Source organism: Chitinophaga skermanii (assembly GCF_003259335.1).
GTDB lineage: Bacteria > Bacteroidota > Bacteroidia > Chitinophagales > Chitinophagaceae > Chitinophaga > Chitinophaga skermanii.
The window spans coordinates 57,672-173,014 of sequence record NZ_QLLL01000001.1 but is presented as its reverse complement, the minus strand read 5'-3'; the positions used below and the strand labels follow the sequence as shown (position 1 = coordinate 173,014).

98 protein-coding genes, 1 tRNA gene, 2 pseudogenes and 1 riboswitch (2 of these 102 cut by a window edge) are annotated in these 115,343 nt (G+C 40.4%); of the genes and pseudogenes, 37 read left to right on the top strand and 64 right to left on the bottom strand.

Annotation, left to right across the window (positions count from 1 at the left end; genetic code table 11):
* Window positions 1-130, bottom strand: the 5' portion of a protein-coding gene (locus tag LX64_RS00765; protein WP_111595698.1) for a DUF4241 domain-containing protein. 518 nt of this gene lie to the left of the window's left edge; only the first 130 of its 648 coding nucleotides appear in the window; the start codon lies at window positions 128-130; the stop codon falls past the left edge of the window.
* A 184-nt stretch (window positions 131-314) separates the two neighbouring features.
* Here LX64_RS00765 and LX64_RS00760 point away from each other — a divergent pair, with 184 nt between their 5' ends.
* Both LX64_RS00760 and LX64_RS00755 read left to right on the top strand, forming a co-directional pair.
* On the top strand, window positions 315-1,001 hold the full coding sequence (locus LX64_RS00760) for a FadR/GntR family transcriptional regulator (RefSeq protein WP_111595697.1): 687 nt from the start codon (window positions 315-317) through the stop codon (window positions 999-1,001).
* A 46-nt stretch (window positions 1,002-1,047) separates the two neighbouring features.
* Window positions 1,048-2,277 carry an MFS transporter gene (locus tag LX64_RS00755; protein ID WP_111595696.1) on the top strand — a complete coding sequence of 410 codons (1,230 nt, stop codon included), beginning with the start codon at window positions 1,048-1,050 and terminating at the stop codon, window positions 2,275-2,277.
* 345 nt (window positions 2,278-2,622) lie between these two features.
* On the opposite strand, the gene LX64_RS00750 is transcribed toward LX64_RS00755, so the two are convergent.
* A complete protein-coding gene (locus LX64_RS00750) occupies window positions 2,623-3,255 on the bottom strand; it encodes a hypothetical protein (RefSeq protein ID WP_148707148.1) in 633 nt (210 codons plus the stop codon).
* Between the two features lie 201 nt (window positions 3,256-3,456).
* Here LX64_RS00750 and LX64_RS00745 point away from each other — a divergent pair, with 201 nt between their 5' ends.
* Both LX64_RS00745 and LX64_RS00740 read left to right on the top strand, forming a co-directional pair.
* Window positions 3,457-3,954: a lipocalin family protein gene (locus LX64_RS00745; protein ID WP_111595694.1), complete on the top strand. Its 498-nt coding sequence runs from the start codon at window positions 3,457-3,459 to the stop codon at window positions 3,952-3,954.
* 137 nt (window positions 3,955-4,091) lie between these two features.
* A complete protein-coding gene (locus tag LX64_RS00740) occupies window positions 4,092-4,742 on the top strand; it encodes a tetratricopeptide repeat protein (protein WP_111595693.1) in 651 nt (216 codons plus the stop codon).
* 60 nt (window positions 4,743-4,802) lie between these two features.
* On the opposite strand, the gene LX64_RS00735 is transcribed toward LX64_RS00740, so the two are convergent.
* Complete coding sequence (locus LX64_RS00735; protein ID WP_111595692.1) at window positions 4,803-5,966, bottom strand: trans-sulfuration enzyme family protein; 1,164 nt, start codon at window positions 5,964-5,966, stop codon at window positions 4,803-4,805.
* Window positions 5,967-6,102: 136 nt separating this feature from the next.
* Complete coding sequence (locus LX64_RS00730; RefSeq protein ID WP_111595691.1) at window positions 6,103-7,437, bottom strand: APC family permease; 1,335 nt, start codon at window positions 7,435-7,437, stop codon at window positions 6,103-6,105.
* Between the two features lie 166 nt (window positions 7,438-7,603).
* A riboswitch (cobalamin riboswitch) is annotated at window positions 7,604-7,817 on the top strand.
* Between the two features lie 76 nt (window positions 7,818-7,893).
* Here LX64_RS00730 and LX64_RS00725 point away from each other — a divergent pair.
* From LX64_RS00725 to cobC, 7 genes and pseudogenes are all read left to right on the top strand, one after another.
* On the top strand, window positions 7,894-9,825 hold the full coding sequence (locus LX64_RS00725; RefSeq protein WP_111595690.1) for a TonB-dependent receptor plug domain-containing protein: 1,932 nt from the start codon (window positions 7,894-7,896) through the stop codon (window positions 9,823-9,825).
* Between the two features lie 48 nt (window positions 9,826-9,873).
* Complete coding sequence (locus LX64_RS00720) at window positions 9,874-10,461, top strand: DUF6580 family putative transport protein (RefSeq protein ID WP_111595689.1); 588 nt, start codon at window positions 9,874-9,876, stop codon at window positions 10,459-10,461.
* A gap of 89 nt (window positions 10,462-10,550) precedes the next feature.
* Window positions 10,551-11,483 (top strand): ABC transporter substrate-binding protein, encoded by a 933-nt coding sequence (locus tag LX64_RS00715; RefSeq protein ID WP_111596311.1) that lies wholly within the window; start codon window positions 10,551-10,553, stop codon window positions 11,481-11,483.
* A gap of 2 nt (window positions 11,484-11,485) precedes the next feature.
* Window positions 11,486-11,992, top strand: coding sequence for a bifunctional adenosylcobinamide kinase/adenosylcobinamide-phosphate guanylyltransferase (cobU, locus tag LX64_RS00710; RefSeq protein WP_111595688.1), 507 nt, complete (start codon window positions 11,486-11,488; stop codon window positions 11,990-11,992).
* A gap of 13 nt (window positions 11,993-12,005) precedes the next feature.
* Window positions 12,006-13,049, top strand: coding sequence for a nicotinate-nucleotide--dimethylbenzimidazole phosphoribosyltransferase (gene cobT / locus LX64_RS00705; protein ID WP_111595687.1), 1,044 nt, complete (start codon window positions 12,006-12,008; stop codon window positions 13,047-13,049).
* Window positions 13,046-13,822 (top strand): adenosylcobinamide-GDP ribazoletransferase, encoded by a 777-nt coding sequence (locus LX64_RS00700; RefSeq protein WP_111595686.1) that lies wholly within the window; start codon window positions 13,046-13,048, stop codon window positions 13,820-13,822. Before cobT ends, LX64_RS00700 begins: the two co-directional genes overlap by 4 nt.
* Window positions 13,807-14,286, top strand: a pseudogene (cobC, locus tag LX64_RS00695) (alpha-ribazole phosphatase); the annotation flags it as partial. The gene LX64_RS00700 and the pseudogene cobC, both read left to right, overlap by 16 nt.
* A 20-nt stretch (window positions 14,287-14,306) precedes the next feature.
* Here the strand turns inward: cobC and LX64_RS26395 are convergent.
* Window positions 14,307-14,393: pseudogene (locus LX64_RS26395) on the bottom strand (hypothetical protein); the annotation flags it as partial.
* 475 nt (window positions 14,394-14,868) lie between these two features.
* On the opposite strand from LX64_RS26395, the gene LX64_RS00690 reads away from it, so the two are divergent.
* The 5 genes from LX64_RS00690 (at window position 14,869) to LX64_RS00660 (ending at window position 23,320) form a co-directional block, all read left to right on the top strand.
* Window positions 14,869-16,725, top strand: coding sequence for a transglutaminase-like domain-containing protein (locus LX64_RS00690; RefSeq protein WP_158538487.1), 1,857 nt, complete (start codon window positions 14,869-14,871; stop codon window positions 16,723-16,725).
* Between the two features lie 11 nt (window positions 16,726-16,736).
* Window positions 16,737-18,926, top strand: coding sequence for a DUF3857 domain-containing protein (locus LX64_RS00685; protein ID WP_111595683.1), 2,190 nt, complete (start codon window positions 16,737-16,739; stop codon window positions 18,924-18,926).
* Window positions 18,927-19,477: 551 nt separating this feature from the next.
* On the top strand, window positions 19,478-20,044 hold the full coding sequence (locus tag LX64_RS00670; RefSeq protein WP_111595680.1) for a DinB family protein: 567 nt from the start codon (window positions 19,478-19,480) through the stop codon (window positions 20,042-20,044).
* A gap of 786 nt (window positions 20,045-20,830) precedes the next feature.
* Window positions 20,831-21,904, top strand: a complete 1,074-nt coding sequence (locus LX64_RS00665; protein ID WP_111595679.1) for an AAA family ATPase — start codon at window positions 20,831-20,833, stop codon at window positions 21,902-21,904.
* Between the two features lie 6 nt (window positions 21,905-21,910).
* The gene (locus tag LX64_RS00660; protein ID WP_111595678.1) at window positions 21,911-23,320 is read left to right on the top strand and encodes an RtcB family protein; all 1,410 of its coding nucleotides are present in this window, start codon (window positions 21,911-21,913) and stop codon (window positions 23,318-23,320) included.
* 82 nt (window positions 23,321-23,402) lie between these two features.
* Here LX64_RS00660 and LX64_RS00655 read toward each other — a convergent pair whose 3' ends face one another.
* The 6 genes from LX64_RS00655 to LX64_RS00630 all read right to left on the bottom strand — a co-directional run bounded on the left by LX64_RS00655 (window position 23,403) and on the right by LX64_RS00630 (window position 31,902).
* Window positions 23,403-24,545, bottom strand: coding sequence for an acyltransferase family protein (locus LX64_RS00655; protein WP_111595677.1), 1,143 nt, complete (start codon window positions 24,543-24,545; stop codon window positions 23,403-23,405).
* Between the two features lie 101 nt (window positions 24,546-24,646).
* Window positions 24,647-26,545: an ABC-F family ATP-binding cassette domain-containing protein gene (locus LX64_RS00650; protein WP_111595676.1), complete on the bottom strand. Its 1,899-nt coding sequence runs from the start codon at window positions 26,543-26,545 to the stop codon at window positions 24,647-24,649.
* A gap of 495 nt (window positions 26,546-27,040) precedes the next feature.
* Complete coding sequence (locus tag LX64_RS00645; RefSeq protein WP_211324705.1) at window positions 27,041-28,129, bottom strand: mannose-1-phosphate guanylyltransferase; 1,089 nt, start codon at window positions 28,127-28,129, stop codon at window positions 27,041-27,043.
* Entirely contained in the window at window positions 28,129-29,061 is a 933-nt protein-coding gene (fcl, locus tag LX64_RS00640; RefSeq protein WP_111595675.1) for a GDP-L-fucose synthase, read from the bottom strand. The genes LX64_RS00645 and fcl overlap by 1 nt, the downstream gene beginning before the upstream one ends.
* On the bottom strand, window positions 29,061-30,176 hold the full coding sequence (gmd, locus tag LX64_RS00635; protein ID WP_111595674.1) for a GDP-mannose 4,6-dehydratase: 1,116 nt from the start codon (window positions 30,174-30,176) through the stop codon (window positions 29,061-29,063). The genes fcl and gmd overlap by 1 nt, the downstream gene beginning before the upstream one ends.
* 166 nt (window positions 30,177-30,342) lie before the next feature.
* Window positions 30,343-31,902, bottom strand: coding sequence for a hypothetical protein (locus LX64_RS00630; RefSeq protein WP_111595673.1), 1,560 nt, complete (start codon window positions 31,900-31,902; stop codon window positions 30,343-30,345).
* A 170-nt stretch (window positions 31,903-32,072) separates the two neighbouring features.
* Here LX64_RS00630 and LX64_RS00625 point away from each other — a divergent pair, with 170 nt between their 5' ends.
* Window positions 32,073-33,479 (top strand): glycosyl hydrolase family 28-related protein, encoded by a 1,407-nt coding sequence (locus LX64_RS00625; RefSeq protein ID WP_111595672.1) that lies wholly within the window; start codon window positions 32,073-32,075, stop codon window positions 33,477-33,479.
* Between the two features lie 301 nt (window positions 33,480-33,780).
* Here LX64_RS00625 and wecB read toward each other — a convergent pair whose 3' ends face one another.
* From wecB to LX64_RS00565, 12 genes are all read right to left on the bottom strand, one after another.
* Complete coding sequence (wecB, locus tag LX64_RS00620) at window positions 33,781-34,863, bottom strand: non-hydrolyzing UDP-N-acetylglucosamine 2-epimerase (protein WP_211324704.1); 1,083 nt, start codon at window positions 34,861-34,863, stop codon at window positions 33,781-33,783.
* Window positions 34,863-35,603 (bottom strand): WecB/TagA/CpsF family glycosyltransferase, encoded by a 741-nt coding sequence (locus LX64_RS00615; RefSeq protein WP_111595670.1) that lies wholly within the window; start codon window positions 35,601-35,603, stop codon window positions 34,863-34,865. The genes wecB and LX64_RS00615 overlap by 1 nt, the downstream gene beginning before the upstream one ends.
* A gap of 49 nt (window positions 35,604-35,652) precedes the next feature.
* Window positions 35,653-36,738: a glycosyltransferase family 4 protein gene (locus LX64_RS00610; RefSeq protein WP_111595669.1), complete on the bottom strand. Its 1,086-nt coding sequence runs from the start codon at window positions 36,736-36,738 to the stop codon at window positions 35,653-35,655.
* Between the two features lie 9 nt (window positions 36,739-36,747).
* Window positions 36,748-38,088, bottom strand: a complete 1,341-nt coding sequence (locus LX64_RS00605) for a glycosyltransferase (protein WP_148707147.1) — start codon at window positions 38,086-38,088, stop codon at window positions 36,748-36,750.
* Between the two features lie 49 nt (window positions 38,089-38,137).
* Window positions 38,138-39,388: an O-antigen ligase family protein gene (locus LX64_RS00600; RefSeq protein ID WP_245952506.1), complete on the bottom strand. Its 1,251-nt coding sequence runs from the start codon at window positions 39,386-39,388 to the stop codon at window positions 38,138-38,140.
* An 81-nt stretch (window positions 39,389-39,469) separates the two neighbouring features.
* Window positions 39,470-40,981 carry a lipopolysaccharide biosynthesis protein gene (locus LX64_RS00595; RefSeq protein WP_111595666.1) on the bottom strand — a complete coding sequence of 504 codons (1,512 nt, stop codon included), beginning with the start codon at window positions 40,979-40,981 and terminating at the stop codon, window positions 39,470-39,472.
* Window position 40,982: 1 nt separating this feature from the next.
* Complete coding sequence (locus LX64_RS00590) at window positions 40,983-42,011, bottom strand: Gfo/Idh/MocA family protein (protein ID WP_111595665.1); 1,029 nt, start codon at window positions 42,009-42,011, stop codon at window positions 40,983-40,985.
* Between the two features lie 3 nt (window positions 42,012-42,014).
* Window positions 42,015-42,590, bottom strand: a complete 576-nt coding sequence (locus LX64_RS00585) for an acyltransferase (protein ID WP_111595664.1) — start codon at window positions 42,588-42,590, stop codon at window positions 42,015-42,017.
* A gap of 9 nt (window positions 42,591-42,599) precedes the next feature.
* The gene (locus tag LX64_RS00580; RefSeq protein WP_211324702.1) at window positions 42,600-43,712 is read right to left on the bottom strand and encodes a DegT/DnrJ/EryC1/StrS family aminotransferase; all 1,113 of its coding nucleotides are present in this window, start codon (window positions 43,710-43,712) and stop codon (window positions 42,600-42,602) included.
* 20 nt (window positions 43,713-43,732) lie between these two features.
* Window positions 43,733-45,016: a nucleotide sugar dehydrogenase gene (locus tag LX64_RS00575; RefSeq protein WP_111595662.1), complete on the bottom strand. Its 1,284-nt coding sequence runs from the start codon at window positions 45,014-45,016 to the stop codon at window positions 43,733-43,735.
* A gap of 19 nt (window positions 45,017-45,035) precedes the next feature.
* Window positions 45,036-46,109, bottom strand: coding sequence for a lipopolysaccharide biosynthesis protein (locus LX64_RS00570; protein ID WP_111595661.1), 1,074 nt, complete (start codon window positions 46,107-46,109; stop codon window positions 45,036-45,038).
* A gap of 19 nt (window positions 46,110-46,128) precedes the next feature.
* Window positions 46,129-48,585, bottom strand: coding sequence for an SLBB domain-containing protein (locus LX64_RS00565; RefSeq protein ID WP_158538486.1), 2,457 nt, complete (start codon window positions 48,583-48,585; stop codon window positions 46,129-46,131).
* 478 nt (window positions 48,586-49,063) lie between these two features.
* Here LX64_RS00565 and LX64_RS00560 point away from each other — a divergent pair, with 478 nt between their 5' ends.
* Both LX64_RS00560 and idi read left to right on the top strand, forming a co-directional pair.
* Window positions 49,064-49,564 carry an RNA polymerase sigma factor gene (locus LX64_RS00560; protein WP_111595659.1) on the top strand — a complete coding sequence of 167 codons (501 nt, stop codon included), beginning with the start codon at window positions 49,064-49,066 and terminating at the stop codon, window positions 49,562-49,564.
* A gap of 436 nt (window positions 49,565-50,000) precedes the next feature.
* Window positions 50,001-50,528, top strand: coding sequence for an isopentenyl-diphosphate Delta-isomerase (gene idi, locus LX64_RS00555; RefSeq protein WP_111595658.1), 528 nt, complete (start codon window positions 50,001-50,003; stop codon window positions 50,526-50,528).
* A 166-nt stretch (window positions 50,529-50,694) separates the two neighbouring features.
* On the opposite strand, the gene LX64_RS00550 is transcribed toward idi, so the two are convergent.
* Both LX64_RS00550 and LX64_RS00545 read right to left on the bottom strand, forming a co-directional pair.
* Complete coding sequence (locus LX64_RS00550) at window positions 50,695-51,102, bottom strand: DUF4397 domain-containing protein (RefSeq protein WP_148707146.1); 408 nt, start codon at window positions 51,100-51,102, stop codon at window positions 50,695-50,697.
* A 23-nt stretch (window positions 51,103-51,125) separates the two neighbouring features.
* A complete protein-coding gene (locus tag LX64_RS00545; protein ID WP_148707145.1) occupies window positions 51,126-51,383 on the bottom strand; it encodes a DUF4397 domain-containing protein in 258 nt (85 codons plus the stop codon).
* A gap of 615 nt (window positions 51,384-51,998) precedes the next feature.
* Between LX64_RS00545 and LX64_RS25715 the strand changes: the two genes are divergently transcribed.
* From LX64_RS25715 to LX64_RS00520, 6 genes are all read left to right on the top strand, one after another.
* Window positions 51,999-52,355 (top strand): hypothetical protein, encoded by a 357-nt coding sequence (locus LX64_RS25715; protein WP_148707144.1) that lies wholly within the window; start codon window positions 51,999-52,001, stop codon window positions 52,353-52,355.
* A gap of 178 nt (window positions 52,356-52,533) precedes the next feature.
* Window positions 52,534-53,613 carry an efflux RND transporter periplasmic adaptor subunit gene (locus tag LX64_RS00540; RefSeq protein WP_111596309.1) on the top strand — a complete coding sequence of 360 codons (1,080 nt, stop codon included), beginning with the start codon at window positions 52,534-52,536 and terminating at the stop codon, window positions 53,611-53,613.
* Window positions 53,614-53,640: 27 nt separating this feature from the next.
* Entirely contained in the window at window positions 53,641-56,808 is a 3,168-nt protein-coding gene (locus tag LX64_RS00535) for an efflux RND transporter permease subunit (RefSeq protein ID WP_111595655.1), read from the top strand.
* Window positions 56,801-58,258, top strand: coding sequence for a TolC family protein (locus LX64_RS00530; protein ID WP_111595654.1), 1,458 nt, complete (start codon window positions 56,801-56,803; stop codon window positions 58,256-58,258). The genes LX64_RS00535 and LX64_RS00530 overlap by 8 nt, the downstream gene beginning before the upstream one ends.
* Window positions 58,259-58,493: 235 nt before the next feature.
* Complete coding sequence (locus LX64_RS00525; protein ID WP_111595653.1) at window positions 58,494-58,973, top strand: hypothetical protein; 480 nt, start codon at window positions 58,494-58,496, stop codon at window positions 58,971-58,973.
* Between the two features lie 7 nt (window positions 58,974-58,980).
* The gene (locus tag LX64_RS00520) at window positions 58,981-59,505 is read left to right on the top strand and encodes a hypothetical protein (RefSeq protein ID WP_111595652.1); all 525 of its coding nucleotides are present in this window, start codon (window positions 58,981-58,983) and stop codon (window positions 59,503-59,505) included.
* A gap of 71 nt (window positions 59,506-59,576) precedes the next feature.
* Here the strand turns inward: LX64_RS00520 and LX64_RS00515 are convergent.
* Window positions 59,577-59,648 (bottom strand) — tRNA-Arg (locus LX64_RS00515).
* A gap of 45 nt (window positions 59,649-59,693) precedes the next feature.
* The gene (locus tag LX64_RS00510) at window positions 59,694-60,266 is read right to left on the bottom strand and encodes a MarC family protein (RefSeq protein WP_170132803.1); all 573 of its coding nucleotides are present in this window, start codon (window positions 60,264-60,266) and stop codon (window positions 59,694-59,696) included.
* Between the two features lie 139 nt (window positions 60,267-60,405).
* Here LX64_RS00510 and LX64_RS00505 point away from each other — a divergent pair, with 139 nt between their 5' ends.
* Window positions 60,406-60,987: a helix-turn-helix domain-containing protein gene (locus tag LX64_RS00505; RefSeq protein ID WP_111595651.1), complete on the top strand. Its 582-nt coding sequence runs from the start codon at window positions 60,406-60,408 to the stop codon at window positions 60,985-60,987.
* Between the two features lie 82 nt (window positions 60,988-61,069).
* Here LX64_RS00505 and LX64_RS00500 read toward each other — a convergent pair whose 3' ends face one another.
* The 6 genes from LX64_RS00500 to LX64_RS00475 form a co-directional block, all read right to left on the bottom strand.
* The gene (locus LX64_RS00500; RefSeq protein WP_111595650.1) at window positions 61,070-61,786 is read right to left on the bottom strand and encodes a DUF2490 domain-containing protein; all 717 of its coding nucleotides are present in this window, start codon (window positions 61,784-61,786) and stop codon (window positions 61,070-61,072) included.
* Between the two features lie 130 nt (window positions 61,787-61,916).
* Complete coding sequence (locus LX64_RS00495) at window positions 61,917-62,999, bottom strand: PA0069 family radical SAM protein (protein ID WP_111595649.1); 1,083 nt, start codon at window positions 62,997-62,999, stop codon at window positions 61,917-61,919.
* Between the two features lie 69 nt (window positions 63,000-63,068).
* Complete coding sequence (locus tag LX64_RS00490) at window positions 63,069-64,865, bottom strand: MutS-related protein (protein WP_148707143.1); 1,797 nt, start codon at window positions 64,863-64,865, stop codon at window positions 63,069-63,071.
* 228 nt (window positions 64,866-65,093) lie between these two features.
* A complete protein-coding gene (locus tag LX64_RS00485; RefSeq protein ID WP_111595647.1) occupies window positions 65,094-68,432 on the bottom strand; it encodes a methylmalonyl-CoA mutase family protein in 3,339 nt (1,112 codons plus the stop codon).
* Between the two features lie 1,034 nt (window positions 68,433-69,466).
* Entirely contained in the window at window positions 69,467-70,183 is a 717-nt protein-coding gene (locus LX64_RS00480) for an NUDIX hydrolase (RefSeq protein WP_111595646.1), read from the bottom strand.
* A 266-nt stretch (window positions 70,184-70,449) separates the two neighbouring features.
* A complete protein-coding gene (locus LX64_RS00475; protein ID WP_111595645.1) occupies window positions 70,450-72,084 on the bottom strand; it encodes an amidohydrolase in 1,635 nt (544 codons plus the stop codon).
* 66 nt (window positions 72,085-72,150) lie between these two features.
* On the opposite strand from LX64_RS00475, the gene ligA reads away from it, so the two are divergent.
* The gene (ligA, locus tag LX64_RS00470) at window positions 72,151-74,262 is read left to right on the top strand and encodes an NAD-dependent DNA ligase LigA (RefSeq protein ID WP_111595644.1); all 2,112 of its coding nucleotides are present in this window, start codon (window positions 72,151-72,153) and stop codon (window positions 74,260-74,262) included.
* Between the two features lie 3 nt (window positions 74,263-74,265).
* Window positions 74,266-74,703 carry a nucleoside deaminase gene (locus LX64_RS00465; protein WP_111595643.1) on the top strand — a complete coding sequence of 146 codons (438 nt, stop codon included), beginning with the start codon at window positions 74,266-74,268 and terminating at the stop codon, window positions 74,701-74,703.
* A 234-nt stretch (window positions 74,704-74,937) separates the two neighbouring features.
* Here LX64_RS00465 and LX64_RS00460 read toward each other — a convergent pair whose 3' ends face one another.
* From LX64_RS00460 to LX64_RS00450, 3 genes are all read right to left on the bottom strand, one after another.
* Complete coding sequence (locus LX64_RS00460) at window positions 74,938-75,879, bottom strand: SPFH domain-containing protein (RefSeq protein ID WP_111595642.1); 942 nt, start codon at window positions 75,877-75,879, stop codon at window positions 74,938-74,940.
* Between the two features lie 215 nt (window positions 75,880-76,094).
* Window positions 76,095-76,304, bottom strand: coding sequence for a hypothetical protein (locus LX64_RS00455; RefSeq protein ID WP_111595641.1), 210 nt, complete (start codon window positions 76,302-76,304; stop codon window positions 76,095-76,097).
* A gap of 337 nt (window positions 76,305-76,641) precedes the next feature.
* Window positions 76,642-77,334 (bottom strand): LuxR C-terminal-related transcriptional regulator, encoded by a 693-nt coding sequence (locus tag LX64_RS00450; RefSeq protein ID WP_158538485.1) that lies wholly within the window; start codon window positions 77,332-77,334, stop codon window positions 76,642-76,644.
* Window positions 77,335-77,662: 328 nt separating this feature from the next.
* Between LX64_RS00450 and LX64_RS00445 the strand changes: the two genes are divergently transcribed.
* Window positions 77,663-78,268: a superoxide dismutase gene (locus LX64_RS00445; RefSeq protein ID WP_111595639.1), complete on the top strand. Its 606-nt coding sequence runs from the start codon at window positions 77,663-77,665 to the stop codon at window positions 78,266-78,268.
* A 127-nt stretch (window positions 78,269-78,395) separates the two neighbouring features.
* Here the strand turns inward: LX64_RS00445 and LX64_RS00440 are convergent, their stop codons facing one another.
* Both LX64_RS00440 and LX64_RS00435 read right to left on the bottom strand, forming a co-directional pair.
* Window positions 78,396-79,166 carry a 3-keto-disaccharide hydrolase gene (locus tag LX64_RS00440; RefSeq protein WP_111595638.1) on the bottom strand — a complete coding sequence of 257 codons (771 nt, stop codon included), beginning with the start codon at window positions 79,164-79,166 and terminating at the stop codon, window positions 78,396-78,398.
* 23 nt (window positions 79,167-79,189) lie between these two features.
* A complete protein-coding gene (locus tag LX64_RS00435) occupies window positions 79,190-80,584 on the bottom strand; it encodes a Gfo/Idh/MocA family protein (protein WP_111595637.1) in 1,395 nt (464 codons plus the stop codon).
* A 298-nt stretch (window positions 80,585-80,882) separates the two neighbouring features.
* On the opposite strand from LX64_RS00435, the gene LX64_RS00430 reads away from it, so the two are divergent.
* On the top strand, window positions 80,883-81,368 hold the full coding sequence (locus LX64_RS00430; RefSeq protein ID WP_111595636.1) for an HAD domain-containing protein: 486 nt from the start codon (window positions 80,883-80,885) through the stop codon (window positions 81,366-81,368).
* Here the strand turns inward: LX64_RS00430 and LX64_RS00425 are convergent, their stop codons facing one another.
* The 19 genes from LX64_RS00425 to LX64_RS00335 all read right to left on the bottom strand — a co-directional run bounded on the left by LX64_RS00425 (window position 81,369) and on the right by LX64_RS00335 (window position 98,667).
* The gene (locus LX64_RS00425) at window positions 81,369-83,024 is read right to left on the bottom strand and encodes a S41 family peptidase (protein ID WP_111595635.1); all 1,656 of its coding nucleotides are present in this window, start codon (window positions 83,022-83,024) and stop codon (window positions 81,369-81,371) included.
* A gap of 70 nt (window positions 83,025-83,094) precedes the next feature.
* Entirely contained in the window at window positions 83,095-83,328 is a 234-nt protein-coding gene (yidD, locus tag LX64_RS00420; RefSeq protein WP_111595634.1) for a membrane protein insertion efficiency factor YidD, read from the bottom strand.
* Between the two features lie 30 nt (window positions 83,329-83,358).
* Entirely contained in the window at window positions 83,359-83,751 is a 393-nt protein-coding gene (locus tag LX64_RS00415) for a ribonuclease P protein component (RefSeq protein WP_111595633.1), read from the bottom strand.
* Window positions 83,752-83,777: 26 nt separating this feature from the next.
* Complete coding sequence (gene rpmH, locus LX64_RS00410) at window positions 83,778-83,933, bottom strand: 50S ribosomal protein L34 (protein WP_012788729.1); 156 nt, start codon at window positions 83,931-83,933, stop codon at window positions 83,778-83,780.
* Window positions 83,934-84,216: 283 nt separating this feature from the next.
* Entirely contained in the window at window positions 84,217-84,729 is a 513-nt protein-coding gene (locus LX64_RS00405; protein WP_111595632.1) for an OmpH family outer membrane protein, read from the bottom strand.
* Window positions 84,730-84,783: 54 nt separating this feature from the next.
* Window positions 84,784-85,296: an OmpH family outer membrane protein gene (locus LX64_RS00400; RefSeq protein WP_111595631.1), complete on the bottom strand. Its 513-nt coding sequence runs from the start codon at window positions 85,294-85,296 to the stop codon at window positions 84,784-84,786.
* Between the two features lie 149 nt (window positions 85,297-85,445).
* Window positions 85,446-88,184 carry a BamA/OMP85 family outer membrane protein gene (locus tag LX64_RS00395; RefSeq protein ID WP_111595630.1) on the bottom strand — a complete coding sequence of 913 codons (2,739 nt, stop codon included), beginning with the start codon at window positions 88,182-88,184 and terminating at the stop codon, window positions 85,446-85,448.
* Window positions 88,165-88,926, bottom strand: coding sequence for an isoprenyl transferase (locus tag LX64_RS00390; RefSeq protein WP_111595629.1), 762 nt, complete (start codon window positions 88,924-88,926; stop codon window positions 88,165-88,167). Before LX64_RS00390 ends, LX64_RS00395 begins: the two co-directional genes overlap by 20 nt.
* A gap of 209 nt (window positions 88,927-89,135) precedes the next feature.
* The gene (gene porG / locus LX64_RS00385) at window positions 89,136-90,011 is read right to left on the bottom strand and encodes a type IX secretion system protein PorG (RefSeq protein ID WP_111595628.1); all 876 of its coding nucleotides are present in this window, start codon (window positions 90,009-90,011) and stop codon (window positions 89,136-89,138) included.
* A gap of 130 nt (window positions 90,012-90,141) precedes the next feature.
* Window positions 90,142-91,035, bottom strand: coding sequence for an NAD kinase (locus LX64_RS00380; RefSeq protein WP_111596307.1), 894 nt, complete (start codon window positions 91,033-91,035; stop codon window positions 90,142-90,144).
* Window positions 91,036-91,115: 80 nt separating this feature from the next.
* Window positions 91,116-92,531 (bottom strand): BamA/TamA family outer membrane protein, encoded by a 1,416-nt coding sequence (locus LX64_RS00375; RefSeq protein WP_111595627.1) that lies wholly within the window; start codon window positions 92,529-92,531, stop codon window positions 91,116-91,118.
* 60 nt (window positions 92,532-92,591) lie between these two features.
* Window positions 92,592-93,251, bottom strand: coding sequence for a CBS domain-containing protein (locus LX64_RS00370; protein WP_111595626.1), 660 nt, complete (start codon window positions 93,249-93,251; stop codon window positions 92,592-92,594).
* A 217-nt stretch (window positions 93,252-93,468) separates the two neighbouring features.
* Window positions 93,469-94,227 (bottom strand): alpha/beta fold hydrolase, encoded by a 759-nt coding sequence (locus LX64_RS00365; RefSeq protein WP_111595625.1) that lies wholly within the window; start codon window positions 94,225-94,227, stop codon window positions 93,469-93,471.
* Between the two features lie 74 nt (window positions 94,228-94,301).
* Window positions 94,302-94,841, bottom strand: coding sequence for a CvpA family protein (locus tag LX64_RS00360; RefSeq protein WP_111595624.1), 540 nt, complete (start codon window positions 94,839-94,841; stop codon window positions 94,302-94,304).
* Between the two features lie 43 nt (window positions 94,842-94,884).
* Window positions 94,885-95,337: a GatB/YqeY domain-containing protein gene (locus tag LX64_RS00355; protein WP_111595623.1), complete on the bottom strand. Its 453-nt coding sequence runs from the start codon at window positions 95,335-95,337 to the stop codon at window positions 94,885-94,887.
* A gap of 75 nt (window positions 95,338-95,412) precedes the next feature.
* A complete protein-coding gene (gene gldC / locus LX64_RS00350; RefSeq protein ID WP_111595622.1) occupies window positions 95,413-95,778 on the bottom strand; it encodes a gliding motility protein GldC in 366 nt (121 codons plus the stop codon).
* 54 nt (window positions 95,779-95,832) lie between these two features.
* Window positions 95,833-96,918 carry a glycosyltransferase gene (locus LX64_RS00345; protein WP_111595621.1) on the bottom strand — a complete coding sequence of 362 codons (1,086 nt, stop codon included), beginning with the start codon at window positions 96,916-96,918 and terminating at the stop codon, window positions 95,833-95,835.
* A gap of 110 nt (window positions 96,919-97,028) precedes the next feature.
* Window positions 97,029-97,457, bottom strand: coding sequence for a hypothetical protein (locus tag LX64_RS00340; RefSeq protein WP_111595620.1), 429 nt, complete (start codon window positions 97,455-97,457; stop codon window positions 97,029-97,031).
* A 61-nt stretch (window positions 97,458-97,518) separates the two neighbouring features.
* Window positions 97,519-98,667, bottom strand: a complete 1,149-nt coding sequence (locus LX64_RS00335; RefSeq protein ID WP_111595619.1) for an ABC transporter permease — start codon at window positions 98,665-98,667, stop codon at window positions 97,519-97,521.
* Window positions 98,668-99,030: 363 nt separating this feature from the next.
* Between LX64_RS00335 and LX64_RS00330 the strand changes: the two genes are divergently transcribed.
* Window positions 99,031-100,041 carry a terpene synthase family protein gene (locus LX64_RS00330; RefSeq protein WP_111595618.1) on the top strand — a complete coding sequence of 337 codons (1,011 nt, stop codon included), beginning with the start codon at window positions 99,031-99,033 and terminating at the stop codon, window positions 100,039-100,041.
* A gap of 81 nt (window positions 100,042-100,122) precedes the next feature.
* Here the strand turns inward: LX64_RS00330 and LX64_RS00325 are convergent, their stop codons facing one another.
* Both LX64_RS00325 and LX64_RS00320 read right to left on the bottom strand, forming a co-directional pair.
* Window positions 100,123-101,268 carry a glycosyltransferase gene (locus LX64_RS00325; RefSeq protein WP_111595617.1) on the bottom strand — a complete coding sequence of 382 codons (1,146 nt, stop codon included), beginning with the start codon at window positions 101,266-101,268 and terminating at the stop codon, window positions 100,123-100,125.
* A gap of 10 nt (window positions 101,269-101,278) precedes the next feature.
* Entirely contained in the window at window positions 101,279-102,079 is an 801-nt protein-coding gene (locus LX64_RS00320; protein ID WP_111595616.1) for an alpha/beta fold hydrolase, read from the bottom strand.
* Window positions 102,080-102,164: 85 nt separating this feature from the next.
* Here LX64_RS00320 and LX64_RS00315 point away from each other — a divergent pair, with 85 nt between their 5' ends.
* Complete coding sequence (locus LX64_RS00315; RefSeq protein ID WP_111595615.1) at window positions 102,165-103,958, top strand: acyl-CoA dehydrogenase family protein; 1,794 nt, start codon at window positions 102,165-102,167, stop codon at window positions 103,956-103,958.
* A gap of 683 nt (window positions 103,959-104,641) precedes the next feature.
* Here LX64_RS00315 and LX64_RS00310 read toward each other — a convergent pair.
* Window positions 104,642-105,442 carry a hypothetical protein gene (locus LX64_RS00310; protein WP_111595614.1) on the bottom strand — a complete coding sequence of 267 codons (801 nt, stop codon included), beginning with the start codon at window positions 105,440-105,442 and terminating at the stop codon, window positions 104,642-104,644.
* 25 nt (window positions 105,443-105,467) lie between these two features.
* Window positions 105,468-106,295 carry a DUF3833 domain-containing protein gene (locus tag LX64_RS00305; protein WP_148707142.1) on the bottom strand — a complete coding sequence of 276 codons (828 nt, stop codon included), beginning with the start codon at window positions 106,293-106,295 and terminating at the stop codon, window positions 105,468-105,470.
* Window positions 106,296-106,682: 387 nt separating this feature from the next.
* Between LX64_RS00305 and LX64_RS00300 the strand changes: the two genes are divergently transcribed.
* The 3 genes from LX64_RS00300 (at window position 106,683) to LX64_RS00290 (ending at window position 110,138) form a co-directional block, all read left to right on the top strand.
* Window positions 106,683-108,434 (top strand): N-acetylmuramoyl-L-alanine amidase, encoded by a 1,752-nt coding sequence (locus tag LX64_RS00300; protein ID WP_158538483.1) that lies wholly within the window; start codon window positions 106,683-106,685, stop codon window positions 108,432-108,434.
* 194 nt (window positions 108,435-108,628) lie between these two features.
* Window positions 108,629-108,973 carry a carboxymuconolactone decarboxylase family protein gene (locus tag LX64_RS00295; protein WP_111595611.1) on the top strand — a complete coding sequence of 115 codons (345 nt, stop codon included), beginning with the start codon at window positions 108,629-108,631 and terminating at the stop codon, window positions 108,971-108,973.
* 127 nt (window positions 108,974-109,100) lie between these two features.
* The gene (locus LX64_RS00290; protein WP_111595610.1) at window positions 109,101-110,138 is read left to right on the top strand and encodes a 2-oxoacid:ferredoxin oxidoreductase subunit beta; all 1,038 of its coding nucleotides are present in this window, start codon (window positions 109,101-109,103) and stop codon (window positions 110,136-110,138) included.
* 133 nt (window positions 110,139-110,271) lie between these two features.
* Here LX64_RS00290 and LX64_RS00285 read toward each other — a convergent pair whose 3' ends face one another.
* Together LX64_RS00285 and LX64_RS00280 are read right to left on the bottom strand one after the other, a co-directional pair.
* The gene (locus tag LX64_RS00285; protein ID WP_111595609.1) at window positions 110,272-110,913 is read right to left on the bottom strand and encodes a LysE family translocator; all 642 of its coding nucleotides are present in this window, start codon (window positions 110,911-110,913) and stop codon (window positions 110,272-110,274) included.
* A 158-nt stretch (window positions 110,914-111,071) separates the two neighbouring features.
* Window positions 111,072-112,616: a GH3 family domain-containing protein gene (locus LX64_RS00280; RefSeq protein WP_111595608.1), complete on the bottom strand. Its 1,545-nt coding sequence runs from the start codon at window positions 112,614-112,616 to the stop codon at window positions 111,072-111,074.
* Between the two features lie 221 nt (window positions 112,617-112,837).
* Here LX64_RS00280 and LX64_RS00275 point away from each other — a divergent pair, with 221 nt between their 5' ends.
* A complete protein-coding gene (locus LX64_RS00275) occupies window positions 112,838-113,608 on the top strand; it encodes an inositol monophosphatase family protein (protein ID WP_111595607.1) in 771 nt (256 codons plus the stop codon).
* Between the two features lie 25 nt (window positions 113,609-113,633).
* A complete protein-coding gene (gene thiL / locus LX64_RS00270) occupies window positions 113,634-114,665 on the top strand; it encodes a thiamine-phosphate kinase (RefSeq protein WP_111595606.1) in 1,032 nt (343 codons plus the stop codon).
* Window positions 114,666-114,968: 303 nt separating this feature from the next.
* Here thiL and LX64_RS00265 read toward each other — a convergent pair whose 3' ends face one another.
* Window positions 114,969-115,343, bottom strand: partial view of an ArnT family glycosyltransferase gene (locus LX64_RS00265; protein ID WP_158538482.1) — the end only. It continues 1,392 nt past the right edge of the window; 375 of the gene's 1,767 nt are visible here — the last part of the coding sequence; its start codon lies off the right edge, out of view — the gene reads right to left on this strand; its stop codon occupies window positions 114,969-114,971.

The following is a 115,343-nucleotide window of genomic DNA, read 5'->3' as shown; positions in this document are numbered from 1 at the left end:
TGCCGTCATGGATATTTAAATCCCCTACGGGCTGGTTGTAAAATTCAAAAACATCACCGTCTTCATCCGTTTGCTTATATCCCGTCACGAAAGCATCTTCGAGATAAGCTGGGTACTTAATATTGCTCATTTTGAAAAATTTCTGGTCCAAAGTTAAGGAGAATGGCCAGTTCGGCCGAGATAAAAATTCTTCCTGCTTCAAACCCAATAACAGCAAGCTTTATAGCATTGTTCTATATATCAAAAGTTGTCATTACCTAAAAAAAATCTACGCCGGTTTAAAATTTAACTATCTTTGCAATTCATCAGATGATATGACGTTTAAGCAAAAACATACACCCATCAAAAAGTCTTCATTAGCGGAAGAAGTGGCTGGCCAATTACAGGCAATGATTACGAGCGGGAAATACAAAATAGACGAAAAGTTACCGACAGAACCGGCACTCATGGAGCAATATGGCGTCGGCCGTTCTTCTATCCGCGAGGCGATACGTATACTTGAGAACAACGGCATCGTGCGTGTTCAACAGGGATCGGGGACGTATGTGGCTGCCACGAAAGTAACGGAGCCATTGACTAAAAAGTTCCAACGAGCTAAGTTGCAAGACTTGGATGAGTTACGAAAGATGTTGGAAGTGAAGATTGCGGAGAAAGCGGCGGTGAATAGGACGGAGAAAGACATACAAAAGATGCGTACGGCCTTAAGTAAGCGTCACCAGTTTAGCCTGGAAGGCAACTTAGATGCTACCATCGAAGCGGATATCCAGTTCCACAGCGCCATAGCAGAAGCAGCTAAAAACATTGTGTTATTGGATTTATATCAAACCATAGCAAGGCATATTCAACAAAACTTCAAAGAAATACACGAAAACACCGATGCATTTACGTTTTCGCAGGATTTACACCAGGGATTATTGGATGCTATCGTAGCGGGCGATGTACAAAAAGCCACCGTATGTATCACTAAAATCACGTCGGACGATTACGACGATGACATATAATTTCAATCACTTAACACACTAGGCGAGCTCTAGCAAATTCAGCATCATGGCAACATTACTACAGGAAGAACAAAAAAACATTGCTTCCGAGGCTGTGAAATCAACCGTGTTTTCCATCTTGGTGGCACTGAGTTTCACGCATTTACTGAACGATACCATTCAATCGTTGATACCCTCTATTTACCCAATTTTGAGCAAGGAATTAAACTTAAATTTCTCGCAGATTGGGATGATTACATTGACATATCAATTAACTGCCTCGATTTTACAACCGGTGGTAGGATTATATACAGATAAAAGACCGCAACCTTATTCATTAGCGATAGGCATGTTCTTTACACTGGTGGGGATATTATGCTTAAGTTACGCACATAACTTTGCCTTTGTGTTATTCTCGGTAGCCTTGGTGGGAGTAGGTTCAAGCGTTTTCCATCCAGAAGCCTCCCGCATGGCGCATATGGCAGCAGGCGGTAAAAAAGGTTTGGCACAATCACTCTTCCAAGTAGGTGGTAATGCCGGTTCATCACTTGGACCATTATTAGCCGCATGGATTATTACGCCGCGCGGACAGGGCTCTATTATCATCTTCTCAGCTTTAGCTGTATTGGCAATCGCGGTAATGCTATGGATAAGCAAATGGTACAAGGCGAACTTGCACTTACAAAAACCTAAAGTAGCAAAAACAGCCATGGGTATTTCTCAACCTGCTTTGCCAACCAAAACAGTGGTTATTTCCATTGGTATACTATTGTTCCTTATCTTCTCGAAATACTTCTACATGGCTAGTATGACTAGTTATTATACTTTCTACCTCATGGATAAATTCAAAGTATCGGTTGAAGATTCCCAGATTTACTTATTCATCTTCTTATTTGCCATTGCTGCAGGCACGATCATCGGTGGACCGGTAGGCGATAAAATTGGTCGTAAGTACGTGATTTGGATTTCCATCTTGGGTGTTGCACCGTTTACTTTGCTATTACCTTATGTAGGATTAGCTGCTACGGTTGTATTAAGTGTATTCATTGGTGTGATATTATCTTCTGCATTTAGCGCGATTTTAGTGTATGCTACTGAATTAATTCCCGGCAAAGTTGGAATGGTAGCAGGTTTATTCTTTGGCTTGGCCTTTGGTATGGGCGGCATTGGATCGGCTGTAATTGGTAAACTCATCGATATGACGAGCCTGGAGTATGTATATAAACTCTGTTCCTTCTTACCACTGCTAGGCTTACTAACTTACTTCTTACCGAATGTAGAAAAGAACAAAGCGTAACAACGCCATTCAATATACAGTAAAAGCATCTCTACAAATGCAGAGATGCTTTTTTTATACCTGCGAGGTTTATGCACTTATAATTACAGTAACATGCTTGCTACTAATTAATTTAACTACGATAGGTGAGTATAAAAAGTGAGCCTTAAGTGAAATTTATTATACCATATTTTCACACTTAATCCTTCCTGGTAGCTATTCTAAAGCATATGATTCTCATGTACACCGAATTACTTCGGCAAATCAAATCAATGATAGTAATGTAAAGGGGAAAAGAATTTAACTAATGCTTTATGCTAATTGGGAGGTTACAATTGTGCTAACAAACATTTGTTGATATAACAATTATTGTTTCTTCAATTTTCTTTTTAATTCAGCCACTTCAGCTTGCAGTAATAAGCATTCTTCATCTTTTTCAAGTTTCTGTGCCTTTAGGATTGAATAGGCATCTGCTAAGCTGATATTCTTTTCTTTTTCGTGCAAATACTTATCGCGGTAATCATGCTTAGCGGGACGTGCAAAAGGCTCATTATCTTCGGCTACCATCCAATTAAAGGCATCGAATTGGTGCGGGGTAATACCTAACAAGGAGCATACGTTTGTTAACATATTATAGTCGAAGGTTTCTTCTTGGAACAAGGCGTAAAGTGCACTTCTTTTAATTTTAAGATTGATGGCGAAACGGGTTTTGTTGATACCATATTCTGACAATAGGCTTAACAAGCGTTGTCCATGATGAGGCGTGTACTGGTAGTTGTCGTCTTGTAAACTGTAAAATTCTTCTTCATCACAATTCAGCAAGTATAAGAACTCTTGGAGTTTGCTGCGCTTAATGAATTCCTTTCTTAAATAATAGTGAGCAGATTGATAAGCGAACCCTACGAGGAGGCTAAAGTCCTTTACAGTCATATTCCGCTTTGTTATTAACCTTCGCAAGAGAATGCCTTCGTGTACCCACTTATGGTTATAATAGGCCATATAAAGTTGTTTTTAATTCGCAATTATAATCATTATTGATGAATTATGTGCAAAATAAACAAACATTATAAGGATATATTATTCAGAATGAGAATTAAACTGTTACATAAAAAAAATTTCGCATAAAACAGTTTGGCCGGAATTTTGTTTAGCTATGAAAACAGATATTTGCACGCAAATTCGAACTCAAAAATTAAGTGTATGAAAAAAATCTTCGGTGCTATTGTAGCCATGGGTATGGCAGCCGTTATTCTTAGCGCATGTTCCTCCAGCCAAAAAGCGCCCACCGCTAACAGTCAAAAAAGAGCTGCCATGGGTACTTGGGTGCTGAACAATATCAGCTTCGAAGGAGTTCCTAGCGACCTCCGTGTAACGACTGTTTTAAACGGTATTCCATATAAATGCTTGCAAGGTAGTGTGTGGACATTACCTGGTAACTATTATGGCACGTACACAACAAGCGTTTCAGACCAAGGTTGTCAACCTGGTACGCAAAGAATCGTTTGGGGTACGATTAACCAAAACGGCGTAATCATGTTACAGTTTAAAGAAATATATGAAGGTGAGAAGCCTAAGAACGTAACAGAAGGATTCCGTGTTGAGTTAACAAGCGTAGATGGTAATAGCATGGTATGGAGAGCGCCTTTCGCAGCGGGTAACCAAACTGCCTATGTAGTTTACCAATTCAGCAAACGTTAATACCAAATAACTTATTCACAATCAATAGGATCGGTTGTAAACAGCCGGTCCTATTTGTTTTTAGGCCGTTCCTTTACTTTGTTCCGATATAATACCAGCTTTTAGTTATCTTTGCGTTCCCTTATTGAATTTTGTACATGAAAGCATTAAATTTCTTTATCAGATACCGCTTACCAATCGGTGTTCTTTTGTTAGTAGGTGGATTGGCTTTAACCTTTACGGTTGGCTTTTGGGAAGCGTTTACACTGTTTTTGTTAGCGGTTGTATGCTTCGTTACACATTTCATGTTTGGCCCTATGCGTTTGGTGCAAGAGGCTGCTGAAGCCGGTGATATTGATGGTGCCATGAAATTGATGAACCAAGTTAAATTCCCGAAATTATTATACAAACCTATTCGCTCTGTTTACTACTTCTTACAAAGTAACTTCGCGATGCAAACGAATGATTTCGATAAAGCGGAAGCTAACATTCGTCAAAGTTTGAAAGCAGGTAGCCCCATGAAAGAAATGGAAGGTATGCAATACTTCCAACTTGGTATGATTGCCGCTCAGAAAGGTGATTTAAAGAATGCAAGTGATAACTTGAAACGTGCTTTGAAGATCGGTTTACCTGATAAAGAAAATAAAGCAGCTGCATTATTCGCTTTATGTAATATTTCTGCCAGTAAAAGAGATTTCAAATCTGCGAAAGAGTATTTACGTCGTGCGAAAGAATGCAAACCAACAACTCCGCAAATCGTTAATGAAATTAGGAATATGGATAAGAATTTATCCCGTATGCCTGGTTGATCCAAGATATTTTGGCAAGCAAACAAATTAGAAAGCCTCCTGTATGGGAGGCTTTTCTTTTTATACTAATTGATCTAATGCTTGTTGTAAATCGTTCCACAAGTACCCCGCATCTTCCAAACCGAAATACACTCGTATCATTCTGTGCCTTGGGTTTGTACCGTCGAATTCATTTTCCGGTACAGATGCACATGCAGGAAATATCAAGCTCTCATAGCCGCCCCATGAAACGGCCATTAAGAAATGTTTCAATTGATTGCAACACTGCTCGATTTGCTCGCGGCTTTGGGTTTTGAGTTGAATTGTTACCAAGCCACATGCATCTTTCATTTGCGCTTTCGCTAGTTCATACTGTGGGAAACCAGGATCGAAAGGAAAATGAATGGCTTCAATAGCAGGATGCGCTTTCAATTTAGGCCAAATTTCGTGTGTAGTAGCCGATACCCGTTGTAGCCTAATCTCCATTGTTCGTAACCCTCTCAACAACAACCAGGCATTCATAGGCGAAATACCACTGCCTATGTTCAAGTACTCCGAATTGAAGATTTGTTTCATCTTTTCCGCGGAACCTGTTAACACACCAGCCATTACATCACTATGTCCACCAATATACTTCGTAGCGGATTGTAATGCCATGTCAATCCCCATAGCAATAGGTTGTTGATTCAATGGCGTACAAAAGCTATTATCAATAATAGATACTATGCCATGTTGCTTCGCCCAATGAGCTACTGCGCGTAAATCTTGTAATTCGTAAGTAAATGAATTGGGCGATTCTAAGTACACCAATGTTGTATTGGCTTGACGGGCTTCAATGAAGTTTTCGATTTGAGTACCATCGATAAACGTGGTGGTTACACCAAATCGTGGCAGTATCACCTCAAACATTTTCCTTGCCCAACTGTAAGGATCACGTACCGAAATAATATGATCCCCTTTTTTCACTTGCGATAAAACAGCGGCAAAAATAGCGGCCGCACCGCTACTGAATACGAGGGCATCTTCTGCACCATCGAGCGCTGCCAGTTTAGTTCGGAGAATATCCACCGTGGGGTTCTTACCGCGCGAATACAAATAGCCGCTATATTCATCCATTAACAGTTCACGCATAGCGCCTACTGTTTTGAATGAAAAATTGCTGCTTTGCATGATCGGCGGGGCAATACTATTGAAATACAGCTCTCGCTCTTCCCCTAATTCATTCATGATAAATGATACATCCATAATTTTCAATTCTCCGCCAAGCAGGTGGTCAAGGCGGTATGTGCAATATAAACGAGTATAAAAAAAGCCTGCTGGCTGGGTTTAAGGCTAAATGTACATTTTTTCCGATGAATGTTTCGCAACTAAATTACTGCTACTAGGGCATTTCTTTGTCCTTGACAGCTTTGCGCATGGCAAAGAAAATCGGTAACCCGATAAAGAACATACTCAAACCAATTAATGCGCCTACCCAATCCTGGATAAAGATGTTAACGGTTACTAGCAGGTAAACCGTCACAAATAATATAGTAGGGTAGGGATACAACTTCATTTTATAGATTTCGCCAGCAGGCAACTCCTTTTGTTTTCTTCTTAAAATGAAGAGAGAAGCGGCAGCAGAAGCCAATCCTATCGTATCGAAAAGCATCACATATTTCAGTATCTTATCGAAGGTACCCAGGAAAAACACGATGCCTATAATAAGCGCTACGAATACAGAAAGCGCTACTTGTTGTACTTGCGTTTTGTTGTTTACCTTCATAAAAACCCGCGGCAGTACACGATCTTCTGCCATGGCGTAATACATACGTGGGTTACTAATTAAGTTCACATTCGCATATCCTAACACCGACAGGAACAACAATATGCTTGTTATCTTAAACCCATAATCTCCGAAAAACGCTCCCACCATCCTAGCTGCTAATGCATCGGAAGTACGCAACTGTTCAAACCCAATTACTTTCACATAAGCATAGTTGATGGTGATATAGGCCGTTAATATTATAGCCATCCCGATGAAAATCCCACGGGGCATATTCCTCGACGGGTTGCGAACATCACTCCCAAAGTTGATCGTTTGTTGATATCCACCGTATGTGAAAAATACAGGCACGAGCGCCGCACCAAATACGTAAAACCAATTCTGCTCAATCGTATCACGCACTGCTGTTGTGGAAGGTGGTGCCACGTTATTCCCCCAAATTGCCATACACAACAAACCAATCATCGTAATCTTGATAACAGTTAAGAAGTTTTGCCAAGTAGCACTCATCCGTATCCCTAACATGTTAATACCGTATAATAGCAGAATGGCTAATATCCCAACAATTTTATGTCCTACCTCGTTTTGTAAACCCGGTGGCAACATTACCGGCCCAATGTACTCGGCTCCAATCATACACACAGCCGCTACAGAGGCCGCGTTGGAAATGAGCACCGTCCAGTTAATCATGAAAGCATAAGCGGGATGATAGCAATAGGATAATACTTTGTAAAACCCACCTGCCACTGGGAAACGCGCCCCAATCTCGGCATAACTTAAGGCCCCGCACAATGTAACAATACCACCCAATACCCAAATCGCATAGAACTGTGTAGGAGAAGATACTTCACGTGCGACGTTGATTGGTGTGCGGAATATGCCCATCCCTATCACCAAGCTCACAACAATCATTGTGAAATCGAATAACCCAAGTTTTGGTTTAATGCTCATGTTACAATATAATCACAAGTGTTCAAATTTTCTAGTGCCATGCACTTGAAGCTATAAGCCACAGCCTTGGCGAATGTAGCGGGTTGTAGTGAACAATTCATCAACACATTGTAGCCGAATTGTAAAACCAAGTGGGGGCCCATGTTGCCGAATCGTCAAATTAACGTAGGTTTGCTGCGCACTTGGTTGCAAGCAGCATCCCGCTGTACGCATTAATAGGGAACACCGGTCTAATTCCGGGGCTATCCCCGTAGCTGTAAGCCTGCCTTGTAAAAGGAAACGTTTCGGAGCTTCTTATACCACTGTTTCTACACAATAGAGACGGGAAGGTGAACCGGAACCAGGTAAGCCAGAAGACCTGCCAAAGGCCATTTTTCATAACGCTTTCGGGAGAAAAGCTAAATGATGTAATATCATTTCCTGTCGGCGCATTTATTTATTTCATCACCTGTAACGATGTACAAAAAATCTACATTATTCGGAGTGGCCCTATTATTAATAGGAACAACCACTTTCGCGCAACGCAAATCTGTCGGTTTCGACACCACCAACAACCAACTCAACACCGTTGTAGTAACGGCCACAAGATTCCCTAAAAAACTAGGAGAAACAGGTAAAGTAGTCACTGTAATTACGCAAGAAGATTTGCAACGCAACAATGGCAAAACGCTTACCCAAATTCTTAACAACCAAAGCGGCGTTATTGTGAATGGTGCCGAGAATGCTTTAGGTACTTTACAAGAGGTTTATACACGCGGCGCATCCAGTGGCAATACGTTGATTTTGCTCGATGGAATTCCGATGTACGATGCTTCTACCATTACCAACACTTTCGACCTTAACTTCATTAGCCTCGCCAATATCGAACGTATCGAAATTTTAAAAGGTTCGCAATCCACGCTTTACGGTTCAGATGCAACGGCGGGTGTTATTAACATCATCACTAAGAAAAACTACACGCAGCCAATAGGTGTAAATGGTAGCGCTTCTTACGGTAGTTATGGCACTTTCAATGGTAATGCTACTGTAAACGGAACGGTAAAGAAACTTTCTTACCAAGTAGGTTACAACTACCTAGGCTCCGAAGGTTTCTCTAGCGCTTATGATTCTACCGGTAAAGGTAATTTCGATAAAGATGGCTTTACCCGTAACCAAGTGTTTGCTAATATTGGTTATGCCATCAACCCACGTTGGCAGATCAATGCTTTCGCGAATTACGCTCGTTATAGCGCCGGCTTGGATGCAGGTGCTTTTTCCGATCAAACCGGTAACAAGGTAAACAACAATACCTTGTTAGCAGGTGTAAACAGCAAATACTCGTTCAAATCGGGTAGCTGGAATTTGATTTATAGTTATCAACAGAATAAGCGACATCAAATTAAAGACTCCGTTATAGCAAACGATTACTATTTCTATGCGGATTACATTTCCAATACGCACCAAATCGAAACCTATGTTAATCTTGATCTTACACAGAACATCCAGTTTATTGTAGGGGCCGATTACCGTACTTCTAACACAGACGAGCAATACCGCTCAGCTTTTCCTGTAAAAGGTATTAGCCCGGATAGTGCGCATATGAACCAGTTTAGTCATTACGCTTCGTTATTGCTACATAACTTGAACGGTTTTTCATTGGAAGTAGGTGGCAGGTTTAACTATCACAATGTGTATGGTAATAACCAAACTATTTCCTTCAATCCTTCTTACTTGATCAACGACAAGCACAAAGTGTTTATCAACATTTCCAGCGCGTACAAAACGCCTACTTTGTACCAGTTGTATTCCGAGTATGGCAACAAGGATTTAAAACCCGAAACCTCCCTCAATTACGAGTTTGGTTACCAAGCGGCAGTAGCGCAAAATGCTGTCAATTTCCGTGTAACGGGCTTTTATCGCCAAGTGGAAAACTGGATCGACTTCTATTCAGCTCCTTGGCCAGATCCAAGCTTTTACTACAATGCCGACAAACAAGAAATGTACGGTGCTGAAATCGAAGGTAGCTGGAACATTACCCGTGATTTGCGTTTAACAGCGAATTACACGTATGTAAAAGGCAAAACCATCGATCAAGATACCAGTTACAACAACTTGTACCGTAGGCCAGAGCATGCATTGAATGCAAGCTTGGGTTATCAAGCCACGAAGAAATTGTATGTAAGCTTACAATCGAAAGTAATAGGCAAACGTTGGGAAAAAATGTACCAAGCGCCATCTCAGCCTTTAGCAAGCTACTACACCTTGGATGCATATGCCGATTACCAAATCAACAAGCATTTGAAAGTGTATGCCGATTTCCGCAATTTCACGAACCAGCAATATTTCGACATCCGCGGGTATAACAGTCGCAAGGCTAACTTTACCGCGGGCGTATTATTCAATTTTTAAGATCGTGCGCAATAGCGTATATTTATCCCGTTTTTAATAACTGTTATCATGCAAAACAAAAAAATCAACCCACGTTTTGGCGTACTCTTACTGTTTATCTTGGCGGTAGGCATTATCAGGGTTTTCAATAGCGGACAACTCACGCCACTATCTAACTTCACACCAATTGGCGCCATGGCTTTATTTGGTGGTGCTTATTTCACTGATAAATGGAAAGCGTATTTCTTCCCGTTATTAACGTTGTTTTTGAGTGATGTAGTGATCAACCTCGCTATTTACAAAATGGACGGCGTATTATACAGTGGCTGGTATTATAACTACTTGGCGTTTGCCTTGATGGTATTAATCGGTCAAGCGATTCATAAAGTAACAATTTTCAAATTCATCCTGGGAGCTGTAGGCGCTGCGCTTATTCATTGGATTGTATCTGATTTCGGCGTTTGGATAGGTGGTGGTACAAACATTATTACCGGCCAACCTTTCACGAAAGATTTAAATGGCTACTTAGAATGTTTGGATCTTGCGATTCCTTTTATGCAAAGAATGTTAATGGGTAACTTGGTTTATGGCGGTTTGATGTTTGGTAGCTTCGAGCTATTGAAACAAAAATACCCGCAATTGGCCATTGCTCGCTAATGCATCATATTTAACAATATTTCCCGCTCATTCCGTTTGTTTACAGGCGCATGAGCGGGATTTTTTTTGAACTGAAAAACCTTCCCCGTATGATTTGCTCTTCTTTCTTACCTGCTGCCACGCAAATGATATACGATATGCAGCTCGGTCATCTCCTAAAAGGCGTTACCTTCGAATGCCCCCCGGTAGCGAAAGGCCAGCCCGCTGTAGTGCGTTGTGTGCTTGAAGGTCATCATTATAGCAGCACTGAAATTGATCGTATTTTCTCCGCTTCAAAAGCGCAAGGAAAAAGTTTGTATTATGTTGATGAGCCATTATTAGCAGGTATTTCGCCTGATGTGATCTTTACCCAAGATGTATGTGAAGTATGCCAAATCGATACCCGTTGTACACAACAAGCTATTGATGCGCTTCCAAAGCAACCACAACTTGTGGCGCTGAGTCCAAATAACTTGCAAGATGTATTTGAATGTGCCATTACGATTGCCAAAGCATTAGGTCATGAAGAAGCAGCCTACTTGCACCTTGCACAACTACAAACTCGCCTAGATTACATCTTAGACACTTTACGTGCCAACCGCGCGCCACTCCGTAGTGTAATGCTGATGGAATGGATGCAACCTGTATATAATTGCGGTCACTGGATACCCTACCAAGTTGCATATGCAGGTGGTGTAGATATGCTATCCAATCCTGCCGGCGATTCTATTGTAACGCCATGGGAGAAGATTTTGAAATATGATCCAGAAGTGTTGGTAATTGCACCTTGTGGTTTCTTGGTAGAAAGAAGTAAAGAAGAGTTGAACCTATTAACCAGCATGCCTGGTTGGAACGACTTAAAAGCCGTGAAGAACAAAGAAGTATACATTGCCGATTACGACTTATTCACACAACCTAGCGCCAGTACATTGGTAGATGGTATTGAAGTGTTGGCACATTTGTTCCACCCATCTATCTTCCAAACAAGCGATCGCTTAAAACCCAAGTACAGCGCATATTTCCAAGAAACCGTTCAAGTATAAATATGTTGCAATTAATTACCGGCGGCGCTCGTTCCGGCAAAAGCAGCTATGCACAACAAACGGCGCTTTCGCTCAGTGAAAATCCCGTGTATGTTGCTACTGCCAAGGTATGGGACGAAGATTTTGCACAACGCGTAGCACGCCATCAACAAGACCGTGACCATCGCTGGTCGAACTTCGAAACACCTATTCATGTTTCGGAATTACCCATCGCCAACCGCGTAGTGGTTATAGACTGTGTAACCTTATGGCTAACAAATATCTTTATCCAAGAGAACAATGATATAGATCGTAGTTTAACCATTTTTAAAATGGAGATCGATACCTTGGCGAAAATGCCAGGTACCTTCATTGTTGTTACAAACGAACTGGGTATGGGCGTACATGCAGAAACGGAGATAGGTCGCAAGTTTACCGATTTGCAAGGGTTTGCCAATCAATATGTAGCCCGCTTAGCCGAAAAAGTTGTACTTATGGTATCGGGTATCCCTGTTACGATCAAACAATAAACCACCATTAACAATGAAAACATTTCATATCGAGGCACCTAGTAAACAATTAGACGCCGCGCTAACAGAAAAAATAAACTTAAAAACCAAGCCTCTCGGCGCATTAGGTGTGCTTGAGCAAATTGCTTTTCAAGTTGGTAAAATCCAACAAACGCTCTCCCCACAGTTAAACAACCCAACGATTATTGTATTTGCAGGCGATCATGGAATTGCGGAAGAAGGCGTAGTAAACCCATACCCACAAGCAGTTACAGCGCAAATGGTATACAACTTTGTGCAAGGAGGTGCCGCTATCAATGCTTTTAGCCAACTTAATAATATTAAACTTGAAGTAGTAGATGCAGGTGTAGCACACGATTTCGATCCTTCATTGCCCATTATACACACCAAAATTGCATACGGAACAGCCAATTACCGTTTGCAAAAAGCAATGACCGACGCACAGCGCGACATAGCTATTAAAGCAGGTGCCATTATTGTGAAATCCGCCTTCGAACAAGGTAGCAACATGATTGGGTTTGGCGAAATGGGTATTGGTAATACTTCCGCTGCTGCCTTATTAATGAGCTATTTCACGCAAGCACCTATCGAAGACTGCACAGGTGCCGGCACTAGTCATAACAACGATTTATTACAACGTAAAATCGAAGTATTAAAATCAGTTCAAGCTTTCCATGCGAACATAACTTCCCCACTTGATGCACTGGCAACCTTTGGTGGTTTTGAAATTGCGATGATGGTAGGCGCTATTTTACAAGCTGCAGAACTGAAAATGGTTATCGTGATTGATGGTTTCATTGTGAGTACTGCCTTATTAACCGCTTTAGCATTGTATCCTGCAGTAATAGAATATTGTGTATTCGCTCATACCTCGCACGAAAACGGTCACCAAGCATTATTGCGTAACCTTGCAGTAAAACCTTTGTTACAGCTCGACCTACGCTTAGGAGAAGGTACTGGAGCTGCTTTAGCAATGCCTTTAATACAAGCCGCGGTAGCATTTTTAAATAATATGAGCAGCTTTGCAGAAGCGAAGGTTTCAAACATCGAATCATGAAAAAAGAATGGCATTATTTCCTAACAGCCGTGATGTTTTATACACGTATTCGTGTGCCTAAGAACATTGGTCATAGTGAAGATATGTTAAACAAAGCCACCCGCTATTTTCCCCTTATAGGCTGGGTAATAGGCGGCATTGTTGCCGGTAGTTTATACCTCACCTCGCTCATTTTACCTTTCGAGGTAGCTGTTATATTAGCCTTGGTGGCTGGTATTTGGGCAACTGGTGCTTTTCATGAAGACGGGTTCGCCGATATGTGTGATGGCTTTGGCGGTGGCTGGACGAAAGAACGAATCTTGGACATCATGAAAGATAGTCGTATTGGCACCTACGGTATGTTGGGCCTGGTACTGGTTATGCTGATTAAATTTTACTGCCTTAGTAGCATGACATTATATACGGCTATTACGGCTATACTTGTGGCACACCCCTTAAGTAGATGGATTGCATTGAATGTGGTGTACAACTTGCACTATGTACGCGAAAACGAAGACAGTAAAGCAAAGCCCATAGCGAAAGGAATGGAAACATTGGATTTCATTTTCGCTACCTTAACAGCCATCTTCCCATTAGCAGCATTCATTATTACACAATATTTGCCATGGCAGTATTTGTTGATGTTTATCCCGCTAATACTGGTATATGCATACTTTGTAAAACTGATGAAGCGTTGGATTGGAGGCTATACAGGTGATTGCCTTGGTGCATTACAACAAGCCGCTGAAACCACGATTTACATTTTTATTTGTGCGGTATGGAAATTTATCTAATTAGGCATACTACGCCTCGTGTACCTACAGGTACATGTTACGGCGTTACTGATCTTGATGTGGCCGATAGCTTCTTGGAAGAATCGGCCATGATTAAAAAGCTATTGCCCAACCAACTGTTTAAAATTTATACAAGCCCGTTACAACGCTGTGCAAAATTGGCGACGCATATATTCGACCAGCCGCTTATTACCGATAAACGTTTGGTAGAACTAGATTTCGGGGAATGGGAAATGCGTGCTTGGGATGATATTTCACCACAAGAAATGGAGCCTTGGATGCAAGATTGGGTAACCCAATCGCCACCAGGTGGCGAAAGCTACCAAGCATTGTACAACCGCACTGTGGACATATTCCAAGAGGTGATGTCGAGGAATGAAGATGCCATAATTATTGCACATGGCGGTGTTATTCGAGCTATTATAGCATATGTACAGCAAATTCCATTAAAAGATTCTTTCCAAATGAAGTTACCGTACGGTGGAATTATTCGTTTGCAATTTGAACGCGGGAAGGTGGATATACTGCCGATATTCCCAAAAGAATAAGCCACGTAAAAAATAAAATCCACATTGCCTGCATACCTAAACGTAGCAATCAACCTTTCGAATATGAGCCAAATGCTACCAATAACGTGTATATCGATAAAACTGCGAGGGCGACTGCGCTAATTTCCTCCGAAGTATGCTTTTACCCGAAATTCCCCTTCCCATATAAACAAATCGTTAACTAAGGCTAAACTTATTGTTGCTTTTTATAAACTTTTGGTGAATTTAGCTGTCGCAAATAGCCTAATTAAAGTGCTTATTTATACAAAAGCCTTTGACGAGCCTTTGACTTCCCTTTGACGACCCTTTGAAAAGCCTTTGAAATGCCTTTGACTTGCCTTTAAAAGACTTTAACCTGCCTTTGAAAGACTTATACTTCCCTTTGAAAGTCTTTAACTTACCTTCGGCGCAAGTCGATGCATTATACTTTCTCACTTAATAAGCTATCTTTACATATATTATTTATCCCTTATGATCCCAGTTAAAAATGTCCTAACTATGGCCACATGCTTACTCATGTGTGCCCTGCATGTATTCGCAACAGAACCCGGGGAGAAAAATGTAAGCATCCGCGAGAAAACAGAACGCTACGAGTTTACATTCAATAGAAACAACGAGGTAAATGTGCTGCAAACGGATGTGACACAATATTTGTGTACACAGTTCAGAACCACTATCGGCTACGCCGACTTTTACAATGAGAAATCCACCATCAACGATGTACGTGTTCGACTGGATGGTAAAAAATTCAATGTAAAACCTATTCACAAGTATTATGCGGTTGACGAGTACTTCTATTCCGATCAAAAGATCTGCTACTTCGAATTGCCTTTGGAAAAGAAAGGTGCCGAAGCCTCGGTTGAATTGGAGAAAACCATTCTTGATCCACGCTATTTAACCGCTATCTACTTTGACGAACCCTATTTCACCATGCGAAAAGAAATTACGTTCGTTATTCCAGATTGGATGCATGTGGATATTAAGGAGATGAACTTTGATAAATCGCCCTTAAAAATTCTTAAAACCACCAGCCGCGACGAGCGCTCTAAAACCCGTACTATTACCTATACTGTGCGTAATTGGGAAGCCCGGGATGCTGAGAATGCTGCCCCTGGTCCTTCGTACATATTACCACACCTATTGGTAATGTCGCATTATGCAGATGCAAAAAATGGGAAAACAACGTTTTTCCAAACAACTGCCGATTTATATAGTTGGTACCGCTCGCTTGTTCAAACAATTGGGAATGACCCTACTTCGATTGCTGCTACGGCAAAATCGATTACAAAGAATGCTACTACTGATGTAGACAAAGTGAAAGCTGTGTTTAATTACGTACAGGATAACATTCGATATATTGCTTTTGAAGATGGTATTGCTGGATTTCGCCCGGCTAAAGCGCAAGATGTACTATCGAAAAAATACGGTGATTGTAAAGGCATGGCTAACCTCACGAAAGAGTTATTGGTTTCGTTGGGCATAGATGCGCGCTTGTGTTGGATTGGTACCAATCATATCGCATATGATTATTCTTTGCCTTCCCTGTCTGTAGATAACCATATGATCTGCGCCGTGCAACTAAATAAGAAGCGTTACTTCCTAGATGCAACAGAATCGTACATTGGTTTTGACCAATATGCTGAACGCATCCAAGGCCGGCAAGTAATGATCGAAGATGGCGACAAGTATATCTTGGAAAAAGTACCGTTACGCGATTATAAACAAAACGTAACATCAGAAAAACGTGTATTGAAAATTGAAGGTACAGACTTGGTAGGCTCTAATGAAATTCTGTACACAGGCGAGTCTATGGAGTTCTTGCTAACAGCTGTTCACAACATTAAGAAAAATAAACTCGACGAAGCCATTTTAACATATTTGAAAGAAGATGATAAAAGATGTGATATACAAAACCTTGTTACATCAGATCTCAGCAATTGGAACACCGATTTAAGCTTCAAATATAACGTTCGCCATAAAGAAGCCATTACTGCTTTTGATAAAGATATGTACTTGGAAATTGACTTTAGAAAAGAATATGAAGGATTGGAAATTGATACCACCAAGCGTAAAAGCGACTACCTATTTCCTTATAAAAGTCACACCCTCCACGAAACTGTACTGATATTACCTAAAGGCTACAAAGCCACGGATCTTCCGAAAGATGTGATGATTGATAGGCCCACATATGCCATCAAAGTGGGGTATAAGCGTCAGAATGACCAGGTTATTTATCAAAAAGAAATCATCTTAAAAAATACACGTTTACCCAAAAGCGAAATGTCGCAATGGAATAAAGACGTGAAAGCATTGACTGAGCTATACCGCAACCAAATCACTTTATCCAAATCATAACAACCTACTATATGAACTATATTAAACAGGCTGTCGTTTACCTGGTATTACTATTACCATTGGCTGCCTTTGCGCAATCATCGAAAGAAGAACGTAAATACAACGAGCTAGCAGCCGATATCAGGAAAGAGATTTTCGGTTGGAAGGAAGCATATTACACCGATTATAAAGTACCGGCGAAATATGAAAAAGAATCTGCTGTCATACTTTCAAGAACAGAGATTATTTCAGGCGACAAGAGGGGTAGGAGTGTATGTAATATGACGAACATTCTTCGTCAAATCATCAAAATCAACGACAAAGCTGCATTAGAAACGTATTCTCAATTAAGCTATACCCAGTTTATTGATCAAACCCGTGGTCGCAAATTGCGCAATAGCATTATAGGGGCCCGGGTAATTAAACCTAACGGGGAAGTGAAAGACGTTAATATTGACGAAGCTGTATTAACCGATCAAGGTAACCGTAACAAGAAGAAGAAATTAGCCATTCCAGATTTACAAGTGGGCGACGTATTAGATTATTTCGTGTGGTACCAAGATGAAACGATGACGCCAGGCGGTACGCCAATTTACGACTACTACATATTTGCCAGCGACAACCCTATTCTTAACTACCGTATTCAAATCAATATCGACCGTTATTTCGCTATTTATTACAAACTAGCCAATAATGCACCCGATTTCGTACAAAGCGAGAAAAACGGGATAAAGTCGCTCGATTTGCTCGTAAAAGATATCCCGAAAGCGCCGCTTGATCTATGGATGTCGAAAATGCGCCAGTTGCCCATGATCCGGATGACCATTGCGGTGCCTACCAGTGGCTGGAACTTCGGCCGCGAGGTATTACGTCCTGGCGATATTGTAAAAGACAAATCGCAACAAAAGATCAAAGATGCAGCCATAGCTAGCCTTCGTAGTTCACAATATCCAATTTCGATGTATCCATTGTATAAAGAGATTTACAAGGAATTGAAAGAATATATTGAACGTAACAGGAAAGCCACAGAAGAAGACATTGCGGAATACGCATATTACTTATTGCGTTTTAGGTTGCTTTACCATGCCGACCCGGCAGAACCTATTAGTGTAGGAGCTAACAGGAATGGCTATTCATTTAAAAACACCTTTTTCTTAGAATATTTGAACGGGTTATTGAAGAAAGTAGATATAGAAACAGCCTTCTTAATTGTGTTATCGAAATATGGCCCTGATTCCACGAACCTATACAATGCCAGCGATTACGATGTATTGCTGGCTACCACGGGCGAGAAACCTGTATATTTTAGTAATACAGGCATGTTTACGACCGCTGGTGCTATACCACCAGAATTTGAAGGACAGGAAGCAGAAGCCTTTGGCGTATCAAAAAAGATTGATGTACCGGATACTTACCATCTTCCTTTCTCTACGTTCAACGACAATCTGAAATCGGAGAAATACGAAGTATCAATTGACTCTAGCTTCTCGCTCATCAACTTACAAAGAGAAACCTCTTGTAGCGGGGCCTTTAGAGAAGATGCACAAAAGGAATTGATGTTGTACGAGGATTATTATGATGATGAAAGGAAATGGTTAAAATCGAGCAAAAGTCTTCTTAGCAGCTACTCCGATACGCGGGCTAACTCAACTATTTATAGTGAATATAAAACAGCCTTTGCACAAGCGAGGAAAGACCGGGAGGAAGTTGTAAAAAGCAGTATAGAATCTGAATATTCGCGGGAACCGAAAAATGTGCAGCCATTGAAGATTGTAAAAAGCGGGATGCACCCGGCGAAGGAGCCTGCCTTTGTGTATACCACGGCGTATTCTTTGGATGGTTTATTGAAGCGAGCCGGCAACAATTACATCTTCGATGCGGGTAAACTGATTGGTGGCCAAGTGGAGATTAAGGAAGACTTTAGAACCCGTAAAGCCGATATTTACCAGCCATTCGCCCGTTCCTTTGAATACTATTTCAACATTAACATCCCAGCGGGATACAAAGTAGAGGGTATCGATAAACTGAACTATAATATCGATAATGCTAGCGCAGCATTTGTGACCACTGCAAAAATCGATGGTAACAAGCTGGTATTAACCGTAAAGAAAACTTACAAAAATGCGTTTGATACGGCCGACAAATGGGGGCTTTACCTACCGGTATTGGATGCGGCCAATGCCTATTTGAATCAAAAAATTTTGCTGAAAAAGGCTTCATGATGTGCCTTTGCGGTCGGTAACAATAATTTTATATAAAAATTAGCGCCGGTAAAAAAAATAAAAATTACCTTTGCATCAAGCAATTTAAAAAAGACAACAATATTCATGTTACGCAATTGTAAATATATTATGATGGCATCGGCGCAGTTTAAGAAACAGGCGGCGGGCATGCGGGCATGTTATAAAGTAAGTTAACAAGCAAAAGTTATCTAAAACGATATAACGAAAAGGTCCCGCTTAATAAAATAGGCGGGACCTTTTTCATTTTCGTAGGTAATGAATATGACAACAACAATTATCTCTAAACCAGTAACGTTACCGGCGTTTTTAATAAAACGTGGTAACGAGCCGAAGTGCATGTACAAGTGTATATGCAGCCGGGCGAGGTGTGTTTTGTAAACGATACGTTTTAACATAAATACAACCCGTTTCGGCGCTAAGCTGGAACGGGTTTTGCTTTTAATGGAGTCGTTTAAAAATTGACAATGCAAAAAACAACATCACAATAAACTGGTTATGCTTAATTAAGTATTGCCCCAAAACCGAATACTATGAGAAACGTAGTACAAATCGTAAAAGAAGCCTTGGTGGCTAATTTCAAAGAGATCGATCGTTATTTCGACAAAGACGTGGTGATGCTTCATTACAAACCTTCACGCGAACATTGGAACATGCGTGAAGTGTTGGAGCATGTGAGCTTAACAAATTACTTCTTGTTACTTGTGATTAACAAGGCCACTCGCCGCGCGCTCGACAAAAAAGTAGACGGTTTAAATTTGATGCCCCCAGCCGGTTACCACGAAAAATTTACCGCCATTGATGTGATCGGTAGTAAGTCGTTCGGATGGATTAACCCACAGCACCTAGAACCTAACGGGGAGAAAGACATGCACGAAGTGCGGAATCTCCTGAAACAACAATTTGCACAATGCATGTATAATTTATCACTTTTAAAAAATGGAGAGGGTAGGCTTGTACAAACAATGATGAGTGTGAATAACCTGGGAAGATTAGATATCTATCAATATATCTACTTCCTTACTAAACACATCGAACGTCATATTAGGCAAATGCAAAAACTTGAAAAACAGTTCGAAACACGCGCTGTGCTTATATAACATTTCTTTATCACATCAAATAAAAAAAATATTTTTAACAAAATTTTGTGTTTTAGAAATTTTATCTATCTTTGCATCATCAAATTAATAAACAGTAAAAACGAAAACAAAATGCAACCGCAAGTATTACATATGATCCTGATTGACGCGAGAGAACGCGGCGGAAAGGACATATGGACATATAATACCGGTGATTTGTTTTCATGGTAAATAGATAAATAGAATCTCTTTATATAAACAAGCCCGGTCGAATGATCTGGGCTTTTTTTATGCAATGAATCATACGATCGAGCAAACATATTACTGGGTTAGTAATCTCGCTGGCACGCAAAAGGCGGCCGGCGTGCAACTCGTAGGCTTTCGTAAGAGTCGATATACAACTACATTAAGTAAGGATTTGTAAACGTTATGCAATGACACGTTTCTTGAACCCGGCCCTTGATGTACGAAGAGCCGGGTTTTTTGTTGACCCATATTTGACCCCAAAAACGGCCATCATGGCCAAAAATAACCGGGGAGAAAGGGAAAGGTAATATTACCATTTAACCTACTATATGCCCTGTTGCAAAAGGCAGCAGCACCTTTCTCCCCATAATTAAAATAAAATGACAAACTATTTATCCATACATCGTATTATTGCCCATAGGGGCCTTTGCTAAGATTGTTTAGCACGTCACATTGTGGTGACCCCAATTATTACTGAGTATTTATATTATTAAAAAGGAGATGCAAAAGCCTACCCGTCACCATGGCGGGTTGGGCTAATGCAGCAATAGTAAGTCAACAATGAATAACGCCATACAACGGGTTACTGAATCCAGCGAGCTAATCGATGGAAGCTATATTAGCCCCATCAACTTTTACTTGAACACATACGGCGATATCCCAACAATTCACGATATCACGAATATAAAACGTACCAAAGCCGTGGAGAAATTCATGGAACAATTTGGTAGCCGTGTGAAACAACCATATGTATATCATTTTTATAATGAAGACAAACGTAAATACGAAATATATTATGCTTGCTTCGTGATGGAGAATGATTGCATGGTGAATTTTGAATTCGATGATTGTCATATTCTGCATAATGGGAAACAACAAGCATTCGTAGATGAAGTAACGTCACTTGTAAGAAAATGCAAAGACCGCGGACCATCTCGCAAAGCAGAGATAAGCATTCTTACCGTACACGAAGGTGAGTACACGTTAACGGAATTAGAAATTCCTAAAACGAACATCAACTTAGCTTTATATTACGAAAATGCCTTGGTGGATCTTGATAAAGAATTGATGAAGCGCCTGAATACGAAGAAAGATAAAGGTATTGTGTTACTACATGGTCAACCTGGTACAGGTAAAACCACGTATCTACGCTACATTATCAGTCGTGTTAAGAAAAAAGTGATTTTCCTGTCGGCCAACAACGCCGGTAACATTATGAGCCCGGATTTTATCAAATTGATGTTGAATTACCCGGATTCTATACTGGTGATTGAAGACGCGGAAAACATTATCGGCAGTAGAAAGCACAATAATATTTCACCTGTTGGCGATTTGCTCAACCTCAGCGACGGTTTATTGGCCGACGTTTTGCGCACGCAAATTATATGCACATTCAATAGCGACCTTACCTCCATAGACGAGGCGCTTATGCGCAAAGGACGCTTAATTGCGAAATATGAGTTCAAAGCATTGCCGGTAGATAAAGGACAGCAATTAGCTGATCATTTGAAACTACCGTTTAAGGTGGAGAAACCGATGACAGTAACAGAAATAATTAATTATAAGTCGACCAGCTTCCAACCGGAGAAACAGCAGATTGGGTTCCAGGTGGCAGCGGCTCAACTAAAAACCTAACTAACAATGAAACGTTCACCCTTAACAGGGAAAACTTTATTATCCATTGGATACCCCTCAACTGCGGTGATGAAATTAGCCATGGCTATTATGTCGGACTATAAACCCGAACTTTCAGAAGCCGACGTGTTAACCCTTTTATCCAATATTAAGGATAACCCTACAATGTTCATCGAAGACCCCGAATTGTCGGCCATTGCAAGGTACTTTATGCCGAAGGAGGATGAAACCATTTCTTTAAAAGAAGAGATGATACCTTACGAAACATACGGTGCCAACAATATCCAAGCCGGCGCATTCTCACAGATGAATAACGCCATGCGCCTACCGGTTACATTCGGTGGAGCTTTAATGCCAGATGCACACCAAGGCTATGGCCTACCAATTGGTGGTGTGTTGGCCACTGAAAACGCAGTAATACCTTACGGCGTTGGTGTAGATATCGGGTGTAGAATGTGCTTGAGTATCGTGGACGTTCCATTGGAGAGTTTCGACCATTCAAAACAAAAATTAGCGACTGCCATCGAGAACAATACGCAATTTGGCGCTGGCGGTCAATGGAAGAAACCCAATGATGCCGCGGTGCTCGATGATCCGGCGTTTAAAACATTGCCACTATTACGAGCCTTACACGAAAAAGCGGTGAAACAACTTGGTACGTCCGGTGGAGGTAACCACTTCGTAGAATGGGGTATTGTAACAATTACTGATGTTGACAATGAGTTCAACTTGCCTGTTGGTGATTACGTGGCTTTGTTATCGCATTCCGGTTCACGCGCACTTGGTGGACAAATCGCGCAACACTATTCTAAAATAGCCGAATCTGTATGCCCGCTGCCGGGTGATGCTAAAAAATTGGCGTATTTATCTATGGATAGTGAAGCAGGACAAGAGTATTGGTTGGCTATGACATTAGCAGGAGAGTATGCATCTGCTTGTCACCACGACATTCACCATCGTGTATTAACGTCAATAGGAGCGAAGTTATTAGCACGCGTGGAAAACCACCACAACTTTGCCTGGGAAGAAACCTACGATGGTAAAAACTATATTGTTCATCGGAAAGGCGCTACACCAGCGGGAAAAGGTGTATTAGGCGTTATTCCGGGTTCGATGGCCACCCCGGGTTATATAGTACGAGGAAAAGGTGAACGTTTATCATTTAATTCTGCATCTCATGGTGCGGGTAGAATGATGAGTAGAACTCAATCCGAAAAAGCGAATAACTGGCAAGATGTAAATGCTTTCTTGAAAGCCAATCATGTAACCTTGCTAAGCGCTGGATTAGATGAAGCACCATCAGCATATAAAGACATTGATTTGGTGATGAAAGAACAAATTGATTTAGTGGATGTGATCGGAAAATTCCAACCACGCATTGTTAAAATGGCGGATGATGGTACGAAGGAAGATTAACTTCTCAATAAATAATATTACAAAAAGGCCGTCTCTACGCTGTAGAGACGGCCTTTTCAATAAGATTGATACTTCAATCATTTTATACACGAATATAGATCTTCTTTTTATCCATCACATATCCTAATAACCAGAACAACAATACGTGCGCAATTGCAAACAACAACGAACCTGGATAATCGCCAGCCCAAGATTGGAAGCCATATTTATAAATCCAAGAATACGCATTCATACCAGCTTCTGGACGAATAAGGCCGTATGTTTTTACTAACACACCCGACATTACATAGATAAAGAGCGGGTTTTTACCAAAAACTTCAAAGAATCCGAAGCCTTTCTTCACCCCTACAATTTCAATAACATACACTAACAAAGCCAACACCAACGTAGCCAAGCCAACGGTAACGAGTACATAAGAGCTTGTCCATATTTTTTTATTGATAGGGAATTCGATATTCCACAAGTAAGCTAAAGCGACCAAAACCACACCTGCTATTAATAGTTTACCAACAGTTTTATTGTTTTTACCTTTCTGTTGAATGTAAGCACCAACGAGGTAGCCTGCAATTACGTTCACAACGGCTGGCAAAGTACTTAACAGTCCTTCTGGGTCAAATGCTTGACCTTCACCATGGTACATGTGCGATTCACCTAGAATGGCTTTATCAATAAACAACCCTGCATTACCTTCTAAGCTATAAGGGTCACCTTGACCTGCGAAATTGAGAATTAACCAATACCCGGCTAATAGCAAAATACCGGCAATAGTAGCGCCTTTGGGTTTCAGGAAGTGAATTAACAACCCAGCAATGCCATAACACAAAGCAATACGTTGTAAAACACCCATAATACGCAACGATTCGAACGATTTAAATACAAAGTTGCCCCCATCATCATACTTCACGAATGGAAACCAATTCAGCAATAAACCAATGATAAAGATGAGGAAAGTACGTTTCAAGATTTTCTTGACAGCGGCAGCATGCCCAATGGCTTCGTATTTACGCAAAGCGAAGCTCATAGCATTACCTACAGCGAATAAAAAGAATGGGAAAACGAGATCTGTTGGCGTGTAACCATGCCATTCGGCGTGGCGGAACGGCGGGTATACGAATGACCAGCTGCCCGGGTTATTTACTAAGATCATTAAGGCAACGGTAAGCCCACGGAAAACGTCGAGCGAGAGGAAGCGTTGCGATTGACTTGGTTGTTCATTTACTAGCATAACGTGTGGTTGCTTTGCCAGTAAAATAGACAATAAAAATTGCAAGTAAAATAGGGTATAAAAAAAATGTGCGTTGCTGAAGTTCAACAACGCACATCGTTTTATGCTAATTCACTGAGTTCCAGCCAGCGTAATCCTTTTTCATCGAGCTGTTCCATCACCTCTCCAATTCGTTTGGAAGCGGATTCGATTTGCTCGTATGGTAGGTTGCCACTGCTTAATAAAGTATCGAGCTCCTTCTTTTCTTGTTCAAGCTTTTCGATATCTTTCTCCAGCGTTTCCAACTCGAATTTCTCCTTGAAGCTGAGCTTGCGAGTTTTAGGAGCTTCTGTTGCAACCGGTTTAGCTTCTGCAACCTGTTTTACCTCTTTCTTTTCTTCCGACTTGTTCTTTTCTTGTTCACGCAGCCACTCACGGTACTGGGTATAGTTACCTGGATAATCGCGTACTTGGGCGTTGCCTTCAAACACGAATAAGTGATCTACGATTTTGTCCATGAAATAACGATCGTGGCTCACAATTAAGATACAGCCTTGGTAATTCAATAAGAAATCTTCCAAGATGCTGAGCGTTGGTAAATCCAAATCGTTCGTGGGCTCATCGAGAATCAGGAAGTTCGGGTTGCGGAAGAGAATCGATAACAAGTGAAGTCTTCTTTTCTCGCCACCGCTTAACTTAGAAATATAGGTGTATTGTTTTTCGGGTGTAAAGAGAAATAATTCTAGGAATTGAGCGGCACTTACTTTTGTTCCATCTGCCAATGGGAAGTTTTCCGCGATGTTCTTCACATATTCAATCACGCGTACATCTTCCTTTACTTTCAACCCTTCCTGCGAGTAGTTACCGAAGATAATCGTTTCACCCACGTTGATTTTACCACTATCGGGTTCAATTTGGCCTTGAATTAAATGTAGGAATGTAGATTTACCCACCCCATTTTTACCTACGATACCAATTCTTTCGCCTCTTTTAAAGGTATAATCAAAGCCTTTCAAAATCTCGAGATTTCCGAAAGATTTGTATACTTTCTTCATTTCAATGATTTTGCCACCTAAGCGTGACATTTTCACGTTCAGTTCCAATTGTTGCTCTTGGATGCGCGACTGGGCTTTTTTCTCTACTTCGTAGAAGTTATCTTGGCGGGATTTGGATTTCGTTGTACGTGCTTTTGGCTGTTTACGCATCCATTCCAGCTCTTTGCGGTATGTGTTACGGGCCTTTTCGATGCTAGCCACATCCATTTCTTCACGAGTAGCCTTGCGTTCGAGGTAATTTTCGTAATCGCCTTTATATATAAAGAGAGTTTCGCGGTCGATTTCCATGATTTCGTTACAAACACTATCGAGGAAGTAACGGTCGTGCGTTACTAGTAAAAGAGTTACACGTTCTTGGTCGAGGTAATTCTCCAGCCATTCGATCATACTAACATCGAGGTGGTTCGTAGGTTCGTCCATAATCAAAAGGGTATGTTTATGTTCGAACCCGATATCGATCAGCACCTTTGCCAATGCCACACGTTTCTGTTGCCCACCGGAGAGGGTTCCTATTTCTTGGTCGAGGTGATGGATATTGAGCTTACCTAGGATTTGTTTCACCTTACTATCGAAGTGCCAAGCGTTCAGCTCATCCATTTGGCTGATGGCTTCCATGAGTTTCACTGGATCGGGCTCACCGGCAGCTTCGTCGGTTAGTAATTCGTAGTTCTTGATGGCATTTAGAATGGGATTATCCTGGCTAAAAATGTTCTCTAATACGGATTTATGGGCGATGAAGTTGTGATTTTGTTCGAGCATTACCACGGTTACATCTTTGTGAATCCAGACTTTACCTTCGTCGGGTACTTCTTTACCGCATAAAATTTTCAGCAAAGTGGATTTTCCCGAACCGTTTAAAGCGACGAGGGCGATTTTGTCGCCTTCTTCAATATGAAAAGAGATATTTTTAAAAAGGGGCGTTGCGCCGTAGGCCTTTGTGATGCCTTCTACCGTTACATAATGCATAGCACGAAGTTAGTAATGATTTATTGAAGTATTAAAATTTGCTTAATCCCCTAAATTTTAACATAGCCTAGTGATTTGGTGAAGAATTTTTCGTATATTCATTATAGAATCGTTATTCACGCATGTATTATTATTTCCATGAAAACGTGTTGTCATCCTGGTTAGCGCGAAAGACACAACAACAGGTTACAGGTAGAATGCCAAGACTGTGAAGTATAGCCGAGAAGTCCTTTTGAGAATCGATTCAACTATTTGATTAAGCAAAATTCTTATTTATAAATTTTTTGATTTAGGTGCAATGTATTCCCGTGCAATTGATCATGCCGCGAAGGTCAGGGTTGTACATATCTTGGACAGCAGGAGGGCATCTAGGTCGAATTCCCCAGCGGCCTTTTAATCCATTTTGGCTCCTTTTGTTTGTATCCCCGTTAATTCAAATAAAAAGTCCTTTCTACATGTAGAAAGGACTTTAGTTTTTTTATAAGAGAGTAGCGATTAAAGGAAGGTTTCTTTGCCTTCGTTCTTTAATTCTTCAGTTACTTTTTTAATGTCTTGCTCTTTGTGTTTAGGGTAAATGAGGAGTACATCTTCATTATCCACCACGATATAATCTTTCAGACCATTCACCACTACCAGTTTATCCTTTGGCACATTGATAATGCTATTTTCGGTATCATCGAGTTTCGAGAGCTTGGTATTGATAACATTGTTATTCCCTTCTTTATGGGCATTATCGTACAAAGAAGCCCAAGTTCCTAGGTCGCTCCAACCAAATTCTGCCGGGATGGTGAAAACGTTATTCGCTTTTTCCATAATGGCAAAGTCGATAGAGATATTAGGTGAATTGGGGTAATGTTCATTGATGAATTTTTGTTCTTCACCAGTATTATAGAACGGTAAGCCAGCTTGGAAGAGCTTGAAGATATCCCCGGCATATGTTTCAAACGCATTTAGTGCGGCTTGTGTTTGCCACACGAAAATCCCAGCATTCCAAACGTAGTCGCCGCTTTCTAGGAATTCAATTGCTTTAGCCAATGGTGGCTTTTCCATAAAGCGTGTTACTTTAAATACTCCATCTTCAGTAGGCGTACGATCGTAGTTGATGTAGCCGTAGCCGGTGTCGGGTCGAGTGGGTTGTATACCCAAAGTAACGAGCACTTCATTTTTAGACGCGAAATTGACTGCTTGTTGGATTTTTTCTACGAACACATCTTCTTTCAGGATGAAGTGATCGCTTGGTGCTATAACCATGGTTGCATTGGGGTTGAGGCCCGCCAGTTTAAATGTGGCATATGCAATACAAGGAGCAGTGTTGTTCCTTGAAGGTTCGCATAAAATATTTTCAGCAGGTAAAGAGGGTAACTGTTCAGCTACGAGATCTTTATACTGGTTGTTGGTAACAATGAAAATATTCTTGTGAGAACAAAGTTTTTCAAAACGTGCGTAGGTGAGTTGCAACAAGGATTGCCCTACACCCAAAATATCGATGAATTGTTTGGGGTAATTGTTTCTACTCTTAGGCCAGAAACGGCTACCAACGCCGCCTGCCATAATAAAAACATATGTATCATTTGTGCTTTTCATTATGCCCAATTAGATTTATCTACATCATTATAAACGCTTCTTATACCATCTTCTAAGTGGATTTTGTAAGTCCACCCGAACGAGGCCAACTTGGATACGTCCATTAATTTACGTGGCGTACCGTCGGGTTTCGAAGTATCAAAAACGATACCGCCCTCATAGCCAACGACTTTCTGTACTAATAGTGCAAGGTCTTTAATGCTAATATCTTCACCGGTTCCAATGTTCACGAGGCCTTCCTCGTTGTAGTTGTGCATGAGATGTACGCATGCATCGGCCATATCATCTGCATGTAAGAATTCGCGTTTCGGGGCACCTGTTCCCCATATTGTAACGGAAGGTTCGTTGTTAATTTTTGCTGTATGGAATTTGCGGATCATCGCTGGCAACACGTGCGATTTCTGCAAATCGTAGTTATCGTTCGGGCCATATAGGTTGGTAGGCATAACAGAAATGAAGTTACAGCCATATTGGGATCTATAAGCATCGCAAGTTTTGATACCTGCAATTTTCGCAATAGCGTAAGGTTCATTTGTTGGTTCCAACAACCCGGTCAGCAAAAATTCCTCTTTCAATGGCTGTGGCGCCATTTTAGGATAAATACAAGATGATCCTAAGAATAATAGTTTTTCCACACCATTCAAATATGCATGGTGAATCACATTATTCTGGATCATCATGTTATCATATATAAACTCTGCCCTAAAAGTATTGTTTGCTAAAATACCACCTACTTTTGCGGCAGCTAGAAACACATAGTTTGGTTTTTCCGTGTCAAAAAATGCTGCTACAGCAGCTTGGTCACGTAAATCCAATTCGCTTGAAGTCCTGGTAACAAAGTTGGTAAACCCTTCTGCCTGTAACTTCCGCATGATAGCTGACCCTACCATTCCACGATGTCCTGCTATATATACTTTTCCTTGTTTGTCCATTATTCAAATTGATTTAACACCTTGTAACCGGCGTCTTTCAAGATTTTTTCTCTTTCGAATAGCTCTACATCAGCTGAAACCATTTCTTTCACTAATGCAGGCAAATCGTATTTAGGTTTCCAGCCTAGTTTGGTATTTGCTTTTGTTGGATCGCCGATCAAGAGTTCTACTTCTGTAGGTCGGAAATACCTTGGATCGATGGCGACTACTTCTTGTCCGACTTCTAAAGCTGGATATTTGCCTGTTGTGCTTTTAATCACAGCTACTTCGTTTACACCTTCTCCTTTAAACTCCAATTCCGCACCTACTTCAGCAAATGCCATACGAATAAAATCGCGCACTGTAGTAGTAATACCGGTTGCAATTACATAGTCTTCAGGTGTGTCTTGTTGTAAGATTAACCACATTGCTTCTACGTAATCCTTCGCATGGCCCCAATCGCGTTGTGCGTCTAGGTTCCCCATAAATAACTTGCCGCCACTCATGCCGAGTGCCATTTTGGCTACACCCCGCGTAATTTTACGAGTTACGAAGGTTTCACCGCGGAGTGGGCTTTCGTGGTTGAAGAGAATACCGTTGCATGCGTACATATTATAGGCCTCACGGTAGTTTACCGTAATCCAATAAGCGTACATCTTAGCTACTGCGTATGGAGAACGCGGATAGAAGGGCGTACGTTCAGATTGAGGTACCTCTTGTACCAATCCGTATAATTCTGAGGTACTTGCTTGGTAAACCCTTGTTTTTTCAGTTAAACCCAATAATCTTACCGCTTCTAAAATCCTCAAAGTCCCAATGCCATCAGCATTTGCCGTGTATTCTGGTGTTTCGAAGCTCACTTTTACGTGGCTCATTGCACCTAAGTTATATATTTCGTCAGGTTGTACTTCTTGTATAATACGAATGAGATTCGTGCTATCAGTCAAATCGCCGTAATGCAACGTGAGCTTTACATTTTTCTCATGCGGATCTTGGTAAAGATGGTCGATCCTGTCAGTATTAAATAAAGAACTTCTTCTTTTAATACCGTGCACATCATATCCTTTCTTTAATAAGAATTCTGTTAAATATGCGCCATCTTGGCCGGTGATACCAGTAATTAAGGCTTTTTTCATTAAAGTCGATGCTTTTTTAATGCATTGGAATATTCTGCAAATTACTCATTCGCTGGGAATATTGATTCGCTGTTCCGTTAAAGGAAGCATAAAGATAATTGTATATAAATAGAAAACCCGGGAGATTTCTCACCCGGGCTTAGCCTTTTATGCCGAATTTCTTACTTTATAGATCATAATTGAATCGTCGAAAAGTACTTCTCAATCCAATTGAAAAGAAGGTTTCGTTGTTTTTCCATTGGTTATTGGACTCTCTTCTTGTGGCGGCCGACATTTCCAAGCGAAGGTTATTCTTAGGGTTCAGGAGGAAGCCAACTGTCCCTTGTACATAGAATAAGTTGGTTTTTAATCCTTGCCCAATTTTGTTATGGTAATCATCTGCACGGGTTTCATAACTCTTATTTATGTCTTTACCGAAGTTCACGCCAGCTGTATCTAATCCATATTGTGAATAAGTAACTTGTCCACGTAAATACCACCGTTTATATTGATAATCGGCCAAATTTACCCATTCAACAAAATTAGCACCATATGGGTGAGCTAAAGGTTGATTATAGTGTCCATAGTTATTTAATGTTGTTCTCTGGCTATAAGTATATGGCCTTGCAGCGTTTACTTCCGTTAAAATATTCAAATTTTTAACTTTGAAGATGTCGTTCGAGCGGAAACCCAATTGGCCGCCAAACTTATTGGCCCACCAACCATTTCCAGAAGTAAATTCTTTCAACTTAAACTCATCTAATACAAACTGGCCATATAATGTACTGTTTTTTGAAATGGCATATTTAGCATTCAAACCCATGATAGCATTATCGGGGCTTCCTACAGAATATTCAACCGGTCGTGTAAAAATAATTGGGTTGATATACGACATATCGAATCCACGTTTACCTGTAGAGTCTGAATCTTGCCAGATAATGGATGAGAAAACGCCTACAGATATTTTTTTGGATACATTCCAGTCGAGATAATTAAAAATGCCCCATTTTTTTCTAAAGCCATTATCGTAAGAGGCTTTAGGATAACGCATATCTATAAATTGCGCCCACATTGTAGTGTATTGAATTTTACCAACGGTAGCTACGATTTTGAGGAATGGATAGCTAAAAGAGTTATCACTTAGCAACATCGACCTGTAACCATCGCCAATAAAATTGCGATCGTAACCTAATTGGAAATTCAGGAATTTGTTTGCGTCGTATGAGAGTAAAGCTGTTGCATAATTAAAATCGAATGCATCGCCGTTGTAATCTTTGTATTGACCTTGGCCAGGAATTACCTTGTTAGCTCTTGTATAAGCATTTAAATATTCTGGGAACTTTCCTTGATTTTCATAAAATGAGCTTCTGAATGAAAAATTCTTACCTAAAGTACCACCTACTTCAAAGCCCCGTGTATTTAACCATGTGGTGATATCTTTATTACTTCTACCAACCTGAAAGTCGGGTAGGAAATCACCATAGAAAGTATAATCTTCATGGTTATATTCGAGTAAATGCTCTTTGAATATTTTGCGATGCATCCAGCTGCGTTTGCGCGCAGAATCATCTTGGGGCAAAGTTACTTGGGGTCTTTTTATAAAATCTCTTAATGAAGAGTGAAAGCTACTGCTGTCGCCGCTATTTTTATAATCATTCAATCGATATTGTTCTCCAGGGTTTTGGGCAAACGAAAGATGCCATCCTAAAACACTCAACGTAAAAAGCAGAATGTATTTTTTTTTCATGCAATTATTAATTATTCATATACAAATATAGACTAACTTGGATAAATCCTTTACGATAACAATATTCATGCAAAAGTCCTGTTTTCAAAAAAAAGTTGTAAAATATAACTACGGGGGCTCGTTTTTTGTTATACCTACCAAAGGAAATTACTTTGATATAATTTAATATTATGTATACAAGAAGATTGATTCAAGCAGCGCGTTTGAGTATGATTTTGGCCTTCACTTCTACAGTTGCATTCTCTCAGAGTGTAATTAGTGTATCACAAAAGGGCATAGTACCCAATGATAATAAAGATGATGCCGACAAAATCAACCAACTGATCGCTTCAGCCCCGGCAAATTCAACATTACTTTTCAGCGATGGTACTTATAATATAGGATCTCCAATAATTCTAAAAAGCAATATTACAATAAAAGGAACAAACCCTAACACGGTTATATTTCGCCAAACAGGTAGTATAGCTAATTGGCAAAAAAATAGTGCACAAGGTATTATCACTACAAGCCAGAATATAGTAAATGATAATGTACATGTCACTAACATTACTGTTAAAGGCATATACACTACCCCAATTAGTGAGGCCGGTAGTGGTGGTAAAGGTGGTATTTGTATGAGAAACTGTACAAATTCCTCTGTGAAAAATGTAAGTACATCCGATACTTGGCATGGTGTTGCTTTTTACGATAATAAAGGCAATGCCAAAACCGGCAATCTTATCGAGAATGCTATTGTTACTCGTGCGTTAAGTAATTCTCAACCTGGCAATTCTGGACGCCCAAGAGGAATATTAATGAATTCGCCGTACGGGGTTGTAAAAGGGTGTACTTCCTCCAATAGTGGAACTGGGTATTTCTTAGGAGGCACAGGAATTGAAATTTCAGATTGTAAAGCATTGAATTGGACTGTTGACAATGGCTATTATATCATGGTAGAAAATTGTGTAGTTCGAGATTGTCAAGCAATCACAGGTAGTAGTTCAAACCAAGGTAAAGGTTCTGGTTTTACCATTGCTTATCAAAAAGGTGGCTTGGTAGAGAATTGTAAAGCACAGAATTGCGGAAACTACGGTTTTAGAATACATGTACCTCAGTCTAACCTTACTTTACGGAATAATATTGCTACAAATTGTGGGATTGGGTTCGGTATCGAAAACGCTAGTCATCCATATCCAGAAATGTGTGATAATCTTCAATTCATAGGAAATCAAGCAATCGGTAATAACTTACAGGGTTTCTTCTTTCGACAAATGATGAATTCCAAAGTAGAAAATAATACGGCTAAAAACAATAATCAAAAGGGCATAAATGCCCGTAACCGCGGAGCAATCACTTTACAAAATTATACTTACGGTAATATAATTGAAGATAATGTTTGTGAGGATACACAAACAAAAAAGACACAGCTGTTTGGTTTATATGATTATAACAAAGGGAATTACCAAAAAGCAGCCGTACAACAAAACAATACACTCATGCGTTCAGCGACCAAGGCTACTAATAACGCTGCAAATGCAATTAATGTCGTACCTAATACAATTAAACATAACTCAAAATTTGGTCAGGACTACTATTAATACTGAACATTATTTTTAAATGGGTCGTAAAATACGACCCATTTTATTTACAGGAACTTATATAATTTCTGCTTTGGGTAATTGTATATAACCTCCATTGTATATAGACTTCAAGTTAAGCAGTAGAAAGTACTTGAAAGCTAGTCATACGCTTAAGAATATTGATTGTACAATACAAGTGAACCTTGCTTTTTTCTAATTACTTAACAATAAACTTCCTGGCGAAATACTCCATTATTTACAAAGGGCATAAAAAAAGCTGAACGAAATATTCAGCTTTTAACCAATGTTTTGTTAAATTCTATTTTACATCAGCAAGAAATTTCGCAATACCTTCTGCAGCATTTCCTTGGCCATATAAATTTTTATCTAGAGAAATTGACTTCCCTTTCATAGTATTATATCCAGCAATAATTTTATCAGCATCAGCACCTGTTAGGATATTGTAACCATTATCCACCAACTCTACCCATTCTGTTTGTTCGCGTGTTGTAATACATGGTTTTTGGAAGAAGTAAGCTTCTTTTTGTAAGCCACCAGAATCAGTGATTACTAAATGAGCATTTTGGATTAATTGTAACATATCAAAATATCCAACAGGCTCAATGATGATAATATTTGATGTATCAATTTGATGGTTTTGTATAAACTTACTCGTTCTTGGGTGTAATGGCAATACAATTGTTGAATCTTTTGCCAATATTCTCAAGGCTTTGAAAATACTTTGTAAGTTTTCGATACTATCTGTGTTTTCTGCGCGATGAATAGTCGTTAAAATAAATTCACCTGCAGCAATGTTTAACCTCGAAAGTATCTTTGAAGTTTCTTTACTTTTATCTGTATAATATAAAGCGGCATCAAACATAACGTCGCCACTGAAAATAATTTTGGAAGGTATATTATCGTAACCCTCATTTTTAAGATTTGAAATCGCTTGTTGGGTTGGACAGAATAAATAACTAGATAATCTATCAGCTAAAATCCTATTTACTTCTTCTGGCATACGCATATTGAAACTTCTTAAACCCGCTTCCACATGTGCAATAGGTATATGAATTTTAGACGCCGCAATAGCACCGGCCAATGTTGAATTTGTATCACCATAAATTAAAATAGTGTCGGGCTTTTCTCTCAACATAATCTCTTCTAAACCCTCAATCATTTTTCCGGTCATTGCACCATGACTGCTATTATTGATTTGTAAATTGAAATTAGGTTTCGGAATATCCATTTCACGGAAGAACACTTCGCTCATGTTTTCATCGTAGTGCTGCCCAGTATGCACAATAATTTCTGATAGTGTACTTTGTTCTTTTATTTTGCGGCTAACAGCAGCAGCTTTTACAAATTGTGGTCTAGCACCTATAACAGTTAAAATTTTCATTATTGCAGTTTAAGTTTTTTCTTCATTACAGTGAACATCAATTTAAAGAAAAATACAGGTAGTACTTTCTGTCGTTTAATTCGGCTAGGTTGGCTAGCTAAGCGGTAAAACCATTCGAGGTTATTATTAATATAGAAAGCTGGGGCTCTTTCGACTTTTCCAGCAAGGATATCGAGAGCTCCACCGCAACCAACGAAAAATGCAGATGGTGCAAATGCTTTTAAATAAGCAGCTAAATTTTCTTGCTTAGGAGAACCTAGTGCCATAATGACGATATCTGGTTGGAATTGAGCAACTAGGTCTGCTATTTCCTTATCTTCTTTGAAGAAACCGTTTCTACGTGCAACAATATTTATGTTGGGAAATAATTTTCTAATGTTTTCTGAAGCTGTTGCATTTACTTCTTCTTGTGCCCCCAGTACAAATAAGCGAAGTTTATTGGCATCGGCAATTTTGAGGATTAATCTTGGGAGATCAAGTTTAATAGATTTTTTCTTGTGCAACAATTTCATACCTAATACAGCGCCAGCTCCATCGGGTGAAGGAAGTACAGAATTTGCAATAATGTCACGAAATTTTTCATTCCTTTCATAAAGCATTACCTTTTCTGCATTGATGGCAACGCTATAGCCACCATTCTTTGCCATAATGATATCTTGTACTTGTAAGAAAGCAGCTTCTTCACTTTCGAAGCAATAACATGGGCAACCCATGATTTCGACTTTATCTGTATGATGCATTGTTAATAGATTCCTTTAGTAAATATTGCACAGAGTAGGGCAATTATGGTCAATTATACCTACTTGCTAATTGGTTTAAAGTGAGATATAATTCGTGCGTTACCTTTTTACTTTCAAATTCCTGGGCTTTCTGAGATGCATTCCAAGCTATCGTTGCCTGTTCTGATTTTTCCAAATGTATATATTTTAGCATTTTCTCAGCCAAACTTTGTGGATTATTTGGATCAAAAAGGTAGCCATTCTTTCCATCTTCAATATAATCCTTTAATCCTCCTATATCCGATCCTATAACTGGAACACCACATGCCATTGCTTCTAGACCAACCAAGCCAAGGCTTTCCGTCAAACGTCTTGTTGGAAATACAAAGCACTCCATCTGATTAAAACAAGCAGCTAATTGAGCTTGTGGTACTGTTTGAATGGTAGTAATATGCTTACCTAGCTTGTAATTTGCTATAAGGTTGTCCTTTTCTGAGCTTTGTGCTCCATCCCCTACCATTAGCACCGTCCAGTTTAATTGAGGATGGGATTGCTTAATTATATTTAGTGCCTCAATAAAGGTATCCCAGCCTTTACCTTTATCAATCCTAGAAGCATATCCAAATGAATATGTTTGTCCAGATTCAAAAGGTTTAAAAACTTCCGTATTAATCCCACCAGAGGGATATACGTACATCTTTTCAGCAGGCAAGTTGAATATATTCTGTACTACACTTTTATAGTATTTGGATGGCACTACAAAGCAGCTTGATTTTTTTGCTACCGGCTTGATTAGATTTTTGAGTAGCCATTTATGTAAGCGTCCTTGTGGTTGCACATCATCACCATGGGCATTTAGCACAATTGGCTTCTTCACAAAAGGCAAAAAGAAATAAAGCAAAAAAGCTGAATGCAATACATAATGAACATAAATTATATCATAGTCTTTACTGAACAACCCCTTTAGCGTTTCTAAATAAAAGCTTAGGTACTTACGTAATTTTACAAGCTTACTGCCACTTCTTCCAATAATCAATGCTCGTCTCGTAATTAATCCACCTTCACGTGATATTCCATCTTCAAAATTTTTCACAAAAACACCAAATGATGGGGCTTCTTTTGAAGGGTACATATTAGATATCAAAAAAATTCTCATGCGCGCTAATTAATTAAACAAAGCAACAATGGATTTAAACTCCTTCTCCTGCTGAACTTGTAGAGTATTCACCGTAAAGTTTTTGGATAATTCATCTTTTATCTGCTGGTAATAACCTTTATCAGTTACAAGTTTAGTAATAATGTCGGCTACCGTCTTATCATATTCACTATTTAATGGAATTAAGAAGCCATCTACACCATTCGTAATAAACCCGTCCATGCTTTTATCATCTAATGAAATAACTGGCGTACGATAATAAATTGCTTCCAGCATTGGATTTCCCAGATTGCTTACCTCGTTTGTCATGAACGACACAGCAGTGTTACGAACAAGGTAATTCGATTGTTTGTGTGTAAGATTTTCAAGAAATACAACATTTGCATCCAAACCTGATAATTTTACGAAAGCTCTTAACTCTTCCAAGTCTTCTGCATGATATGTTGATATAACAATCACTTGCTTCAATATATTAGGCGCTAGCGACAGCAAAGGACGAATTACCCTATCTGCTCTTTTCAATTTACTATTACTAGCATTATTAAAAATGATAAATTTATCTTTATAGGCACTTAGATCTACTTCTTGTATATCCTTGTAATCATCAACTGCAACACCGTGAGGTTCAAAATAAATATTTTTGCAACCACGTGCTTTTGCATAAAAAATACCATTAGTACCATCATTAACCATAAAACATAAATCACTTGTATTAAGACCATAATAACTTAGTGGATAGTATCTTTTACAATCCGAGATATTCTCATTAGTTGCTTTTAACGGCACTACACCTTGATATTTATTAATATACTTTTTACCATAAAGACGTGCCAAAAATTTGGCAGTAAATGCATAAGCATTTTCATACCCTACGATGATATCCGCTTTTTTCAGGCTTTTACGATGAAACAATAACAAATAACTAGTCAACCAAACATTATCTACTAAAGCCAATATGAAGAAAGTCCATTTATTGAGAAGAGTAGTTATATTATGCTTTCCATATGGGGGAAAAGTATCTTCCGATTTGATGGTTGTAAAATAATTCTTCCTTGTAACTGGAATGTTCTCAGTTGCTACCTTTACTTTTTCTCCTTTTACTTTTCTTACTACATTCTTTAATGTTCTTATAAAAGCACGGATTACATTGTAAATTTTATCTCGTAATGCCGAAAAACGATGCAATGAAAAGTTATCCATCATAACAGCATTTTCACCCCGTTGATCATTTCCGCTTGTAAATACCTCTACCGCAATTCCTCTTGATAAAAACATTTTTACAAAGCGCATCATACTTTGATTCCCTTGTTTTCTAAAAGGTAATGCCGTTATCAGTAATATATTCTTCATGCTTTGCAAGGTATTTGTAATAGGTTTAGTGTTGTAATTGTAATCTTCATTAGGCAATCAATATAAGCTCTTTCTTCATATTTAATGGTGTAACAAAATAGCCTAAATAAAACCCTACCATTGCAGAATACATTATATGCCCACTTATGAAACTTAGGAAAAACAATAGTGTAAATCCTAATAATGCTGGACTTATCAATGAATGCCTGTTTTTAGATAAAAATGCACTTGTCATCTTCAATAAAACAACCACCCAAAATCCATATACTAGCAATAGCCCAATTATGCCATTCGAAATTAACAAATCCAAGTAATCTAACTCGGCTGTTCCTATTCCTAGCATTTCAGCTTTGATCCTATCCTTGGGATACTCCCAACCGGTACCGAACATCTTTTCATACCATGCATATTTCTCCACAAATAAATCAACCGAGTTTTTCACACGATTATCACGACCACTTAATAAGAAGCTTGACAATTCATCAGCTTTCGCAATGTTATATTGTATACGACTAATATTTGCTTCAATTCGTTCTTGGAATAAGGAATAAAGAACAACAGATATAAATAACGGTAGTATGATGAATATTTTTAAGAACTTTTTATCGTACTTTGTATACGAGAATACAGACTTGCTTTCTTGATATTTAATGAAGAACGGGGTTCCGATAGAAATTACTACGTAGCCAGCTAAAGCGGTCTTTGTCACAATTAGCCCTGCAGCCAATAGCCCAATTATTAAGCCTCCAGAAACTAAAAAAATACTTTTGAAATTCTTATAGAGATAATAACAAAAAAATGCGTACAACAGTACAAACAAAGCACTTAACTCGTTTCCTGCAATAAAATAACCTTTATAACCATAAGACATACCATCTTCATTTTCCGCTCCTCCTACTTGGCCATAATTACTATTACCAAATCCCAATAAAGAGAATATTAAAGCCACGAGAATAATAAAGAAGAAGGTATTAGCATGCCGTTTGATATTGTCTTGAATAAATGGATATTTCTTGGCTACAGAAATAAAAAAATAATATGAAACAGGAAATGTCAATAATTTAGATACAAATGCTATATCATCATATAAAAAGATGATTCGCTTACTATAAAATAATAAGTTCGATAAAATTGGTAGAAATACAACTAAAGTAAATCCTAACAAAACCAAGAATTTATGGCGATCAACTACCATTACATAAGCAAGCATACCTAATAAGTATATCGATTTCAACATTTGACTGATAGAAATCGTAATACCCAATTTTGTTATCAAAAAACCATTTAATTGATCGATCATTATTGGCATTAACAGGAATACCGTTATAATCGTTTGATACTTTATATGATATGTCGAACTTTTATTCTCCATTTCGTATCCTTAAAATTTACTGGTTACAGGTACCCCGCTAACTCTAGTTATTAGTCGATATATTGTTTTCCCAAATGGTAATTTGGTAATTAGTCCTTCGAACAAAGTAACAGTAATAAGTTTTTGCCTAATTAAGACAAGGTATACCACCGACAATGCACAACATATAATCAGTCCTATAACCCAAATGTTACTAGTCGTGAGTGCAATAAATTTAGAAACTCCGCATATTAATGCTGTCCAAAATAGTATTAGAGCTAATTTTTTGATATTGAAAATTTGCAATACATTCACTTTCAAATAATATGCAGTTTTACTTATCAGTAAATATGCTAACAAATAAATACAAATAACAGAAGCGATTGCGGCACCTATAATACCCCAAATTTTACCAAGAATAAATACACCTGCGATGTTAGCAGAGAAGTAAATCATGTATGCATACATAATTGTTTTCGTTTTCCCTAAACCCGAAAGCACATCTTCATAAGATGTAACACGCATAAACAAAATAAAAGTGTAAATAAAGAAAATAGGAATACTTGCTAAATATTTATCTGATAAATAAAGGATCATGAAATCCTTAGCATAAAAAAGGAAGATCACGATAATGGGATATGTTATAGCTGCAACTTCCGAAATGCTATTCGCTTTCACTCTTACTACATCTTCCAATTTACCTTCATTTAGCAAGGCTGCAAAATGGGGTGTCATAATGCTCGTTACAGAGGTTGCAATAATACTTAAGAATGGAATTTCAAAGGCACCATTCCTATAAATTGCAAAATCAGCAGGAGAGAAAAAATAACTCACATAAAAGCCCGATAAATAAAGATACGATGCGGCTAAAACAGTTGTTATACCTAGTGGAATACCAACATTCAACACATACCTCATAATTATACGATCAAATTTTCCTGCAAATATTGTCTTGGGTTTGTTAACAGCTAAATATAATAAACATTGAGCCATAGGAGCTATCATCCCAACTACTATAAATATCATGTGGAACTCCTTCAACCACTGAATAGCAATCAACAATAAGCTCAATTTAATTATGTTACTGATAATTATAATTGAAACACTATTTTTTACTCTACCCAACCGTATTAGGTTAAACTCGAGTATTATATTTAGACTATTGAAAATAAAAAACGGAGAATACAAATACAAACAAGTTACGATCTGCTCATTATTAAACAAGTGAGCAAACAAAGTGGCCGAAGCTGCCGTAGTGAGAGATGCCATTAGCCCCATCACTGCTGTCATAGCGACGATCGTTGTTAATGCATTATTTCTATCAAATTCCTTTTGCTCCAATGTTAAATAAAACACCCGCGAAATTCCAAAGGAAAACAAGGCGACAAAGAAAGTAGATATTGTTTGTACTTGGGCAAATGTACCATATTCAGGCTTCGATAATGAGCGCGCTAAATAAGGCGTTAATAAAAAAATCAATAATAAATTGAACATCTGACCCAAGAAAACAATCAGAATCTTCCCTACCTTGTCGCCTGCCATTCTATATCTTATTACTTGAGTAAATTCTTTCAATAATATCCACTACTTTCAAACCTTCTAATGCGTTTGTAGTAATGGTTGCTCTACCTTTCAATACATCAATTACGTTATCTATTACGTAATGGTGATTTTGAGCAGAACCTTTATAAGCACCATAATCGTTACCAGGGTTAGTTGGAGCCAATTCTGGCATTGTATAATCTTGTATGTTACAAATCTCTACTTCATTCATATACTGACCACCAACTTTTACAGAGCCTTTTTCACCTATGATGGTCATGCTGCTCTCTAAGTTTTGGTTCCAGATGGAGGTTGAATAGTTAATACAACCCATACCGCCATTAACAAAATCGAAAGTTACAAAACCAGAATCTTCGAATTCTGTCATGCCTTGGTGATTAAAACTGTTGAAGCGAGTCTGGATATTATCTATATCTCCGAATAACCAGTACATAATATCGATAAAGTGTGAGAATTGTGTAAACAAAGTACCACCATCTAAGTCCTTCTTACCATGCCAGCTTTCTGGTTTATAGTAACGAGCATCCCTGTTCCAGTAGCAATTCAACTGAACCATGTACACTTTTCCAAGTAATTCTTGTTCAATAATCTCCTTAATCCATTGTGATGGTGGAGAGTAGCGGTTTTGCATTACAGCGAACACATGTTTATGTACGTGCAATGCTTTGTAAATTACTTTTTCAGCATCTAATTTCTTCAATGCCATTGGCTTCTCTACTACAATGTGCTTTTTTGCTTCTAAACAAGCTAATGCTTGTTCAGCATGGAAACCATTAGGTGTAGCGATATTTACAACATCTACATCAATACCAGATTTTAAGAATTCTTGTAATGATGAAAATAATGGAACATCTTTAAATGCATCGAGGTTTAACAGGGATCGATCTCTTACATCAATCAAAGCAACTAGCTCTGCTTCAGCATTTCTTTGGATCATTTCCGCATGGCGTTTACCGATATGACCGCAACCGATAACGGCAAATTTTATTTTGTGTTCTTGCGCTACCATAATTTATTTAACTCTTTTTACCAGGTTGGTATTAACTAATTCATATACTTGGTTACTTTCGGGGCAAGTAGCTAGGTTGTTGCTGTCGAACTGCAACTTATGACCAAACTCGCTCATCCAACCAACTTGTCGTGCAGGATTACCTATCACTAAAGCGAAAGCTGGGATATTTTTAGTAACTACGGCACCAGCACCGATGAAAGCGAATTCACCGATATCGTGACCGCAAACAATCGTAGCATTTGCCCCGATTGATGCACCTGTTCCAACATGTGTTTTCAGATATTGGTCGCGGCGATTTACGGCACTTCGCGGGTTTGTTACGTTAGTAAAAACGCAAGAAGGTCCGAGGAATACATCATCACCACAAGTAACACCTGTATAGATAGATACGTTATTTTGAACTTTGACATTTCTACCAAGTACAACACCTGGAGAAATCACTACATTCTGGCCTAAGTTACAGTTCTCGCCGATAGAGCAATTGGGCATTACGTGAGAGAAGTGCCAAATTTTGGTTCCTTTGCCGATTGTGCTACCTTCATCTACAACTGCAGTAGGATGTACATAATATTCCATACTACGTGGTTATTTTAGATATTCTTTAATTGCATTCACTATAAAATCTTGCTCGCTTGAATTGAGCTCAGTATGCATTGGTAATGAAAGCACGGACGCACATAATTTATATGTCACATCAAGGGTGCCCACAACTTTACCAATTTTTATGAAGGCTTCTTGTTCGTTCAAAGGAATAGGGTAGTACACCATACTTGGAATACCTTTTTCCTGCAAATATTGTTTCAAGCCATCGCGCTTGCCGTTTTCAATTACGAGAGTATATTGATGGAAAACGTGTGTAGATTGGCTTGAACGAATAGGTGTTCTTACACCCGGTACATCTTTCAATGCTTGATCATAATAAGCAGCAGCCGTTCTTCTTGCATCACAATAATCATTTAAGTATTGCAATTTCACATCGAGAATGGCAGCTTGAATTGTATCGAGACGGGAGTTAATACCAATGTATTTGTGAACGTATTTCTGTGATTGACCGTGGTTGGCAATCATTTGAAGTTTTGCACCAATGGTAACATCATTTGTGTATAAAGCACCCCCATCACCAAAACAACCTAGGTTTTTCGATGGGAAGAAAGATGTACAACCGATGTGACCAACGGCACCAGCCGCTTTCTTTTCACCATTTTTATTAGTGTAGATGGCGCCGATTGCTTGTGCAGTATCTTCAATTACGTATAAATTATGTTTGCCAGCAATTTCCATGATAGCATCCATATCAGCACATTGGCCGAAAAGATGTACAGGTACTATTGCTCGGGTTTTAGGTGTAATAGCTGCCTCAATTTTAGTGATGTCGATGTTGAATGTTTCGGGATCAACATCTACCATTACAGGAACATACCCCAATAAGCCAATAACTTCAGCCGTTGCAACGTATGTAAATGCAGGTACAATCACCTCATCGCCCGGCTCTAATCCCAAGCCCATCATGGCAATCTGCAAAGCATCTGTACCATTCGCACAAGGAATTACTTGGTTTACACCTAAATATTGTTCAAGGTTTTTCGAAAATCGCTTTACTTCAGGACCATTAATGAATGCACCTGATTCGATGCAATTCAATACCGCTGAATCAATTTGATCCTTGATTTTTGCATATTGACCTTTTAGGTCAACCATGTGGATAGTGGTTTGTGTAATCATAAACGAGCGTCTACTAAGTTTCTATCAATAAAAGATTTGGTATCGAAAATCACGGTATTATGCCCGTTTCTCAATTTCTTAAAGTCAATATTCAAGAACTCACTATGTGACACCGCCAAGATAACAGCATCATAACATGCCTCCAACTTATCAATCAAATCGATACCATATTCATGACGAACTTCATCTTTATGAGCATGGGGATCGTACACCTCAACGTTAGTTCCGAATTGTTGTAATTCTTGGTAGATATCGATTACACGGGAATTACGGATATCTGGACAGTTTTCTTTGAACGTCACACCTAAAATCAATACGCGTGCGCCATCAACTTTATGGCCTTTTTTAATCATGAGTTTTACGACTTTATTCGCAACGAACATGCCCATGTTATCATTCACCCTTCTTCCCGAAAGAATAACTTGTGGGTGATAACCTGTAGATTGAGCTTTATGTGCCAAGTAATAAGGATCAACACCAATGCAATGGCCACCAACTAAACCTGGTTTATATTTTAAGAAGTTCCATTTGGTACCAGCAGCTTCAATAACGTCGGTAGTATCAATACCAAGGCGATCGAAGATCAAAGCCAATTCATTTACAAAACTGATGTTCACATCTCGTTGCGCATTTTCAATTGCTTTTGAAGCTTCGGCCACTTTTAAAGAAGTAGCTTTATGAGTACCTGCGATGATAATGCTTTTGTATAAGTTATCTACAACATCTGCGATTTCAGGCGTGGAACCAGAAGTTACTTTTTTAATTTTTGTAAGTGTGTTCACTTTATCACCCGGGTTAATTCTCTCAGGGGAATAACCACAGAAGAAGTCTTTGTTGAATTTGAGGCCAGAGAATTTCTCCAATACAGGAACGCAATCCTCTTCAGTACAACCGGGGTAAACAGTTGATTCGTAAATGACAATATCGTTGGGTTTTAAAACTTTTCCCAACATTTCGGAAGCTTTAATTAACGGGGTTAAATCTGGAGCTTTGAATTGATCAATAGGCGTAGGTACCGTTACGATATAAACATTATACGCTTTCAAATCTTCTACGTTATTTGAAAACCATAATCCTATACCAGTGCCTCTTTTGCCAGTAGCTTCTTTTAAACCATCTTGATCTGCTTCTTTGGTATGATCCTCGCCGCGAGATAATTCGGCGATACGATTTGTATTGATATCAAAACCTAGTACATCATACTTCTTGCCAAACTCGATTGCTAAAGGTAAGCCTACATATCCAAGACCGATAACCGCTATTTTGTGTGTTGAAGACATATTACCTATTTTAATTAATTTAGTTCATAATTTTTTTATATAATCTTCTGATGCATAACACTATTATCGTTAAAAATGCACCAAGGAAAGCTCCTACCACAAAGCCTTTTACAAAGCCAAATTTTTTAATCTTTAATGGTAAGATAGGGGCATCAATTACTTGAATAATAGGTGTTTCTTGTAGCATGGCTATTTTACTTAACTCTAAATTCTTCAACACTTCGCCATACATTGTTTGTAAAATCAGTTTATCCCTACCTTCCAGTTCAATAGATACACCGGAAATGTTTTTGGCAGGGTTAAGGTTAATATCTTGTGAAGCGGCCATTGCATAAGTTTTCTTATTTAATAACCGTTCAATTGAATCTGCTTTCGCTTGAAGTTTGTCTACATTTGACTTAGAACGCTGAGTTTTTGTTTGCACATAAAAATCGGTCGCAACAGCCACTAATTTTTCAGTAAAAACCTTCGAAAACAATTCGTGCTCTGTTGTTAAGTTTACATCTACGAAGGCCAACTTCTTATCGGGTTTTTCAATTGTTAGATCATCACCGATAATCTTATAATATAATTCTTGGAGAACACTATCTTGACTTAGCGTATACTTATCTCGAGGTAAATTTGGCGTAAACGTCAATTCGAATTTTTTTTCCTTCCACTTTTCTCGTTTCCCTGTAATATCAATATAAAAATCAGCTAAGCTTTGAGTTTTGCCATTTATTGTGGCTGCTGAAAGGAACGCTTTTTCGATCATCAATCGTGAACGCAGAAACTCTAAAATATTATCTTCAGAAAATACACCACTAGTTGATCCACCACCTAAATCGATTCCAAATTGACTGGCAATCCCAGCATAATTAGCTAAAGAATTACTCTTAGAATCTTCCAAAATAAAAGTGAGTTCAGCAGTATATTTTGTAGGCGAAAAAATTGAAAATGCTACTCCTACACCTGCACCAATTATTCCGATAATTCCTATAATAAGCCATTTGCTAAAAAGAAATTTAATCCAATCCCGGATTTTCAAAATGAGTTCCTTTACAGAAATTTCGTTTTCATTATTTACGGACATACTTCTTGCAACTTCTTCCATACAGTTGGGGGAATTTTAATTATTTAGCTAAAATGGTAGCTACGATTAATGCTATTGAAGCGATGCCAGTACCTAAACCTAATACTTCTTGCGGATTTAAGCCTCTTTGGGTGCTTTTAGCTGGTACATAAATTTCAGCACCAGGTTTCAATTTGGGATAGCTATTGAAAAATAACACCTTCTTTGTGCCTTTAACTGTACCATTAGCGTATACTACATAACTCCTTCTTTTCAAAGCTTGCGAGGTAAATCCACCAGCAAAACGCACATATTCTCTAAACTTCAAATCGCTGGAATATTGAATCTTTTTCGGGAAGTATATTTCGCCAAATACTTGTACTGTCTGCAATTTCTTCGGAACATTTAATAAATCTCCTTCTTCTAAAAATAAATCATACTTAGAACCAGGATGTTTCAAAATGTAAGGCAAATCAATATTTAATAACTGCCCGTTACGCTGAATATCAGATTTAAACCTTCCAATAGATGCACTGTCTTGAAGCTTGTTATAGAACACTTCCAATTTATTATTCAGCATCACAGAATCAGAGTTATTTACAAATGTCTTCCTTACCATCACCGCTCCTTCTGGGTATGCATCTGGACGTAGTCCTCCCGAACGTTTAATCAAATCAGAAATACGTTCCTTTTTTGATGTAATTGTGTAATTACCCGGATAAATTACCTCGCCATTAATATTTACATCTGCTTGTTCGGTATATGAAGGCGATTTACGGATCATCACCTCGTCGAATGGTTGTAATTGGAATGAACCGCCACTATTATTGATCGCTAAATCAGGAGTAATATCGAAATGCTGAATAACGGCTAGCATAGAATCGTTACCAATTCCACCTTGATTTCTTATACGACGAGAAATTTCCACTTTTTGTAAAGAAGCCGCATCTTTCAATCCTCCGCTTAATAAAATAAGGTCTTCTAAATGCATCCCTTCAGCATAATCGTAATATCCAGGCGTTTTAACCATACCACTGATTTTCACAAGGAATTGTTCTTTTAACTGATTCTTTGAGAAAATAACTACACTATCCTCCTTCTGTAAATTAATATTAGCAGCACCGCTCATAATTGCTTTGGGATCGAAACTGATTAATTGAGCGGTTAAATCTTCCTTATAACGACGAATAATACCACGGTTCATTGAAGCATCTTCCTTCAAACCATCTGCTTTTTGAATAAGCCCTTTCAATGTTAAACCATTATCCAAAGAGAAATCTCCTGGGTGGAAAACAGCGCCAGTAATATTCACACGATTTGAAAACCTAGTTAGTACAGCATCTACAATAAACTGGTCGCCAGATTTTAATTTATACCCTACTATCTCGTTTTCGCTAATATCAATTACTTCGCGCTCACGGTTATTAATGCGGTATCCTTTAATATTTCCACGGTAAGCAACATCAGTATATCCACCAGCATAATTAATGATATCAGATAAAGATTCATGATCCGCTACTTCGAAAATACCCGGTGTTTTAACCTCTCCGTTTAATTCTACACGTGTTTTATAAGGATTTACTTTGATGATATCTTGATCTTGCAAAATCAAATTTTTCGACAAATCTCCTTTAGTCAAGAAATCATAAAGGTCAAAAGTTGCTATAGGCTGGCCATTTCTAATTAATTGGATACTTCTAAAAGAACCATTGCCATTAGGACCGCCAGATACATATAAAGCATTAGCAATGCTAGCTAAGGATGGAAGAGTATAAGAACCTGGCCTTTCTATTTCACCAATTAATAATACGGTTATACTACGAATATTGCCTAAAGTGATTTGCACATTGGTATTTCCCGAGTTAATGGCACTGTAAATAGTTGATAATTGTTTCCTGATACGCACCTTTGCTTCATCCATAGAAAGTCCATTCACATAAACAGGACCTAAATTAGGGATACGTATATAACCCTCTGGAGTAACTTTTAGTTGCATTTGGGTTTCATTATAACCATAAACATCAATCATAATTTCATCACCCGTTGCCAATCTATAGTTTGGAGGAGTAGGCATTCGTAGATTTGGCTCAAACGTAAGATTCTTATTATTAAAAAGATCAGCACCGAATACCCGGTTCTTTTTAGCTTCTGTTACAGCTTCGCCTTTATTATATTTAGCTCCTTCATCAGTAGAACCATTTATTTCACGCTCATTTGTAAATACGTTGGCTTTATCTTTATTAGTTTTTAAAGATTCGTCAAGATTCAGCGCATTAATTCGCTGTTTCAGTTTAAGTACTTCAGAAGCTGGAATACCTTTTTGATTAGCGTAAGAATCGATTTGATCAATTTTAATTCCTTTTGCTTGCATTTCGCTCACAATCTCACGAATTTGTTCATCCGATAAATTATCTACATTGATTTGCTTCAATGTTTGGGGATTCATGGTAGGGATTTGTGCATACGCACCCACACAAACAAATAATATTAATAGTTGAACCAACAATAATTTTTTCATAGAGTGTATATAAACTTCTCGAAACTTTAAGGTATCCAATAAACCAACATTCCCAATTTTCAAGGCATTTACCTTGAAAAAGGCAGGCAAATTTATTAAAAATACCATATAAATGATAATAGATTGAAAACCATTCATCAACTATAAACTATTCCGACCTTTAAAGAATGGCACCCCGTTTGTTAACAAATTTCAATCCAAACTGTGCAAACTACCGTATATTATTTTATACAGGAAAACCTACAGTAACATATCAACATTATAACATTTGTTTAATTATTTATACATAAACAGTTAAACAGAATCCCAAACGCTCCAAAATCTAAAATTTCCGCGTTTATATTATTTTCTGTATATTTAAATACTGATTATGAAAATGTTAAGAGTGCGAGAGAATTTCTTTCCTTTGAAAAAATGATGGAAATTGTTGGAATGAACATTAATTTTGTTTAAATTAGTCAAGCAAAAATTAAACAATATGTCATCCGCTGAATTCAACACCCTATTATTGAGCAATGCTGATTTTCTCAAACCGTTCGCGATTACGCTAACCAAAGACGCCGAATCAGCTAAAGATCTCTTCCAAGAAACAATGTTTAGAGCCATCTCCAACCAAGAAAAGTACCTTGCCGGTACTAATATCCGGGCCTGGCTGTATACCATTATGAGGAATATCTTTATTAATAACTACCGGCGCAAATCCAAACAACACTTCTGTTTTGACAATTCTACCAACGATTTCTTGTTGAACTCCAACCAAGTAATCATTGGTAATCAAGCAGAATCAGGCTTAAGAGTAAAAGATATACAAGTAGCCGTTCACACGCTACCCGTTATCTTCAAAAAGCCTTTCTTACTTTATCTCGATGGTTTCAAATATTACGAAATCGCCGATTTACTAGATGAACCACTGGGTACCATCAAAAGCCGTATCCACTTCGCCCGAAAAATGTTAAAAGCCCAAGTAGCAAGGCACTAATGTGAATGTAGTCGCTAATTTTAACCACTAGCTTGTTCGAGACAAACCTCATTTTCTTTTAGAACCATATCCGGTAAAAATTAATACTGGCCCTTGTTTCTGCATGCTTATCAGTTTAGTTGAAAATCATTGTGAACCGCAAAACTTGTATTTTACTATGAAAATAACCCAACACCCATATCGACTATCTTTCACTTAGTTTTTCCAAAAAATTCAATATCTCTCCAAGGCAACGAGGAGCGAAAACACAAATGTTGTTCAATAAAAAGTAAGTAACTGAACTTATTTGTTCCGTTACTTACTTTTTTTATATCCCCCTTAAGCCCCGCTTGTTACCCTTTTTCCTGTAAAATCTAAACTTTGTATACTATCTTTATAAAGAACGGCAAAGTTTTTGACGACCTGGCAGCAATATCTAACTTATAATCACGCGTTTATGATACACGCCCCTGTTATCCTAGTGAACGAACAAGATGAACCCGTAGGCACCATGGAAAAACTCGAAGCACACGAAAAAGGTTTGCTACACCGGGCTTTTTCTATCTTTATTTTCAATCATCAACACGAAATGCTCCTCCATCAACGCGCAACGGAAAAGTACCATTCCGGTGGCTTATGGACGAATGCTTGTTGTTCCCATCCCATTCTCGGGGAAGATCTAATAACCGGCGCAAAACGTAGGTTACGCGAAGAAATGGGATTCGAATGCGAATTAACAGAGATATTTTCCTTCACATATAAGGCCCAACTCGACAATAACCTCACAGAACATGAATTCGACCACGTACTGGTAGGCTATTACGACGGCGATATTGTACCCGAAAAGTCGGAAGTACAAGACTTTGGCTACTATTCCCTCGACGACATCCACCATTTACTCCAAACCAAACCAGGGCAGTTTACTTTCTGGTTTAAAGAAGCATTTCACAAAGTACAGGCATGGGCAGTTAAGGCACATGCATAAAAAAGGCCTTCCCTTGTAAGGAAAGACCTTTATGCTATCTTCTTTACTTTTTACCGGTACTGATTTAATCCGTTGGATTACCATGAGTAAAGTAAGAGTAAACAGTGGTTTTATGCCTACAACCGCAACAAAACCAGTTCATTACATCGCTATATCAATTTAAAAACTAATGATTCATAAGCGTTTGTAAAATTAATGGCGCTTCTACAGAATTGAACCCCCGCAGCACTTGCGTATAATACCTACCATTCTGTAAAGTAACATCATTTGCTGTTAGCAGAACAAAACCATCACTTGCTCTTCTCACCTGGACAGAATATACCCCAGGCGTAACTTCTATGAACTTTTCATTCGCCGTACCACTGGTTTGTGTTTCAAACCCACGGTTCGAAAATAATGGCGTAAATGTAGTGCCTTGCAATAAGCCTACTGTCACAGTAGCACTATTCGGACTTACATTAAAAAAACGAACATTTGCCTTCAATGTGCTGCCCGAAAAGTTATCGGTAACGAACATGGGCTTGAGTTTTGATGCCGAATCGATGAGGAACATACTGTAGAAGCTGTTCTTCATAATGTTGAGGGTTTCCGTAACCTTTACCTGCCCCCCATATTTACTTGCAACAATCTTTGCCCGGCATAAGCATTAAAATAACCCGAATTGTTAGGGTAAGCCATAGGGGAGGTGTTAACTTGCCGGCCATCGAGGAAAAAATCTACCGGGGTACTATTGGGCGAAGTGTTCATCACCACCAATGCACCTGTATCAATATCATCATCGTCATCACTAGTACAGCTAACAAATAATAAGGTGCTACATAAAAAGAGTAGTAAAAGGCCAATGCGCATTCGCATGATGTCTGTTTTCGAGGTTTATGAATTGGTTTCTCTGACTGGTTCGTGGTTTCCCGTATAGGAAGAACGCAAAGAAAAGGGAAATTGTTGACCATTCAGGCGATGTTTTGATAGCTAGAAAAAATATTTTGGAAAAGAATAGGGTGAAGGCAATTTCCAAGCGTCTTACTAGTACCAACAAACCAAAGAACCAACGTTTTCCCTAAAATAGCATGCGCAAGTTTCGGCTTGACGCAGTTGTAACATAAGCATGTATTTTGATAATTGCAGGCGGTCCCTAGCTGCCTGCGAAATGGTTATTCTCTTGCAAAAGAGATAGCTTTTGGCTAAAAATTGAATGCTTGCTTTTCCGGAAGCAGGCATTTTTTATGAATAATTGGTGATTAAAAATTGTAAGAAATGTGGCGAATCGACCGAAAAAAAATGAGCCTGGTGAAAATTGCATCAAAATTAAGCACATTTTAAGGCGGTTCAAAGTACCCTCAAATGCTTACTAGTGTTACATTCTACAAAATTTAACCTTTTGTTGACTGGCAACTGGAGGCCTGGACACTAACCAACAATCAATCTTTTACTACTTTTGATTTCAGAATGAGAATAGCGGTAAAAATATTTTTGCACATATGTATTCTCCTATTGTTAGGAGATGGGTATGTAATAGCCGGTGCCCGGAAGGACAACACCCGCATTCGCTATGACCGTGCTCGCCATCATATCATCGATCATTCTTCTACCACGCTTATTAAAGATTTAAATATTGATAAGGAAGGGGATCATTTGATAACAGATGATGTTTTTGATGAAGACCCTCATTCTTCATTTGCTCGCAAGTATAAATTATTGGTCAGCTATTCAGCTATCAATTCATATCAATCGATACTTACTTTCTTATATAGTAGCCATCATGCTCCCCCGGGATGCTACGATCTTTCATCATACATCTACATCAAACATAGCGCACTTAGAATCTGATTCTTCGTGTGAATTCCAGTTTCCAACGGCATAACCATGCGTAGTTGGGGTGCTTTTACATGCATTCCGTTTAACCGTTTGCTTAATTACTGCCTACTTTGGTCAAACTGTGCCACCATTTGTATGCCAGGCACACCCTGGTTTCTGCGCAACCAATCGCTTAATTTCCAATAATATCATGAAGAGAATTGTCATGTTCACGGGTGTTATTGCCCTGTTCTGCCAAAGCTGTATCTCAAAACACGAAGAAAAAGAAACAGCCACGAAGTTCACCGTAACAAACCCAATGAAAGTGGATACTTCTTTTACGAAAGAATATGTATCCCAAATCCGCTCAGTGCGCAACATCGAAATTCGCGCACAAGAAAAGGGTTATCTCGAAAAGATTTTCGTAGACGAAGGTCAGTACGTAAAAGCCGGCCAATTACTATTCCGCATCATGCCTAAAGTGTATGAAGCCGAATTATTAAAAGCGCAAGCTGAAGGGAAAGCCGCTGAAATCGAGTACCAAAACTCAACAGCCTTAGTCGACAAAAACATCGTTTCCAAGAATGAGCAAGCAATGGCCAAAGCCAAGCTCGACCAAGCAAATGCTGAAATCGCTTTAGCAAAACTTCACCTTTCTTTTACCGAAATTAGGGCGCCATTTGAAGGCACCATCGACAGATTGCCAAAAAAATTAGGAAGCTTAATCGATGAAGGCGAGTTATTAACCAGCCTTTCCGATAACAGCCAAATGTTCGCGTACTTCAACGTTTCGGAACCCGAATACTTGGATTACCAAACCAACACAAAAAATCGTGGTAATACAAAAGTGACCTTATTACTTGCCAACAACCAACCACTCCCTGTAAAAGGAGACGTGGAAACAATTGAAAGCGAATTCGACAGCGAAACTGGTAATATCGCGTTCAGAGCACGTTTTGCAAACCCAGATAGGCTATTAAAACATGGAGAAACCGGTAAAGTACAAATGACCGTTCCCCTAAGAAACGCCTTAGTCATCCCGCAAAAAGCGACGTACGAAATTCAAGACAAACTCTATGTCTTTGTAATCGATAAAAATAACGTCGTGAAATCCCGCAACATCAATATCGCCGGTCGTATGCCAGATTTATTCGTAGTAGATAATGGCCTCAGCGAGGGCGATAAAATCTTGTTGGATGGCGTGCAAAAAGCAAAAGACGACGATAAAATCCAGTTCGAGTACATCAAGCCCGAAGAAGTGTTGGCGAGTTTGCGCTTGAGAGCGGAATAAAAGTTTCATTCCTAATTGTGAAGTTCAATGTTTAATAAATTTATACACAGGCCCGTCCTGTCTATAGTAATATCACTCATCATCGTATTTATGGGTGTGTTGGCAATGACGCATTTGCCGGTAACACAGTTCCCATCAATTTCTCCTCCGAAAGTGAATATTACGGCCGAATACCCGGGTGCCAACAACGAATTGCTGATTAAATCTGTCGTAATTCCTTTGGAACGCGCCATTAACGGGGTTCCTGGCATGAAATATATGGCGTCGGATGCGGGTAACGATGGTGAAGCAACTATTCAAGTTGTATTCAATCTTGGTACCGATCCCAACGTAGCATCTCTTAACGTACAAAACCGCGTAGCTTCAGTAGTTAACAAGCTCCCACCATTGGTTGTCCGCGAAGGTGTGAAAATCACCCGCGAAGAATCCAACATGTTGATGTACGTAAACTTGTATAGTGATGATCCGAAAATGGATCAGAAATTCTTGTACAACTATGCCGACATCAATATCCTACCAGAATTGAAAAGGGTGGATGGTGTTGGTTATGCCGAAATTTTGGGTAACCGTGAATATGCGATGCGTATCTGGTTAAAACCTGATCGTATGCTAGCATACAAGATTTCGGCTGAAGAAGTGATGAAGTCTTTGAATGAACAAAGCTTGGAAGCCTCTCCAGGTAAAACGGGTGAAAGCTCTGGTAAAAGATCCCAAGCGTTCGAATATGTATTGAAATATCCGGGTCGTTTTACCACGAAAGAAGGCTACGAAAATATCATCTTACGCTCCAGCCCGAACGGCGAATTGCTCCGTTTGAAGGATGTAGCCGACGTGGAATTTGGTAGCTCCATGTACGATTTGTATTCTAACTTAAACGGTCACTCTTCCGCTGCGATTGTATTGAAACAATCGTATGGTAGTAATGCCAGCCAAGTTATTAAAGATGTGAAGGCGAAGATGAAAGAAATCCAAGCCAACTCGTTCCCGAAAGGTATTCACTATGAAATTTCGTACGACGTATCCAAGTTCCTCGATGCTTCTATCGAAAAAGTAGTACACACATTAGTGGAAGCGTTTATCCTCGTGGGTTTGGTAGTATTCCTATTCCTTGGCGACTGGCGTTCCACATTAATCCCTGCGATTGCTGTACCTGTATCCTTAGTGGGAACTTTCGTATTCATGCAGTTCTTTGGCATTACATTGAACTTGATTACGTTGTTTGCCTTGGTATTGGCAATTGGTATCGTGGTCGATGATGCGATTGTAGTAATTGAAGCGGTGCATGCGAAGATGGAAGAAAAACATCTATCACCGAAGAAAGCAACCATGGAAGCCATGCATGAGATCAGTGGTGCGATCATTGCCATTACATTCTTGATGGCGGCGGTATTCATTCCTGTAGCATTTATGTCGGGACCGGTAGGTATCTTCTATCGCCAGTTCTCTATCACCATGGCTACTTCCATTATCTTATCGGGTATCGTAGCGTTAACCTTAACGCCGGCACTTTGTGCAATGATGTTGAAGAACAACCATGGTACTAATAAGAAGAAATCACCGGTTGATAAATTCCTCGATGGTTTCAATAAACAGTTCAATAAGCTTACAGGTAGATATACCAACTTGTTAAGTAAAATCATTAACCGTAGGGTAGTAACGTTCGGGATATTGATTGCATTCTGTATTGGTACATGGTATGTGAGCAGTAAAGTGCCATCCGGTTTCATTCCGAACGAAGACCAAGGTATGATCTACGCGATTATACAAACACCTCCGGGTTCTTCTTTAGAAAGAACCAACCAAGTATCGGAACGTCTCCAAAAGATTTCAGAAGAAATCGAAGGTGTACAATCTGTATCCTCTTTGGCCGGTTACGAGATTTTAACAGAAGGTACCGGTGCTAACTCTGGTACATGTTTGATTAACTTAAAGCCTTGGGAAGAACGTAAACAATCCGCCACAGAAATCATAGAAGAACTGGAAGAAAAAGCAAAAGATATTCCAGGTGCTGCAATTGAATTCTTCCAACCACCGGCCGTACCAGGTTATGGTGCTGCAGGCGGTTTCGAGCTACGCTTGTTAGATAAAACAGGCTCTGGCGATTATAAGAAAATGGAAACGGTGGCCCGCGAATTCGTAGCCGAGTTAAGTAAACGGAAAGAATTACAATCCGTTTTCACCTTCTACAGCGCGAGCTTCCCACAATATATGTTGCACATCGATAATGATATTGCCCAACAAAAAGGCGTAACAATCGATAATGCGATGTCTACGATGTCGACACTTGTTGGTTCCAACTACGAAACCAACTTCATCAAATTCGGCCGTCAATATAAAGTAATGGTGCAAGCATCGCCACAATACCGAGCGTTGCCAGAAGACATTATGAAATTGTATGTGAAAAATGATCGTGATGAGATGGTACCTTTCTCGGCATTTATGACGATGGAGAAAGTATATGGTTTATCCGAGATTACTCGTCATAATATGTATGCAGCCGCGGAAATCCAAGGTTCAGCAGCACCAGGTTTTAGTTCGGGTGAAGCTATTAATGCTATCAACGAAGTAGCGAAGAAAGCCCTACCACGTGGTTATGGTATTGATTGGGCTGGTATCTCTAAAGACGAGGTTGCTCGAGGTAATGAAGCCATTTATATCTTCTTGATTTGTTTGGGCTTCGTTTACTTAATTCTTTCCGCACAATACGAAAGTTTCATTTTACCATTGGCCGTTATTCTTTCTTTACCGGCGGGTATTTTCGGTGCGTTTTTACTGTTGAAATTATTGGGATTAGAAAACAACATTTACGCGCAAGTAGCGCTGGTAATGTTGATTGGTTTATTAGGTAAAAACGCCGTATTGATCGTAGAATTTGCTGTACAGAAACACCGTGCAGGTGAATCTGTTATCAAAGCTGCTATGGAAGGTGCAAAAGTGCGTTTCCGCCCGATTTTGATGACATCCTTTGCATTTATCGCGGGTTTGATTCCCTTAGTATTGGCGAAAGGTCCAGGAGCATTGGGTAACCGTACGATCGGTACTGCAGCAGCCGGCGGTATGTTATTCGGGACCGTGTTTGGTGTGGTGATTGTACCGGGGTTGTATTACATCTTCGGCAAAATATCTGAAAAACACATCCTTGTAAAAGGCGAAGAAGAAAATCCATTAACAGAAGAAATTGATCACAATGTTTAAATCGAGGAAATATACCTGCCTTAGTGTGTTAGGAGTTTCCCTAGCCATCGCTAGTTGCAATGTACCGAAAGGTACACAGCAAACTGAAAACAGGTCGGTTCCCCAAGCTTTCAATCAACCGATCGATACGATTGCTGTTGGTTCAAGCGATACTACTAATAGCTCATTGATCAAATGGCGCGAGTTCTTCACAGATAAAGATCTCGTTAACTTAATCGATACGGCATTAGTACATAACCAGGAGTTGATGATGACTTTGCAAGAAATTGAAATCGCGAAAAACGATGTTCGTTTTAGGCATAGTGCTTTGTTGCCAACAGTTGGTGCAAGGGTAGGAGCTGGTGTTGAAAAAGTGGGCCGCTATACAAGCCAAGGTGCTGGCGATGCTTCTACAGAAATTACACCTGGTAAAGAAGTACCAGACCCATTAGCAGACTTTGGTTTGTCGTTATACTCAAGTTGGGAAGCCGACATTTGGAGCAAACTCCACAATGCTAAAAAAGCAGCGATCGAGCGTTACCTCGCTACTATGGAAGGACGAAATTTCGTAATTACCAACTTGGTGGCAGAAGTAGCCAACTCATACTACGAATTGCTTGCACTTGATAATCAACTCGCGATAGTTCGCCAGAACATCGAGCTACAAAAGAATGCATTAGAAGTAGTAAAAATCCAAAAAGAGGCTACGAAAGCAACGGAATTAGCTGTACAAAAGTTCCAAGCGGAAGTATTGAAATCACAAAGCTTGGAGTACGACTTGTTACAAGATGTACGCGAAACCGAAAATCGTTTGAACTTCTTGTTGGGCCGCTTCCCACAAGAAATTCCACGCGATAAATCCAATTTCTTAGCCTTGTTACCATCGCCGGTTAAAACAGGTATTCCTGCTCAATTGTTGGAAAACAGGCCAGATATTAAGCAAGCAGAATTGGAATTAGTAGCCGCGAAATTAGATGTGAAAGTGGCACGCGCAGAATTCTATCCATCCGTTGGTATTTCGGCGGCTGTGGGGTTCCAAGCGTTTAAACCTTCCTATTTATTTAGATTCCCCGAATCGTTGTTATATTCATTAACAGCCGATTTAGTAACTCCGTTAATTAATAAGAATGCGATCAAAGCGGAGTTCAATTCAGCGAATGCACGCCAATTACAAGCGATGTATAACTATGAACGCACCATTCTAAATGCGTACTTAGAAGTAGCGAACGAACTGTCTAAAATCAGCAACTTGGATAAGAGTTTCGACTTGAAATCCCGCCAGGTAGATGCATTAACAAAATCCATTGATATATCAACGGATCTCTTTAGAAATGCTCGTGCCGACTATTTGGAAGTATTGATGACGCAGCGCGATGCATTAGAGGCGAAATTGGAAGTAATTGAAACAAAGAAGCAACAATTAGCTGCCGTGGTGAATGTTTACCGTGGCTTAGGTGGCGGATGGAAATAAGCGAGTATTTGTGTTACAGCCAGTATATAATGAGGGCCGATCGAGAGATCGGTCCTTTTTTATTTTCTACATTTCAACATTTAATTTTATACTAAACTACAGTGCTATCTCTGTTAATAGATAGATAAATACCTTTAAGCCAAGGCTGCATTTATCAACATTTCTTTTTGCTTTTGGTACTTCTAATAAGTACATTTGTATAAATTTGGTTCCCCAATACTAAAACCACATCTTTATGGTGCAAGAAAATGAAAATATAATCAATTCAACTTCGCCACAAACTAGTATGCAAGATTGGTTCAATGAGCTAATTGCGCAGATTACTACTGATAAATTTTTATTAGAAACAGATACCGCGTCTACTGATAAAGTCTTATTCTACAATACAATGATGAGTGGAAATGAATTAGAGCTTTCGAAGATGAGTAGATCAATGACAACAATGGTTTTCTTACGAAACCTGATATTTGATTACTTACAATTCTTAAATGAATCTGCTGCTAAACCTATTCATCTTGCGTTAGATTTATCAGATTCAAAAATTCTTGTATGGGCTGAAATTGAAAATGATGATATTGCTGCAGAAGACAACCTAATACTTACTGAAGCAAAAGTTAATTCCAAATATGCTGGATATGGTTTTTACATATCATCTACAATAGTTGAAAAATCTGATTCCCAATCTGTTCCACCTCATTATAAGCAATTAAAATAACCAGGCCTTGGCAACTTTTCTTGAACACATTCACCAAGCAAAGCAAAATATACAGTTTCTATCAGATGTAAATGCGAGGATAAATTCACAATGGGATTGGCAGGTTACGGTGTCTTTCTATGTAGCGGTTCATTTAGTGAATGCTCATATTGTGCAAAAATCTGATAATCACTATCGATCTCATGAACAGGTTAATAATGTACTAAATCCTTACAATATTTTATCTGTTTCAAAACTTCCAGAAGCGATATACCTAGCTTACGTAAAATTGCAGAATCTTTCCAGAAGAGCACGCTATTTATGTAGTGATAATCCAGACGAAAGAACTGCTAGTGCTTTTCATACTTCTGAAAAATACTTTGCCAAAGCCGTAAGAGAGCTAGATAAGGTCATATCATACTTTGATCAACTATACAATCTTGCCTTAGCTAAAATAGATTTGAATTGCCTACGTCTTAAAGAAGACAATTTAAATTTTTTCACTTACAAATCTTCTCTGGAACAACGATGTGAATATCCGGTTCCTCAATAGGTACGTATAATATAAGCATAAAAGCTCAATTTATAATCAAAAAAGTCGGCCATCAGCCGACTTTTTCTTTGTAGTCCCGACAGGAATCGAACCTGTATATTAAGTTCCGGAGACTTACGTACTATCCATTGTACTACGGGACCAACCTAAAATTTGGAACGCAAAACTAAGTTAATTATTGAAATAAACTAGAGGTTCCCAATATTGCTTTTGAAGATTTTTACGGCAATGGCTAAAAGTATTACCCCGAAAAACTTACGAACCACCATCAACCCAGCTTTGCCTAAAATCCGTTCTATATAGGTTAAACAACGCAGCACAACGTAAATAATCACCAAATTCACTACAATGCCCGCCGCAATGTTAATATCATTAAAATCGGCTTTTAATGACATAATCGTCGTTAAAGTACCCGATCCGGCGATTAACGGGAAGGCAATAGGAACAAGGCTACCTGTTTTGGTGTCGTTGTCGTTTTTAAAGAATTCAATACCCAAAATCATCTCCAACCCAATAACGAAAATCACAATCGAACCGGCTACGGCGAAAGATTTTACGTCAACACTCATTAACTTCAAGAAGGGTTCACCCACTAATAAGAACAAAATCATCAAAAATCCCGAGGCAAGCGTAGCCTTACCAGCGTTAATTTCTCCAATCTTTTCTTTAAGGGAAATGAGCACGGGAATCGAGCCCAAAATATCGATCACTGCAAACAAGGTGAACGAAATCGTTAGAATTTGGTCGAAACGGAGCAGCATGTCATGTTAATTTTTACAAAAGTATATTATTCATTTACTAATCAAAGCAAACAGTTTAATTTACATATTATAATTTTGAGAAAGTTTTGCCAGTTGTTAATCCACGTTTATATGATCCAAAAATTACAATATTTCGCCCATGCAAGAGGATATCATTATTCAAATTAGTAATAAAATAAAGGAAAAGCGCAAGTCAAAAGGCATTACCGTACAGGAATTAGCCGATAAAGCCGACGTCAGCAAAGGGCTTATCTCCCAAATCGAAAACAATCGTACCGTACCCTCTTTACTCGTTTTAGTTAATATTATCCGGGCACTTAACCTCGATATGAACGAATTCTTTAACGACATAAACTATAAAAACCAGTCGGCTAAGGTAATCGTCAAAAAGAAGGACTCCTATCAACCCTTCGAAAAAGAAAATGCGAAAGGGTTCCAATATAGGAGGGTGCTGACGAGGAATATGAAGAATAATCCTATCGATATCGTTATCCTCGAGCTTAAAAAAGGTGCCCGTCGCAGCCAATTGGTGAAAACGGATGCCTACGAATATAAATACATCATTAAAGGTACCGTTGAGTACCAAATCCAAAACGATGTATATCACCTGGAAACCGGCGACTCTATCTTTTTTGATGGCAGGCTAGGTCATAAACCTACCAATACCGGCGACGATGACGCCCTCATCCTCGTGGTTTATTTCTTCCAAGAAGCAGAATAACAAACTACGCACACATCATGCGCAATAAAAAATCCTCTATGGTCTTAGACTATAGAGGATTTACATTTATTACAAATAAATATTATAAATCGAAATTGTGGAATACCCCGATGTGTAATATGTGGTTCATTGTTTTACTACCGTTACCCGCCTGAATAAACTGGTTCATGTAACCCACGTCAACTTTAAGGTTCGATTTGATATTATATCCCACAGCAGCCAAAAACCTATTCTGGTCGTAAAACTTATTGCTAATATCATTCCCCCACAAGTTCATGAACAATTCATCTTGTAAAACGAAGTAATACTTCTTGGAAAGCGGCAAAACACTCCGGTTCCAATAACGTAATCGATTCCCATAACGCCAATCGGCTATTTCTTTCTCTCCTTCCGCATTCAATCCTTTCACGCCTACCCAACGCTGCTCTAGTCGGAAACGGTGCGTCATGTCCCATTTGCGAATAGGGGTTTTGTAAATGAACTGTTCAAACATACGGTGTTCTGGAAACCAAGTGTCTAAAGGATCGGTATACGTGGTTACATAGGCATACCCCAATAAGGCAGAAGCCCGCTTGTTAATACTGTACTGCAAGCCACCACGGGTCAAAATTTGACCTTTATCGCTGATCCCGTTACGAATCCGCAACTGCACATCAAAAGGAATAGAAAACTTGTCGTTAATTTTTGCGGTACCGAAGTAGGTGTACCAATGCTGATAATTCTGGCTTACTTGTGCCTTCCCGCTCGTAACAACCAACAACATGGCTATTACGAGGAGTCCTAACTCTCGTTTAATCATAGAAACTGCGCTGTTTTATTTTGGATGAAGGGTATAACTTACATAGATGAATCGCTAAAATTAATGCATAATCCGCGATCAACAAGGCCGTTCATCATATATTAAACAAGGTAGTTAGTTGACATATCAATTAAAATAAACTCAGTTGTATTTTTGGACGCTGGAACATTTCACAGTTAAACTCGAATTTCTCGGCATTGATCCCCAATCTTTTAGTATGTATCTTGAATTGCTGCTTAATGATGGCCGCAATATTACCGTCCCCTGTCATGCGGCGACCAAAATGACTATCATTCACTTCCCCTGCATGCAAGCTTTGCACCATGTGCCATACTTTATCGGCCCTATCGGGGAAGTTTTTGTATAACCAGTCGTTGAATATAATCTTCACTGCATCGTTCAACCTAGCCACCGTATAACCGGCGAACTTGGCGCCGTTCTTCGAGGCTTGCTCTAAAAGTTGCGGGATTTCATGATCGTTCAATCCCGGTATAATGGGGGCTGTCATTACACCCACCGGAATGCCCAAATCGGTAAGTTCTTTAATGGTTTTTAAACGCTGGGCGGCAGTAGCCGTACGTGGCTCCATCTTTTGCCGTAAATCTTCTTGCAGGGTAGTTAACGAGATAAATACACATACAAGGTTATGCTGCGCCATTTGTTGCAGGATGTACTTATCGCGCAATACAAGCGAATTCTTCGTAATGATGCCTACAGGCTGTTTGTATTCCCAAGCCACTTCGAGTAATTGACGTGTAAGGAACATTTTTCGCTCCAACGGCTGGTAACAGTCGGTATTACCACTGAGCGATATGGGTTTAGGTTGCCAGTTCTTATTCTCTAAAAACTTCTTCAACAACTCCGGCGCATTCACTTTACAAATGATCTTCCGTTCAAAATCTAAGCCTGCACTATAGCCCCAATACTGGTGAGAGTTCCGGGCATAACAATAGATACAACCATGCTCGCAACCCTGGTAAGGGTTCATGGAATACCACATACCTACATCTGGACTATCCACCTTGTTTACCAAGGTTTTCGCATTTTCTTCAATCATTTGCGTAGGCACGTCCGATTGCCACCACTCATCGATCCCCTCTGGATGCTCCTTCGCGTAGCACTCGTCTAAATAACGATTCTTCGGGTTCAATTGGGCACCACGACCTTTATAGTATAGGGGTTCAGCAGACGAATCCTGGAATGGCAACGTCATAAGATACTAATTTTGTTAGTAAAAATACTAATTGTTTTAGTACCGCCAAATTTTTTAGCAAAGAGATTATTAAATGATAGCCATTTGCCGCATAAGGAACGTAGCGTTCTTATTCCGGGCAACGCCTCTACGCATACGGTAATCGAAATGTAAATGATCGTTTTCTATGGTGCTTTCGAAGCAATAATTGCGGATTTGGGAAGGATATGTTTCTTCCATATGACCTAATTCCAAATCGTGCGTAGCAATCATACCCATGCAATTATAACGGAGGAAATGGGCAATCAACTCCCGCGAGCCGGTGAGCTTATCCTCGCTGTTAGTACCTTTTAGGATTTCGTCGAGGATAATGAAGGAAGCCACCCCACTTTGCAATACTTTAATAATGTGTTGCAAACGTAACAGCTCCGCTTGGAAGTACGATGTATGCCTTGCTATAGAATCTTTAATGCGCATGGAAGTCATTATCCGCGCAGGCGAACACTTAAACTCGCGCGCACAAACCGGGGCGCCTTGCATGGCCAATAAGAAATTAACGCCCACACTACGTAAAAAGGTACTTTTCCCGCTCATATTCGAGCCGGTAATAATGTGGAACTGTCCATCTACACCTATTTGCATATCATTTGCTACGCAAGCATCAACCGGGATTAGGGGATGACCAACATCTTTCCCTTCTATTAAATTCGCTTCGTTAGTAAGGGTAGGGTATACATAGTGCGGATGGTTATAAGCAAAGGTGGAGAAGGTATTCAGCACTTCCATTTGGGCGATCGCTGCAAACCAATCCATAATTCTTTGACTGTTCTGCTGTTTCCATTTCTCTAAGCGGTACATGCAATGGAAATCATACAAGATGATCGAATTCAATACCACGGCCACCAAAATGTTTAATCTTTGATCTAAAGAGTTATTAATTCTTGATAGCTGTTGTAAACTTGCTCCTGCTTCCTTAGCAAGCGCCGCTTGATGGCTTAAAACCTTGCTATCGGCAGCATTGGGTACTTCTTCCATCTTCTTTAATAAAACGGCAAATTTGCCCAGCATGCGCTCTTTATTCGATACCAAGCTATGTTGTTTATTCACTTTGCTCACGTTTAGCAATAAGGCTATCCAGTTCAGGGCAAAAAAGAACAACGTAATTCCGTTATTACCGTAAAAGAAAGAAGCGATCAGCAAGGCAGGGTTAATATAGCTAAACCAACGCCAGAAGTTATTGTTGATGAACTCCATGGGCATGTCAATCCATTTCTTCAACATTTCCACATCATCTTTCTTTTCTTGGGCCAACATGGCTTCTGCTAAGAAATGTTGTCGTAGTTCGATGGAAGGTGCTAAGGTTTGAACAGCCTTTTGTATATCTTCTATGGTATGAATATCTTGATGAGGATGCTGCAAGGCTTTAGCCAATGCTAGTTCCCCTTGCAATGTACCGGTGCGATTAATGTAGTTAAAGAGTGATGCTTCACCAAAAACATCCAAGTCACCGGAAAAATCGTGTTGTTCGTTGATGTAAGCTTTGCCATCAGCGAAGTTCCATTGCAACTCGGTAGCCGATTGCAATTCGGTTTTATTGATCCACAATAACTTCTCTAATAAAACGTATTGTTCCTTCACCCGCACATATCGCACTAACAATACCCCAAACAGCACAACACCCGCTGCTATTGGCCATAACCAAATGGTGTTGAACTGCGTGAATATCAATTTATACACAAAAAAAGAGGTCAACAAAAACGTGAGCAACCGAACCATACCCAAGGTTTTCAACAATTGTTGCTTGGCGCGCATGGCCTTATCGTATGAATGAATGCGCTCGGAATAAATAGTTTCTACCTGCATAGTATTTACTAGTGATACGTCCACAATATACTAATTGCTGACCGTATAAAATCTCAAAACCCGCACTCCTTGCGGGTACGGGTTCCGATTTCCTAATTAAACCTAGCGTGTATCCAGTAAAGTAATGGTCAATATTGAAAGGGGTATTTGTAAGTATATCAACACACTCCTTATCTTGTTACCCCCTTCCGGGCAAAAAAAATGGGGCCGATTAAAAATCGACCCCAAAAGCACTAATAGTAAAGCCAACGCTTACATGCTGCGACGGTATTGACCGCCTACTTCGTACAGCGCATTGGTAATTTGACCTAAGGAACAATATTTTACTGTTTCCATTAATTCGGCGAATAAGTTGCCATTTTCAGTGGCTACTTTCTGTAACCGTTTCAGCATCTCATTGCTCTTATCTGCATGGCGTGCTTGGAACGTTTCTACCGCTTTAATTTGGAATTGTTTTTCTTCTTCTGTAGAACGAATAACCTCGGCAGGAATAACAGTGGGAGAGCCATTCTTATTCAAGAAAGTATTTACACCAATAATGGGGTATTCGCCTGTATGTTTCAACGATTCGTAGTACAAGCTTTCTTCTTGAATTTTATTGCGTTGGTACATTCTTTCCATAGCACCTAACACACCACCTCTTTCAGTAATACGGTTGAATTCCGTTAATACAGCTTCTTCCACTAAATCCGTTAATTCTTCAATGAAGAAACTACCTTGGTTCGGGTTCTCGTTTTTAGCCGTACCCAACTCACGGTTGATAATCAACTGGATAGCCATAGCTCTACGAACGCTTTCTTCTGTTGGCGTTGTAATAGCCTCATCATATGCATTGGTGTGTAACGAGTTACAGTTATCGTAAATCGCGTACAATGCTTGCAACGTAGTGCGTATATCGTTGAAGTCGATTTCTTGTGCGTGTAAGCTGCGACCTGATGTTTGAATATGATATTTTAACTTTTGAGAACGATCGTTCCCTTTGTATTTATTCTTGATTGCTTTCGCCCAAATTCTACGTGCAACACGGCCTATAACAGAGTACTCTGGGTCCATACCGTTGCTGAAGAAGAAGGATAAATTCGGTGCGAAATCGTCGATATTCATGCCACGGCTCAAGTAGTATTCTACATACGTGAAACCGTTTGCTAATGTGAAGGCTAACTGTGTAATTGGGTTAGCACCGGCTTCCGCGATATGGTAACCGGAAATACTTACGGAATAGAAGTTCCGTACTTTCCTATCGATGAAATATTCTTGTACGTCGCCCATTAATTTCAAGGCGAATTCTGTAGAGAAGATACAAGTGTTTTGTGCTTGGTCTTCCTTCAAAATATCGGCCTGTACAGTACCGCGTACAGTGCTTAATGCGTGGGCTTTGATTTTGTTATAAGTAGTTTCATCTAATACTTCGTTACCCGGTACGCCTAATAATTTCAATCCTAAACCATCGTTACCGTTTGGTAATTGACCGTTATAAGCAGGCAATGGGAAGTCTTTGAATTTCGCTTTGATTTTAGCGGCCACTTCTTCCGTTAAATTGTTCTCGGCAATATACTTCTCACATTGCTGATCGATCGCGGCATTCATGAAAAATGCCAGTACAATTGGAGCAGGACCGTTGATGGTCATCGATACGGACGTTTTCGGATCGCAGAGATCGAAACCGCTGTAAAGTTTCTTCGCGTCGTCTACTGTAGCGATACTAACACCGGAGTTACCGATTTTTCCGTAGATATCCGGCCTGTAAGCAGGATCTTCGCCATAAAGGGTAACGCTATCGAAAGCGGTAGATAAACGCTTCGCAGGTTGCTCTAACGACACGTAGTGGAAGCGTTTGTTTGTACGTTCTGGTCCACCTTCACCGGCAAACATCCTTGTAGGATCTTCACCTTCGCGTTTTAGTGGGAATACGCCGGCCGCATAAGGGAATTCACCGGGTAGGTTTTCCGTGAGTTGCCAGCGTAAAATATCGCCCCAGTCTTTGTACTTAGGTAATGAAACCTTTGGAATACGGCTGTGTGAAAGACTTTCGGTGTATAATGGAAGTTTAATGACTTTATCGCGTACTTGGAATTCGTAGAAATCGGCCGTGTATTTCTTCACGAGGTTGTTCCAACCGGTTACCAAGCTTTTACAGTGTGGATCGAGCGACTTTTGTAGGTGTTCGCTGATTTTGGTGAGTTCGGCTTTATTGGGAATGTTTTCCAGTTGAAGAACGCCTTCTACTTGGTACCATTGCGTGGCGAGCTTACATTGTTCATCTACCCATTTCGCATAATCGACAATAGATTCTGAGATTTCTGCGAGATAGCGAACGCGTGCAGGCGGTATTATTTGAGATTTGGTAGTGGTATCGGATTTATAATCTTCCGGCACATCGGCACCAAAGTGAACGTTTGTTTTTTCGGTGATTTTGTGCATCAATTTCTCGAACAACACATTCACACCGGCATCATTAAACTGTGAAGCGATGGTACCTACAACCGGTAAATCTTCATCTTTCGCAGTCCATAAATTGTGGTTACGTTTGTATTGTTTGCGCACATCATGTAATGCATCTAATGCGCCGGCTTTATCGAATTTGTTAATACCAATTACATCGGCATAGTCTAACATATTAATCTTCTCTAACTGCGAAGCAGCACCATACTCTGGCGTCATTACGTACATAGATACATCGCAATAATCGATGATCGCTGTATCACTTTGACCAATACCTGAAGTTTCGAGAATAATGAAGTCGAATGCAGCCGCTTTACAAACGTCGATCGCTTCTTGAATATGCAATGAAATGGCTTTATCGCTTTCGCGGGTAGCGAGCGAGCGCATGTAGGCACGGGGGTGGTGAATGCTATTCATGCGAATACGGTCACCCAACAATGCGCCACCTGTTTTCTTCTTAGAAGGATCGACAGAAATAACGGCGATTGTTTTATCGGTGTAGCGGTTGAGGAAACGGCGAACGAGTTCGTCGGTTACGCTACTTTTACCTGCACCACCTGTACCGGTGATACCGAGTACCGGGATTTGTTTCGTAGGTTGAGTACCGCTTAATTGACCGTTTAATTGGTAGCTTTCTGCGTAAGTAATGGCTTGTGCAATAGCTGGAGCCGATTTCTCCAATAATGCTTCGTTATTGAGCTTGAATTGGTTTTGTTTTACCGTTTCAAAATCACATTGCGAGATTAAGTTCTCGATCATACCTTCCAGCCCCATTTGTCGACCATCATCGGGCGAATAAATACGCGAGATACCGTAAGCATGTAGCTCTTCAATTTCGGTTGGCAAAATGGTACCACCGCCGCCGCCGAAGATTTTGATATGTCCACAACCTTTTTCTTTTAAAAGGTCGTACATGTACTTAAAAAACTCGATGTGGCCGCCTTGGTATGAAGTAACGGCAATCCCTTGAGCATCCTCTTCGATCGCGCAATCAACAATTTCCGCGGCGGAGCGATTATGCCCGAGGTGAATCACCTCGGCCCCTTTCCCTTGCATGATACGGCGCATGATATTGATAGCCGCATCGTGACCATCGAATAAAGAAGCAGCCGTTACAATACGAACCTTATGTTCCGGTGTGTAAGACATGATGTGTATAGATTTTGAGTTGGCTTCCGTCAAGCAATTGCCCGCTGTAGCGCATCTCACGAAAATAAGCCTTATAAGCCCTTGTAAATACACGCGCTGCGAGAATTCGAATTGATTGAATGTACCCAATCAAATCTTGCAAATCATTTAAAAGAGGCACCGTCGAATTGATAAATTTCCATCAGCCAATAGCTGGAAATGGTCATATAAGTACCCAAACCCTTATTACCAATTCACACACAGCTAGTTACACTAAGCGAATCGGCTGAAACGCAGTAAAAGATAGGGTTAGGATAGGCAAAAGATAGGCTTTAGATAGGGTTGGGATAGGCTAGAGATAGGGTGAAGATAGGGAGGAGATAGGGTAAATACTATCAAACTATATATCAAATAGCTTGTAAACACTATGTAACTACATGGATTTACATGGCAGTTACATGAAAATTACATGGAAACCACTTGGAGAGTACATGGTTGCAACATTGTACTTATAGTAAATTAACATGGAGGATATATGCATTTATAAGGGGAAGTGGCTATAAGTAGCGAGGAAGTAATATGGCATAAAAAACCCTGCATGTATTTCATGCAGGGAATAAAATGGTTGTTTACATTTTTACCAATTCCGGGCGTATGAAGGCCCTGGTAGTCACAACGTGGAACTTAAAAAATGCGTTCTATAATAAAGTGATAATAATCTATGAAATATTTAAAATTGACCTACTTTTTCTACAAAGCCGCTGAACCGGGCTGCACGCGATCATGAAAATTTAGTTGAACGAACACTTACTGTGTATATTTTACACAATCTTAGTTATTTTTCTGTTAAAAACAAACTTTTAGGACAGTAATTTTCTGAAAATAACACGAAAATTTATATAAGTGTCGCAGTTACGCTGTAAATATTTTATTAAGTAGAAAAAGTAAAATAAATATTTTAAAAAGTAGGCACTAGAAAGCCTGATGATGTGGGTATCACAACAAGCGTAAACTCAATGATAGCGCAGTTTTCAAAGGTTACAAGGTGCTTTTTTCTAAAATCCTAGGGATTTCTTCTTTTGCTGCGCATAACGATCTGCATTAAACTTGTACAATTTAGCCGGGCGATGTGGTACTTCTTCTTCTTCCTCGTTCAAATCAATTAACACATCCATCGCGAAAAACTTCTTGCGGAAATTGCGACGATCGAGTTTCATGTCGAGGATGGCTTCGTACAAATTCTGTAATTCACGGAGTGTGAACTTTTTGGGTAATAGGTTGAAGCCTACTGGTTGTTCAATAACCTGGTGCTGTAATCTACGTAAACATGTATCCAAGATCAGGCGGTGATCGAAGGCCATTTCCATTTGCTGTACATCCTTTACAGAATGCCAATGCAATTCGTTACTAAGATTCTTCAATTCGATGTGCTCGATGTTGACCAGCGAATAATATGCTACCGTTATTACACGTCCACCTGGGTGCCTATTTAAGGCGCCAAATGTTTGTACTTGTTCCATGTACACATCATCTAAACCAGTACGTGCTTGTAATACGCGGTATGCAGCGTTTTCGAGATCTTCATCGGGCCGAACGATGTCGCCCAGTAATGACCATTTACCTTTGAATTCTTTAAGATCCGATTCAATCAGCAATACTTTTAGTTCTGCATCATCAAATCCGAAAATGACGCAATCGACAGATATCGCGACTTTAAAGTAATCCTTGATCTCGGTTAAATGTGTGTTTACGTTTTTGGTGTGTATAAACATAATCGTGGAATGTCTAAAATACTTGCTATACGCTATTTTTTAAGTTGAATGCGAACCGGCGTATGCTTATATAATTGTTTTGGATGTAAACTTGAATAAAAAACGTTTTTCACTACCATTTTCCCATTGCAATCAATCTTGCAATAAACTATTGCAATTTAATTTATTTTATTGCAGATGCTAAAAACATTTAGCAAAATATTTTAAACCCGCAAAACCCTTATCTATGCTGTATTTCGAGGTTTTGGCTTTGCGGGTTACTGTTTTTATTGCTTATAAACTTGCTTACCACCTACAAAGGTTGCCAGCACTTTGGATTTTAAAATAGCACTATCTGCCACTTTCATTAAATCTGTATCTAACATGGTGAAATCGGCCCACTTGCCGTATTCTAAGCTTCCTTTCTCTTTTTCTTCGAATTGTGCCTTGGCAGCCCAGATAGTCATACCCCTGAGCGTTTCTTCACGGCTTAAAGCGTTGGACGGTTCGAACCCAGTAGCAGGGTAGCCGCTTGCATCTTTCCTTACTACTGCAGCGTAGAAGGTTTTCAAGGCGCTAATATCTTCTACAGGGAAATCAGTTCCTAATGCAATCCAGCCATTTTGTTGCAATAACTGTTTGTAGGCATAAGCCGTTTTAATGCGCTGCGCCCCTAAACGATCTTTCGCCCAATACATATCACTTGTAGCATGGGTAGGCTGAACGCTAGGCACAATATTGTTATCACCAAAATAATGAAAATCGTTACTATCTACTACTTGCGCATGCTCGATTCTCCATCTACGGTCGTTCTTGCCCTTTAGCACAGCGGCATAAGTGCGCAAGATATCCCGGTTAGCTGAATCGCCAATAGCATGGGTGCACATTTGGAAGTTGCTTTTAATCAAAGCAGCCGCTCTTTCCGCAAAGTGAATACTATCGCTTAATAAGAAGCCTCGCCAGCCGGGTCTATCGGTATAATCGTGTCGCAAACATGCCCCGCGTGAGCCTAATGCTCCATCAGCATAAAACTTATAACCGCCAATATTAATGTGGGAGGTTTTCACCACGCCCTTTGCTAATGCCCAATCGTAGTTCTCTTTACTATCGGATAACATTACGTATAAGCGCATATCTAACTGGCCGGCTTCTTCTAATCCCAACAGCAATTCTGCTTCAGGGCGCATAATACCGCAATCGCTCACGGTGGTTAGTCCTTGTGCAAAACAATTAATGGCAGCCGTTTTTAATGCTTGTTTATACATTACTTCCGGGTAGTTGGGAATAACCTTTTCTACAGGCCCCACGGCGTTATCGACCAATAGCCCGGTTAGTTTGCCTTTCTGGGTTTCGAATACGCCACCGGCAATGGTTTGTCCTGGTTTAATGCCTGCTTTATCCAAGGCCGCTTGGTTAGCAATAGCGGCGTGGCCGTCGATCCGGGTTAATAGTACTGGGCGATCGGGGAATAAGCTATCTAAACGTTCTTTTGAAGGAAAAACTTTTACATCCCAATCGTTCTGGTCCCAGCCACGACCTACTACCCATGGCGCGTCACTTTTCGCGGCGTGGGCTTTTGTTCTTTCAATCACATCATCCCAACTCTTCGTTCCTACTAAATCAACATTCAGCAACGACACGGCGTATCCTACAAAATGCGCGTGAGCATCAATAAACCCTGGATAAATAAATTTCCCATCGGCATCGACTACTTCCTTGGCATCGTACACTTGGTCTAACGTAGTATCAGTAGTAATCGCTACGATTTTTCCATCCTTGATGGCCATCGCATGTGCGAGAGAGAAGGAACTATCGACGGTATAAATATTGGCCTTTTGAACAATTAAATCGACCTGTTCTTTCTTTGCAGCACAGCTCGCTAAAATGCATAAACTCAAGAAGGCATATGAAAATCGCTTCATAAGGACTATTAAAGATTTTGGATTGACTGGAACATAAAGTTTAAATTTACGCCACAGATTTGATTTATGACATACAACAAAGATGCTGAATTAACATTATCACGATTAGCCAAGGAATTATTGGCTTTGGTTCCCCAACAAACACTGATGGAATCGCCGGAGCGCACGATAGAAGGCTTGCGTGACGTGATTCGTTATAACGATTGGCGTTACTATATCCAGAACGACCCCGTGGTGTCGGATTTCGAGTATGATCAACTATTCGCTTGGCTGAAAAAACTGGAAAGTGATAACCCTGGTTTGATTACCAACGATTCACCTACCCAGCGTGTAGCCCGTGGTTTAACAAAGGAATTTCCAACGGTGCAGCACTTGGTACCAATGCTAAGCTTAGAAAACTCTTATAACGCGGATGATTTACTGGATTGGGATCGTAAAGCCCGTGAAATAACAGGCCTCGATGTAATAGAGTATTGTATTGAACCTAAATTCGATGGTGCCAGTATTTCTTTGATATACGAAAATAACATGTTGGTACGCGGCGCTACGCGTGGCGATGGCGTTGCCGGTGAAGATATTACTAATAATATCCGCCAAATACGTACGATTCCTTTATCGGCCAACTTTGCGCAATTTGGGATTCAACAGATCGAATTGCGAGGGGAGGTGTTGATTAATAAAACCACCTTTAAGAACTTCAACGACCAACGTATAGCTGAAAACTTGCCTCCATTGGCAAACCCGCGTAACGCGGCATCTGGTTCTATGCGCATGGTTGATCCGAAAGAAGTGGCCAAACGTGGACTGGAAGCTTTCTTATACCATATGAGCTACCATGCCATGCAACCTGGTACAGAAGAACCGGTAGAAATTCAAACCCATAGTAACACCTTAGACATGCTGCTGGAATTGGGTTTTAGAAGTCCTGCTAAAGAAAAGAAAGTCGTGCAAGGTGTACAAGCCGTAATCGATTATTGCCTTGCCTTCGAAGAAGTGCGTGATAACTTGCCATACGAGATCGATGGGATGGTGATCAAAGTAAACGACTATCAATTACAAGATAAACTAGGCATGACCACGCATCACCCGCGTTGGGCCATCGCTTATAAATTTAAAGCGCGCCAATCGACCAGTATTTTGCGCGATGTGGAATTCCAGGTAGGTAGAACAGGCGCTATTACGCCAGTGGCGAAAATTGATCCTGTTCCGATTGGAGGTGTAACGGTTTCTTCGATTTCGTTATTTAATGAAGATGTGATCAAGGAAAAAGATTTGAAAAAAGGAGACACAGTACTTGTAGAACGTGCAGGAGATGTAATTCCTTACATCGTGAAATCGATGGCCGATTTAAGAACCGGCAAAGAAGAAGACATCAAATTCCCTACGAACTGCCCGGTTTGTGATGATGTACTGGTGAAACCGGAAGGAGAGAGTGTATGGCGTTGTAATAACATCAATTGTGAAGCCCAGGTTGTAGAGCGAATGATTCACTATGTGAGTAAGGACGCCATGGATATTAAGAGTTTTGGAGAAAGCAATGTTCGTAAATTCTATACGATGGGTTTCATGCATGATATCCCGGGTATTTACGCATTGGATTTTGAAAAGATTGGCAGCTTAGAGGGCTTTGGGAAGAAATCTATTACCAACTTGCAAGCAGCTATAGAAAGTTCTAAAACGCAGCCATTGCATCGATTGATCTTTGGTTTGGGGATAAGATATGTAGGTGAAACTACTGCTAAAACCCTTGCCAATGCTGTTTCGAATATTATGGATTTGAAAGATTTTACGGAGGAGCAGGTATTAGCCTTGGAAGATATTGGGCCTAAAGTAGCGGGATCGATTAAGCAATTTTTCGAGAACGATGATAATATCCATATGTTGGAGAAGTTGGCGGCATTGGGTGTGAATATGGAAAGCACAAAAGGCGCAACTGCTATTGACGGCAGTTTAAGTGGTCAAACCTTCTTATTCACCGGTACTTTAAACAAATTAAAGCGCAGTGAAGCTGAAGAAATGGTAGAATCCCATGGCGGCAAAATTCTAGGTGGTGTAAGCAGTAAACTCAACTACCTTGTAGTAGGCGACGATGCCGGCAGCAAGCTTGAAAAAGCGAAAAAAATCAACAGCATCAAAATCCTCACAGAAGATGAATTTTTAGCCCTAATACAAGCCTAAAACATGAACGACGAGTACTTTATGCAGCAAGCCCTACGCGAGGCTAAAATTGCCATGGAAGAAGGCGAAGTACCTATCGGCGCAGTGGTGGTGCTCAATAATCAAATCATAGCGCGCGGTCATAACCAAGTTGAGAAACTGAATGATTGTACTGCACATGCGGAAATGATCGCACTTACGAGCGCTTTCAATAACCTTGGCAGTAAATACCTCATGGAGGCCACCCTATATGTAACCTTAGAGCCATGTGTGATGTGTGCAGGTGCACTATATTGGAGTAAAATTGGCCGCGTGGTATATGCAGCTTCCGATGAAAAAAACGGTTATAAACGCGTTGCAAAAGAAACATCTCCTTTTCATCCTAAAACCAAAGTGGAAATAGGATTACTAGGGGAAGAGAGCTTGGCATTAGTGAAAAGCTTTTTTGCTAAACGTCGTTAGGATATAGCTATACATTTTATAAACGATCCCCACTTAGTTGATGGCTAAGTGGGGTTTTGTTTTACCAACATTGCTAAGTCCTCTCATAAACACCCCATCAAATCAATACAGCTATACGCGTATAGCGTAATTTCAGCTGACACGTATTTTATTTGGAGAAAGTAGGTTAATGCTTATCATAAAAAAAGCAGGCTTCCAAAGGAAACCTGCTATCTAAAAAATATTTTATAAAAACTACTTCTTCTGTTGTGATGGGTCCATAAGTTTATTCATCCCCATCATTTGTTTCATTGTTTGGTCCATACCGTCAGCAGAACCATCCAAGAAGATTACGTTACCTTTTGAATTTTCTGAGAAGTGTTTGATTGCTTCTGTCCACATAGAGAAGAGGATAACGCTTGTATCGAGATTAGCTTGTTGCATTTCTTTGGCAGCCATCGTCATACCCTTAGCTACTTCTTCACGGAAGAGCGCCACACCTTGACCACGTAATTGGGCAGCCGTTCTTTCTGCTTCAGCGGCGATTTTGATAGCATTACCATCAGCTTCTGCGGCTTTGGTTTTAGTGATCAATAAAGCTTGTCCTTCGTTTTCAGCAGCAGCCTTCAAGTTATTGGACGCTACTACTTGCGCCATAGATCGCATAATAGCATCGTCGAAAGTGATATCATTCATTTGGAGATCCTGTAAGTGGAAGCCCCATTGTTCGAGGGTGGTATCTATTTGTTCTTTTACGTGTTCAGTAATTTCACGGCGTAAGCCCAATACTTCAGATTGACGTTTAGTAGCCACAAACCCACGGATTGACCCTTCAATGGTACGAATGAGTGCTTGCATGAAGCTACGTTCGTCCATGAACTTAAAAGCCACGTTTTTGATAGTTTCTTCATCTTGGTTCCAAACGGAGTAAAGCAGCATGGCTTTAAAGTACACATTTGCTTGGTCGACAGTGATGGCTTGGAATTCAAGTTCTACCGACCTGTTTTGGATAGAGATGCGGCGAAAGATTTTTTCGATGAGTGGAATTTTCCAGTTAAGACCTGGATGTAAAATACGGTTGTACTTACCAAAAATGGTAGTAACGCCGATAGTACCTTGCTGAATTGTTACAAAGGAAGACAGTACAACAATTAGTAGGATAAAGGCTAAAATGATTAAAAAAATGTTTGTGCCCATAGCGTGAAGGGTTTTATTAAGGGTTTAATTGCACCAAAAATAGGTAAAATTCCCTTCACGCTATAGCGCATGCATTGTTCGGAGGGTTGGGTTAAAAAAAACAGATGCAAGACCGGTGTGCGCGAGCAAATGAGGTTACAAACAACGAATGAATAGGAACGAACAATGCATGAAAGACTATATCTTTAAATATGCTTGAAATCTTACTTGTATGTTTAAATTACTTGGTGTTTTCGGAAGAAGATAAAAACATCGTCTAACTCTATCTGTTTTAGTTGATATGCCAACTGGGTTTTTAAATCTTGGGTTTCTTCTTTAATTTTCTTGTACTGGTCTTTTAGGTCTTGGTATCTTATGATGATTTGATCGGGTGTGGCGGAACGATCAAGCTCTAAGATGCTAAAAGCTCTTTCTTCGGTTATCATAGTGATCAAAAATTTCCTACAGAAAACTCTCCGTGCTAATCTACCTGCGCTGTTTCAGGCTACTAAATTAGTGGAGTTATAAATGTGGGCAAATACCCAAGCTTGGGTATTTTTGATAAAAAATGCTACAAAATACTATCAGGCGCTATTCACTCGCAGTCAAACACCCCCTACCTAATACTATTTTCTAATTTTCTAGGCAAAACGTTTTGCAAATGGTTAATCTTTTTCCATTGGTACGATTATTAAATTAAGAATAAATATCACATGTATGGGCATGCAAAATGGTTTTGCAAATCATTTTGCAAAAATCTAGGGCCAAACACCATTTTTGTCTTTATTGGAACCCTATCTGCTTGGCCAATGCTACCAATTCAGATGTATTGCGAACTTTTAATTTCAACCGGATATTCTTCCGGTGGGTTTCAATGGTATAACGACTCAAATTCAAGGTTTGGGCAATTTCTTTATTGTTATTCCCTTGCGCCGCTAAAATGAAAATATCCTTTTCGCGTGCCGTCAACTTGTTCAGTACGTCTTCATTACTTCTACGCAATACCTCCCGCAAAGCCTCGCTAATTTGGCTGCTGGTGTCAATTACAAATGAAAAATCAAGGAAAACGCAAATCACTTCGCTGAGTGAACCACTATCATCGTGGGTGTAAGGAATACCAAGGCCAACAAGCCACTTCCAATTCTTGTCGTGGCGACCTTTTACGCGCAATATGCCGCCGAAAATTTCTTTATTGTTTGAAAATTCATTGCGAGCTACCATCGCAACGCCGAAATCTTCTGGATGCAGAATTTCTTGGAAAAATGCCATCCCCATTTCTTTAATCTCATCCAACGTATAACCCATGGTATCGGTCAATGTACGATTACACCAGGTTATACTTTTTTTGTCGTTGTTTGAAGTGTAGAGCATGGCCGGCATGGCATCCAACATCTGCTTGAATTGATTCAACTGGCTATTTAATCGCGCATTCTCCGATAACAATGCATCTAGAGAGTCGCTATGAACTTTGCCCATGTCCTGCATACGGTTTTATTTAAACAAACAATAGTGAAAGGGTACAAAAACAAATCTTTTCTCTACGAATATAGAACATCCAATAGTAAAAGTTATAACACTTAGATGTAAATATAACAGATTTTATCATATATCAAAATATTATATCCTAACTGCAATCTAGCCACAGTTATGGATTTAGTCCCTTCCACGTTTCATTGTTAGCCCCTTTAAATGAAGGGGTAGTTAAAAGATTGACAATTAATTCAATTTGACATTAACAGATTAGGCAGTAAATTTGATGACGCTAAACAAAAAAATCATTTTTAACCCATAAAAAAATTTGATTATGGCTTTTACACTTCCTGCATTACCGTATGCTTCAGATGCATTAGAACCGCATTTTGATAAATTGACAATGGAGATCCATCACGGTAAGCACCACCAAGCATATGTAGACAACTTAAACAAAGCAGTTGCCGGTACAGAGAACGAGAACAAATCATTAGAAGAATTGGTTGCAAACGCCGGTAAAATCGGTGCTGCAGTAAGAAACAACGGCGGTGGTCACTGGAATCACAGCTTTTTCTGGGTAAGCCTTGCACCAAATGCAGGTGGCCAACCTTCAGGTAAATTAGCTGAAGCTATTAATAGCGCGTTCGGTTCATTCGATGCTTTCAAAGAGAAATTCAACGCAGCGGGTGTATCTCGTTTCGGTTCTGGTTGGGCATGGTTGATCGTGAAAGATGGCAAATTGGAAATTACTTCAACTCCAAACCAAGACAATCCTTTAATGGACGTTGCTGAAGTGAAAGGTGCACCAGTTTTAGGTGTTGACGTTTGGGAACACGCTTACTATTTGAAATACCAAAACCGTCGTGCTGAATACTTAGCAGCATTCTGGAACTTGGTGAAATGGGAAGAAGTAGCTAAACGTTACGAAGCAGCTTTGTAATCTTTTTCAGAAAAGATCCTTATAAAAAAGGCCGACTCTACAAGTAGAGCCGGCCTTTTTTCATTCCATTCAAAAAGATAATAAACCAACAACACAATATTTGATTATTCAAATATTGATATGAATATTATAATTGTTTCAATTTAACATTCTTGAACCAAATTTCGCTACCATGATCTTGGAAAGCGATGTGCCCTTTTTTAGCAGAACCGTAGCTAGGCGTATCTTTCCACTTACCTTCAGACTTGTGTTTTTTCCACTCATCGTTCCACAATTCGTATTCAACTACCTTTTCACCATTTAACCAATGTTCAACATGACCTTTATTAACGATGATGCGGGTATTATTCCATTCACCAATAGGCTTAGAAGCATTTTTTAGCGGTGGATTCATAGCATAGTTACCACCTGTTTTTTGCCAATCTTCGAGTTTCTCAGGGAAGTTGTTATCGTCGATTAATTGATATTCAGGACCGCTTTGGTAAGAAGAAGGGAACTCTTCAGATACTAAATACAAAATACCGCTATTTCCTTGTGGTGCTAATTTCCAATCTGCAGAAAACTCAAAGTTTTCGTACTCATCATTCGTCACTAAATCACCGCGTTTATCACTCTTATCGGTAGCACTACCTGTGCAATGCAATAAACCATCTTGCACACCCCAAGTATCGGCCGGCTTGCTTTGATACATGCGCCAACCATCGAGGTTCTGGCCATTAAAGAGCAATTTCCAACCTTCTGCTTTTTCAGTATCGGTTAATGTATTTTCAGCTGCTGCAACTGGTGTTGTTGCCGCTGTGCTTACGCTATCTGCTTTCTTTTCTGCTGTATTGCCGCCACAAGCTGTCATTACAACAGCTGTTGCTACGCCCAATGCAGGAACGATTAATTTTTTCATTTGTGTGGATGTTTTGGCTGTGATTACTTGTTAACTACTTTCAAATTCTTAGGATCCCAATAAGTGATCTTGTTGTTGAAATAGCTATCGTTACATAATAATGCAGGTGCTGCTGCTCTAAAACCGAACAATGCATCTTCTGCCACTTTTCCCTTCGTACGAACGGCGTTGAATAAGTTATAGAAGTGATCGAAGTGGGCGCCTTTGTAACCTTCTTCTGCAGAATACTCTACTTTATCCGGCGGCAACATGCTTTTACGATCGTATACGTATTGGCGACCGCTATCTTGTGATTTCTTCGTTTGTAGTAACGGGTCGTCGGAAGCTGCATATGCTTTGTTACGGTATAAAGTCACTTTATCCCACTCAACCGTCATAGAACCTTCGCTACCCACCATACGCAAGTAGTTTGTACCTCCGGTACCATCTACGAAGTTAACACGTAAAGAAAGGTTGAAAGCAGGGTGAATGTCGGTCTCAGGATAGTCGAACATACCTAACATAACATCTGGTACTTCACGACCATCTTTCCAGTAGCGTAAGCCACCTGTAGCCATAATTTTTTCAGGGCCTATAGAACCTGTTACCAAGTGTAAGCTAGAGAATAAGTGAACGAATAAATCGCCTGATACACCTGTACCATAATCACGGTAATTTCTCCAACGGAAGAAACGTAATGGATCGAAATCGCGTTTATTTGTATTAGCTAAGAATGCATCCCAGCCTACAGTTTTCGGAGAAGCATCGGCAGGAATTGGATATTGCCATGCGCCAAATGGCGACATTCTTGCCCAGAATCCTTCCGCGTAGTTTAGTTGGCCGATAGCGCCGTCTTTCAATAACTGGCGCGCCTTTTCGTTACCCAATGAGCTAACACCTTGGCTACCTACTTCGTATACAACGCCTTTATTCCTGTTTTGCGCGTCTACAACAGCTGCACCTTCTGTAATATCGTGCACCATTGGTTTCTCACAATACACAGATTTGCCTTTGTTCATGGCCGCTACGGAGATATCCTTATGCCAATGATCCGGTGTTGCAATAATAACTGCATCAATATCCTTACGCTCTAAAATTTCGCGGTAATCGCGGGTAGTGTAGATATCTGAACCCCATTTCTTCTTAGCATCGGCTAAACGACCATCGTACAAGTCGCAAGCTGCAATCAATTTCACACCCGGTACTTGGATAGCGGTATTTGCATCCGCGGTTCCCATGCCACCGGCGCCAATCAAGGCGATCTGAAGTTGGTCGTTCGCACTAAATTTTTCATTGTTTTTTTGTCGCGCAAGCCATTCAATATTGCGCTTTTTATCGGCAGCTGTAATGATGTTAGGCAACAGCGACGCCCCAATTACGCCTTTGGCCATTTTGGAAATGAAGCCGCGACGGTTTGATTCGTTGGAATTTACTGGCATTTTTCTATAGGTTTAATAATTGCTAGTGATTGTTCTGCATTGCTATGTACTTGTCAAAATAATTATAATTGCCAGCAAATCATAATTTTTTGCATAAAGATGTGATGAAAGGTATTCTATGTAAGAAAAAGGGGGAAAGATGTTATAACGTACAATTAGGCGAGCATTTTCGCGTTAAATAGGTCATAGGTTAATAAATTCAAAAGCGTCCTGCCACCTTCATAGCCAGCAGGACGCTTTTTTTGTTTTATTAGATAACAGTATTTTTGATGAACATGAACCTAATATATTCTATACCATGCAACTTTTTATTTTATTAGATATTGATGGCGTAATGGTGCCGGCAGTTCCTTGGAAACCATTGAAATTCTTGCAAGATGGATTTTATGATTTCGAACCCAATGCACAGCAACACCTAACTTGGCTCTTGCAAAAAACTGGAGCCAATATAATACTCACCACTTCACATCGAAACCGCTTCACGAAAAATGAATGGGACAATATTTTTACCACCCGTATTCCATCCTACACAAGTGCCCTTTCAATTGATGAGTATTTCGTATTAAACAATATCTCTATTGATCCATTTGCCAACCGGTTGCAGTATATCAAAACATGGTGCAAACACGCGCATCAACATCACTTTGTCATTCTTGATGATGATGCATCTTTAGAAAACTTATTGCCTAGTATGAAACAATATTGGATCAGAACGTCCCCTTCAATCGGCTTTAATCAAAGTGCTGCTGAGAAGGCTGTAGAAATATTACAGAAAGAGCAATAACTACTTCTTAGTCTGCAACAACTGTTGATATTTATTCGGTGTATGGAAAATATCTACCGCTGCCAACACCTCTTTATCCCATGCTAAACTGCGCTCAATTCTGCCTTTCGATAGGTAATACCTATTCACGATTTCCTCTTCCAGCAAGTGCTTGATTTCAGTCTTATTTTTGAGAATATCTTGCTTTTTATCGTGCTTGATTTTCAGTTGTAGTTGATCAAACTCTTTAGCAACAGCATCGAAATACTTTTCTTTCTTCGCAGTATTTTTGAAGCTTTCTAATGACTCTTCGCTGCGGGTTTTATAGCTGTAATCTTTGCCTTCTAAATAGTGTAAGAAATCTTCAAAATCCGCATCGCTTAAACTAAAGTTACCGGCTGTTTCAATTTCTTTATGACTATAGTAATATTTAGTAGCATAATTAAAAATGAATTGCTTACGCAATAATGCTACGGCAATAGGGCTAAGGTAGGTAACTTTCAATTTCTCATCTGGTTCTATACCACCGCCATCTTTCACAGCGCGCCCCGCAGCTGTATAGAATGTTTTACGTAAAGAATCGGGTACATAATCTACTTCACCTTCACTATTACGATGGGAATAATCGATTGCTTGGATACATCTGCCAGAAGGTGTGTAATATTTCGCTGTTGTAACCTTTAGTTTCGTGTTATAGGGTAGGGCGCGGGTAGTTTGTACTAATCCTTTCCCGAAAGATAATTGTCCTACAATTAAGCCACGATCTAAATCTTGAACAGCACCTGCTACAATTTCGGAAGCAGAAGCGGAATTGTGGTTCGTAAGCACCACCAAAGGAACATGCATATCAATCGCAGTTTTCGTGGTTTTGTATTCACGATCCCAGTTTTTCACTTTGCCTTTCGTGGTAACGATGAGTTTGTTTTTATCGATGAAAATGTTTGAAAGCGATACTGCTTCATCTAATAGCCCACCAGGGTTACTACGTAAATCGAGTACTACGCCTTTCAGGTTCTTATGTTGCTCTTTCAGTTTCTCGAAGGCTTCTTGCACCTGTAATGCACAATTCTCGGTGAATTGAATCATTTTGATATAGGCTACATCATTTTCCACTAAACCGTAGTAGCTTACCGGGCGCACGTTTATTTCTTCTCTTTGAATACTTTTAGCTGTTTCTACGCCTGTCATTGGATTCCTAAACGTAATATTTAAGGTACTGCCGGCATTTCCTTTTAACAGCTTGCTTACATCTTCATTCGACATTCCTTTAGCATTTTGGCCTTCCAAACGCACAATAATGTCGCCCGCTTTAACACCGGCTTTGTGCATAGGGCCACCCTCGTAAATGTCGGAAATTGATGTCCAATTCGAATCCGTAACGGTTGCTGCCCCAATACCGCCATATTTACCCGTAGCCATGAATTTTAGGTCTTCTAGGTTTTCTTCGGGTATAAAGTCGGTATACGGGTCCGTTTCTTCCAAAATGGCTTGAATCCCCTTATTCATGAGTTTTTCAGGCGGAAGATCGTCGACGTAATAAGTATTCAGTTCCCGGTAGAAAGCGGCGAAAATATCCAGGTTTTTCGCGATTTGGAAGTATTTGTCACTATCGTTGAACCCAACTAGCATGGTCGCCAGTAAAATTGCGGGCATCGCGAATCGGATATATTTTTTCATGGGAAGAGAATTCGATTGGTAATGAATGGATTAAAAATACGATAAGTTCCCGGTGGAGGAAGCGTAATTTTTACGGAACGGGGTCGTACCCATGCCCGCCCCAAGGGTGGCAAGAGAGTACCCGTTTGGCGGTGAGGTAAAATCCTTTAAATAGGCCGTATTTCCTAAACGCTTCCAGCCCGTATTGCGAGCATGTTGGGGTATACCTGCACTTATTAGCACCTAAATAGGGCGAAATGCACCATTGGTATACTTTTATCAAGAAAATAAACGGGAAACTAAGCCAGCGTAGTATATGTTTCATGATCGTTAATTCAAATCGCACAATAGGAGCTTATGCTTGTGTTAACTCCTTTTCCAAGCGATTTAAAATTACCGAAAATTTATGGCGTAGGGTGGAGAAATCGGCTATTTTTTTATCGAGGTAAACGAAAAAAACAGCCGCTTGCAAGTTCTTAGCTTGCATGGCGGAGAGTAATGCTTGTTTTTCCAAGCGGAAAGATTCCCTGCCGAGCCGTTTAATTCGGTTACGATCAACGGCGCGGGGGTATTTACGTGCGGATACGCTAAAGCCGGCTTGCAGAGGATACTTTGCAGTAGGCAATTGGGTAGGCATATAGATCACCCGGTAAGGAAAAATAGAAAACGCTTTTCCATCTCGAAAAAGCGTTTCAATCAGTTTCCTACTTTTTAACCTTTCTTCCTTATTAAAAGAATAAGTTTTTATAGCAAAGTAAATTTATCTGCGAAATCTTATTTTAACTTGCGCTCGTCAGAAACAGTAAGTTTCTTTCTGCCTTTAGCACGGCGGCTAGCCAACACTTTACGGCCGTTAGCAGTTTCCATTCTCTTTCTGAAACCATGAACGCTCTTTCTGCGTCTGTTGTGCGGTTGAAAAGTACGTTTCATCTTGTTTTTTTATTTTTTTCCTGTACTAAAAGCCTGTTGACCAATGGCCACAGGTCAAATAACCCTGTTTTTAAAACGGAAGGCAAAGGTAGTGGAAAAGTTTTGAATTGTAAAGCAATTGTCCCAAAAATTTACACTGAAATCCAGGTTTGGAAGCCAGATCCGCTACTGTCCTACGTTTCTTAAAATAAAAGGAACGGGGAGGGCCCCGTTCCAATCATTATTTTTTTAAGCAGACAATCAATTTTTCCTATATTCTCTTAATCGCGCTTATTGTCTTTTCTTACTTAACGCCTAATTTAGTTTTCACTAATGGCAAAATATCGTCACCTGTTGGCATTACCAACAAAATACCTGCTGAGTTGTCGATTACATAGTTGTAACCTTTTTCTTTTGCTACGTCGTCGATTGCTTTTTTAGCTTTATCGTACACTGGTTTCAACAATTCGCCTCTGCGGATTTCGATCTTTTGTTCAGCAGCTTGGTTGTAATCTTGGATACGTTTTTGCGCATCTTGGATTTCACGTGCTTTCACGTCTCTAATGTTTTCAGAGAGTGTAGAAGCTGTTTTTTCGAAATCTGACACTTTCTTAGTGTACTCATCTACTAAAGATTTGCCATCTCTTTCTAATGTATCGGCGTAAGCTTGCAATTTAGTGATAGCTGTTTTTGTTTCTGGTAAACTTTCGATCAAAGCTTGTGCATTGATATGCCCTACTTTAGATTGTGCAGTTGCCTTGTTAGCACTTACCAAACCTGCAATAGCCACCAAGGCGATAATTACATACTTCTTCATGATGTTGTCTGAATTTTTGAATTAAAAAGTTATAGGTAAAAAATTGGTTTTAAACTACTTGCCGGTCAAAGATTTCAAGATCTCCTCGCTTTTGTCAAGCTTAGGATCGTAATAAATAACCGTTACGCCGTTAGATTTATCTAATACAAAGTCGTACATACGGCTAGCTGCCAATTTTTGTACCGCGTTGTAAATTCTATCTTGGATTGGTTTTACAAGTTCTTCTCTTTTCTTAAACAAATCGCCTTCATATCCAAAACGCTTCTTCTGCAAATCTTTAGCGTCTTTTTCTCTTGCCACTATCTCATCTTCTCTCTTACGCTTCAATTCTTCGGTGAGCATCACTTGCTCAGCCTGGTAAGACTTATACATCTTATCTACTTCCGAAAACTTAGCATCAATTTCTTTCTGCCATTGTTCAGCGATAGCATCCAGCTTCTTCTGAGCATCTTTATATTCAGGAATCGCTTCCAAAATGTATTTCGTATCTATCACGCAGTAACGTTGAGCCATTGCTGTAACAGCCGAACTAACTAAAATAACTGCGATAATGAATAGTTTTTTCATGTGATCTTACTGTTTAAAATAAGGAACAAATTTTTCAAGCTTTGCACTGCTCTACATTCACTCTAGCCTCTCCGAACTACGTTATATTCTTGCAATATAGAATAAAAATAATAAGATACAGCTAAGCGATGTTTTTTTAACAATTGCTATTATTCCGGCTCGAAACCTAACATGAAGGTGAATTTAGCTGCATCCTTCATACCATTACCCGGTTGCAACCTGTCCAAACCAATACCGTAATCGAAACCTAATAAACCGAACATCGGTAAGTAGAATCTCGCACCAATACCCACTGATCTACGTAAACGGAACGGGTTGTAATCGCTAAAGTCACGGTAACCATTTGCCGCTTCCACGAACATCAAACCAAAGATAGTTGAACTCGGATTCAAGCTAAATGGATAACGAATCTCCATTACATACTTGTTGAAGATACTGAAACCTTGGTAACCCGCAGGCTGACCAGCATTCTCTGGGTTCAATTTAGGATTCGATGTATAATAAACAGGATAACCACGCTGAGAAATGATATCACGATCGTAGATAGCAAAGTTACTCAAACCATCACCACCCAATTCGAAACGACCGAATGGCGACAAGGTTGTACGGTTGTTGTAACGACCGATGTAACCAAATTTAGCAGCTACCTTCAATACCAATGTTTTATTCTCGGTACCTACCGGTTTACTCAACGGTACATACCAATCTACGTTCAAACGGTATTTCTGGTACTCGATAAATTTAAACTGCTCATTGATCGGCTCCTTCGTATAATCTCTATTCGGGTTGAATAAAGAGTACGGTGGCGTGAACTGGCCATATAACATGAAGTTAGAACCGCTACTTGGGTAAATCTGCTGGTTTACAGAAGATCTCGCCAAGGTTAAACGTAAGCTCACGTTATTAGATGTACCATTATCAAAGCCAGGGATAGAGAAGTAGTTGAAGTCTTTCAATTTGTACTGTTGATAGTTCAACGAATACATCAATGAGAAGAAGTCATCAGGCCATCTCAATTGTTTACCCAACGAAACCGAAGCACCCAATACTTTAAAGTAAGCATCTGGGTTCGTTACAGTACCACCAATTGCTTTTGCATACGCGTTCGGATCTTGGAACGTGTAGTAGAAGCTAACCGAGAATGGGTTTCTCTTTTTACCACCTAACCAAGGTTCAGTGAAAGAGAAGTTATAAGAACGGTACGCTCTACCATTCGACGATACACGGATCGATAATTTCTGACCGTCGCCGCTTGGTAATGGGTCCCATGTTTCTTTTCTGAAAATATTTCGCAGTGAGAAGTTATTAAAAGTAACACCTAGTGTACCGGTAAGACCGATATAACCACCCCAACCAGCAGATAATTCCAATTGGTCATTGGCTCTTTCTTCCACAGTGTACTCAATATCTACTGTACCATCTTGCAAATTTGGGATTGGGTTCGGTACCACTTTCTCAGGGTTGAAGAAACCCAAGTTGCTGATCTCACGCTGTGAACGGATCAACTCCTGGCGGCTGAACTTCTCACCCGGTAATGTACGCAACTCACGACGAATAACGTGCTCGTTCGTTTTTTCGTTACCTGCAATTAAAATGTTCCTGTTATCCGCTTGCGGACCTTCCACCATACGAATTTCGTAATCGATGGTATCGCCGCGAATACCAATCTCAACAGGATCTACACGGAAGAACAAGTAACCAAAGTCCATATATGCCCCCATGATATCACCACCTTCAGCACTCATTTGCTTACCAAGACGTTTTTCCAACAATTCTAAGTTGTACACATCACCTTTGCGAATGCCGAGCATACGGTTCAAGATATCATCTGTATATACGGTATTACCTTTCCAAGTAATATTACCGAAGTAATACTTCTTACCTTCTTTCAATTCCAAGGCCACTTTAAAGTTACCTGCTTTCGTAGTGAAGGTGGTATCTTTTGTGATCAAGGCATCGCGGTAACCTTTCGAGTTGTAGTAAGCGATTACTTTCTCTTTATCTTCTTCGTATTTCGTTTCATTGAATTTAGAGGAGCTAAATAATTTAAAACGGAAGTACGGATCAATTTCTTGTAAAGTGCGGGAAGGAGTGAGGAAGCCCAACGATTTTACGTAATCGTGTTCTTTTGGAAGTGAGTCGGAATAAACCTCTTCACGGTCTGGGAATAATGTAAGGCGGGATTTTTCCTTGGTGCCTTTCATTTTCTTCTTGATCGCCTGGTCGGAAATCATTGTATTCCCATAAATGCCTACGTCGTAAGTACGTACTTTGTTTCCTTTCGAAACATTGATAACAAGCGAGTTGTAGTTCACTTGGTTCGGTGTTGGTTTCTCATCTATGCTGATGGAAGTATTACCAAAACCTTTATCGGCGTAGTGCTTTCTAATAACTGCTTTCGTGTTAAGCAAAAGGGCATCTGTAATAACAGTACCTTTTCTAAGACCCGCTTTCTTTGCGAGGTCTTCATTCTCCGACTTTTTAGTGCCTTTGAATGTGAAATCAAATAAGCGGGCTTTCTCGGCTAAAGTAATTTCAAGCCAAATTTTGCCGTCTTCGATTTTTGTGATGTTAATTGCGATATTGGAAAATAAGCGTTGTCCCCATAAACTGTTAATCGTTTTTGCGAAATGATCGCCAGGGAGAACAACTTTATCACCTACGTTTAATCCTGATAATTGCAGCAACAAAGACTTATCTAAATATTGCGTACCGGTTACAGTAATATCGGCAATCTCGTATTGTTGCGGATGCTCTAGATCGAATGGCGACCCGGCTGGATAAGGATTATATGGAACCGTATCTTTTTTTTGTTGTGCGGATACACTGAGTCCTGCACTGCAACATAATACTATGGCCAGTAGACTTTTAGGAAACAATTTCTTCATTCTGCTGTATTTGTTCGCTTGTTTTGCCAAATCGACGTTCTCTGGTTTGATAATTTAAGATGGCTTCGTAAAGATTCTCTCTGCGGAAATCTGGCCAGCGAGTGCTGGTGAAATATAATTCCGCATAAGCCAGTTGGTATAGTAAGAAGTTGCTGATTCTACATTCACCGCTCGTCCTGATCATCAGTTCTGGATCGGGCAACTTTGCCGTGCACAAGTATTGCTCCCAAACATCCGGGGTAATGTCGTCGGGCTTTAATTTCCCCGCCTGTACATCTTTCGCAATGTTCTTTGTGGCGCGCAATATCTCCCAGCGCGAGCTGTAGCTCAACGCCATCACCAGGTTTAACCCGGTATTGTGTTCGGTTATTGCCATCGCTTCTTCAAGCTCTTGGCAACAATGTGGGGGCAACATAGTCATATCGCCTATTACATGAAGACGTATGTTGTTCTTAGTCAATGTATTCACTTCTTTGCGAATAGTATTCACCAACAACTCCATGATGCCGTTCACCTCGTAAACTGGACGGTCCCAGTTTTCGGTTGAAAACGCATACAGTGTGAGGTACTCTACCCCTAGCTCGGCACATGCCTCCACTATGGTACGCACACTCTCCACCCCTTCATGATGCCCATAAAGCCGATCCTGTCCGCGTTCTTTTGCCCATCGACCATTCCCATCCATGATAATGGCGATGTGACGTGGCAGGCGCTGTAGGTCCAATTGATCCTTCAAACTCATGAGTATTCCAGGCGTGTTATAAAACAGATTTACTAAAAGTGTGCAAAGATACAAAAATACCGCAATGTAGGTCTTATAAAAGCGGGGCAGGTTGTTTTAACGTAGTTTTAACGGAAGTGCGTATAAAACCCAATACCACAGGGCTTTATGCAAAATATAACACGAAAGTATAAGGTGTATTTGCAGGCTTTTTACCAGGTATTTTACCCTTAAAATTTGCACTTGTAGGAAGTGAACAACCAACCAACGGTAAACTCAATCGTAGCATAATGATCTTTATCACGACTATTCCCGCGCTGGCGGCCCGGTTCACCGATCGCAGGGCTCGTTACCGCACTTGAACGGTCTTGTAACCTGTAGGCAACAGAAGGGTTACCATTCACATCGGGTGGAAAAAAACTGTCACCAACATAGGTTGTACTTACATCATCCAAGTAATCCGTTTGGGAGAAACGGTATAAAACTTCTATTGCTAGGTTAATTTTCTTCGAATAATTATACTTAAAACCGCCACCAATCAGGTAAGCATGCGAAATAAGGTTATATTGCTTCCTATCGGAATACTGGGGGCTCCCTTGCCCCTCCGTTCTCAATGGCTGTAGGAAATATTTTTTACCGTCGAGCATGGCATAAGGGTTAAAATGAAACATCGCAAGACCTCCCGTTAAATAAGGGGTAAAGGCATAATCCAGGCTGCCAGGCTCAAAACGAAAGAAGTTAAAATCGCCTTGCAAGGCCAATTCATAAAGGTTTGTATTGAAACTAAGATTCCGCTTACGCTGAAAATCATTCGTATTATAAGCATCCGAATACCCCAACTGCATAAACCGCAAGGTGGCTTTCGCCCCCACATAATCACTGAAATAATACTTGTAAAACGCACCAATAACAGGTTTCGGCGCATTTACCGCCGTTCGTGTATTCAAGTCACCAAAATAATGCGCCGCGCCAACGGCAAAACCCGCTTCGCCTACATACTTTAACTCGTACTGGGCCTGCACACGGCCAATGCCTAAAAATAAAAGTGCCGCCCACACGGTGAGTAGCGGTATGATTCGGCGGAAACAAGCGTTGATGTGGTTCATAAATCTTACTAAGAACGCAAAATAACGGATAATCGTATGTTGAAAAAGCCTAACACTTTTACCCGCCCTCGGTGGATGATGATTTTATGCTGATAATTTGTCGTATTTGTACTTTTTGGGGTAATTTACGTTACCTACGGCCGCCCGGGTTCCGCGTATCAATCCCCCACAATAGCTTATTCCTCAACGTATGCAAGAAGTTACTATCATTCAATCGCACCAAGTTCATCTCGAAACTTTCCTTCTTCACAGCCAACTGCACTGTATTGTCGATGATTTCCATCCTGGAATCCAAGGTGCAAATAAACTGGTCACTACGTCCTTCTACCTCGAACGAAATCACCTGGTCGTCAGGAATAATAATAGGGCGAACATTCAAGTTATGGGGTGCCACCGGCGTTATTACAAAGCTGCTAGCCTCTGGAAATACAATCGGCCCACCGCAACTTAAAGAGTAACCGGTTGAACCTGTAGGGGTCGAAACAATCAAGCCATCGGCCCAATATGTATTTAAAAACTCTCCATTCAAGTAAGTATGAATCTTTACCATCGCGGAGGTATCTTTTTTATGAATCGTGAACTCGTTAAGCGCATACGGCACATCATCGAACAACGGGATACTGGCATCCAAATGTATTAACGACCTACGGTCCAGCGAATAATTACGGTCTACCAACGATTCCACTACCTCGTGAATCTCTTCACGGCCAATACTCGCTAAAAAGCCTAAGCGGCCGAAGTTAATTCCCAATACAGGAATACCCTTATCTTTAATAAAACAAACCGTATCCAGCAAAGTTCCATCTCCTCCCAAGCTAATCAAAAACTCGATCTTACCATCCAAATCAGCCGACTTCGAAAACGTATCCACTTCCGCAGGAAACTGCACGTGTGGCTTTAGTTCACGGAAAAACGGTTCATAGATAACAGGGGTAATTTCTTGTTTCCCCAGTTCATCTAACAACAATTTGATGTCGTCTAAATCTTCTTTATTAAATCCTCTGCTATAAAGGGCTATGTGCATAATGTTTCTATCGATGCCAGGGCTTAAAACGCTGTGTTTACAAATAGGGTTGCGCGCATCCAATGTCAACACAATCCTGTTTACATATCAATCTTAGTGTGTAAAAATAATCCTTTTTGGCCGAACTGGTTAGCGCTGTATTCAATCCGGAGGCAAGTATCATAAAAAGAAACAATATCTAACCCAATACCACCCGTATACAAAAACCGCTCGTTTAAGAAACTATTACCGGGGAATTTATTGTAACTATAACCGCCATCGGCATAGGCCTTCCCATATATTCTGAAGGGTACTGAACGGAATTTTTTCGGAATAAGTGGAAGATGCACATTGAATGACAATAGTTCGTAACGCAACGTTGTTTTCGCAATGGCAAAGTTTGTTCCGTCTACTACGTAGTATTCCAACCCACGAAGATAATCTTCATTATACCCCATTCCTTTCATCATAAAATAGGGTTGATCTGAAGGGAACCTTGCTTGTACACGAGCTCCCACAGCTGCATACCACTTCTTTTGTAATTGCCAATATTGAGTAGCCTTTACCCGGAGCTTAGTATATTTCACATCGGCCAAACCAAAAAAACCGGCCTGTGCTATTTCTCCTTGGAAAGATGTTCCTTTAAGCGGGTATATCCAACTATCGGCATCTATGTAATTAAAGCGGTATAATAGCTCTAAGTATTTCGCCTTCGTACGGCCATCTCCCAAGTAGCTGGGGTTACGCTTTGCGATCGTATCGGCAACCGATTCTGTATTATACGATAACCATACTTGGTGCCGGGCATTGATGGCTGGGCGGAAGGAATAAGTAAGCGCAAAGAGTGATACCTCCCGTAAGAATTCATCCTGGCGGAAGAATACCTGCTTGTTCAAATTGGTACTATCATTGATTTCCCTGCTACGACTATACGAGACAAGGAAACCCACCCCGTGCCGTAATTTTTTATCGATGTAAGGCAGTGTGTATCCTAGCAATACTTTTTGCGTATAGCCAACTTGTACTTCCATGGAAAGCTTATCACCTCTACCTGTTAAATTATCTTGAAACCCACGTACGCCAAGGTTTACACGGTTTAAACTTCTTTTCTGATCTACCCACCACACATTGAAATTCCGATCCGCTAACTTAAAAACGGGTAAGGCAATGGTATACCAGCGCTCGGCCACATCCACCACAAAATCGGCTTGGTTCCCTTCCCAGTTACGAATATTTGTATTAACAGCTAAGAATAGGGAAGTATTGAGCACCTGTTTACGGGCTGCCTCGAGGGTATTAGCGAGATCCTTGTAATAAATGGTATCGCCGGGTTGGATACGAACTTCTCTTTGGATGATGGAGGGCCGGGTTTTCTTATTCCCTTCTACTATTACCTTTTTAATGATAATATACGGTTCACTTCCAGTAGGAACAACCGTATCCTGCTGCTGCGCAAACGCCGGCAACGTAAAAAGCAGGCACAAAAGTGCTATGAAAAAAGTGAATCTTTTAACCAAATTGAACAGTGTAATGTAGGAACGTGAGTAGCTAAAATAGGGAATATTAAGAGGAAACCGCTACATGCTGATGTAATTCATGAACAAATCGTAGTTCTTTTTCAGCAAGTCTTCTTCCATTTCTTCGGTGAAGAGATGTTTGATGGTATAGTTGAATCGCTCGAAAGTGGCTACTAACGAGTTTAATTCTATACGGTTTGTTTTAAGCGTTACATCCAGTTTACCGGTAGCTGGGTTACTATAAGTATTCACAGCCAATAAAGTAACATCGTTCGATTCCGCGATTCGCGCAATCTCGCTCAAACTGTAATCGCGAGGACCTACTTCCAATACAATAATACCGCCGGCCTCTTTTGCTGCATTCATCTGTGCTAAAGCCGCGATAAGATTATCTTTTGTGGCTACACCAAGATACTCACCTTCGCGGGTGATAACCGGTAATACACACAATTTAAATTCGAAGAACAACTTCAACGCATCGAAGATATGAGCGTTTTCGTTGATAGAAGGTTTGAAGTTATTAGGAGCGCTTTCAAGTTTCAAGTCGGTATCTTCCCAGTCGAGCACATCATCTTCTTCCACAAGGGCAAGGTACTTACCATCTACAACAAGCGGCAATTGGGATATGTGATACTCATTCATGAGTTTCAGCGCTTGTGAGCCTGTATCCCCTGGAAGCATGACCGGTACAATTGATGATATGAGTTCCTTTGCCAACATAAGCCTAAATTCTTTTACAATAATAACAAAGAATATTCCAACCGCTACTAAAATTAAATAAATAAGTAGGTTAATTGTTCGTTATGTGCAAATCTCTTACCAAAGTTACGGGTAGGTACAGCAAAAGTGTGGCAGTGCTTAAAACAAGAAAGCCGCATCTATAGGTAGATACGGCTTCTGTTAATTCGTTTAGACAACAGTATAGGTTGCGAAAAAATTATTTAATTCGTTCTAAGAAGTCGTGAAGAATTTTATTGAATTCACCCGGCACCTCCATCATTGGCGCATGGCCACATTTGTCGATAAAGTGAAGTTCTGAATTCGGGATGAGTCTTTTGAACTCTTCGCCTACCATTGGAGGTGTGATAGTATCATTATTACCCCAGATTAAGCAGGTAGGCACTTTAATTTCGGTAAGCTCTTCACCAAGGTTATGGCGGATAGCAGATTTTGCGAGTGCAATTATCTTAATCACTTTCAAGCGATTGCTGGTGATCTCGAAAATTTCATCTACTAATTCTTTCGTGGCCATTGCTGGATCGTAGAAAGTAAGCGCAGCTTTATTTTTGATGTATTCGTAGTCACCACGTTTTGGGTAAGTTTCGCCCATTCCATTTTCGAAAAGACCGGAGCTACCTGTAAGGATGAGTGATTTTATTCTTTCGGGGTGTTTAAGTATGTAAACGATACCGACGTGACCGCCCAAGGAGTTACCTAGCAAGTGAACATTCTGATAGTCGCGGGCTTCAATAAACTTGTGCACAAATTTCGCCAAACCACCTACGGAAGTATCCAGGATATTCAAATCATATAAAGGCAACATAGGCACTACCACCTTATTGTACTGTCTGAAGTATTCGATCAAGTCTTTGAAGTTGCTCAAAGCGCCGAATAGCCCATGCAATAATACAAGTGGTTCGCCTTCTCCTTCTTCAATAAAATTAAACTTGCCCTGTGTTTTAATTTCGTAATCCATTGCCTAAGTTAAGAGTCAATTTTGCGCTAAAATAATTCTTTTTATTAATTCAAATAATCTTTGAACAGAATGCGTCATGCAGGAATTTGCTTAGCCACATGTTCGAAGAAACTTTGAAGCGTGCCGAACATATCGCGAAAAATAGGCATCCAACTGCCACAGGTATTGATAACCGTTGGACCCAATTGCTCGATATGCGGGTAAATGACAGATTGCAGTTTTACTTCGGGAGACAGCCAGTACATTTGATTGGCCATCCAGAGGAGTACACTGTAAACGATGGTGAATAATAAAGTGTATAATAAAATGCCACCTAATTTATTCACCCACCCCATCAAGCCAATTTCCACCACTTTTTCTAAAAAGGTAGCTCCCAATCGAACCAATAAGGCCACGCCGATAAAAACCACGACAAAGGCTACCATTGGCCACCAACGGGAGGGATAACCCGAATGATGTTGAAGGTAATCGGCCGCGGCTGCACTCAGTTTAAGCGCTGCCGCAAGCCCAAATATCACCGCTAAAAAGGAAAATACTGCTACTATTAAGCCGCGTGTATATCCTTTGTAGATGGCAAAAGCCACAATGATGGCGAATATGATATCTATATGCATAAACTGTAGATCGATCGTTCGCCTACATTGCTCAAACTATTAACTATTTGGCTAATAATTCTTTTACAATGGTAGAAACTAATTTACCATCCGCTTTCCCCGCCAATTCTTTCGTAGCTACACCCATTACTTTACCCATATCTGCAGGCGAACTAGCACCCACTTGAGCAATATAACCGGCAATTAAACCACGTAATTCAGCTTCATCCAATTGCTTTGGCAAGAATTTCTCAATCACCACCAATTCCTCTTCCTCTTTCTGTGCCAAATCAGCACGGTTCTGCTGGCGGAAAATTTCCAATGAATCCTTTCTTTGCTTCGCTAACTTCTGCAATAATTTAACTTCATCCGCTTCCGTTAACTCGCCATTAGCACCATCGGCGGTTTTCGCCAACAATACGGCAGCTTTAATGGCTCTCAAGGCTCTTAATTCCGCTTCTTGCTTTGCAAGCATCGCAGTCTTAATGGCTCCATTTATTGTTAATTCTAATGACATACAGTGTGTTTTTAAAAAAGCACGGCTTTAAAATTGAATAATTAATACCAGTTTATGAAATTTTACCAAGTATTATTATAAACCTTTCTGACCAGCTTCGGCTTCTTCCTGTTTCAATTTATCCTGGAACTTCTTGTAGAACTGGTTAGCAAACTGCTTCAAATCCTCGGCCATATCGTGGTACGGTGTAGCACGCTTATAGGTATCCGCCATGGTCATCATGGTTTGGAAGAAGAAATCTGCCATCTCGTCTACCATCATCGACTTTGTCCAAAGGTCGATGCGTAACGCGGTTTTATCGGCACCATCCCAAAAAGCTAACATCATAGCCTTCGCTTGGTTCAACCTTTCGCTACCTTCCTCTGCACTCCATTCCAATTTTTCAGGAACTCGTTGGTCATCCAACGTAACTTTTATCTCGATATTCGATGTCTTTCCCATTTTCTCAATTTTGAAGGGCAAAAATAAGGTTTTGTCCACAGGGTTACTAATCCCTTAACTTTCAATTAATGCCGAAATGGCTTCCGCCACCTTATCCCAGCCATGGTAGCCACTTGTAGAAGGCAACTGCTGCAATAAGCGGGTTCTCAACTGCTCATCCTTGTACATAAACCCGATCTTCTCCGCCAATTCTGTTACCTCGCCCGCATGTACCCGTAAGCTCGATTGACCCACTACTTCGTGCCCCGCACTCTCATCTACCACCACGCTTGGCACCTCGGCCATTACGGCACGGTAGAGTGGGAGGGCCATCCCATCTTGCGAAGGTATATGCACCATGGCATAAGCCCCGCCTATGATTTCATTCAATTCTGCCTGGCCTACCGACTCAATGATATTCACTGAATCCCGGAATTTATATGTTTTTAATGATTCGGCAATGTCAGCACCTTGCGTGTTAAAACTCCCTACCATTATCAATTTCATGTTCGAACGCATCCTTTTCTTAAAGGCAGAAAAAGCTTTCAGTAAAGGAATGATGTTGTTGCGGGGGGAAATACTTCCCTGGAACACAAAATATTCTGATCCACCGGCATATTGCTGCTTCGCAGCTACCCTAGCATCCCAATCCAACGGCTTCAAGGTTAAATCATCCAAACCCGGTTGCAACACATGTACCTTATCGGCCAAAGCAGGGAAATGATCCAGTACTTGCTGCTGCATATACTTAGAAAATACGACGATGGCTTTATACTGTGCTAAGTATTTCTTCGCGGCGGCCGTTTTCAGCAGGCCTGTATGCTGCATCAACACCAATACCGCGGGTTGTTTCAGTTGTTTTAACGGCAACAGCTCATCAATACTCACTAAAGCATCCGTTTGTGCCGACTTCAACGCTTTGGGCCAATGCCAAGTGTTGCGCCAGTATTTAGCAAACCGGCTATCGTCGTTACCTTTTACCTGTTGAATTTGCAGGTTTGCTGGCATGTTAATAGCAGGTGTAAAATGTTTCCCTACATATGCTGTAACAGCATCATTGGGATGTAGTTGCGCCAATTCGCGCAATATATACGAAGCTGCCAAACCAGAGTCGGCCAGCGAATCGTGTATTAACAAGGGTGCATGTACGGCAATACGCATTATAAAAATTTCAGTTCTCGCTTCATACAAAATATCGGCGCAAAACTAGTTTAAAATGCCGTAATAGACAGCCCCTTTACATAAACTTCGTGAATAGTTACCGTAGATCCTTATTGAACCTTGTTCCAAACCCCGAAATGGAATGTTACCTTATTCGTAGGCTTACTCACCGATGAAACGATGACCGTAATGTTGGTAAGACGTAGGCTCGCCAGGTCGATGAGTGTAATGTCCGTGTTTGCATTCGATGTTGTAATGGCCGGGTTTTGCGGCACATTTGTATCTGCAGGTGTTAGCAGGGCACTTACTTCTATTTTCACGCCTTGGGGCGGCATTTTCGAAGTTACTTTTACCGCGAAGGGTAGCGTTGTTCCTTGTGCTGCATTCATCTCGCTATCCACGATCACCCCTTCTAATTTTACCGCTAAGTCTTCTTCCGCACCTACAGGCTTCGGATCATTCTTCTTGCCACCGCAAGCAGCGGCCAATAAAAGGATTAAGCAAGCTAGGAGCTTCGTTAAGATAGGTTTTACCGGCATAGTAGGGTTTTTCTTCGCTCTAAAATTATATATTTTATTTATTCGTGCAAATTAATTCATCCTATAGTTTTCCCTTCACATCCATGGCATCCCGTAAACCATTACCCAATAAGTTGAAAGCCAATACCAATATCATAATTGCCACGCCTGGGGCTAGGGCTAATAAAGGGTTATGGGTGATGATGAAGTTATAATTCTCTTTAATCATTAACCCCCATGAAGGCTGAGGAGGCTGTACCCCAACACCCAAAAAACTCAAACCCGCTTCCACTACAATGGCCGTTGCAAAGTTACTCGCCGCTATAACCACCACGGGCCCCAAAATATTCGGTAAAATATGCTTTACAATAGTACGTCGATGGCTATAACCCAAGGCGCGGGTAGCCTCCACAAATTGTAATTCCCTTATACCTAATACCTGCCCCCTGATAATCCGCGCCACGCTTACCCACATAGTTAAACCCACTGCTATAAATACCTGCCAAAAGCCTTTACCCAAGGCCAACGTAATAGCAAATACCAATAACAAGGTAGGTACCGCCCAAATAACGTTAATAAACCACATCACCAACTCGTCGATCCAACCACGGAAATACCCGGCAATAGCACCCAAGAATATCCCGATCGACAATGAAATCAATACCGCGATACTTCCCACGCTTAAGCTAACCCGCGTACCTACAATTAAACGACTCAATATATCCCGCCCAAACTTATCGCTACCTAACCAGTACGTAAATGGCTGAATGCGTTCTGCTACAGCGGCTTGTAATAGGGTAGTATCGGTTTGTACGGCTTCAGTAGAGCCGTAGAGTATTTGTGATAGGGGTAGTTTTTCGGTAGCCGACAGCGTTTCATCGATGTATTTTTCGATCACAAGCTGGTGGCCTTCAAAATGATACTGTCGAATGGGTATCCAGGTATCCGGCGACTCCTTTCCGTTCAATAGGAATTGGAAGAAATTAGGCGACTCGATGTCACGCGATTTTTTTACGGCTAACATGTTAACTGTAAAACCGGGCTTCTGGCCGCTTACCTCTAAAATCATACGGTTGGCATTGGGTGTATTATCCGGTGCTATACAATATGCAAAAATAGCCACTAGGATACTGCACACAATAACAACCAAACCCGCTATAGCAGCTTTGTTGCGGCGAAGGCGTTTCCACGCACGCGTGGTAAAAGAAGCATCGGAATTGGGTTGTTGCATGTATGATTGTTTCCTCGAAAAGTTCCAAGTTATAAAAAAAGTACTAGTTATTGTTTCATCCTATTTCGCCCAATTACACAAACGTGTGTTCCCTTCCTAAAAAAAATGCATTTTCTTCACAAAAAGCATTTAATTTTCATGTGAGTTTTAATGTTATATATAATAACCTATTGCCGATCATCTCACCACTGAATCGCTGTAAATCCTTAGCAGTGTTGATTATTAGACTCTCAAGCACTATATGAAAGTGTTTTTTTGTCTATGCTTTTTTTAGTAAATTATAGAAGACACAGTATTTCCAACGTTGCCATCGAACGTTCGTATAACCTTTTGCCAATTCGTTAACCATTAAACTATAGTACTATGCCATCGATCCAACTACCGGAGATCTATTGCCCGTTTCCGACTAAAATCAGTCGTTACGCACAAGAAGCTGAAATGCATACCACTGAGTGGGTACGCGCATTTGGGCTGGTTAATTCTGAAAAAGCCTGGGCTAAATTCAAGCGGGCTCGGTTCGCCGCTTTGTCTGCCCGCGCTTTTCCTACGGCCGATAAAGAAGAAGTATTTATCGCCGCAGATTTCAACACCTGGCTGTTCATGCTAGATGATCAAAATGACGAAGCCAAGTTCGGCAAAACCGATTTTCTAGACATGATCATCCACATCATCACCAACATCCTCCAAGGGAAACCCGTTTCCACTTCCCCCGAAGGTGAAAGCCTGGCGGCTAGCTTTAGCGATTTAATCGAACGCATGGAACCCATCAGTACACCTGGATGGCGCGAACGTTTCGCCCAAAGCATGACCGATTACTTGCGCGCCTGTAGCTGGGAAGGAGAGAATAGGGTAGCCGGCAGAACGCCCACTGTTGCAGATTACATTGCACAACGCCCTTACACAGGCGCATTGTATTGCGACATTGAACTAATCGAAGTTTTAGAGAAAATCTATTTACCAGATTCAGTTCGTTTACATCCCGATGTGCAACAACTTGCACTTAGTTGTAACAACGTTGTCTGTTGGGCTAACGATCTATTTTCATTCGCCAAAGAAAGCAAACACGGCGATGTACACAACTTGGTACTCGCTCTTAAACATGAACGCAATTACAGCCTAGAAGAAGCCATCGCAGAAACAGCGAAAATGCATGATGAAGAAGTCCAAAAATTCATCAACCTCAGTCTCCACCTACCTAATTTCGGTCCCGCTCTTAATATCGAGCTAGAACGCTACATCACCATCTTGCGCTCTTGGATGCGCGCAAATCTTGACTGGAGTTTTGGTGATACCGCCCGGTATGCCATGAACATTAAGGAAGTTGCCAACGGTAAATGGGCACTTTCTACAGCAGATAGTGAGGAGTTCGTTTAGTCGATAACGTTATATCATGATTTTTTTCTTGTAAAGAGTTGCGGCGGGTGAATGTAAGAAAACAATAGCCCGCTGCAATTTCTATTTTACGGTTCGGCCCTTCCATTGGTAACTACCGAATTTACCCAGCCAACCGGCTACAATAACGTATAAAATATGAAACGGCTGCCCCGGGATAAACCACTTTAATAGGTGTGATTGTGAAAAGAATTTAGCCACTGGTGATAAGAAATACAACTCTACCAAAATCTTCAATATCATTAGTCCTCCTAACCATAACCACAAAGCCGGCATAAATAAAGCCGCTACGAATAGCACCAATAAACTTACATTCCAGAAATACACCAACGCCAATACCTGCGTAATACGCTTGTCTTCATATTTATCAGCTTTCGACGACCACCGGATGCGTTGATTCATAAAACCTTTGATTGTATCTACCGGCAAAGTGCGTACTATAGCATCTTTATTCTTAAGGTAGAGTACGCCTTTAGGATATGCGTGGAAAATTTTATACATCAACAACATATCGTCCCCGGAAGCAATCATATCAATCCCCAAAAATCCACCAACCTCGTCAAAGGCAGCACGCTCGTAGGCAAGGTTTGCGCCATTACACATGGTGCCACTTTGCAGGTATGCCATAGCACCTGTAATGCCTTGCATGGTCATGAAATCGAGCGATTGGAATGTTTTAAAGAAGTTATCTTCTTGGAAGAACGATACCGGTGCCGCAATAAATTTCGGTTGTTGGTCTTCATAAAATGCAACAATCGTTTCCAACCACAATGGTCCCATTACACAATCGGCATCGGTGGTAACAATTAGCGCACCTGTCGATTCTTTGATCGCCAATTCAATGGCTTTCTTCTTGTAAGAATTGAGTCGCTCATTTTTACTGAGCCTGTCAGATAGCTTAATCAGCTTTACATTTTCCGCGGGATGGGATAAAACTAGCTGAGCCGTTTCGTCTTCCGAAAAATCATCAATCACAATCACTTCAAACAAATGCGAAGGATACGATTGTGCATGAATAGCATCGAGCAACGGGGTAATATTACCCGCTTCGTCGCGTGCTGGAATAATAACACTCACCGTAGTGTTATACGGTGTAATGCGGTACTTAGGCGTAAAAAAACTGAGTTTGCGCCAACCATAACTATAGGTCAGCATCAAAATGACGTATAAAAAAGCCAGTCCCAGCGTAATGATCAACAACACCTTCATGAAAGAGCGTTTATAAATTTTGTTTTACCATGAGCGCTAATTCTTCGCTCAACAATTGATGACCTTTATCGAGCACAACTATTTTACATGGGAAAGTGCCGTCCGCAAATTTCTGGCCAAGAATTGGAGGAATTACACGGTCGTACTTACCGAAAAAGAGTAACGTTTGAATCTTTCGCTGTGCCAATAATTGCTTGCAATGTTTCCGGTTGGGCATCATATGCCGTAAGCAAGTCCATACTTTGTACACGAGTTCTCGCTTTGCGAGGTTGTTCATGTTGTATAAAACAAACTTATACACGCTTTCATTAATCATATGCCATTTCCGCAAAACAGTAAGCAAACGGAAGAAAAACGCGGGATGGTACGTGTTATATTTAAAGATATGGTTTCCCCAGCGGGTTTGCGTGGCAATCATATGCCAGGGGTTATTCTTCAACCCGTCGGGTGCCACTAAAATTAAACGGTTGACCTTGGTGGCTAACTTTTCTATGACACAAAGCGACACTCGGCCTCCCATGCTATAACCCATTAAAGAGAACGTTTGTTGGCCGAACTGCGCCAATATTTTTTCTATCCAATCAATTACATCCGCTTTTTCAAGCGGGCGCTCCTCTCTCCATACCGTATTGCCATGCAAAGGCAAATCGATGGCTACCACCGTAAACACATCCCCTAAACCCTTAGCAATCACATCGAAATGCTTGGCACTTTCGCCGAAACCATGGAAACAAATGAGCAGCTCGGGCCCTTTTCCGTGGTGGATTACGTGAATTTTACTGGTTAAATATGAGAGAAAAAATGATTCCATAGAAATTTAACAAAAGCAATGTTAATCAACTTTTGCCATATGCGCCAATATCATTAAATTACAAATAGACTAAAAACATCCAAAGATGCAGACAGCGGTAAATAATACTACAGCCTTAAAAGGGGCGGAATTCCTGGTGAAAAACAGTGATCCAAAAGAGGTGTTTATTCCCGAGGATTTTTCTGAAGAACAATTGATGATCAAGGAAATGGCAGAACAGTTTGTAACGAAAGAAGTGACGCCAGTACTTGACCGCATCGATAAATTAGAAGAAGGACTCATGCCTTCCCTTTTAGATAAAGCAGGAGAACAAGGCCTATTAGGCGCTTCGTTTCCAGAGGAATATGGTGGATTAGGCAAAGACTTTATCACCGCAACCCTCATCAATGAAGCATTAGGATCTGGTCATTCCTTCTCAGTCGCCATGGCAGCGCATACCGGTATCGGTTCATTGCCTATTCTATACTTCGGTACAGAAGAGCAGAAACAAAAATACATTCCCAAATTAGCCAGCGGCGAAATGAAAGGCGCCTATGCATTAACTGAACCCGATAGCGGTTCCGACGCTTTAAGTGCCAAAACCACGGCGAAACTTTCTGCAGATGGTAAACACTATATCATCAACGGGCAAAAATGCTGGATCACCAACTCCGGCTTTGCCGATGTATTCACCGTGTTTGCAAAAATCGATGGCGATAAATTCACCGGCTTCATCGTTGATAAAGATACGCCTGGTTTTACCCTCGGTGCAGAAGAACATAAAATGGGTATCAAAGGCTCTTCTACCCGCCAAATCTACTTCCAAGATGCACAAGTACCTGTAGAAAATGTACTCGGCGAAATTGGTAAAGGCCACCTAATTGCATTTAATATCTTGAACATCGGTCGCTTGAAACTTTGCGCAGCTGCACTCGGTGGCGCTAAAAAAGCATTCGACACCACTGTTCAATATGCCAATACACGCGTTCAATTCAAACAACCCATCGCTAACTTCGGTGCAATCAAACACAAGATTGCTGAAATGGCCATCAGGATGTGGGTATGTGAATCCGCGTTATACCGCACAGCACAATTGATCGATAATAAAGAACAAGAATTAGTTGCTGCCGGTAAAGCATTCAACGAAGCCCTACTCGGTGCCGCGGAAGAATACGCCGTAGAGTGCGCGATCTTGAAAGTAAACGGTTCTGAAGTATTAGACTTTGTGGTAGATGAAGGCGTACAAATACACGGTGGTAACGGCTTCAGTGATGAATACGTAATCTCGAAAGCTTACCGCGATTCTAGGATCAATAGGATCTTCGAAGGCACAAACGAAATCAACCGTTTATTAACGCTCGATATGACGTTAAAACGCGCCATGAAAGGTAAAATCGATTTGATGAATCCTGCCATGAACGTGATGAAAGAATTAATGAGTATTCCCGATTTCGGTTCAGATGATGAAGGTGCTTTCGCAAAAGAATTGAAATACATCGATAACTTCAAGAAAGCTATTCTCATGACAGCCGGTGCTGCTGCTCAGAAGTTAATGATGCAGTTAGAATCTGAACAAGAAATCCTCATGGATATTGCAGATATGGCGATTGAAACCTTTGTAGCAGAAAGCGCCTTATTACGTGTTATCAAGTTGCAGGCAGCGAAAGGGGAAGCAGCCACTGCGTTACATGCAGATATTGTGCGTACATACATCACAGATGCAGCAGATCGTATCAACAAATCAGGTAAAGATGCGATCAATGGCTTCGCAGAAGGGGATGAGCAACGCATGATGTTATTGGGCCTGAAACGTTTTACCAAGGTAGAACCTTTCAACACGAAAGATGCGCGTAGAAGAGTTGCCGACAAATTAATCGCGGATAATAAGTATAGTTTCTAACTCAGCACACTTACCATTTATCAATAATAGCATCCAGTAAGCGTACAGGCTTACTGGATGCTTTGTTTTTTAGGGAAGGCTGGCTCTCTTTATAAACACATCCGGCGGCAGTTCCTCAATAATTGCTTTATATAAACATTAGATGGTTTTAGCGCTCTTTTGAGTCAACCTTGTCTTTGCTAAGTTCTTACTTTGAGTAAGTCGGTAAATTCCTTGGAATAGCCTATCAATACTGGGTATCACGTTAGAATACGTTTGGAAAACACCCGGTAAAGCCATGTTTTAGCCGGGAACCATTCGGCCAATACGGTGAAATGCCATGGGAAATACGAAGGGCAAGTAAGGATTTGCTTATTGGAGTGTTGAAGACAGTAGAGGCCTTCCTGGTAACTAGGCATTACAACCTCATTCATACCGCCACTAACCTATTCCACTACAGGTTCATACAAATGCAATATAAGGCACTTTTCAGCCCTAAATTCATCACTTCTATTCATGCCCAAAGCAAGAACAACAACCCTCGTTGAGGCGCAAAAAAAAGGTTATTAGAGCATGCAGTATTTTTACACGTACATTGTTGATTAAAACAACACACTCCTCAATAGGAAAGGAAATATTAACACTTTGCCTAGGTAAAGAATTACCTAAGGCAAAGTGTTAGTACTAGCCAAAAAATTATACGATTATTTGTAGTAGTATTTTTCAGTCCTTTGAATCTTTCCCACAAATGATACATACCGCATTATTATGGGTAATCCAGTGATAGGATCATATTCTAATTCATGCGTACTTCCATATCCTTCACCTAGCCTTGTTCTCACAATATTATTCTTACACGGGAATTGATTGCCAGAATTGAAGAAATCATACCTAGAAAAAGCGAAGCGTGATTTCTGTTGAATAAGCGTAAATGGATTGATGTGATTATCGTAGGAATAAGTCCAGTTACCGACTGAGTAATTATCATCATACGCACTACGTGATATTTGATCTGCTGCAACAATATTACCATTAACAATCGTATGTATATATTCGTACATTGGCTTATTGTTAAAGGGCGACAATACTAATGCTTCAATCTTCTTTATCACGCCATCTTTATCATAAAAAAGCCGTACGTTTTCCATACCGATGGTTCCTTCTCCACGTATAAAATCTATGCTCCCGTCATTATTGTAGATGTATTTAATACTATCTCTATATGGAGTAGGACTATAGTTGAAACTAAGTAATGCTTTAGTTTCTATTAGGCGGTCTTTCTTATCGTATAAATAAGTAAGCACAGATGAATACCGGTCTTCAGCTACATAGTCATAATGATAACGCTTTACTAATTTCCCTGCCCGATCGTATACCATGCTATCAGTGGTTTGATCGTAATTGTCTTTGATAAGAACTAATTGGGACTTAGTTGGAAACCTTGGATCGATTGGCTTTGTACAACTAGCCAATAGTAAGATCAATAAGGGGATAAAATATTTCATGGTGGGTAATTATTGGATTAAACAATTATTTATAAATATATTCCGCATAGAAGGTAACCGTTGTATCTCCTGCAGCTACAGATCCAGCTTTAGCGGTTAGCGGGTAGCCTAATTGTGGATGATAAGTATACCACGATTGGACAAACCTATCATAATAAGCACCCACTTCATGACGCGACAATGCATTATTCTTCGTATTCACCATATTGTATTCACTCGCTGCATCGTAGAATGTAAATGCAATAGGATTCTTCTTATGTAATTCGAAGAATGGATTGGGTTGATTATCGTATTGAATAGTCACATCCTCATCAAAAAAGAAGTTACCATCATTGGGATTATAAAATCGTTCTTTATAGGATACGATGTTCTTGTTAACGACTTGGTTTGTTAATATATACTTTGGCTGATCACCTGTAGCAACGCTATCTATAGATATGGCTTGCGTTATTACACCGTTTTGATCGTAGCTAACGTACATATCAACAATCATCCAATTGTAATTACGCAATACAGATACTGTTTGATTCGCATTGTATACATACCTAATAGTATCGTAATAACTATTATTCACCGTGTAATCGGGGTTTAAAGACAATGCGGCAGACATCGTAACGCGCCCTTGTGCATCGAATGTGTAATAATGCCCAGTAATGTCGCTTGCGTGATAAGTGCCGAAATGGAAACGGCGTACTAGTTTGCCAGAAAGATCATACACAAGGCTATCGACTACATCGCCTTGTTGGTTTTTAATGAGGGCTAAACGCGGTGATCGGCCGGGGAAATTGGTATAGTCGGGTTTAGAGCAGGCTACTATCAATAGCAGGCTGTATGCGAGTAAAATGTATTTCATGTTAATAGGGGGTTTAAGGATTGTAAAAATACAACCCATATTATTACATATATCGCATCACAATTTTTGACATATCAATATTTATCATTTAACATTCCCTTCACTACATATCACCTTCTTTACCAACCTTCTTTCTTTTCCCCCAAAAATAAACCTGGCAGTTTCCCAACAAAAACACGTAAAACTACTTGGTTATAAAAACACGTGATAACATGCAGCCTAGCATCCTCAAAATATTTTATACTCCGCTCCAGAAATTGAGCGCGATTTTTGTTTATATAGGCAATCAGCCTTCTTGCTGCTGAATATTTCCTCTTTTATTCCTACCGAAATGCATGGATCACAAGTATTTAATCTATAATTTTAAGCATCGGTAAATTTATGTTCATGAGAAAGATCCTTTGGAAATGCGTAGCTATGGTGATATTAGCAAGCTTTATCACGCAGGCTTATGCACAGCAGAAGCCTTATATTCGTTTAACACAGCCCTCCAGGACTAGTTCCTCGGTGGGCACCACGCGGCAATACATCGTGGGCAGCACTTGCATTGGATGCTCTCTTACGCTCAACAACACCCCCCAAAAGGTTTACCCAACAGGCGCATTCGCCATCGAAGTAGCTTTGAATGAAGGCGCAAATAATTTCACTTTAACGTCTACAGATTCGGCCGGAACATACACCGATAAAACCGTTTCTTTCACATACACTAAAGCACAACCCGCTACGCCGGTTTCCACGCTAACGATCGCCTCCATCCAAACCATCCCGGATGGCGACCAAATACTCGCACCCGGCGATCTCATCAAGTTCAAAGTAAAAGCACTACCTGGCGGCATCGTTAGGGTAGGGAACAAGCTACAATTAGCTGAACTCCCCGTAAATAAAAGCAATAGCATGCCCGGGATTTACCAAGGCACCTACATGGTTACCTGCAACGATCCCGTACTCACAGGCGGCACTATACCCGTTACACTCGAAAAGAACGGGCAAACTGTTACACGTAATACCAGCAACAAGTTTTCGGTTCTCAATACACTTGATCAACCGCTTATTGGTAAAGCCACCGGCGAATTACCCTACCTAAAATATGGCCTCGGCGACGATCGCCTAGGTGGTGCCAAAGTAGGATATATCGATTCTGCCGTTTTACTTAACATCGTGGGCAAAGCTGGCGACGATTATAAAGTACGCCTCTCGAAAAGCTTTACAGCCTATATTCCAGCCAGCCAAGTAGAGCTAATGCCAGCCGGCACTTTCATTCCTAGCTCCAACACAGGCTCCTGGCGTGTATTCGGCGACGAGAAATACGATTATGTTACGGTTCAGTTGCAGCAACGCTTGCCCTTCCGTTCCTTCCAACAAATCAACCCTTCGAAAATAATGGTCGACATATACGGCGCTACCAGCAATACCAACTGGATCTCCCAGCTGGAAAACGCCGAGGAAATTAAAGACGTTTACTACGAACAAGTAGAAGACGACGTATTCCGCGTGATCATCGAACTAAAACACAATCAACACTGGGGTCACCAAGTATACTACAACGGCAGCATGCTTACCATCCGCGTAAAACGCCCCCCTGCACAAAAAACATTGAAAGATCTCACGATCGCTGTTGATGCCGGCCACGGTGGTTCAAACCCCGGCTCGCAAGGACCAACAGGTATTTACGAGAAAGACATGACCCTCTTAATCGCCAAAGATGTACAAAACATCCTGCAAGCCGAAGGCGCCAAAGTACTCATGACCCGCGTAAACGACTCCTACGTAGATAACACCTACCGCATCGCCTATTACCGCGAACGCGATCCCGATTTACTTGTTAGCATCCACCTCAACTCTAGCGCCGATCCCATACGTATTTCCGGCACCAGCACATACTACAGGCATATTGGGTTCAAAGATTTAAGCAAAGCCATCAATAAACGCATGCTCGGCCTCGGCTTAAACGAGTTTGGGAATATAGGTAGCTTCAATTTTGCCTTAAATGCACCTACCGAATACCCAAACGCCCTCGTAGAAACACTTTTTATCAGCAACCCGGAAGATGAAATGAAAGTGCTCGACCCTGCCTTCCGAGAGCAAATGGCGCAGTCGATCGTCGCTGGTATCAAAGATTTCCTCGTTTCTGCGAACTAGGGCGCCACTTGTCATAATACCTTCATCTATCAACCTAATCCCCACTACGCGAGTGGATTTACGTATATTTGCTTTCCTTTTTCAGCAAGAAAGCAGGATATTTGACAACGCTTTCAGCCCCCTTATACATCAAAAACAACGCAACTATTGAGATGGCGGGCTTTTAGCGGGTTTATATTTCAATTTTTATTACAATGGGAGAATTAATACAAGAATTTAACGACTATAGAGCCAAGATGAACGATGTGATTCTCGGCAAGCAAAACAAGGTGATCAACCGTTTATTCAATCTCGATACCAATTGTTATGCAGAAGGCGCTTTAAGTACTAAAACAAAGGAAATGTTAGGTCTCGTAGCATCTATGGTGTTACGTTGCGACGATTGTATCAAATACCACCTCGGTAAAGCGCACGAACAAGGCGTTACAACGGAAGAGATGTACGAAATCTTCGCCGTGGCTAACATCGTTGGCGGTACCATCGTGATCCCGCACACACGCCGCGCTGCAGAATATTGGGAAGAATTGATCGCCCAATAAGCCGGTTTTCCCAACCGAAAAGGGGCCCCTACAAATTGTAGACATAACTTTTGTGTATACCACATAACCAATTATGCCAACATTGTACTGCCCGATGTCGTAACTTTACATTCAATAAATTATTACAATGTCAACGGCCACAATAACTCCCCAGCCATTAACGGCAAAAGACTTCTCAACGGACCAAGAGGTACGTTGGTGTCCAGGCTGCGGCGACTACTCTATATTAAAGCAAGTACAAACGATTATGCCCGGTTTGGGTATCCCGAAAGAAAACATCGTGATTGTTTCGGGTATCGGTTGCTCTTCTCGCTTCCCATATTACATGAACACTTACGGTATGCACAGTATTCACGGCCGTGCAACCGCGATCGCTTCCGGTTTGAAAGCTGCACGCCCAGAATTGAGCGTGTGGATCGTAACAGGCGATGGCGACGGTTTGTCGATCGGTGGTAACCACACCATTCACTTACTCCGCCGTAACTTCGATGTAAACATTATGCTGTTCAATAACCAAATCTATGGTTTAACGAAAGGACAGTATTCTCCAACTTCTGAACCTAACAAGGTAACGAAATCGACCCCTATGGGTAGTATCGATCACCCATTCAACCCGATGGCATTGGCATTAGGAGCCGACGCAACTTTCATCGCGCGTAGTATGGATCGTGATCCGAAACACCTCCAAGAGATGTTGAAACGAAGCCACGCCCACAAAGGTGCTAGCTTCCTGGAAATCTACCAGAACTGTAACATCTTCAACGACGGTGCTTTCGAAGCTTTCACCGAAAAAGGTACAAAAGCCAACGAAACCATTACACTCGAACAAGGTCAACCGTTGATCTTCGGTGCCAATAAAGATAAAGGTATCTTCCTAGATGGTTTAAAACCAATCGTAGTAGACCTTACAGCCGGTACACATACTGCCGACGATCTTTGGAAACACGACGAGCAAGATTTCTATAAAGCGCAAATCTTAACCCGTATGTTCGACGATCCACGTATCGAAGGACACTTGCCACGACCTTTCGGCGTGTTCTACCAAGCCTTCCGTCCAACTTACGAGGATGTAATGAGCGCTCAACTCACCGAAGCCTTAGCAAAACGCGGCGCAGGCGATCTTGATAAATTATTAGCAGGTAACGAAACTTGGACCATCAGGTAATTCGCACCTTTCAACGCATAAAAAACGCCCTCTTATCGCTTAGATAAGAGGGCGTTTTATTTATATGTTGTAATGAACTTCCTTGTTTAATATTCGTGCTGCCTCTACTTCGTAGAGATCGCGCATGGGATGATTAGTGCTTCATAAGGCCTTCTGGGTTGAACCATACAGAGTATAGCAATACCAAGCCAAATATGATTAAACAGATCCCAGAAATGCGGTTTAACCATTCTACGTTTGTTAACGTCAACTTATGGCGAATCTTGTCTGATACGAATACTTTCAAAATATCGGCAGATAATACTACCAGCAAACAAGTAATATACATCACGGCGCGGTAGCTTACAGGCATAGGCGCATGTGCAATACAGATACCTAACCAGAATACAATTACACCTGGATTCAACGTGTTCATGAGAAACCCTGCGATCCAGATTTTTGCATAGTCACTGGTTTTAAACATTTCGGGGCGCTCATCGCCGGTAACAATTTTTACTTGTTTGAATAAGAGTCCATAAATACCCATCCCAACCAGCAGAATGCCCCCGCCAATACCAATGGCTTTCGTATGCTGACCAAGGTTGCCAACGAATGCGGATGCCAAATTTCCCATTAAAATAAACATCGTATCGCTGAACGAAACGCCCAACGCAAAGGTAATACCGGCCTTAAAACCGTTATTAATACTGTATTTGATAATAGCAAAAATTACCGGTCCAACGGAAACCGATAAAAAGATGCCTAATCCTAAACCTTGAATAATCGCTGCCCACATGTGCTAAAATTCCGTAATTCTTTTGGAGTGTTAAAGTTAAATGATAATCACATGATTAAAAACCCTATAAATAAAAATGGGTAACCGGTTCTAAAGTTACCCATCTTTATCAATTATCAATGCTTTTTGCTACAATGCGAATAAATATCGTACAGCCACTACGCGTTAGTGTTAATGGCTTTCTTTGCTACAAAGTTTTCCCAGTCTTTCAATTTCTCTCCTTTCATTACACGTGGGAACTTATTCATCGCACCTTCTTTTCCTTTGAAACGGAGGTACTCGATGAATGTGTCGTTTGGTAATACTTCTACGAAAATCTCTTTCAGCGCCGATGTTCTTTCTACCGCGTAATCGTCGTTTACTTCCGCAAGGGTTTGGTCGATGATTTCACGAATCTTTGCTATATCGGGGTTCACAGCATCGGTACCAATGTACCAACGGTGTGCGAACAAGTTCTCGTAAGGGAATCCTGCCACGGTGAATTCCTTAATGGTAATACCCATTTTCTTCTGAACCGTGTCGATCGCCTTGTTCATATTGTCGATACTCATGTGTTCACCACATAAGCTAAGGAATTGCTTCGTTCTACCTACGATCACGATTTCGTGCTCCTTCACAGAAGTGAATTTCACTACATCGCCAATCAAATAGCGCCATGCACCGGCACAAGTGCTAAGCATAACAGCGTATTCTTGGTCTTCTACTACTTCGTGGATCATGTACGACTTAGGGTTCGCTTTTACTTCCCCTTCTGCATCGAAGTTTTCTTCATTGAAAGGAATGAATTCGTAGAAGATACCGGCATTTAACACCAATTTGATGCCTTTTACATTCGGGCGTGCTTGGAAACCAAACGAGCCTTCAGACGCCATGTACGTTTCAATAAAAGTGATAGGTTTGCCCAATAACTTTTGGAAACTTTCACGGTAGGGTTCGAATGATACACCACCGTGGATATAAATAGCCAAGTTTGGCCAAATTTCATGGATATTCTTAACGCCGTGGTATTTAATCACTTCTTCGAAAACAATTTGTACCCATGCAGGTACACCACAAACAGTTGCCACGTCCCACTGTGGCGCTTTGCGCACGATGAGGCGAATACGTTGTTCCCAGTTTGTTTTCTTCGAAATGTTACCACCTGGTTTGTAGAAGCGACGGAACCATTTAGGGATATTCTTGGCTTGGATACCGCTCATATCACCCTCATAGTAATCGCCACGCTCATACAAGGAAGTAGTACCGCCTAACATCAAAATTCCTTTCTCGAAGCTTTTCGGTGGAATATTGAAGTTAGCCATCGAGTACAGTTGCTTTACGCCCACTTTCTTCACTGTTTTGAGCATATCGCGTGTAACAGGAATATGTTTGCTGGCGCTTTCGGAAGTACCGGAGCTAAGAGCGAAATATTTGATTTTTTCAGGCCAGCTAACGTTAGGAGTACCCTCCAAACACTTATGCCACCACTCTGTATGCATTTTATTGTAGTTGTGCACAGGAATGGATTGCCTGTATTGAGTTACCCAGTTGGTGCTGCCCAATATTTTCTCGAAACCATAATGCTCACCAAACTGCGTATGCTTGGCTTTTTCAAGTAAGCGACGGAGTACTTGTACTTGATATTGGCGAGGCGTCCCTAATTTAAACGTAAACTTTTTTCGAATGCGCAGGGATCTTGATACTAGATTACCAAAAATGGCCATTAATTCTTTTCCTTATTTAAGTTGCAAAAATAGGCAATATCTAGGTATAAAATCGGTTTCCTGCCTACCACTTATATAAAGTCGCATTAACGTGTTACATAACGATTACTTAGGTTATATAGCGGTTTGGGTATGATGATGAGAAATGAACCCTCATTTCCCCACCACGCCCGCTTTACAGCTAACTCGCTACGAAACCGAATTTCATTTACCTTTGCTGCATGTTAAAACAAACGTTACTGAAAGCTACACAGGCGGGCGCTAAGGTTTTACAGCATTATTTCGATGGAGAATTCGAAGTAACCAGCAAAGACACCATCAATAACCTTGTAACCGAAGCCGATAAAAAGGCCGAAGCTGCTATTATTGAAGTGATCCGCGAAGATTACCCCAGTCATTTCATCCTTTCCGAAGAAGTAGGTGAAATTAAAACGGATTCTAATGTAAAATGGATCATCGACCCCATCGACGGTACCGTAAACTTCGCACACGGCATTCCAATTTGCTGCGTATCTATCGGGGTAGAGCAAGATGGTGAACTAATTCTAGGTGCAGTTTACAACCCGTTTATGAACGAATTCTTCTTCGCCCAGAAAGGTTTTGGCGCTACGTTGAATGATAAAATCATCCACGTATCCAAAAAGCAAGACCTTGCCAGTGCATGCCTAGTAACGGGTTTTCCTTACAAATGGGAAACCATGCCGAACGACCCTGTTCGTGTATTTGAACGTTTTATTCACCACGGTAACCCCGTTCGTAGGCTCGGCTCTGCTGCGCTCGACCTTTGCTGGGTTGCTTGCGGCAGGTTCGATGGCTTCTGGGAACACAACCTACAAGCATGGGACGCCGCTGCCGGGTACCTAATCGTAAAAGAAGCAGGCGGTATGGTAACAGATTTTAGCGGTACGGAATACTCCGTTTACCAAAAACAACTACTGGCCACCAACGGCACTATCCATAGCGATATGCTCAAAGTGATTAACCAGCAATAATTTTTAACACCCAACAACTCATTTTATGGAGGAAAGAACGGAAATTGAAAGTCTTGGCGAGTTTGGCCTAATCGAATACCTCACACGCAACATAGAAATCCAAAATGCCGGCACTATCTTAGGTGTAGGCGACGACGGCGCTGTTATCGACCACTTCGGTAAACAAACCGTTATTAGTACCGACATGCTTGTAGAAGGCATCCATTTCGATTTTATGTATACGCCGCTCAAACACCTCGGCTATAAATCTGTGGTTGTCAACCTCTCCGATATTTATGCTATGGGTGCCATCCCAACACATATTACGGTAAGCATTGCTTTCTCGAACCGCTTATCGGTTGAAGCACTCAACGAATTTTATGAAGGTGTATATGCAGCCTGCGAAAAATATAATGTAGACTTGATAGGTGGCGACACCAGCTCATCGCAAAAAGGCTTCGTTATTAGCGTAACCGCTATCGGTGAAGTAACCCCGATGCAGTTCATCAAACGTTCTACCGCTCAAAAAGGCGATTTGCTATGCGTTTCCGGCGATTTAGGGGCCGCTTTCTTGGGATTGACCCTCTTGGAAAGAGAGAAACAAATCTACCTCGAAAACCCTAATATTCAGCCCGACCTAGAAGAAGAAACCTACATCATCGGCCGCCAACTGAAACCAGAAGCGCGCCACGATATCCTTGGTTTCTTATTACACCATAAAATTACGCCTACATCCATGATGGACGTAAGCGATGGCTTAAGCTCCGAAGCGATCCATATTTGTAAGCAAAGCAACTTGGGTTGCGTCATCTACGAAGAGAAAATCCCTATCGCAGAAAAAGCCCGCGAAGCAGCGTTCAAATTCGGCCTCGACCCAACCGCTTGCGCACTTAGCGGTGGCGAAGACTATGAATTGCTCTTCACCATCAAACAAGAAGATTACGACAAGATCACCGCGTCGGAAGAAATTAGCGTAATTGGATACATGACCGATATTTCGGAAGGTACACACATCATTACCAAGCAAGGCAATAAACACAAGTTACAAGCCCAAGGCTGGAATGCTTTCAAACAATAAACTCGCTTTAAGCATAAAAAAGCGGTCGCCTCTACAGTAGAGACGACCGCTTTTATTTTTAGCACCTGGGTATTACCCTAACATGCCCATATCTATAACTTGTAGCTTCGGTTATATAGCCCAAACTAGCCAAAAGCCTATCTTTTTAGCACAAAAGCCTATCCTCACCCTATCCCTAGCCTATCTTTTGCCTATCCTTACCCTATCTAAAGCCTATCTCGAGCCTATCTAAAGCCTATCCTCACTCAATGCCAGCAAGGGTTTCAGCTATTTTACCCTTTCAACACATTCAGTATCAAATGCTTACTGAATAACGTTGAAATAGAAATATTGCGAATTATGCGTTGGCGGCATGTCGGCATGCTTCGGAAGAAGGGTCATTTTTACCTTATATCTACCAATTACATGTGGAAAACGAAGGGGGATATCGATCGAATCTTTCGTTAATGCCTCTTGCAAAGTGATGGTTGTTTTTAAGTTCACTGGGCGACCGGTTCGGTCTGCGAACGAAAAAGCAACATACACGGTATCATTTGGATCGTATTGTACCGGTTTTTTGTAACCATTCAATACTTTCGCTCGCATATTTACAATCTCGTTTTGTTGCCCATAAAACTCTTTCGTATTGGAATCGAATTGAATAAGACTGTAGGAATAATATGGATTTTGATGCTTGAC

Coding starts and splice junctions, on each gene's coding strand:
- LX64_RS00715 (WP_111596311.1), top strand. CDS start 10,551: ATGATTTGCTCTTCTTTCTTACCTGCTGCCACGCAAATGATATACGAT.
- LX64_RS00760 (WP_111595697.1), top strand. CDS start 315: ATGACGTTTAAGCAAAAACATACACCCATCAAAAAGTCTTCATTAGCG.
- LX64_RS00755 (WP_111595696.1), top strand. CDS start 1,048: ATGGCAACATTACTACAGGAAGAACAAAAAAACATTGCTTCCGAGGCT.
- LX64_RS00530 (WP_111595654.1), top strand. CDS start 56,801: ATGTTTAAATCGAGGAAATATACCTGCCTTAGTGTGTTAGGAGTTTCC.
- LX64_RS00325 (WP_111595617.1), bottom strand. CDS start 101,268: ATGAAGGTGTTGTTGATCATTACGCTGGGACTGGCTTTTTTATACGTC.
- LX64_RS00565 (WP_158538486.1), bottom strand. CDS start 48,585: ATGAAAAAATTATTGTTGGTTCAACTATTAATATTATTTGTTTGTGTG.
- LX64_RS00400 (WP_111595631.1), bottom strand. CDS start 85,296: ATGAAAAAACTATTCATTATCGCAGTTATTTTAGTTAGTTCGGCTGTT.
- LX64_RS00380 (WP_111596307.1), bottom strand. CDS start 91,035: ATGCACATAGCCCTTTATAGCAGAGGATTTAATAAAGAAGATTTAGAC.
- LX64_RS00510 (WP_170132803.1), bottom strand. CDS start 60,266: ATGCTGCTCCGTTTCGACCAAATTCTAACGATTTCGTTCACCTTGTTT.
- LX64_RS00580 (WP_211324702.1), bottom strand. CDS start 43,712: ATGGTTGACCTAAAAGGTCAATATGCAAAAATCAAGGATCAAATTGAT.
- LX64_RS00305 (WP_148707142.1), bottom strand. CDS start 106,295: ATGAAATACATTTTACTCGCATACAGCCTGCTATTGATAGTAGCCTGC.
- wecB (WP_211324704.1), bottom strand. CDS start 34,863: ATGAAAATTTTAACTGTTATAGGTGCTAGACCACAATTTGTAAAAGCT.
- LX64_RS00425 (WP_111595635.1), bottom strand. CDS start 83,024: ATGAAAAAATATATCCGATTCGCGATGCCCGCAATTTTACTGGCGACC.
- LX64_RS00630 (WP_111595673.1), bottom strand. CDS start 31,902: ATGAAAAAAAAATACATTCTGCTTTTTACGTTGAGTGTTTTAGGATGG.
- LX64_RS00670 (WP_111595680.1), top strand. CDS start 19,478: ATGAGAAACGTAGTACAAATCGTAAAAGAAGCCTTGGTGGCTAATTTC.
- LX64_RS00435 (WP_111595637.1), bottom strand. CDS start 80,584: ATGCCAGTAAATTCCAACGAATCAAACCGTCGCGGCTTCATTTCCAAA.
- yidD (WP_111595634.1), bottom strand. CDS start 83,328: ATGAAACATATACTACGCTGGCTTAGTTTCCCGTTTATTTTCTTGATA.
- LX64_RS00585 (WP_111595664.1), bottom strand. CDS start 42,590: ATGGAATATTATGTACATCCTACTGCAGTTGTAGATGAAGGTAGCACA.
- LX64_RS00445 (WP_111595639.1), top strand. CDS start 77,663: ATGGCTTTTACACTTCCTGCATTACCGTATGCTTCAGATGCATTAGAA.
- LX64_RS00575 (WP_111595662.1), bottom strand. CDS start 45,016: ATGTCTTCAACACACAAAATAGCGGTTATCGGTCTTGGATATGTAGGC.
- LX64_RS00280 (WP_111595608.1), bottom strand. CDS start 112,616: ATGGCCATTTTTGGTAATCTAGTATCAAGATCCCTGCGCATTCGAAAA.
- LX64_RS00465 (WP_111595643.1), top strand. CDS start 74,266: ATGAACGACGAGTACTTTATGCAGCAAGCCCTACGCGAGGCTAAAATT.
- LX64_RS00690 (WP_158538487.1), top strand. CDS start 14,869: ATGGCCACATGCTTACTCATGTGTGCCCTGCATGTATTCGCAACAGAA.
- LX64_RS00365 (WP_111595625.1), bottom strand. CDS start 94,227: ATGGATTACGAAATTAAAACACAGGGCAAGTTTAATTTTATTGAAGAA.
- LX64_RS00495 (WP_111595649.1), bottom strand. CDS start 62,999: ATGACGTTGCCATTCCAGGATTCGTCTGCTGAACCCCTATACTATAAA.
- LX64_RS00390 (WP_111595629.1), bottom strand. CDS start 88,926: ATGAGTTTGAAGGATCAATTGGACCTACAGCGCCTGCCACGTCACATC.
- LX64_RS00595 (WP_111595666.1), bottom strand. CDS start 40,981: ATGGCAGGCGACAAGGTAGGGAAGATTCTGATTGTTTTCTTGGGTCAG.
- LX64_RS00590 (WP_111595665.1), bottom strand. CDS start 42,011: ATGGTAGCGCAAGAACACAAAATAAAATTTGCCGTTATCGGTTGCGGT.
- LX64_RS00720 (WP_111595689.1), top strand. CDS start 9,874: ATGCAAAACAAAAAAATCAACCCACGTTTTGGCGTACTCTTACTGTTT.
- cobU (WP_111595688.1), top strand. CDS start 11,486: ATGTTGCAATTAATTACCGGCGGCGCTCGTTCCGGCAAAAGCAGCTAT.
- LX64_RS00345 (WP_111595621.1), bottom strand. CDS start 96,918: ATGCGTATTGCCGTACATGCACCCTTGTTAATACACGATTCGCTGGCC.
- LX64_RS00655 (WP_111595677.1), bottom strand. CDS start 24,545: ATGCTAGTAAATGAACAACCAAGTCAATCGCAACGCTTCCTCTCGCTC.
- LX64_RS00475 (WP_111595645.1), bottom strand. CDS start 72,084: ATGAAGCGATTTTCATATGCCTTCTTGAGTTTATGCATTTTAGCGAGC.
- idi (WP_111595658.1), top strand. CDS start 50,001: ATGATACACGCCCCTGTTATCCTAGTGAACGAACAAGATGAACCCGTA.
- LX64_RS00450 (WP_158538485.1), bottom strand. CDS start 77,334: ATGGGCAAAGTTCATAGCGACTCTCTAGATGCATTGTTATCGGAGAAT.
- LX64_RS00340 (WP_111595620.1), bottom strand. CDS start 97,457: ATGCCGGTAAAACCTATCTTAACGAAGCTCCTAGCTTGCTTAATCCTT.
- LX64_RS00440 (WP_111595638.1), bottom strand. CDS start 79,166: ATGAAAAAATTAATCGTTCCTGCATTGGGCGTAGCAACAGCTGTTGTA.
- LX64_RS00650 (WP_111595676.1), bottom strand. CDS start 26,545: ATGCATTATGTAACGGTAGAAGGCATCACAAAGGCCTACGGCGCAACG.
- LX64_RS00405 (WP_111595632.1), bottom strand. CDS start 84,729: ATGAAGAAGTATGTAATTATCGCCTTGGTGGCTATTGCAGGTTTGGTA.
- LX64_RS00750 (WP_148707148.1), bottom strand. CDS start 3,255: ATGGCCTATTATAACCATAAGTGGGTACACGAAGGCATTCTCTTGCGA.
- LX64_RS00455 (WP_111595641.1), bottom strand. CDS start 76,304: ATGATAACCGAAGAAAGAGCTTTTAGCATCTTAGAGCTTGATCGTTCC.
- LX64_RS00485 (WP_111595647.1), bottom strand. CDS start 68,432: ATGTCTTACACACCGGAACATAAGGTTCGTATTGTAACGGCTGCTTCT.
- LX64_RS00730 (WP_111595691.1), bottom strand. CDS start 7,437: ATGAGCATTAAACCAAAACTTGGGTTATTCGATTTCACAATGATTGTT.
- gmd (WP_111595674.1), bottom strand. CDS start 30,176: ATGAAAAAAGCCTTAATTACTGGTATCACCGGCCAAGATGGCGCATAT.
- LX64_RS00610 (WP_111595669.1), bottom strand. CDS start 36,738: ATGAGAATTTTTTTGATATCTAATATGTACCCTTCAAAAGAAGCCCCA.
- LX64_RS00535 (WP_111595655.1), top strand. CDS start 53,641: ATGTTTAATAAATTTATACACAGGCCCGTCCTGTCTATAGTAATATCA.
- LX64_RS00645 (WP_211324705.1), bottom strand. CDS start 28,129: ATGAAAAGCACAAATGATACATATGTTTTTATTATGGCAGGCGGCGTT.
- gldC (WP_111595622.1), bottom strand. CDS start 95,778: ATGGGAAAGACATCGAATATCGAGATAAAAGTTACGTTGGATGACCAA.
- LX64_RS00370 (WP_111595626.1), bottom strand. CDS start 93,251: ATGTTGGCAAAGGAACTCATATCATCAATTGTACCGGTCATGCTTCCA.
- LX64_RS00275 (WP_111595607.1), top strand. CDS start 112,838: ATGTTAAAACAAACGTTACTGAAAGCTACACAGGCGGGCGCTAAGGTT.
- LX64_RS00395 (WP_111595630.1), bottom strand. CDS start 88,184: ATGAAGAAATTGTTTCCTAAAAGTCTACTGGCCATAGTATTATGTTGC.
- LX64_RS00735 (WP_111595692.1), bottom strand. CDS start 5,966: ATGGATGTATCATTTATCATGAATGAATTAGGGGAAGAGCGAGAGCTG.
- LX64_RS00335 (WP_111595619.1), bottom strand. CDS start 98,667: ATGCAACAACCCAATTCCGATGCTTCTTTTACCACGCGTGCGTGGAAA.
- LX64_RS00500 (WP_111595650.1), bottom strand. CDS start 61,786: ATGATTAAACGAGAGTTAGGACTCCTCGTAATAGCCATGTTGTTGGTT.
- LX64_RS00570 (WP_111595661.1), bottom strand. CDS start 46,109: ATGGAAGAAGTTGCAAGAAGTATGTCCGTAAATAATGAAAACGAAATT.
- LX64_RS00700 (WP_111595686.1), top strand. CDS start 13,046: ATGAAAAAAGAATGGCATTATTTCCTAACAGCCGTGATGTTTTATACA.
- LX64_RS00505 (WP_111595651.1), top strand. CDS start 60,406: ATGCAAGAGGATATCATTATTCAAATTAGTAATAAAATAAAGGAAAAG.
- LX64_RS00665 (WP_111595679.1), top strand. CDS start 20,831: ATGAATAACGCCATACAACGGGTTACTGAATCCAGCGAGCTAATCGAT.
- LX64_RS00300 (WP_158538483.1), top strand. CDS start 106,683: ATGAGAAAGATCCTTTGGAAATGCGTAGCTATGGTGATATTAGCAAGC.
- LX64_RS00600 (WP_245952506.1), bottom strand. CDS start 39,388: ATGATCGATCAATTAAATGGTTTTTTGATAACAAAATTGGGTATTACG.
- LX64_RS00330 (WP_111595618.1), top strand. CDS start 99,031: ATGCCATCGATCCAACTACCGGAGATCTATTGCCCGTTTCCGACTAAA.
- LX64_RS00615 (WP_111595670.1), bottom strand. CDS start 35,603: ATGCATCATACAGATAAAGTCGAAATCATGGGTTGCCCATGTTATTGC.
- rpmH (WP_012788729.1), bottom strand. CDS start 83,933: ATGAAACGTACTTTTCAACCGCACAACAGACGCAGAAAGAGCGTTCAT.
- LX64_RS00285 (WP_111595609.1), bottom strand. CDS start 110,913: ATGTGGGCAGCGATTATTCAAGGTTTAGGATTAGGCATCTTTTTATCG.
- LX64_RS00740 (WP_111595693.1), top strand. CDS start 4,092: ATGAAAGCATTAAATTTCTTTATCAGATACCGCTTACCAATCGGTGTT.
- LX64_RS00430 (WP_111595636.1), top strand. CDS start 80,883: ATGCAACTTTTTATTTTATTAGATATTGATGGCGTAATGGTGCCGGCA.
- LX64_RS00605 (WP_148707147.1), bottom strand. CDS start 38,088: ATGAAGAATATATTACTGATAACGGCATTACCTTTTAGAAAACAAGGG.
- porG (WP_111595628.1), bottom strand. CDS start 90,011: ATGAACCACATCAACGCTTGTTTCCGCCGAATCATACCGCTACTCACC.
- ligA (WP_111595644.1), top strand. CDS start 72,151: ATGACATACAACAAAGATGCTGAATTAACATTATCACGATTAGCCAAG.
- LX64_RS00360 (WP_111595624.1), bottom strand. CDS start 94,841: ATGCATATAGATATCATATTCGCCATCATTGTGGCTTTTGCCATCTAC.
- LX64_RS00320 (WP_111595616.1), bottom strand. CDS start 102,079: ATGGAATCATTTTTTCTCTCATATTTAACCAGTAAAATTCACGTAATC.
- LX64_RS00480 (WP_111595646.1), bottom strand. CDS start 70,183: ATGTTTATACACACCAAAAACGTAAACACACATTTAACCGAGATCAAG.
- LX64_RS00545 (WP_148707145.1), bottom strand. CDS start 51,383: ATGCGAATGCGCATTGGCCTTTTACTACTCTTTTTATGTAGCACCTTA.
- LX64_RS00625 (WP_111595672.1), top strand. CDS start 32,073: ATGTATACAAGAAGATTGATTCAAGCAGCGCGTTTGAGTATGATTTTG.
- LX64_RS00315 (WP_111595615.1), top strand. CDS start 102,165: ATGCAGACAGCGGTAAATAATACTACAGCCTTAAAAGGGGCGGAATTC.
- LX64_RS00290 (WP_111595610.1), top strand. CDS start 109,101: ATGTCAACGGCCACAATAACTCCCCAGCCATTAACGGCAAAAGACTTC.
- LX64_RS00660 (WP_111595678.1), top strand. CDS start 21,911: ATGAAACGTTCACCCTTAACAGGGAAAACTTTATTATCCATTGGATAC.
- LX64_RS00295 (WP_111595611.1), top strand. CDS start 108,629: ATGGGAGAATTAATACAAGAATTTAACGACTATAGAGCCAAGATGAAC.
- LX64_RS00525 (WP_111595653.1), top strand. CDS start 58,494: ATGGTGCAAGAAAATGAAAATATAATCAATTCAACTTCGCCACAAACT.
- LX64_RS00725 (WP_111595690.1), top strand. CDS start 7,894: ATGTACAAAAAATCTACATTATTCGGAGTGGCCCTATTATTAATAGGA.
- LX64_RS00460 (WP_111595642.1), bottom strand. CDS start 75,879: ATGGGCACAAACATTTTTTTAATCATTTTAGCCTTTATCCTACTAATT.
- LX64_RS00310 (WP_111595614.1), bottom strand. CDS start 105,442: ATGAAATATTTTATCCCCTTATTGATCTTACTATTGGCTAGTTGTACA.
- LX64_RS00745 (WP_111595694.1), top strand. CDS start 3,457: ATGAAAAAAATCTTCGGTGCTATTGTAGCCATGGGTATGGCAGCCGTT.
- cobT (WP_111595687.1), top strand. CDS start 12,006: ATGAAAACATTTCATATCGAGGCACCTAGTAAACAATTAGACGCCGCG.
- LX64_RS00685 (WP_111595683.1), top strand. CDS start 16,737: ATGAACTATATTAAACAGGCTGTCGTTTACCTGGTATTACTATTACCA.
- LX64_RS00355 (WP_111595623.1), bottom strand. CDS start 95,337: ATGTCATTAGAATTAACAATAAATGGAGCCATTAAGACTGCGATGCTT.
- LX64_RS00540 (WP_111596309.1), top strand. CDS start 52,534: ATGAAGAGAATTGTCATGTTCACGGGTGTTATTGCCCTGTTCTGCCAA.
- LX64_RS00560 (WP_111595659.1), top strand. CDS start 49,064: ATGTCATCCGCTGAATTCAACACCCTATTATTGAGCAATGCTGATTTT.
- LX64_RS00550 (WP_148707146.1), bottom strand. CDS start 51,102: ATGAAGAACAGCTTCTACAGTATGTTCCTCATCGATTCGGCATCAAAA.
- fcl (WP_111595675.1), bottom strand. CDS start 29,061: ATGGACAAACAAGGAAAAGTATATATAGCAGGACATCGTGGAATGGTA.
- thiL (WP_111595606.1), top strand. CDS start 113,634: ATGGAGGAAAGAACGGAAATTGAAAGTCTTGGCGAGTTTGGCCTAATC.